The organism is Paenibacillus sp. PK1-4R, from assembly GCF_030369595.1.
GTDB lineage: Bacteria > Bacillota > Bacilli > Paenibacillales > Paenibacillaceae > Paenibacillus.
Genome location: NZ_CP126535.1, coordinates 3343966 through 3459308, shown reverse-complemented (window position 1 = coordinate 3459308; position 115343 = coordinate 3343966). Strand labels below are relative to the sequence as shown.

At 43.8% G+C, this 115343-nt stretch carries 96 protein-coding genes (2 of these 96 only partly in view); 20 read left to right on the top strand and 76 right to left on the bottom strand.

Annotated features, from left to right (window positions below; genetic code table 11):
• The 5 genes from QNO02_RS15075 to map all read right to left on the bottom strand — a co-directional run.
• Nucleotides 1-406, bottom strand: the beginning of a protein-coding gene (locus tag QNO02_RS15075; protein ID WP_133384831.1) for an aldo/keto reductase. 461 nt of this gene lie to the left of the window's left edge; only the first 406 of its 867 coding nucleotides appear in the window; it begins with the start codon at nt 404-406; its stop codon lies off the left edge, out of view.
• Complete coding sequence (locus QNO02_RS15070) at nt 403-786, bottom strand: ArsR/SmtB family transcription factor (RefSeq protein WP_240768013.1); 384 nt, start codon at nt 784-786, stop codon at nt 403-405. The genes QNO02_RS15075 and QNO02_RS15070 overlap by 4 nt, the downstream gene beginning before the upstream one ends.
• Nucleotides 787-1240: 454 nt before the next feature.
• The gene (locus QNO02_RS15065; RefSeq protein ID WP_289392631.1) at nt 1241-1612 is read right to left on the bottom strand and encodes a DUF7674 family protein; all 372 of its coding nucleotides are present in this window, start codon (nt 1610-1612) and stop codon (nt 1241-1243) included.
• Nucleotides 1613-2177: 565 nt separating this feature from the next.
• A complete protein-coding gene (locus QNO02_RS15060; protein WP_133384829.1) occupies nt 2178-3416 on the bottom strand; it encodes a DUF418 domain-containing protein in 1239 nt (412 codons plus the stop codon).
• A gap of 170 nt (nt 3417-3586) precedes the next feature.
• Complete coding sequence (map, locus tag QNO02_RS15055) at nt 3587-4327, bottom strand: type I methionyl aminopeptidase (protein ID WP_133384828.1); 741 nt, start codon at nt 4325-4327, stop codon at nt 3587-3589.
• Between the two features lie 137 nt (nt 4328-4464).
• On the opposite strand from map, the gene QNO02_RS15050 reads away from it, so the two are divergent.
• Nucleotides 4465-4650, top strand: coding sequence for a hypothetical protein (locus QNO02_RS15050; RefSeq protein ID WP_240768012.1), 186 nt, complete (start codon nt 4465-4467; stop codon nt 4648-4650).
• A 21-nt stretch (nt 4651-4671) separates the two neighbouring features.
• Here the strand turns inward: QNO02_RS15050 and QNO02_RS15045 are convergent, their stop codons facing one another.
• Nucleotides 4672-6612 (bottom strand): glycoside hydrolase family 127 protein, encoded by a 1941-nt coding sequence (locus QNO02_RS15045; protein ID WP_289392629.1) that lies wholly within the window; start codon nt 6610-6612, stop codon nt 4672-4674.
• Nucleotides 6613-6693: 81 nt separating this feature from the next.
• On the opposite strand from QNO02_RS15045, the gene QNO02_RS15040 reads away from it, so the two are divergent.
• Nucleotides 6694-7593: an AraC family transcriptional regulator gene (locus QNO02_RS15040; RefSeq protein ID WP_289392628.1), complete on the top strand. Its 900-nt coding sequence runs from the start codon at nt 6694-6696 to the stop codon at nt 7591-7593.
• Here the strand turns inward: QNO02_RS15040 and QNO02_RS15035 are convergent.
• Both QNO02_RS15035 and QNO02_RS15030 read right to left on the bottom strand, forming a co-directional pair.
• Nucleotides 7590-8117: a VOC family protein gene (locus tag QNO02_RS15035; RefSeq protein ID WP_133384825.1), complete on the bottom strand. Its 528-nt coding sequence runs from the start codon at nt 8115-8117 to the stop codon at nt 7590-7592. The genes QNO02_RS15040 and QNO02_RS15035 overlap by 4 nt on opposite strands.
• A gap of 85 nt (nt 8118-8202) precedes the next feature.
• The gene (locus tag QNO02_RS15030; protein WP_133384824.1) at nt 8203-9165 is read right to left on the bottom strand and encodes a helix-turn-helix transcriptional regulator; all 963 of its coding nucleotides are present in this window, start codon (nt 9163-9165) and stop codon (nt 8203-8205) included.
• Nucleotides 9166-9296: 131 nt separating this feature from the next.
• Between QNO02_RS15030 and QNO02_RS15025 the strand changes: the two genes are divergently transcribed.
• Nucleotides 9297-10421: a GerAB/ArcD/ProY family transporter gene (locus QNO02_RS15025; protein ID WP_133384823.1), complete on the top strand. Its 1125-nt coding sequence runs from the start codon at nt 9297-9299 to the stop codon at nt 10419-10421.
• Between the two features lie 87 nt (nt 10422-10508).
• Here the strand turns inward: QNO02_RS15025 and QNO02_RS15020 are convergent, their stop codons facing one another.
• Entirely contained in the window at nt 10509-11777 is a 1269-nt protein-coding gene (locus QNO02_RS15020; protein WP_133384822.1) for a cytosine deaminase, read from the bottom strand.
• Nucleotides 11746-13023 (bottom strand): cytosine permease, encoded by a 1278-nt coding sequence (codB, locus tag QNO02_RS15015; protein ID WP_289392625.1) that lies wholly within the window; start codon nt 13021-13023, stop codon nt 11746-11748. Before codB ends, QNO02_RS15020 begins: the two co-directional genes overlap by 32 nt.
• Nucleotides 13024-13754: 731 nt before the next feature.
• Here codB and QNO02_RS15010 point away from each other — a divergent pair.
• Together QNO02_RS15010 and QNO02_RS15005 are read left to right on the top strand one after the other, a co-directional pair.
• Entirely contained in the window at nt 13755-14477 is a 723-nt protein-coding gene (locus QNO02_RS15010) for an ABC transporter substrate-binding protein (RefSeq protein WP_353959112.1), read from the top strand.
• Nucleotides 14478-14650: 173 nt separating this feature from the next.
• Nucleotides 14651-16369, top strand: a complete 1719-nt coding sequence (locus QNO02_RS15005; RefSeq protein WP_289392624.1) for an AraC family transcriptional regulator — start codon at nt 14651-14653, stop codon at nt 16367-16369.
• Nucleotides 16370-16411: 42 nt separating this feature from the next.
• Here the strand turns inward: QNO02_RS15005 and QNO02_RS15000 are convergent, their stop codons facing one another.
• From QNO02_RS15000 to QNO02_RS14990, 3 genes are all read right to left on the bottom strand, one after another.
• Entirely contained in the window at nt 16412-17062 is a 651-nt protein-coding gene (locus tag QNO02_RS15000; protein ID WP_289392623.1) for a hypothetical protein, read from the bottom strand.
• Between the two features lie 192 nt (nt 17063-17254).
• Complete coding sequence (locus QNO02_RS14995; protein ID WP_133384817.1) at nt 17255-18289, bottom strand: ketopantoate reductase family protein; 1035 nt, start codon at nt 18287-18289, stop codon at nt 17255-17257.
• Between the two features lie 14 nt (nt 18290-18303).
• The gene (locus tag QNO02_RS14990; protein WP_289392786.1) at nt 18304-19050 is read right to left on the bottom strand and encodes an acetoacetate decarboxylase; all 747 of its coding nucleotides are present in this window, start codon (nt 19048-19050) and stop codon (nt 18304-18306) included.
• Nucleotides 19051-19202: 152 nt separating this feature from the next.
• On the opposite strand from QNO02_RS14990, the gene QNO02_RS14985 reads away from it, so the two are divergent.
• Nucleotides 19203-20090: a LysR family transcriptional regulator gene (locus tag QNO02_RS14985; protein WP_289392622.1), complete on the top strand. Its 888-nt coding sequence runs from the start codon at nt 19203-19205 to the stop codon at nt 20088-20090.
• 87 nt (nt 20091-20177) lie between these two features.
• Here QNO02_RS14985 and QNO02_RS14980 read toward each other — a convergent pair whose 3' ends face one another.
• A complete protein-coding gene (locus tag QNO02_RS14980) occupies nt 20178-21584 on the bottom strand; it encodes a family 4 glycosyl hydrolase (protein ID WP_289392621.1) in 1407 nt (468 codons plus the stop codon).
• 197 nt (nt 21585-21781) lie between these two features.
• On the opposite strand from QNO02_RS14980, the gene QNO02_RS14975 reads away from it, so the two are divergent.
• On the top strand, nt 21782-22612 hold the full coding sequence (locus QNO02_RS14975; RefSeq protein WP_289392620.1) for an AraC family transcriptional regulator: 831 nt from the start codon (nt 21782-21784) through the stop codon (nt 22610-22612).
• 98 nt (nt 22613-22710) lie between these two features.
• Here the strand turns inward: QNO02_RS14975 and QNO02_RS14970 are convergent, their stop codons facing one another.
• The 5 genes from QNO02_RS14970 to QNO02_RS14950 all read right to left on the bottom strand — a co-directional run bounded on the left by QNO02_RS14970 (nt 22711) and on the right by QNO02_RS14950 (nt 29623).
• Nucleotides 22711-23835: a phosphotransferase enzyme family protein gene (locus tag QNO02_RS14970; RefSeq protein WP_289392619.1), complete on the bottom strand. Its 1125-nt coding sequence runs from the start codon at nt 23833-23835 to the stop codon at nt 22711-22713.
• A 171-nt stretch (nt 23836-24006) separates the two neighbouring features.
• On the bottom strand, nt 24007-25473 hold the full coding sequence (locus QNO02_RS14965; RefSeq protein ID WP_289392618.1) for a glycoside hydrolase family 1 protein: 1467 nt from the start codon (nt 25471-25473) through the stop codon (nt 24007-24009).
• Nucleotides 25474-25515: 42 nt separating this feature from the next.
• Nucleotides 25516-27453: a beta-glucoside-specific PTS transporter subunit IIABC gene (locus QNO02_RS14960; protein ID WP_289392617.1), complete on the bottom strand. Its 1938-nt coding sequence runs from the start codon at nt 27451-27453 to the stop codon at nt 25516-25518.
• 158 nt (nt 27454-27611) lie between these two features.
• Nucleotides 27612-28460, bottom strand: a complete 849-nt coding sequence (licT, locus tag QNO02_RS14955) for a BglG family transcription antiterminator LicT (protein WP_036615740.1) — start codon at nt 28458-28460, stop codon at nt 27612-27614.
• 230 nt (nt 28461-28690) lie between these two features.
• Entirely contained in the window at nt 28691-29623 is a 933-nt protein-coding gene (locus tag QNO02_RS14950; protein WP_133384811.1) for an ArsR/SmtB family transcription factor, read from the bottom strand.
• A gap of 225 nt (nt 29624-29848) precedes the next feature.
• On the opposite strand from QNO02_RS14950, the gene arfA reads away from it, so the two are divergent.
• Nucleotides 29849-31342, top strand: coding sequence for an arabinosylfuranosidase ArfA (gene arfA, locus QNO02_RS14945; protein WP_165980277.1), 1494 nt, complete (start codon nt 29849-29851; stop codon nt 31340-31342).
• Nucleotides 31343-31885: 543 nt separating this feature from the next.
• Here arfA and QNO02_RS14940 read toward each other — a convergent pair.
• The 8 genes from QNO02_RS14940 to QNO02_RS14905 all read right to left on the bottom strand — a co-directional run bounded on the left by QNO02_RS14940 (nt 31886) and on the right by QNO02_RS14905 (nt 38604).
• Entirely contained in the window at nt 31886-32455 is a 570-nt protein-coding gene (locus QNO02_RS14940) for a hypothetical protein (protein ID WP_289392616.1), read from the bottom strand.
• 414 nt (nt 32456-32869) lie between these two features.
• On the bottom strand, nt 32870-33013 hold the full coding sequence (locus tag QNO02_RS14935) for a hypothetical protein (protein WP_176872642.1): 144 nt from the start codon (nt 33011-33013) through the stop codon (nt 32870-32872).
• A 61-nt stretch (nt 33014-33074) separates the two neighbouring features.
• Nucleotides 33075-33638, bottom strand: coding sequence for a GNAT family N-acetyltransferase (locus tag QNO02_RS14930; RefSeq protein WP_091030368.1), 564 nt, complete (start codon nt 33636-33638; stop codon nt 33075-33077).
• Between the two features lie 214 nt (nt 33639-33852).
• Nucleotides 33853-34872: an alpha/beta hydrolase family protein gene (locus QNO02_RS14925; protein ID WP_289392615.1), complete on the bottom strand. Its 1020-nt coding sequence runs from the start codon at nt 34870-34872 to the stop codon at nt 33853-33855.
• A complete protein-coding gene (locus QNO02_RS14920) occupies nt 34859-35506 on the bottom strand; it encodes a GNAT family N-acetyltransferase (protein ID WP_289392614.1) in 648 nt (215 codons plus the stop codon). Before QNO02_RS14920 ends, QNO02_RS14925 begins: the two co-directional genes overlap by 14 nt.
• Nucleotides 35503-36294 carry a helix-turn-helix domain-containing protein gene (locus QNO02_RS14915; protein WP_289392613.1) on the bottom strand — a complete coding sequence of 264 codons (792 nt, stop codon included), beginning with the start codon at nt 36292-36294 and terminating at the stop codon, nt 35503-35505. The genes QNO02_RS14920 and QNO02_RS14915 overlap by 4 nt, the downstream gene beginning before the upstream one ends.
• Nucleotides 36295-36471: 177 nt before the next feature.
• On the bottom strand, nt 36472-37314 hold the full coding sequence (locus QNO02_RS14910) for a CPBP family intramembrane glutamic endopeptidase (RefSeq protein ID WP_289392611.1): 843 nt from the start codon (nt 37312-37314) through the stop codon (nt 36472-36474).
• 375 nt (nt 37315-37689) lie between these two features.
• Nucleotides 37690-38604, bottom strand: a complete 915-nt coding sequence (locus QNO02_RS14905; RefSeq protein WP_289392609.1) for a DsbA family oxidoreductase — start codon at nt 38602-38604, stop codon at nt 37690-37692.
• A 134-nt stretch (nt 38605-38738) separates the two neighbouring features.
• On the opposite strand from QNO02_RS14905, the gene QNO02_RS14900 reads away from it, so the two are divergent.
• The gene (locus QNO02_RS14900) at nt 38739-39086 is read left to right on the top strand and encodes a winged helix-turn-helix transcriptional regulator (RefSeq protein ID WP_036615751.1); all 348 of its coding nucleotides are present in this window, start codon (nt 38739-38741) and stop codon (nt 39084-39086) included.
• A gap of 162 nt (nt 39087-39248) precedes the next feature.
• Here QNO02_RS14900 and QNO02_RS14895 read toward each other — a convergent pair whose 3' ends face one another.
• Nucleotides 39249-39713, bottom strand: coding sequence for an NUDIX domain-containing protein (locus QNO02_RS14895; protein ID WP_165980276.1), 465 nt, complete (start codon nt 39711-39713; stop codon nt 39249-39251).
• Between the two features lie 111 nt (nt 39714-39824).
• Nucleotides 39825-40709, bottom strand: coding sequence for a LysR family transcriptional regulator (locus QNO02_RS14890; RefSeq protein WP_289392607.1), 885 nt, complete (start codon nt 40707-40709; stop codon nt 39825-39827).
• A gap of 124 nt (nt 40710-40833) precedes the next feature.
• Here QNO02_RS14890 and QNO02_RS14885 point away from each other — a divergent pair, with 124 nt between their 5' ends.
• From QNO02_RS14885 to QNO02_RS14870, 4 genes are all read left to right on the top strand, one after another.
• Nucleotides 40834-41844: an alpha/beta fold hydrolase gene (locus QNO02_RS14885; protein WP_289392606.1), complete on the top strand. Its 1011-nt coding sequence runs from the start codon at nt 40834-40836 to the stop codon at nt 41842-41844.
• A 186-nt stretch (nt 41845-42030) separates the two neighbouring features.
• Nucleotides 42031-43635: a type 2 periplasmic-binding domain-containing protein gene (locus QNO02_RS14880; protein ID WP_289392605.1), complete on the top strand. Its 1605-nt coding sequence runs from the start codon at nt 42031-42033 to the stop codon at nt 43633-43635.
• Between the two features lie 89 nt (nt 43636-43724).
• Nucleotides 43725-44615: an ABC transporter permease gene (locus QNO02_RS14875; RefSeq protein WP_289392603.1), complete on the top strand. Its 891-nt coding sequence runs from the start codon at nt 43725-43727 to the stop codon at nt 44613-44615.
• Nucleotides 44616-44633: 18 nt separating this feature from the next.
• Nucleotides 44634-45524, top strand: coding sequence for a carbohydrate ABC transporter permease (locus QNO02_RS14870; protein WP_289392602.1), 891 nt, complete (start codon nt 44634-44636; stop codon nt 45522-45524).
• 105 nt (nt 45525-45629) lie between these two features.
• On the opposite strand, the gene QNO02_RS14865 is transcribed toward QNO02_RS14870, so the two are convergent.
• Nucleotides 45630-47375 carry a cache domain-containing sensor histidine kinase gene (locus QNO02_RS14865; protein WP_036615764.1) on the bottom strand — a complete coding sequence of 582 codons (1746 nt, stop codon included), beginning with the start codon at nt 47373-47375 and terminating at the stop codon, nt 45630-45632.
• 28 nt (nt 47376-47403) lie between these two features.
• The gene (locus tag QNO02_RS14860; RefSeq protein WP_289392601.1) at nt 47404-49020 is read right to left on the bottom strand and encodes a helix-turn-helix domain-containing protein; all 1617 of its coding nucleotides are present in this window, start codon (nt 49018-49020) and stop codon (nt 47404-47406) included.
• Nucleotides 49021-49206: 186 nt separating this feature from the next.
• Between QNO02_RS14860 and QNO02_RS14855 the strand changes: the two genes are divergently transcribed.
• The gene (locus tag QNO02_RS14855; RefSeq protein ID WP_091030401.1) at nt 49207-49482 is read left to right on the top strand and encodes a hypothetical protein; all 276 of its coding nucleotides are present in this window, start codon (nt 49207-49209) and stop codon (nt 49480-49482) included.
• Nucleotides 49483-49786: 304 nt separating this feature from the next.
• Here the strand turns inward: QNO02_RS14855 and QNO02_RS14850 are convergent, their stop codons facing one another.
• The 6 genes from QNO02_RS14850 to QNO02_RS14825 all read right to left on the bottom strand — a co-directional run bounded on the left by QNO02_RS14850 (nt 49787) and on the right by QNO02_RS14825 (nt 58303).
• Entirely contained in the window at nt 49787-50413 is a 627-nt protein-coding gene (locus QNO02_RS14850; RefSeq protein WP_143023566.1) for a hypothetical protein, read from the bottom strand.
• 167 nt (nt 50414-50580) lie between these two features.
• Nucleotides 50581-52308, bottom strand: coding sequence for a thiol reductant ABC exporter subunit CydC (gene cydC / locus QNO02_RS14845; RefSeq protein WP_289392600.1), 1728 nt, complete (start codon nt 52306-52308; stop codon nt 50581-50583).
• On the bottom strand, nt 52305-54128 hold the full coding sequence (cydD, locus tag QNO02_RS14840) for a thiol reductant ABC exporter subunit CydD (RefSeq protein ID WP_289392599.1): 1824 nt from the start codon (nt 54126-54128) through the stop codon (nt 52305-52307). Before cydD ends, cydC begins: the two co-directional genes overlap by 4 nt.
• A 14-nt stretch (nt 54129-54142) precedes the next feature.
• Nucleotides 54143-55156 (bottom strand): cytochrome d ubiquinol oxidase subunit II, encoded by a 1014-nt coding sequence (locus tag QNO02_RS14835; RefSeq protein WP_289392598.1) that lies wholly within the window; start codon nt 55154-55156, stop codon nt 54143-54145.
• A complete protein-coding gene (locus QNO02_RS14830) occupies nt 55156-56520 on the bottom strand; it encodes a cytochrome ubiquinol oxidase subunit I (protein WP_289392597.1) in 1365 nt (454 codons plus the stop codon). Before QNO02_RS14830 ends, QNO02_RS14835 begins: the two co-directional genes overlap by 1 nt.
• A 388-nt stretch (nt 56521-56908) precedes the next feature.
• Nucleotides 56909-58303, bottom strand: a complete 1395-nt coding sequence (locus tag QNO02_RS14825; protein ID WP_289392596.1) for an MFS transporter — start codon at nt 58301-58303, stop codon at nt 56909-56911.
• 113 nt (nt 58304-58416) lie between these two features.
• Between QNO02_RS14825 and QNO02_RS14820 the strand changes: the two genes are divergently transcribed.
• Together QNO02_RS14820 and QNO02_RS14815 are read left to right on the top strand one after the other, a co-directional pair.
• Complete coding sequence (locus QNO02_RS14820; RefSeq protein WP_289392784.1) at nt 58417-59292, top strand: LysR family transcriptional regulator; 876 nt, start codon at nt 58417-58419, stop codon at nt 59290-59292.
• Between the two features lie 30 nt (nt 59293-59322).
• Nucleotides 59323-59889 carry a GNAT family N-acetyltransferase gene (locus QNO02_RS14815; protein ID WP_289392595.1) on the top strand — a complete coding sequence of 189 codons (567 nt, stop codon included), beginning with the start codon at nt 59323-59325 and terminating at the stop codon, nt 59887-59889.
• Nucleotides 59890-59948: 59 nt separating this feature from the next.
• Here the strand turns inward: QNO02_RS14815 and QNO02_RS14810 are convergent, their stop codons facing one another.
• From QNO02_RS14810 to QNO02_RS14770, 9 genes are all read right to left on the bottom strand, one after another.
• Nucleotides 59949-61139 carry an MFS transporter gene (locus QNO02_RS14810; RefSeq protein ID WP_289392594.1) on the bottom strand — a complete coding sequence of 397 codons (1191 nt, stop codon included), beginning with the start codon at nt 61137-61139 and terminating at the stop codon, nt 59949-59951.
• Nucleotides 61140-61270: 131 nt separating this feature from the next.
• Nucleotides 61271-62695, bottom strand: coding sequence for a 6-phospho-beta-glucosidase (locus QNO02_RS14805; RefSeq protein ID WP_289392593.1), 1425 nt, complete (start codon nt 62693-62695; stop codon nt 61271-61273).
• Between the two features lie 28 nt (nt 62696-62723).
• Entirely contained in the window at nt 62724-64613 is a 1890-nt protein-coding gene (locus tag QNO02_RS14800) for a beta-glucoside-specific PTS transporter subunit IIABC (RefSeq protein WP_289392591.1), read from the bottom strand.
• A gap of 178 nt (nt 64614-64791) precedes the next feature.
• Nucleotides 64792-65673 (bottom strand): LysR family transcriptional regulator, encoded by an 882-nt coding sequence (locus QNO02_RS14795; RefSeq protein ID WP_289392590.1) that lies wholly within the window; start codon nt 65671-65673, stop codon nt 64792-64794.
• Between the two features lie 128 nt (nt 65674-65801).
• Nucleotides 65802-66557 carry a carboxymuconolactone decarboxylase family protein gene (locus tag QNO02_RS14790; protein ID WP_289392589.1) on the bottom strand — a complete coding sequence of 252 codons (756 nt, stop codon included), beginning with the start codon at nt 66555-66557 and terminating at the stop codon, nt 65802-65804.
• A gap of 197 nt (nt 66558-66754) precedes the next feature.
• On the bottom strand, nt 66755-67726 hold the full coding sequence (locus QNO02_RS14785; RefSeq protein ID WP_289392588.1) for a hypothetical protein: 972 nt from the start codon (nt 67724-67726) through the stop codon (nt 66755-66757).
• The gene (locus QNO02_RS14780) at nt 67726-68217 is read right to left on the bottom strand and encodes an RNA polymerase sigma factor (protein WP_036615805.1); all 492 of its coding nucleotides are present in this window, start codon (nt 68215-68217) and stop codon (nt 67726-67728) included. Before QNO02_RS14780 ends, QNO02_RS14785 begins: the two co-directional genes overlap by 1 nt.
• A 185-nt stretch (nt 68218-68402) precedes the next feature.
• Nucleotides 68403-69983 (bottom strand): histidine-type phosphatase, encoded by a 1581-nt coding sequence (locus tag QNO02_RS14775; RefSeq protein WP_289392586.1) that lies wholly within the window; start codon nt 69981-69983, stop codon nt 68403-68405.
• 242 nt (nt 69984-70225) lie between these two features.
• Nucleotides 70226-70645 (bottom strand): DUF3237 family protein, encoded by a 420-nt coding sequence (locus QNO02_RS14770; RefSeq protein WP_289392585.1) that lies wholly within the window; start codon nt 70643-70645, stop codon nt 70226-70228.
• Nucleotides 70646-70782: 137 nt separating this feature from the next.
• Between QNO02_RS14770 and QNO02_RS14765 the strand changes: the two genes are divergently transcribed.
• A complete protein-coding gene (locus QNO02_RS14765) occupies nt 70783-71985 on the top strand; it encodes an MFS transporter (protein WP_289392584.1) in 1203 nt (400 codons plus the stop codon).
• The gene (locus QNO02_RS14760) at nt 71978-72622 is read left to right on the top strand and encodes a TetR/AcrR family transcriptional regulator (protein WP_289392582.1); all 645 of its coding nucleotides are present in this window, start codon (nt 71978-71980) and stop codon (nt 72620-72622) included. The genes QNO02_RS14765 and QNO02_RS14760 overlap by 8 nt, the downstream gene beginning before the upstream one ends.
• Nucleotides 72623-72715: 93 nt before the next feature.
• On the opposite strand, the gene QNO02_RS14755 is transcribed toward QNO02_RS14760, so the two are convergent.
• The 12 genes from QNO02_RS14755 to QNO02_RS14700 all read right to left on the bottom strand — a co-directional run bounded on the left by QNO02_RS14755 (nt 72716) and on the right by QNO02_RS14700 (nt 91019).
• Nucleotides 72716-74977, bottom strand: coding sequence for a glycoside hydrolase family 3 N-terminal domain-containing protein (locus tag QNO02_RS14755; RefSeq protein ID WP_289392581.1), 2262 nt, complete (start codon nt 74975-74977; stop codon nt 72716-72718).
• Between the two features lie 98 nt (nt 74978-75075).
• Nucleotides 75076-75996 (bottom strand): carbohydrate ABC transporter permease, encoded by a 921-nt coding sequence (locus QNO02_RS14750; RefSeq protein ID WP_091030445.1) that lies wholly within the window; start codon nt 75994-75996, stop codon nt 75076-75078.
• 15 nt (nt 75997-76011) lie between these two features.
• Complete coding sequence (locus tag QNO02_RS14745; protein ID WP_289392783.1) at nt 76012-76953, bottom strand: ABC transporter permease; 942 nt, start codon at nt 76951-76953, stop codon at nt 76012-76014.
• A gap of 176 nt (nt 76954-77129) precedes the next feature.
• Nucleotides 77130-78806: an ABC transporter substrate-binding protein gene (locus QNO02_RS14740; protein ID WP_249910681.1), complete on the bottom strand. Its 1677-nt coding sequence runs from the start codon at nt 78804-78806 to the stop codon at nt 77130-77132.
• A gap of 42 nt (nt 78807-78848) precedes the next feature.
• Nucleotides 78849-80510 (bottom strand): ABC transporter substrate-binding protein, encoded by a 1662-nt coding sequence (locus QNO02_RS14735; protein ID WP_289392578.1) that lies wholly within the window; start codon nt 80508-80510, stop codon nt 78849-78851.
• A 121-nt stretch (nt 80511-80631) separates the two neighbouring features.
• A complete protein-coding gene (locus QNO02_RS14730; RefSeq protein WP_289392577.1) occupies nt 80632-82368 on the bottom strand; it encodes a sensor histidine kinase in 1737 nt (578 codons plus the stop codon).
• Nucleotides 82350-83936 (bottom strand): response regulator, encoded by a 1587-nt coding sequence (locus tag QNO02_RS14725; RefSeq protein WP_165980172.1) that lies wholly within the window; start codon nt 83934-83936, stop codon nt 82350-82352. Before QNO02_RS14725 ends, QNO02_RS14730 begins: the two co-directional genes overlap by 19 nt.
• A 592-nt stretch (nt 83937-84528) precedes the next feature.
• On the bottom strand, nt 84529-86844 hold the full coding sequence (locus QNO02_RS14720) for a glycoside hydrolase family 95 protein (RefSeq protein ID WP_289392576.1): 2316 nt from the start codon (nt 86842-86844) through the stop codon (nt 84529-84531).
• 288 nt (nt 86845-87132) lie between these two features.
• Nucleotides 87133-87558, bottom strand: a complete 426-nt coding sequence (locus tag QNO02_RS14715; RefSeq protein WP_289392575.1) for a MarR family winged helix-turn-helix transcriptional regulator — start codon at nt 87556-87558, stop codon at nt 87133-87135.
• A 140-nt stretch (nt 87559-87698) separates the two neighbouring features.
• A complete protein-coding gene (gene nfsA, locus QNO02_RS14710) occupies nt 87699-88439 on the bottom strand; it encodes an oxygen-insensitive NADPH nitroreductase (RefSeq protein ID WP_289392574.1) in 741 nt (246 codons plus the stop codon).
• 14 nt (nt 88440-88453) lie between these two features.
• A complete protein-coding gene (locus QNO02_RS14705; RefSeq protein WP_289392573.1) occupies nt 88454-89800 on the bottom strand; it encodes an NtaA/DmoA family FMN-dependent monooxygenase in 1347 nt (448 codons plus the stop codon).
• 115 nt (nt 89801-89915) lie between these two features.
• On the bottom strand, nt 89916-91019 hold the full coding sequence (locus QNO02_RS14700) for a Gfo/Idh/MocA family protein (RefSeq protein WP_289392572.1): 1104 nt from the start codon (nt 91017-91019) through the stop codon (nt 89916-89918).
• Between the two features lie 265 nt (nt 91020-91284).
• On the opposite strand from QNO02_RS14700, the gene QNO02_RS14695 reads away from it, so the two are divergent.
• Entirely contained in the window at nt 91285-91629 is a 345-nt protein-coding gene (locus QNO02_RS14695) for a winged helix-turn-helix transcriptional regulator (RefSeq protein WP_074095086.1), read from the top strand.
• A 445-nt stretch (nt 91630-92074) separates the two neighbouring features.
• Here QNO02_RS14695 and QNO02_RS14690 read toward each other — a convergent pair whose 3' ends face one another.
• The 13 genes from QNO02_RS14690 to QNO02_RS14630 all read right to left on the bottom strand — a co-directional run bounded on the left by QNO02_RS14690 (nt 92075) and on the right by QNO02_RS14630 (nt 106642).
• Nucleotides 92075-93037 carry a sensor domain-containing diguanylate cyclase gene (locus tag QNO02_RS14690; RefSeq protein WP_133384779.1) on the bottom strand — a complete coding sequence of 321 codons (963 nt, stop codon included), beginning with the start codon at nt 93035-93037 and terminating at the stop codon, nt 92075-92077.
• Nucleotides 93030-93665: a chemotaxis protein CheC gene (locus QNO02_RS14685; protein ID WP_074095083.1), complete on the bottom strand. Its 636-nt coding sequence runs from the start codon at nt 93663-93665 to the stop codon at nt 93030-93032. The genes QNO02_RS14690 and QNO02_RS14685 overlap by 8 nt, the downstream gene beginning before the upstream one ends.
• A complete protein-coding gene (locus QNO02_RS14680; RefSeq protein WP_036615858.1) occupies nt 93655-94029 on the bottom strand; it encodes a response regulator transcription factor in 375 nt (124 codons plus the stop codon). Before QNO02_RS14680 ends, QNO02_RS14685 begins: the two co-directional genes overlap by 11 nt.
• Before the next feature lie 282 nt (nt 94030-94311).
• The gene (locus QNO02_RS14675) at nt 94312-95214 is read right to left on the bottom strand and encodes a carbohydrate ABC transporter permease (RefSeq protein ID WP_017688457.1); all 903 of its coding nucleotides are present in this window, start codon (nt 95212-95214) and stop codon (nt 94312-94314) included.
• Nucleotides 95215-95226: 12 nt separating this feature from the next.
• On the bottom strand, nt 95227-96192 hold the full coding sequence (locus tag QNO02_RS14670; RefSeq protein WP_084174602.1) for an ABC transporter permease: 966 nt from the start codon (nt 96190-96192) through the stop codon (nt 95227-95229).
• A gap of 113 nt (nt 96193-96305) precedes the next feature.
• Nucleotides 96306-97961, bottom strand: a complete 1656-nt coding sequence (locus QNO02_RS14665; protein WP_091030480.1) for a type 2 periplasmic-binding domain-containing protein — start codon at nt 97959-97961, stop codon at nt 96306-96308.
• Nucleotides 97962-98100: 139 nt separating this feature from the next.
• On the bottom strand, nt 98101-99642 hold the full coding sequence (locus tag QNO02_RS14660; RefSeq protein ID WP_289392570.1) for a response regulator: 1542 nt from the start codon (nt 99640-99642) through the stop codon (nt 98101-98103).
• A 13-nt stretch (nt 99643-99655) separates the two neighbouring features.
• Complete coding sequence (locus tag QNO02_RS14655) at nt 99656-101437, bottom strand: sensor histidine kinase (protein ID WP_091030483.1); 1782 nt, start codon at nt 101435-101437, stop codon at nt 99656-99658.
• Between the two features lie 4 nt (nt 101438-101441).
• Nucleotides 101442-102557: a response regulator transcription factor gene (locus QNO02_RS14650; RefSeq protein WP_289392569.1), complete on the bottom strand. Its 1116-nt coding sequence runs from the start codon at nt 102555-102557 to the stop codon at nt 101442-101444.
• Between the two features lie 306 nt (nt 102558-102863).
• Nucleotides 102864-103703 (bottom strand): formylglycine-generating enzyme family protein, encoded by an 840-nt coding sequence (locus tag QNO02_RS14645; RefSeq protein WP_289392567.1) that lies wholly within the window; start codon nt 103701-103703, stop codon nt 102864-102866.
• A 133-nt stretch (nt 103704-103836) separates the two neighbouring features.
• Nucleotides 103837-104472 (bottom strand): endo-1,4-beta-xylanase XynA, encoded by a 636-nt coding sequence (xynA, locus tag QNO02_RS14640; protein WP_091030490.1) that lies wholly within the window; start codon nt 104470-104472, stop codon nt 103837-103839.
• 71 nt (nt 104473-104543) lie between these two features.
• Nucleotides 104544-105317, bottom strand: coding sequence for an alpha/beta hydrolase (locus QNO02_RS14635; protein ID WP_289392566.1), 774 nt, complete (start codon nt 105315-105317; stop codon nt 104544-104546).
• 41 nt (nt 105318-105358) lie between these two features.
• On the bottom strand, nt 105359-106642 hold the full coding sequence (locus QNO02_RS14630; protein WP_289392565.1) for an SGNH/GDSL hydrolase family protein: 1284 nt from the start codon (nt 106640-106642) through the stop codon (nt 105359-105361).
• Nucleotides 106643-106932: 290 nt separating this feature from the next.
• Between QNO02_RS14630 and QNO02_RS14625 the strand changes: the two genes are divergently transcribed.
• Nucleotides 106933-108075: a family 8 glycosyl hydrolase gene (locus QNO02_RS14625; protein ID WP_289392564.1), complete on the top strand. Its 1143-nt coding sequence runs from the start codon at nt 106933-106935 to the stop codon at nt 108073-108075.
• Between the two features lie 223 nt (nt 108076-108298).
• On the opposite strand, the gene QNO02_RS14620 is transcribed toward QNO02_RS14625, so the two are convergent.
• The 5 genes from QNO02_RS14620 to QNO02_RS14600 all read right to left on the bottom strand — a co-directional run.
• A complete protein-coding gene (locus QNO02_RS14620; protein WP_371129066.1) occupies nt 108299-109906 on the bottom strand; it encodes an ABC transporter substrate-binding protein in 1608 nt (535 codons plus the stop codon).
• A gap of 72 nt (nt 109907-109978) precedes the next feature.
• The gene (locus QNO02_RS14615) at nt 109979-110908 is read right to left on the bottom strand and encodes a carbohydrate ABC transporter permease (protein ID WP_133384775.1); all 930 of its coding nucleotides are present in this window, start codon (nt 110906-110908) and stop codon (nt 109979-109981) included.
• A 27-nt stretch (nt 110909-110935) separates the two neighbouring features.
• Nucleotides 110936-111790, bottom strand: coding sequence for an ABC transporter permease (locus QNO02_RS14610; RefSeq protein WP_036671100.1), 855 nt, complete (start codon nt 111788-111790; stop codon nt 110936-110938).
• A 275-nt stretch (nt 111791-112065) separates the two neighbouring features.
• Nucleotides 112066-114417, bottom strand: coding sequence for a helix-turn-helix domain-containing protein (locus QNO02_RS14605; protein WP_289392561.1), 2352 nt, complete (start codon nt 114415-114417; stop codon nt 112066-112068).
• Between the two features lie 291 nt (nt 114418-114708).
• Nucleotides 114709-115343 carry the 3' portion of an RICIN domain-containing protein gene (locus tag QNO02_RS14600; protein WP_249910694.1) on the bottom strand. The gene runs 1069 nt beyond the window's last position, so 635 of the gene's 1704 nt are visible here — the last part of the coding sequence; its start codon lies beyond the right edge, outside the window; its stop codon occupies nt 114709-114711.

Below are 115343 nucleotides of genomic sequence, written 5' to 3'. Positions count from 1 at the left end.
CTACACCTATAACTTTGATTTTACCTGCGTCGTATAACTCTTCCATCGCCTTCCAGGCGTTCACGTATTGAGGACCGGCAAAATGAATCAAATACATATCAAGATATGTTACGTTCAGCTTCTGGCAAGTCTGCTCGAACGCCTTTTTCGTCGCACGGTACTCCAGGTCTGTCGTCCATACCTTGGAGGTAATGAAGAACTCCTCCCTGGGAATGCCGCTGTTTTGGATGACCCGACCTAGCGCCGCTTCATTACCATAAATTTTGGCCGTATCGAAATGGCGATAACCCATTCGAATAGCCTCCTCGACAGTCCTCTCGAAGGTCCCCCCGTCTTTGATCTTATATAGGCCGAACCCGAGTTGAGGAATGCCCACTCCGTTTGCCGCTACGACTGTCTGATTCATTCGGAACTCCCCCTCCCCGTGTTTCCTATTTGTTGTTCCGATGCTTGTTCTTCGCATTGTGCTAGCAACTTTTCTATTTGGTTCACCAGGTTTTTCAACAATTTCAACTTGCTACCGGAGTCAAGGCTGTAATAGTTGAGAGTTCCTTCTTTACGAACACTTATTATCTGTGATTCTTTCAATATTTTCAGATGATGTGATACGGTCGGTCGGGAAAGGTGAGTCTTCATCCTGATCTCTCCTACGCGCATGCCGGGTTTTTGCGGCCCTTGAATCAAGGCTATGAGGATGGCTTGCCGAGTCTCGTCTCCGATCGCATTCAACACCTTCTGATTGTTCTTAAATTCGATAGCTATCGTGGTCGCAAGTTCCTGATCCAAGTAAAATATCCCCTTCCATTTAGAACGTGTAATACTTTTGTAGATACAGCCTATCACAATCTCGGATTCGGCTGTACATCGGGAAAGAAATTCAAGAACCTATTTTTCCCATGACTTAAGACAACGGAAATAAGTCCCGATGGATAAACTGTTCCAATCTAATGTGGTAGTTGCCTCTCGGTTCTCCGAAAAAATGTGCTCCTAGTTATGATGCTGTTTGAACATTAGCAAAAGAAGAAGCCCCCCAGACGAATGGAGTGGCTTCTATAAATTGAACTTATTTATTCTTCTGTGCAATGATGATATAGACAGGTTGGTTAGCAACTTGCGTCGGTGAGTGGATCGTATTAATAATTGAGAAACCTGCCTTAATGATTTCCTCTTTAGCGACTTTGAATGATATTATAAAACCAACGATCCAAACTCTTGAATACCTCATCTCCAGCAGAGTATCCTAAGCAAAATATTTCCCTGAGTGCAAATCTTCTATTTCTTGAGAAAGTCTTCTAGTATGTAACTTCATATAACATTGAGCTTTTTGCAAAATATCTGTATGCCCACCTAAATCATACAAAATTGTAGTAGATAACACTTGTACAATATAAAGGCTTGTTTGAGTTGCCATCCATTCGAAAAAATTGAAAAACTTCTCAATTTGTTCTGTATCATCATTTTCACGAAGCAATCCTTCAACATAAGTAGCCACTTCATCACCAAAAAACACATGTCCTAGAAACTCTTGATATAAATCCAAATGTTCTATATAACAATCGTGGAATTCAGGAAAAAGTTCTAAGAATTGATTGATTAAAATACCTTTGTCCATTTTCCAAGCTCCCTACCTTCCTACCTACACATACTTACTGCTCTTTTCGTTTAAAAAACATCTTGCCAACCATAAGTCCCATAGCAGTTGAACAGATCAGATATCCAAAGAACAAGAAAAGTAAATAAACACCATGAAGATCTGCGGGAATCTGTTTTAAACCTTCAAACCATGCAAAACGAAAAGGATAAAAAATGACTACCCAAATGATCAGCAAGAAAAGAAGAAAATTAATTATTTTTAGCACAATAATGATCCTTTCAAGCTTGAGTGGAAACAGTTGAATGTATATGCTTCATCTTTCATTTCGCATTACCTTACCACTGTCCGCACTATAATAGTTAGCTTATGTATTAGGGTTGATATGTTGGATCTATAAATAATTACTAATTATAACAGGAAACATTAGGGTGATAGCTTATTCTTCAGTCCAACGTTAAGTGTATAATTCCTGTCTTGATTTAATTTTAGGAAGATGATTAGGAAGATGATCGTTACGGCATAAAGAAGCCCTCTCTTTTGGTAGAACGAGCTTCTTTTTGCGTTTCACGATAACACTTTATGCTTACTGGACACCAGGCGCGTTTTCATGCGTAACTAAGTTCGATCTTTTCTTCTTTCTTGGCTGCCCTTTCCAGGACAGATAAGTCCAAATCCGTAGGATATACTCGACAGGACCATTGCTAAATTTCTTGAGATATAGCGGACTGAGCCACAATTGAATGCCGTAGACAGCAAGCGCAATAATTGCTCCGATAAACACACCAGCACGACCAAACAGTCCCAGGCCGTATCCATAGAAAATTGTCGTACAGATTACGCTCTGCATCAGGTAATTCGTCAACGAGAGACGGCCAACCGCCTCAAATCTGTACATCAGGCTGGAACGGCGACTTCCCGCATACAACAGTGCAAATGCATAAATGTATCCGAGTGCAAGCAACGTTCCTCCAAGCGTCCCCCCGATTCCGATACCGAGCCAACCTTCCGCACCCAATTGTGGCGCCAATACACCGTATGCTTTGAGTATCAAACCTACTGGAATTAATAACGAGGCACGGCGAAGATACATAGTCCGCTTCGTTTGGGGATCGCTAAACGTGCCGCTTCTGGCAGCGTGCATGCCGAGCAAGAACATCGGTACTGTCATGAGTGGGGCTAACAGCAGGATCAATAGGGCAAATGACACCTCCAAATCCCCGCCGAATGGATCGCCGTTATTACTGAAATTCCTGATTTCCGCGTATGTGCCGCTACCGTATACATCCTGACTTTGAATGATGTAGTTCTCCATATGAATGGACTCAATCGCCAGCGGGTTCATCGGATTAGATGCCGGGAGGCCAAGTATGCCCGCTCCCATGAGTAGCAGTACCGACCAAATGAGCAGCGTTTTGGGCTTCCGATTAAGGAACATGAGCAAGAAGAAACCGAGTACACCATAAAATGTCAGGATATCCCCTTCCCACAGATAGATGATGTGCAGTAAACCGATTCCAAACAGTAGTAGAAAACGGCGTGCCAGATGACACTTTGGTCGTAAATCTCGTGATTTTAGGCTTTCTGAGAGCTTAACCATTCCAAAGCCAAACATAAATGCAAAAATCGGCATAAAACTGCCCACTACAGTGATCAGCAGGAATGAGAGGAAAGCCTGATCTGCTCCGCCAATCCCGAACAGTTGGGGTTTACTTTGGCCATACATTCCATATTGGAAAGCCAGCATATTCGCCAGCACAATGCCGGCCAGACTGAATCCACGCAGTCCATCAATGACTTGAACGCGCTTTTTTGATGTGCTCAATCAATCACCTCTGTCTATAACATAAAGATCAGATCTAAATATACGTTAAATCCTTCCATAATTTCAACATAAATTAATAAGCGAACGTTTATATTTTGATTTACTTTGACGTACCAATAAAACAAAAACAAAAAAAGTCGCTAAATTTAGCGACTTTCAGTTTGAACACCTTAAAGAGTGACAATAATCGGACCATTTTTAGTAAGAATAATAGTATGTTCTATTTGAGCTACATAGCTGTTTTTAGTAACAAAGGTCCAGCCATCACCTGTTTGTTCTACTTCTTCTTCTGAAGTTGAGATAAACGGCTCGAATGCAATAACCATACCTTCTTTTAACAATTCATCATCCGATGGATCATTATAATTGTAGATGTGGTCAGGTGCTTCATGTATTCCACGTCCAACACCATGTCCTGTAAGGTTTTTAATAACCGTTAATTCATGCTGTCTGGCAGTTTGGAATACGGCTTTTCCGATTCCGCTTTTTTTGGAGCCTGGTTTTGCTTTTTTAAGACCTGCTTCAAATGCCAGTTTAACAACGTCGCATATTTTCGTTAATACTTCTTCACCTTCGCCTACGACAAACGAGAGTCCCGTATCTGCAAAATAACCGTTTTTGGAGCCAGACACATCAATATTGACGATGTCCCCTTCTTGAATAACCCGCTCTCCCGGAATACCATGTGCCACTTCTTCATTAACACTAATACAAGTAAATCCCGGGAAATTATATTCACTTTTTGGAGCAGAAACTGCGCCAGCTTTCTCAAAAAGCTCTCCTGCCAAATCATCAAGCTCTTTAGTGGTTATGCCTGGGATAGTTCTTTGAACCAATTCATCTCTAATAGAAGCAACAATTTTGCCAATTTCCTTCAAGCCATTAAAATCTTCTTCTGTTCTTGCGATCATTTTTTCTTACCTCACTATCTTTTATCATTAATTGATTACATAAGTATTTTTTTGATTGAACTTTAGATAATCATATCCAAAGCTGCAAAGCTTCGCAACTTTTTTATGCGGAGGTACCGGCCAGAGTCGAATACAGCTTGAGCGATTTAGGTAATACGCTGAGGCCCATCATTAGTGTGATGGAAACATGGGGAATGGATATAAGAAGCTCAATTAGGATACTTCGACCGTACAGACGTATAGGATTACGGACAGTAGAAAACGAGCGCATCCATGTTCAGGGTGCGCTCGTTTTCTTGGTGGTGCCTTTTGTGGAATTGTAAAAGTACATCCTTACTTCCTCTTTAATAGCGTAGCCACACGCTCATTTCACCAGCCAGCCGATTACCCCACAGATAATAGGGAATGGCCTTGAAACGTACTTCCTTTTTTTGATTAATATAAGAACGGTACGGCTTCTCATCTGACCATGAAGAGCTGTCGTCAGTCACGAAACCATCCCCTTCTACTACGATACAACCACCTAGCAAATCTGGATCAGCATACGCGGTTAATTGTGGCTCCGAAGCCAACGCGAGCGAAGTGAGCGGTGCCCCGTTGTCTGCTTCTTCTACGCAATAAACGAGCGGGCCGCGTTGAATCGCCACCTTGCCTGCATCTGCTCGAATTAAAGGGTGCGCAGCAACTAACTTCGGCTCGATCGGAAGCAGCCACTCCACTGTATTTCCATCTGACCAGCTGCGATTTATTTTCGCGTAACCATTCTCAACATGAATATCTTGCTTTTCACCATTCACTTTCAAGGTGGGCTGTCCGTTCTGGAACCAATCCGGTATACGCAGTGCAAGCTCGAACTCGGCACATTCGCTATCTTTGGGGAGCTGAACCGAGAATTCAACGTGGCCGTTCCAAGGCAGCTCGGAGCGTTGATGCAATGTTATTGTGGTGTCGGCAAGCTCGAACGAGGCTTTACTTCCAATATACAAATGGGTATAGATCGTTCTGCCATCCTCAGACACGTCGTAAATATAATCGTCTAACGAACCTAGCAACCGTGCAACATTTGGAGGACAACAGGAGCAACCAAACCATTTTTGTCGGACGGGCTTTACGTGATGTTTATCTGGATTTTTGAGACTTGCTTCTGGCCAAACTTCAAGTGGATTGACATAAAAGAAGTGTTTCCCATCCATAGACATGCTACCCAGCACATTGTTGTATAGCGCTCTCTCCAACACATCCGCATATTCACTTTTAACTTCCAATTGAAGCATGCGTCGTGCCCAGAAAATCAAACCAATTGAAGCACAGGTCTCCGCATAAACGGAATCATTCGGAAGATCGTAGTCAAACGTAAAGGCTTCCCCGAGGTGTGTAGAACCAATGCCTCCGGTAATATACATTTGTTTGCCTGTTGTGTTCGACCAAAGTCGTTCACACGCCGCCTTCAGTCCCTCGTCACCTGTTAGTCGCGCAAGATCAGCCATCGCCGTGTACATGTAAACTGCCCGAACGGAGTGTCCAACAGCTACCTTTTGCTCACGAACAGGAAGATGAGATTGATAGACCTCAAGATTAGGTGCTCCCTGGGACCAGATATTTGTTCGGCTTCCGCGTTCCCATTCCTCGATAAAATAGTTGGACTGCTTACCCCGTTCATCTATGAAGTATTGGCTTAGATTCAAATAACGTTCTTCTCCCGTAACACCGTATAGCTTAACCAGAGCCAATTCAATTTCCTGATGACCGCAGTAAGCCCTTATCTGTCCCGGCTTGGTTCCGAACATACGATCAATCAGATCAGCGAATCGGCATGAGATGTCTAGTAACTTACGCTTCCCCGTAGCCTGGTAATACGCAACTGCCGCTTCAATTAAATGACCCGCACAATACAGCTCATGAGCTTCATAAAGATTGGTCCATTGCTTCCCAGGTTCTTGGATCGTGAAGTAGGTATTCAGATAACCATCGTCATGTTGGGCTTGGCCAATCAATTCGATGGATTCATCAGCGATCTTCTCTAACCTCTGATCTGGATGATGACGGAGCGAATAAGCAACGGCCTCTAACCACTTGTAGAGATCACTGTCCTGAAATACCCATCCGCCAAACTCTCCTTGCTCCAAGCCAGCAGCAATACGGAAATTTCGAATAGCATGACTAGGCTCAGCGTCCTCTACCCTATCGTTCAGAGCTTCCCATTGATAGGGAATAACCGTTTCTCGTACAAGATAGGAATATGTATTCCAAAATTGGTCTTGAATTTGGATCTGGTTCTGTCCCATTATACACACCTCAAAAGTATAAAATTTGACTCTTTTCAAAGTCGAGTATATGCTTTTTCTTAAAGTGAGGATAGGAATGGAATGAGCATTTTTCTATACAAAATGACACTAAAAAATGAGGTTGATTCATTGAATGAAGAATTAATTGTTGCCTTACAAACCCCACCTCTTCCATATTACTGGGAATCTGGTCGTTCAACGTTCCGTGTAGGCGACCGTCATCCTAATCGAAGAAATTTCGGTCTGTTTGATGTATTGCTCGTGGTTGATGGGGAACTACATATCGGTGAGAATGGGACGGAATGGACACTTGGTACAGGTGATGCACTGGTATTACTACCTGAAGGTGAGCATTACTCGTTTAGGCCCTGCGAACAGGAAACAACATTTTACTGGGTTCATTTTGAGCATGGGAACTGGCATCAGATTCCCTTAATCGAAGAATGGGAAGCGGTAATTCCGTTATCGCCATTCGATAAGCCAAAATCAATACGGATTCCTAAGAAAACTACGGTGCTAAGTCCCCAACTCGCATTCGATCTAATGCAGAAGCTGTTGGAACTGCCGGTAGGTGATTCCTTCTGGGAGAAGCAGCAACTGTTATTCCGCTTTCTGGCTACACTTGAAAATGGCATCTCAGATATGGCCAAAACACCTGCTTCACGGCTTGCCGAGAACGTAGCTGTTTTCATCCAGCAACACTACCAAGAAGAGATCACCAATGAAACACTCTCATCAGCGCTACACTTCCACCCTAGCTACATCGTTCGCTGTATGAAAATGAAATACGGTGTCACACCGGTTCATTACTTATTACAATTTAGGATTGAGCGGGCCAAGCAGCTTATGGTTTCGACGGAATGGTCGATAGATCGTATAGCCGCTGAAGTGGGTTTTCAATATTCCCCTTACTTTTCTACCTGCTTCAAGCGAAGTGTTGGAATATCTCCCCTCCAGTTTCGCAAGAAATATCTGAACTAGCTGTTCATGGAGACGCTTTTGGCCCACTCAGCGACTCGCCGACTACTTTCTTCTTCCGATAAATCTTCAATCCGGGTCAGAATAGACCAGCGTACACCAAAAGGGTCTAGTATACTTCCGAATCGATCACCAGACGCAAAGTTAACAATCTCTTCTCTTACTTTCGCCCCTCTGGATACGGCGGTTGCAATGGTTTCATCCACATTAATGACATAAATCCCTAAAGAATAACATGCATGATCTTGATCTGGGGGCAAAGCCAATTGATATGCCGGGTTCGCTGCTCCCAGCTGTAAAAAACCATTTCCAAAATCTAATTCGGCATGAACAATAAACGTATCACCATTTCCATCTGGATGCTCAGTGATATCCTTCACCCTTGCATTGAAAACAATTTTATAGAAATGAATTGCTTCAGAAGGATCCTTCACTGTTATAAATGGGGTAATCGATGTAACTCCGTTAGGTGTACCCTTCTTTGTATATTTTCCTGAAACTGCCTTGTGTTTTGTCTGTTCACTCATATGTCTACTCCGCCTTCCTTCTCAGTAATCCGAGATTGTCATCATTATAAAACAACTTCACTGACATCTACTGTCAGTGAAGTTGTTAAAGTTGATAGTATTCCATTAACTCGGATACAACAGCAACAAGTCGGTCCTTCACACGCTGTGGTTCGATGACTTGAATGGATTTCCCATAGGATAGGAGAAAATAGGGGACGTATGTATCAATTGATTTTTCATCAAATAAAAAGATGGCTTGATTAGAAGTCCGCTCTTTCAGATAATGTCCCATAAACCAATGCAGCCCCAAGTCATCCAATGCCTCTGATCGGCCTTTGATAACCAAGGAAATTAACCCCTCTTTTCCCCCTACATCAGGTAACAAATTTTGCAGAAAAAATTCACGGGCTGAAAAAGCTTGCGAACGCTTAAAGCGAATCGGAGTAAGCTTGATTTGCAGAATACGATCTGCCCGAAAGCTGCGGAACTCATTTCTCAAGTGGCAAAACGCAATGGTATACCATTTATTATTCCAGTAAACCATTCCATACGGGTCTATTACTCTATTCTTGGGTTGTTCATCACGGCTTCTGAGATAATCAATTTCGACAGACCAATCATTAGCCACGGCTTGCTCCAATTCCGCCAAGATCGGCTGAATGGATGGGTCTCCCATACGATTGATAACGTTAAACCCGGCTAAATGACGACGAAGTGTTTTTTCCTGATCCTGATTTGAATACATTTTCAATTTGGATGTTGCATTGTCCAATGCCTCAGTCAAAGGGTATCCAGCTTCTTTTGCAAACACAGCAGCTTGGAGGAGTGCCTTTTTTTCTTCAATATCAAATAAAAGAGGTGCTTTGATATGCTGATTCAGCAAGCTATACCCGCCGTTGTGACCTGTATCGGAAATGATCGGTACTCCACTGGCACATAATGCATCAATATATCGATATACGGTTCTTATATTGATTTCTAACTTTTCGGACATTTGTTTTGCAGTTACTTTGGTGCCAGAATTCAGCATCCATAGAATGGCTAACATATTATCGTTCTTTGGCATAACCTACATCCTCATCTTCAAATCATTATTGGATATCTCTACATTATATCAGTACAGCATATTTTACATAAAACATCTGCGTTGGGCGATACTACCTAGAAATATATTCTCCGGTTTGGAGCGAAGGCCAAATGAAGCAAGCCACATCTAATATTAATACCTCCGAGGTAATTATTGTAGTTATCAATTCAATACTCGGAGCTGGAATTCTAACACTCCCTCGCACAATTAGTAAAGCAGTAGGAACACCAGATGTATGGATTTCTGTCATTTTATCAGGATTAATTGTAACCACAATCAGCATCCTCCTTGTAACCTTGTGTCGTAGATTCCCCGGTAAAACGGTATTCGAATTTATACCCGAAATCACAGGTCAGTGGATTGCTTATCTATTGGGACTTTTAATTATCGTATATTTTGTTGTTCTTTGTTCATTCGAAGTTAGAGTCATGGCCGAAATTACAAGTATGTACATCCTTGAGCGCACGCCTACTTGGGTCACTATTATGGTCAGTCTGTGGATTGGTATTTATATGTTAACGGGTGGTCTTAAGGTCATCATCCGGGTCTTTTCAATCGTGTTGCCCGTTACGCTTGTGTTGTTAGCGCTGGTTTTCCTTTTAAGCACCAAGATGTTTGAACTTAACAACCTAAGACCACTCCTGGGCGATGGATTCATGCCTGTGTTGAAGGGTCTTAAACCTTCGTGTCTGTCCTATTCTGGATATGAAGTTTTACTCATCATCACAGCTTACATGGTGGACGTGAAAGCGAGCAATAAAGCTGCTATATACAGCATACTTAGTTGTACGATCATATATTTGGTCACGATTGTCACCGTTGTAGGGAATTTATCTTTGCCAGGAATTCAAACACGAATGTGGCCAACGTTCGACATGGTTCGAAGTTTTGAAATCGAGGGGTTTCTTTTTGAGCGTTATGAATCGCTGTTCATTGTGTTTTGGCTGATGCAGATCTTTGCAACCTATGCTTTTAAACACTATTTTGCGGCAATCGGGATCCGAGATTTGTTTCGTCTCAAAAATATTACGAGCATACAATTCGCGATGTTGCCAGTCTTGTATGTAATTGCTTACTTGCCTAAAAACCTGGAGGAAACGTTAGCCTTGGGTGATTTTCTTGGCAATATGTCCATTTTTTTATTTGGCTTGTTACCACTGCTACTGCTGATCATTAGTTTTGTTCGTAAAAAAGGCGGGAAGCAGGCTTCTAGTGAAGCACTTAAGGCAAGCTGAATGTTTGGTTTTTATTGTATGTAGACAGTAAAAACAAGCAAAAAAGCCGCTAAAATAGCGACTTTTAATGGGAGTATATTTTCTACATTATTTATTAAAAGTAACCTTTTCTGTTCCGCCTTCAAAAATGATGGATGTGTCTCGCGGCTTCGATTCCGCAACTTTACGGCCGCCTCTGTAGGAATAAAGTACGCTGGCTTGTTTGCGAACAGCCTCATATTCGTTCTCTGCTTCAAGTACGATGAAGTTAGCAGGTTTACCTTCTTCAATACCGTATACATCCTCAATGTGTAACGTTCTTGCGCTGTTTTTCGTAATGAGGTCAATTGAATTCACGATCTGGTCGTAACCAAGCAACTGCGAAGCATGAATCCCCATGTGCAGTACTTGCAGCATGTTGCCTGTACCGAGCGGATACCATGGATCGAAGATGTCATCGTGACCAAAGCACACATTCAGACCTGCTTCCTGCAACTCTTTGACACGCGTCAGCCCTCTTCTTTTTGGATACGTGTCGAAGCGTCCTTGCAGGTGAATGTTAACCAGCGGATTGGAGACAAAGTTCAGATCTGCCATCTTCAGCAAACGGAACAACTTGTACGTATAAGCGTCATTATATGACCCCATCGCGGTTGTATGACTTGCCGTTGTGCGTGAACCCAGTCCACGTTCATAAGCTTCCTTGGCTACAACTTCAACGAAACGGGATTGCTCGTCATCAATTTCATCGCAATGGATATCGATAAGACGATCGTATTTTTCAGCCAGATCAAACGCAACTTTCATTGAATCAACGCCATATTCCCGTGTGAATTCGAAGTGTGGAATACCGCCGACCACGTCAACGCCCATTTTCAGTGACTCTTCCAGCAATTCTGCCCCGTTTGGATAAGAGTGAATGCCTTCCTGTGGAAAAGCAACAAGCTGGATGTCCATATATGGAGCCATTTCTTCTTTTACTTCAAGCATCGCTTTAACGGCGATCAAGCTTGGATCGGTAACGTCCACATGAGTCCGTACATGCTGGATACCTTGTGCCAACTGCCACTTGAGTGCTGTTTTGGAGCGTGTTTTGACATCTTCATGTGTCAAGAAAGCCTTGCGCTCTGACCAGCGTTGAATGCCTTCGAACAGCGTTCCGCTTAGATTCCATTCCGGCTCGCCTGCGGTGAGCGTTGTATCGAGATGAATATGCGGCTCAATGAACGGTGGCAGCACAAGCGATCCGTTGACATCCAGGACTTCCTCATTGTCGGTCACTTCAAGCGATTGTGTGATTCGCTCAAACTTCCCGTCTTTCACAACAATATTCCATAGTCCTTCTTTACCCCGCAATTTTGCGTTCTGTATAATCATTTATTTTCCCCATTTCTTTAGATTCTTTCGCAGGAACAATCAGCATCAAGACGATATAGGCTAATCCTGTACCAAGCAGTGCGTTCAATGGTGTTACGCCAGGAGCCAGTTGGGCGAATGCAACGCCGATGGCCCAAGCGACCATCGCTACCCAGTTTACATTTTTGAATGACATATCGGCAAATGGCTTATAGTTTCTACGTTTTACAATGAAGTAATCTGCGATAATAATAGCCCCGATGGATGGTACCGCCGCGCCCAGTACGTTCAGGAAACTGACGAAGTTGTTGTACATCCACATGGCGAATACGGTACCCACAATGCCGTTTACGATGACGAAAAATTTCTTTGAGATTTTGGTGATGTTCGCAAAACCAAGACCCGAAGCGTACAGTGCATTATCGTTGGTCGTCCAGATATTAAGCCCCAGAACGATGATTGCCGGGATGATCAATCCTTGCAGGAACATGACCTCCGAGATATCAGCCAGGTTATAGGCCATCGCACCAACTGCACCGAACAGAAACATGAGTGAGTTACCCAGGAAGAATGCAATCACTGTTGCGGTAACTGCCTGTTTCGATGTTCGGGAAAACCGGGCAAAATCGGGTGTCAGCGTTCCGCCGCTTATGAATGATCCAATACAGATCGTTAATGCCGCCGCCGCGGTAAGCGACTGAGTCGGCGTGTAATCAAGCAAGCCTTGCAGACCACCCAGCGAACCTGCACCTTCGAACATGGAGTAACCACCGAGAATGGCAATCGCAGGAACCGCGATATATCCGAGAATGACGAGTGACTTCATGCCGAAAATGGCTGATGCTGTCATGGCAAGTCCGAACACGATAATTAACAGGTACACGTTCCAGTCCATGGCTTTGGCGACCGGAATCGCGAACATGGCTACGCCTACTCCGAACCATCCGACCTGTGTGAAGCCTAGCAGGAACGAAGGTAGATACGACCCTTTTGCACCGAACGCATATTTAGCGAGCAAATGTGTGGACAGGCCCGTTTTGGCGGCGATATGTGCCAGTGCCCCTGTGTAGATACCGAGCACCAGATTACCTGCAAGTACGATGCCAATAAACTCCATGAACGTCAAGCTGACGCCCAACGTGCCTCCTGCCAGCATGCTTGCAGAGAAGAAAGTGAAACCGAGCATGACGGATAACGTCTTCCAAAAGTGGTTTCTTTGCGCTTTCGGCACAGCTTGCCATGAAAACTCTTGATCTTGTTTGCTCATCAGAATACCCCCAACATAAAGTGTATCTGATACCAAAAAAAGCAGAAAAAAGAGGCTACTCGTCAAGTTATATACACTGACAAGTAGCCTCTTTTTGCATCATAACCCGCGCGAAGACACAGAGCATCCCATGACGGAATAAGCCCTTGATTCTCGCGTGATTATGAAATCCGCTGCCCTTGCCAGCCTCTCTGGACTGAATTAAAGGTACCAGTATTCAATTACATACTATTATTTTGGAAAACTCTGCAGTTGTCAATGTCATTATTATCCAACGATTATTAATTCCTTATACAGCAAGCTGTTTTTGATCACGCATACTCCGATGACAGCACACCTGCGGATTGAAAATAATGCAACGAACAAATAGATGCACGCATTGACATTTGTACAAATAAATTCACTGCGTTTTTTTCATTGTAAGCCCCGGAAATGGCACCTATAATTACATGTAATTGATAATGGTTATCAATGAGAAAAAGAGAACTCAGGGGGAAACAATGATGAACAGTGCAATTAAGAAACACCTATTGATATGGGGAGCATGCTTTCTTCTTCTATTCGTCCTTGCAGCATGCAGCCGTTCGGAAAGCGCTCCTTCACAAGAACCTGTGAAGACCAACGAGCAAACGACAAAAAGTTATACAACCCAAACAGACGAAGTGATTGAAATACCCACTCAACCACAACGAGTTATCTATCTTGGTTCAACACTTGGAGATCTCCTTACAATGGACATCCCCATCGTTGGAGCCAATCTGATTCATGCTTCAAAAAGCTATATTGTAGACCGATTAGAAGGTATTGAGGATGTCGGGAACCCTGGTGATTTGGAGGCAATAACGGCTTTGCAGCCTGACTTGATTTTGAATGGTTATAACCAAGATGCTGACCGGAACGCCGCTTTTTCAAAGATTGCGCCTACGATTCCGTTCAACTCGGCGTTACCATTTACAGAACGCGTACGCGAGCTTGGCAACATTTTTGGCAAACAGGATGAGGCAGAGCAATGGATCAGCAGATTTGATACAAAAGCGGAAGCGATGTGGGAGAAGCTGAATGTGGCAGAGGGCGAGACAGCGACCATCTTCTTGCAGTTGGGTAAACAGCTTTATGTGATGGGGAATCGTTCCTTGGGTGTAGTCATGTATCGCGAGCACGGATTTGCAATTCCGCCAGCAATTCAGCAAAACATTATCGACAAGGACCTAACATTCGTCGAACTTTCGGAAGAACTAATGCCGGACTATGCAGGAGATCACCTCTTTGTCCTTACGCTGGATAATGACGAAAGCCGAGCTGAATCTGAGCGCTTGTTACAAAGCACTTTGTGGAAAACGTTGCCTGCCGTTCAGCAAGGACGTGTCTATACAGCATCTGCCGATTGGAATACCGACAACCTGCTGGCACTGGAGCAATTGCTTGATGAATTGCCAAAATGGATGAATCGATAATAACGCATTGATGATGGCGTCAAAATCCTCCAAACCCTTTGGGCTGTGGAGGATTTTTTGATTCTGTAAACTTATACTGCTTGCAATAAGGCTGCAACGGAACATTCTCAAACGTGTAAAATGTGGTAAACTAGTAATTGAGAATTATTATCACTAGATCGGAGTGCTCCAGAATGCAAATGGCTTCCCTATACATCCAACTGCAGCAGCATGATCTGCTTCAGCTCACACCACTGCAGGAAACCAATCATCATAATCCATCAACCAAGAGCAAGGCTGCCAATGAATATACATTGCTTATTGCTCTGGATCATGGAATTCGGCTGTTAACAAACAACATCTCCCAAGATCTGAGCCAAGGAAGTTGTATTCTGCTCCCTACTCAGCAATCCTACATTCTCAAAACGAAAAAAGAGCAAACGCATGTAGCCCGGTTTGTCTTTCTTGCTTTTCAAGTGGATCAATCGAATCTGCTTCCGGCTTGCCCCCCTCTTATTCTGGGCTTTCCTTACAGGCTATCTCTTTCTACTATAAAACTTGCGTTGGCAGGCGAGGACTGGATCTCTCCTTCTCCTTTGCAATCCAACAAGAAAAATCGGTTGCAGGAGAAGAAATATCCCCCTACGCATCGATCAAAATTAGCAGTTACTCAGGCACGGCTGCAACTGATACTTGGCCTGATGGCTCAGCTTGAAAACGTCCCTCCGCCAGTACAAAATGATCAAGCGGTACAGCTTACACTCAGCTATATGGAGCAGCACTACAACGAAGATCTAACCGTAGAGTTCTTGGCCGAAATGGCCGGCATGGTTCGATGGCAATATAGCAAATTGTTTAAGGTGATGACTGGTAAGAAACCAACGGATTACCTAGCAGAGCTTAGAGTCCAGCATGCCAAAAAGCTACTGTCCAGTTCTACCGATACCTTGCGTGAGATATCCAGACAAGTCGGTTTTAAGGATGAGTATTATTTCAGTCGGCGTTTTCATCAGCTCACAGGACACCCTCCACGGGAATACGCGAATATACTAAGACGGACCAGGCAAAGAACGATAACCGATTCCCTCGGCAGGCAGATTTCCCTCCCCAATGAGGCTATGCGTATCGTGGCCACAGGTACCAATACCCTTGGAGAGTTGCTTGCTATAGGTATCCGTCCAGTCGGTGCGGGTATAACTACAATGAAATCACAAGTCATATATCGGAACAAACTGCTTCAGATCCCTGACATTGGACTGCAAGCCGCACCGGAACAAGTCTCCCTGCTGAAGCCTGATCTTATACTGTTAGGCAACTATAGTGAGCAGCAGTTACCTCGACTGGATGCCATTGCACCTACCATCGTTTATCACGAATCAACCAGCACTTTTGAGCGTCTTCGTTATATTGCGGATCTTTTCGGTCGAAGCAGAACGGCTGAACAGTGGATCGACCGCTATGAGGAAAGTGTCAGGAGGATACGGCGACAATTGGCGGATGATTATATTGCAGGAGAACGAGCAACTGTCTATCTGGTGCTGGGTAAAAACATATATGTTATGGGACAGACGGGATTTGCCGCTACCGTGTATGAATCACTTGGCTTTCGACCCACTGAATCCGTAAATCAACTGATCATTAATGGCAGACCTTGGATACAAATTGATTACAATAAAATCACACAATACGGTGGAGACCGAAACTTCGTGATGGTACCTCAGGAGGAGATGAATGTAAATATACCTTCTCCGCTACAAAGTTTGGTTGGCATGTTGGCACCCAGTAAAGTACATATAGTAGAAGCTGGCTGGAACTACGATGATCCCCTTACCCGTGAGAGGTTATTGACGATTCTACCCTCTATTTTTGCTAAGGATGGACTCACACCTCTGCTAGTAAATGAAAAAAAATAAACCGTGAAGCACGGTTTATTTTTTCAAAACATTTTCTCCATCTTACGATATGTGTCCAACAACCTCTGGTGATACTCTTTCGTATTCCTTATATAAAACATAACGATTAACACCTCTGGAAGAGTTAAGTGCTTCATGCGCGTGCTGAATAGCGGTATCACGGTTTTCTGCTTTGAGTTCAATACCCGCGAGCAATGTTGATCGCATCCACTGTTTTTTAATGGATTGAAGTCTTTCACGCGCATCTTCACTTTTCCCGTCTTCCAAGAGTAGAATGGTTTCGTAATATGTACGGTAGTCCGATAAGCCGATATGAGGTACAGCTTGCCGAATGGCAAACATATCCTTGCGATATAATCCGTAAGCTGCCTTGAACTGTGCTTGTGTTGTTCTTCGCTTATATTTCTGCATAATTTGCTCCATAACTAGTTCTACCTCATCATCAAGTCTGTTTGCAAGAACATAAATAATGTATGTCCCAGGTGTATTTTGCTGCTTGGATAAAAAGGACTCTAAACGATCTATACGCTTATCAAATACTAAAGGATAAAAAACATGCTTAATAAACGCGATAAGAATGGTAACGACTACACCCCCCACAATCAGAAATAGAGGATATTCGTTTATTTGCATAAACAAGACAAGCATCAATACAACCAAATAAAACCCGAATTCCCACCAAGAGTACCTCATAATGAATCTCCTTCTAATAGAAAAATAACCAGCAAGTCTATATTATATCAAATTTAATTCCCCTTTTTGTATAATCTTAGGAAACAAAAATCACGAAGAATATTCTATCTGTCGCAAAATCAAGCCTGACTAGATTTACTGATACAACAAAAAAGCCGCTGTATTATCGACTTTCAGTTGAAATAATTGAATTTATTTTTGTGCACGTAATAGTTCTTCAAAAGCTTTTATATTCGTGTCAAAATCAGGAACGGTTTGAGTTTCTTCAGCAGATTTGACCAGTTTTACAACCAAATCATTATAAGGCGTCGCAATTCCGGTGCCTTCTGCTCTGCTTGAAACAACCCCGTTAATATAATCAATTTCCGTTTTGCGGTTCTTCTCCAGATCTTGAAGCATACTTGCTTTGAGCAATCTGGAGGGCTCCATCCCGTAACGTAATGTTTTCACCCGTTCAGGGATATCTTCTTCGCTGTTCAGTTCGAGTGAACTGATGTCGAATCCATTCATTTTAACCAATGTGACCCCATTGGCACGAGCAACTTTAATCGTCTCGTCCGCAATGTGAGCTGCACTTACAATGCCGGCTTCATGATCGATGATCTCCCCATATTCACCATTTAATGCAGCAGACAAACCACTGAATGCATTGTTGATCAGCAATTTGGACCATTTGGTTCCAACCAGGTTATCGGAAATATGTGTTCCACCCACAAGATCCAACACCGATTTCACGCGTTGAATTCGTTCGGTGATTTCACCATTTAATTCGCCAATCTGAAAAGCATACTGTTTAAATTGAGTGTACTCGATTGTAAGACTTGATACACCTGGTCTAATAAACGTAGCGCCAAATTCAACGGAGCCTGCAATGACGCGTTTTTCACCAACAATAGACGCGACTTTTTCTTCCGGAATCCCGTTCTGCAAAGAACACACCATACTGTCTTCTTTCAAGAATGGAAGTAATTCCTGAAGAATGGAATCGTTGTAGAGTTGTTTGGTTAAAAGTAAAACGAGGTCATATTGTCCTGATTTTTGATCAGGAGTAATTGCTTTTACTTTGGCCTGAAACTCTGTGGTACCCGTCACTTTAGCACCCGCTTGATTCAAAGCATCTACATGTTCCTGATATGCATCAATTAACTCAACGTCCATTCCGCCATCCGCAAGGTATGCGCCTACGATGGTTCCCAAAGATCCTGCTCCTACAATTGCAATTCTCATTATATTTTTCCTCCTTATTTCTCTTCCAGGTAGTTGTATACAGGTTGTGCAGCGTTTAAGGTTAAGTTGGTAAGAATATGAGAAGCGGACACAACTTCCAACACAGGCAGATCTGCAAGAGGTGCCAATGCATGTTCGAACAATTGAAGCCGGGCAGGTCCTGTCCAAGCTTCTTTCACTTCGATGTCCGTAATTTGAGTACGGATCAGATCACATATTCTTAAATTCCCGGTATAGTCCGTAGCAATCTTAATCATAAAATTAGGTCGGCATATTTCACGTTTGGCGATATCCTTATCCATCTCCACGTGTTTATAGCCCATCGTAGCCGTGGCTACACGCAGTGTTCCATAATCAAGTGTGCCAACAAGTGTATCTGAATCGGTATACAACTTGGGTGCGCCCAGCTTTTTCGGATAGGCGGTGAGCTCTCGACCACTGGCTATCGCGGGGAAATTGTCTACGTACATCGAATGCACATAATCGCCTTCCTCCCCATTGAATTGCACAGGGATAACTTGTCCAGCTTCGGTATAGGCACCCAATCCAGAAACATCCGGCATCCACATCACTTCGAATTTAACCAAAGGTTTTGTAATTTCCAGTGGTTCTGGTACGGCTGCCCGCAACGCTTTTTCATCGGTTCGGTAAATAATATTCAAGTATTCACGATTCACAAATTTGTATGGTGGCATCGGGTATGCCGGTGCCGTTAGTGGTGTATTCAGATTTTTAGTTATGTTATTCACATCGATTTTCATCAAAGACACCTACCTCATAAATTTAGTTAAGTTTTGTTATATAAAAATTTGAACTGTATCTCATAAAAAAATTCTACATCAATATTTAAATTTAATATAATACATAATAAGTACTATATATATTTATCAGAATAAATAAGGAGTGCGCTTGAATGGAATTGCTTCAACTCAAATACTTTCAGACCGTTGCCTATACTGAACATATCTCCAAGGCAGCTGCACAATTGAATATCGCTCAACCTTCCCTAAGCTTGACGATTAAAAGACTTGAGGATGAACTGGGTACCCCCCTATTTCATAGGAGAGGACGAAACATTCAATTGAATTCCTCAGGTGAGATTTTATTGAAACATGTGAACCGGATTTTTATTGAAATTGAAAATGCAGAGATGGAGATTAAAGCGGAGGAACAGCAAATATCCAATACAATCAAGATCTCAATTACGAATACCCGATTTCTCACAGGTCTCATTAGTGACTATATTAACGCTTCCCCCGAAACCAAGCTTCATCAGGGTATTGGAACCCGCAGTGAAATTATTACAGGTTTGAAGAAAGGGGACATGCATCTGGGGATTACGGGGCATCCGATTCAGGATGAGGAGATTGAGAGTGTTGTCCTGGTTGAGGAGGATATTGTTTTGGTTGTGCCCACGGACCATGCATACGGTGGAGAGACAAGCATTTCATTAAGTGTTGTTGCAAATGAGCCCTTTATTTCCCTTGCCGATAATAAGGAGTACAGCCGATTTACCACCATGCTCTGTGAAAAAGCAGGCTTCCTCCCCAATCATGCATTTGAGGTCGATTCTCATACGCTGCTTGAAATTATCAGCCTTAATCAGGGTGTTGCATTAATTCCGATCTCCGTATGTAGAACACTAGGGTTACGTTATGTAAAAATTGCAGATGATTCAGCTATATATCCCATTAGCCTATCCTGGGTCAAACAAAAATGGTTATCTCCTGCTGTAAGAGAATTTCGTAATTTTATTACTTCGTATTATGAAGACCATGCTGGCTTGTTTAAAGTGGAATAGGATTTCTTTATACATGACAAACGATAAAAACAAAGACCAGGTTAGTTCCTTGGAAGGAACCGACATGGTCTTTTGTCGTTATCGTTCTTAGCTATACTGCAGTCTGTCCTTATACCAAACGTCCGGAATCATCTTACGCTCCAGCTCCAACAATTCATGAATGATCTTGTCCGCGTCGCTGATGGAACTCACGAGCGGGTCGGTGATCATCGCCCTTCTCAGCTTCTCGTAGCTCTGTTCCAGAACAGCTTCAACCGTAAGCTCATGCGTATCCAGTACAAGTTCTTGCATACCTCTAATTCCGCGTGGCATCTCGCCTACATGGAGTGGCTTCACTCCATCCATATCTACATCGCATAGTAGTTCCAGGAACGAATCGTTATTCATATTGGTTACCGCGCCTTGATTGAGCGTATTGATGAAGAACTTTTTGCCCAAGTTCCCCACCATATTCTCAATGATGTCAGTCGCATGATCTGGTCCGAAGGTGCTCATGTAATCGGCAATCGGGATGTTCCCTGCAAGAAAGTCATCCACCTGACGCCACATTTCGTCGTGACGCTCATATCTGTCCTCTGTCTCCCAGATCGATAATGGAGGAATGGTGTCCGCAGTTTTGCCAAGACCCTGCCAAAACCGAACGTATTCCTTCGTATGCGCCGTACAAGTGGGAATGATTCCAAAAATATCATACAGTTCATAGGTGATCGCATCGTTAAAAAGAGCTTTTGCGCCGCGATCACCGCCGTTATTCTCGTCACCTGCCATCTTGCGCATGGCTTCTGCGATCGTGGGCATCACATTTTTCCCTTCATACTCGGCTTTGAGCAGCCAAGTGAAATGATTGACACCCGCGATTCGAAAATCGAATTTCTGGTTGATCTCCTCAGTGAACTGCCTATTGTCTCCAATGATACCCGCTCTTACGGCGTAATAGGCTTTCTTATGCGGCATATGATGACTATCGCACAGCGCAAACGATTTAAGCTTCGGAGCATATCGATGTAATGCGATGCCATGAACGGTAGACGGGTTAATATAATTGATCACCCAAGCATCCGGACACAACTCCTCAATGTCTGTGGCGCATTCCATAATAACCGGCAGTTCCCGCATCGCACGAAAGATTCCGCCCGGGCCAATCGTATCGCCAGAACACATGCGAATCCCATACTTTAGAGAAACCTGGCAGTCGATGCCCCGATATTTCACCGATTCTTCCGCAAAGCTGAGCACAACGAAGTCGGCTCCCGGAAGCACCTGTCTTCGGTCCACTGAACCCTCAATCTTTAGGGAGACGTTGTTCTCCTTGGCGACCATTTCCGCTAGTTTTACCATTTTCGAGAGCCGTTCCTCGTCCGTATCCACCAAAGCCAACGTTCCCTGATTCAAATATGGGGAGTGTACCATCTGCCAGATGGACTGCCGACCAAAAAACAGGCTGCCCGCCCCAATAACAACTACCTTTGGATGCTGTGTACTTGTAGCATTCATCAATAACCCCTCCTCGTAACGATATAAATTCATTATAGGTGAGTGGGCTGGAATCGAAATGTGTGATAGTTTTCAATACATGTCATATCGTACGGTAGTTAACAAGAGATAATTCCTTTGATATGATAGTGAAAAATAAAGGATGTCATAAAGTAGAGAGGAATGAGTTGGGTTAGATGCATGCCGGAACTGTAAATATGAGTGTAATCGACGAACTTTCAGAGTATATCACACTTCGCATGAGCTCTTATTTGGAACAAACGCACGACAGTAATTGGACAGAGCACAAGTCTCATTCCGATTATGATCTGTGGTTCATTACAGCAGGCTCCGTCCAGATTACCATCGATGGAATCGAGCATATGGCAGAACCGGGTGACGTGGTGTTTTTTTATCCGGATATGCCCTATATGGCTTCCACGACCGGAGAGTTTTGCCGATTCGTTTACATGCACTTTGATTTCAGCATCGCTGAGCAAAAAAGAATTCTCGGCGAGTTTCAGCTCCCGGGCATTGTACCTGGTAATCTGATTCGAGAGGAATCAACGCTTTTCACCTCGTCCTATCGAAGATTCAAGCAGAGCAGCGACGCTTCCGCCAGTCCACTTTACTTGAAAGCCTCTCTGCTTCTCGTCATCGCCAAAATTTTGGAATTACACGGGCAAGGCTTATATCACGGTGAGTTTCTGAAAGACCGGAAACTGAGGAAAATCGAAGGAAGTCTGGAGGTTCTACAGAATGTGTTCTCATACGTGGATGAGAATCTTCATCGTGCCATCCGAGTTAACGAACTTGCAGATATTGCCGGCGTCTCTGAGAAATATTTTATTTCTTTGTTCAAAAAAATTCTCGGTATAACACCTGGGCAGTATATCAATCAGATCAAAATGAACCGGGCCAGAGACTATCTGTACGAGAAAAAATATACGATCCAGCAAATTGCCGGATTTCTGGGTTATCCCGATCCCTTTACGTTCTCCAAAGCATTCAAAAAATTCTACAACGTGCCTCCTTCCAAATTTGAATAACATGCCGCAGACAAACAAAGAGGCAACCGGTCGATCCGGCTGCCTCCATACTTGATGAATCATTGGTTATTCAGGGTTTAGTTTACGTACAGGTCCCTTCAGCGTCCCTCATACTCAAAAGGAGCTTCAGTGGAATACATCTCATGGAAAAATCCTTTATACGGTATATCCTCTTCCAGACATTTAATGAGATACAACAGTGCTTCGTCAGCTTCCGGTTCTTCGCCAGCACGCTGCATTTCCTCAAATTGACCTAGAATATTCTCCAAGAGAGTAACTTGAATAAATAAAGGCAGCTTCTCCAACATCGAATCTTCGATCTTGGTCTCGGAAGTATATCCAGCGAGGGCATTTTGAAAATAGTCATCCATGAACTGTCTGCGTTTATCCGCATCCGGCTCAAATTGAACCCAGCCGACTCCGTGTGTCCATAGATCGGCCAGATCATACATATACCAACCAAAGCATGAATTATCAAAATCATACACGGTGATCTGTCCGGTATCAAAATCGATCGAGTAATTCCCATCGTTATAATCAAAATGGATCATGCCAAATGTCTCTTGGTTTGTATCCAAACCTTGTAAGGTATTCAGGAGCTCAACCATCTTCTCCTTAAGCAGAGGGAATGATTCAGGTACCAGGTTATCGATATATTCACCGCTGTAATTGTCAATCAAATGATGCCGGCGATGAACGGGAGTGTACCCTTTCGATAGCTGATGCATTTTCCCCAGAACTTTACCGCTATTATAATAGTATTCGGTAAGTGGGACCCCTTCACGATACTGATAATGGTTCTCTATCAGCAACTTTCCCTTGGCCTTCACAAACATACATACAAAGAATGTATGCTCATCATAAGTGATCTCTTCTAACAAAAAGCCCTTTTTCGAGCTAACTACATTCGAGACACTTGCACCGTGCTCAAACAGATACCGGACATACTCCAGTTCGGCAATGTAATCTTCCCGCTTTCTTTCAGGCAAAAAAGACACCCGTAGAATTAGCGATTCACGCCCCTCTTGCTCGCATGTGTAAACGACATTCCGTCCACCCTCATGAGGTGGAATAAGCTGAATATTGTAACACTCCAGATGAAACAGCTCGGATACCAGCGACAGTAAATGTGTATTGCTAATGTTAACAGCCTCGTTAAAGTTAATCTTGATCTCCTCCAGTAAACATTGTTTGGACGGTTTCCCGCACTGCAATGTCCACAAAAGGAATCTCTGTAACGCAAATATCCTTTTGTGAACCTAAAGCATAATCACCTTGTTAGACATTGAATTCACTCCTCTTGTTTGAATAAAACAATTTTACATAATTATCCCTTATTTGACTAGTACAAAATAAAGACCGCCCATATGGGCGGCGTGTAAAATTTTATATAATTACAGCGTTTCTCCGTTTGTTTCAATAACTTGTTTGTACCAGTGGAAGGAGTCTTTGCGAGTTCTTTCAAGCGAACCTTTGCCAGCATTGTCTTGATCTACATATATGAAACCATAACGTTTGCCCATTTCAGAAGTCGAGCAGCTAATGATATCGATAGGCCCCCAGCTAGTGAAACCCATCAATTCAACGCCGTCAGCGACAGCTTCTTTCATCTGCTCAATGTGGCTGCGCAAGTAATTGATGCGATAAGGGTCATGGACTGCCCCGTCCTCTTCCGGTGTGTCGATAGCACCCAGCCCGTTCTCAACGATGAAGAGCGGCATCCGGTAACGGTCATACAATCGGTTCAGCGCGACGCGAAGACCAATCGGATCGATAGGCCATCCCCATTCGGTAGCTTTCAGATGAGGGTTTTTAATCTGACTTACCAGCATACCAGAGTTGCTGTTGTCATTCGGGTCATATTTTCCGATATACGTCATGTAATAACTGAAAGCAATAAAGTCCACGGTATTATCCCGGATAATGGCATCGTCGTCAGGAGCTTTAACCAGTTCAATGCCGTTTTCCTCAAAATATCTTTGCATATAGGATGGGTATTCGCCTCGTGCCTGCACCTCTGGGTAGAACAGGTTCATCTGATCTTCCTTCATTGTCTGCAACACATCTTCAGGTTTACTAGAAGCAGCATACGTTTCCAGACGGCAGATCATGCAACCAATCTGAGCATTTGGCATCTTCTCTTTACCACTTTTGACAGCCAGTGAGCTTGCTACAAATTGATGATGAGTTGCCTGATAGGCTACTTGCTCTGGTGTACCCTTAATTTTATCTTCCAGAATGCCGCCGCCAGTATACAGACTTGTCAGCATCATATTCATTTCATTGAAGGTAATCCAGTATTTCACTTTGTCTTTGTAACGGTCAAACAGCGTATTGGCAAATTTCAGATACAGATCGATCATCTCGCGGCTTTCCCAGCCGTTGTACTTGCGGGTTAACTCTACGGGCATCTCGTAGTGAGAGATCGTTACAAGCGGCTCAATGCCGTATTTCAAGAGTTCGTCAAGCACGTTATCATAGAAGGCAAGACCAGCTTCATTGGGAACGGCTTCTTCTCCTGTAGGGAAGATCCGTGTCCAGGCGATCGAAAGACGAAACACTTTGAAGCCCATCTCCGCAAACAAGGCAATGTCTTCTTTGTAGCGGTGGTAGAAATCCACGCCGTTCCGTTTCGGGAAATATACGTCTGTGTTACCGCTCAGGTATTCTTCCAATTGAACAGAATCGACGTCGAAGGTGAAATCCTTGCCATTGCGCTCCTCATGAGGAACGAATGGAGCCATGTCTGAGGTAGAGAGTCCTTTGCCGTCTGCGTCATATGCACCTTCCAGCTGATTGGCAGCGGTAGCTCCGCCCCATAAAAATCCTTCAGGAAATGAGTGTTTAATTGTTTTTGTCATGTTGTTTCTCTCCTTTTTTTGTGTATGGTATTCATGAAGCTGTTAACTAACGGTGAGGAGAAGCAATTCATTCATTGGAATCACCCCCTTCACCTGAACAGGTACTACATCGAGGTAATCCGGCGTATTGGTTACGATGACTGGTGTCACAAGGTCAATACCCGCACCCTGAATGCCATCCATATCAAATTCCAGAAGTAAAGCACCCTTCTTCACTTCTTGTCCAGCAACAACCTTCACGTCAAAAAATTTCCCTTTGAGCGATACGCTGTTTAGTCCAACATGAATGAGAATGTCAATTCCACTGGATGAGGTCAGCATAATCGCATGTTTACTTTTGGCGACCAACGTGACGGTTCCGTCAAAAGGAGCTGTAACACGTCCATCCTGCGGACGAATTGCAATACCTTTCCCGGTCATTTCCTCAGCAAACGTTTGATCTGGAAGCTCTGCGAGCGGCACCAATTCACCAGTGAGCGGGCTGAACACCTCCCCCTTCTTTTCCTCGATGGAATGTACTGTGACAGGTGTCACCGTTTCTTGAGAAAAGGCAGTAGTTGTATTCAGTTCCTGTTCGGTTAATGTTTGTGCTGAGTCGGACATGGCGGAATTGCGTGTATTTGGCTCTTCCCACTTGAGCAGCAAAGTCACTACGAAAGAAACGCTAAAGCTGATGCCAATTCCGATTAATGCATACCAGAAATTAGACATGCCACCATTCGGGCCAATATATAACGGAAGTGAAAGCAATCCTGGTACAGCAAAACCGAAGCATTTCAGACCCACTGCGGTAATAAAGCCACCTCCTGCTGCCCCACCAATGAGTGAAGCGTAAAACGGTTTTTTCAGCTTCAAGGTGACACCATACAGTGCGGGTTCAGTAATACCAAGCAAGGCTGATATGCCACTGGATAAAGCAATGGATTTCATTTTTTTATCTTTGGTCTTGAGGAAAACAGCCGTGACTGCACCAGCCTGACTCATATTGGTTATCAGGTTGATCGGTAGCAAAAGCACGTCATATCCAAGTTTGCTCAGATTCTGCAATGTGCCTGGGAAGAACGCATAATGCATACCCGTCATAACAATCAGAGGCATGAGGCCGCCGAGAATAATGCCGGTTAACGGACCTGAATGGGCAAAGAGCCAGGAAGTACCCATTTCCAGATAGATGCCCATGTAATTCCCTAGGGGGCCAATCGCAATTAATAGAATTGGCACCGTGATGACTAGCACAATCATCGAGGTAAAGATGACTTTGACAGGACCGGGAATAAAACGATCGACCCAGCGATGTACATAACTCAGAAGCCACACACCCAGAATAATGGGAATAACGGACTGGGTATAATTCACAATGGACACGGGCAGCGAGAGAAAACGAATTGGTTCAAGCTGGTTTGCCAGATACGCATTCAAAATCGTTGGATACAATAAAGTACCTGCAAGCGTCAGGGCGATATATTCATTCACTTTGAACTTGCGGGCAGATGATAGAGCCAGAAGGAAAGGCAAGAAATAAAAGGCCGCATTAGCGATTGAGGACAGAACTTGATACTCACCGCTTTTCTCCTGTATCGCGCCAAGTGTAACGAGCAGTGCCAGAATCCCCTTTAACATCCCGGTACCTACGATGGCAGGCAGAATCGGAGTAAAAATGCCGGAGATTGTATCCAAAACAGCATTAATCCCTTTAGAGCGCGGCGCGTCTGTTTCAGGCTTTGATATGCCACTATGCTTCATCTGATCCTCGATCTGCTCATATACGGCTGCAACCTGGTTACCAATTACCACTTGAAACTGATCGTTCTGAAACTGTGCACCGAGCACGCCATCGAGTGCTTTGATCTGTTCCAATTGAACTTTGTTTTGCTCTCGAACATTGAAGCGAAGTCGTGTGATACAATGCCAAGCTTGCGTAATATTTTCCTGTCCGCCCGTTAATCGAATAATTTCTTTGGACAACTCCCGGTGATTCATGATGCTTCCTCCTTTTTTGGCGAAAAAAAAACCAAATGTATTACCGGCCCGCCGCAGATGCGGAGTCGGAAACATTTGGTGGTGCCTGATCGAATCAGTAACACTCCATATTCAATTCATATTGATGATGGTATAACTTCAAACAGGTTGTATTGAGATTAATCCATATCGGTACGGGATGTCACTCTCTCGATGTGTATCATGAGATATACCATCTCATCGGGAGTAATCACGAATCCGCGTTGCCTCTCCATCGCCTCCTTTATTTTGAGTGCGCATTGGAAGCTGATAGGATATCGCTCCGACAATACATCATATAGAAATTGCTGATCTTTAAAAGAGAGCACTTCCCGGTTCAACTGACGTACAATGAAGTATCTCAGATGGGTGATGAACCTGGAAAAATCAGCAGATTCCTGATTCAGTACCATTCCGAAATGTTCCGTCATGATCCCTATAATGTCGTTAATCATCTGTGTAATTTTAATTGTTTGGTTCATGCTGCCCGAGTCGAATTGAGAGTTCACGAAATGAAGGGCAATAGAGCTTGATTCACCAGATGGCAGTGAGACCAGAAAAGCTTCATTGATTTTTTGAACTGCCCATTCTCCGGCACGGTATTCGGCAGGATATAGATGGCGAATGTCCCAGTGAAGCGGATTTTGCACATCCACGCCTTTTTTGAAACGATCCAGCGCAAAATGAATATGGTCCGCCAGTGTTAACAGGATCGAGTCATTCAGCTTTTTTCCAATCAGCGTCTTGCCTTCTTCAATAATCTGATCCGTAATGTCGATGACTTGCAGAGGGATATCACTGAGAAATTGCTCGACTCGCTGATATTTGTCATTCGAGCCGATTCTGAACATTTTCTGGATCTGGCTCTGCTCAATCGGCTGTCCTTTCACTTTTTTGAAGCCAACACCCGTTCCGATGACAATGACTTCGCAACCTTCCGTGTCTTCCGCCAGGGCGATGTTATTGTTTAACGATTTTTTGAACCTCATGATGTTCTCACCCCCAATATACAAAAAGCACCACCATGATCCAGAACACAAGTCAAACAAACTTGTGAAATCCAGATTGTGGTGGTGCCTGATCGAATCAGTGACACTCCTTATTTAGCTGTATTCTATACCAGCCATGTAATCGTTGTCAATACCATTACTCTGGAATTGTTATGCACTTCGTTCATATGGAGATTACCTCTATATAAACTAACATGAAATCGCATATCCTATTCATCCGAAGTTTGGTTTTCCTGAGCATTATAATAGTACCGAATCAGGATATCCTGATCATAGTTGCCAAAACCTTTGCCAAACAGGGTAAGCCCACCTCGGCCAGCTACTCCCTCTTCCGGCTTCAATCCAAACGTCCAGTAGGTGGAAGAATCCAGTTGCAGATCATGGATACGCACATCCGAGATGCGCTGGCCATCCATAAACGTCCCTTCTCCGTTAATGCGCAGTACTTTCAGTACACCATACTGGTTGACGTCCAATTTCCACCATAGCGGTGTATGCTTGCCTTTCCGATCCCCAAAGTCCCCTGGGCTTGTCCATGTTCCCAAGTGATTGCCATTAAGTGAAAAGCGAATGTCGGAAGGCCAGTTTTCATTGACTTGGGGTGCTTCCGAACTGAGTTCGAGTGAAATTTCAATTTCCTGGAGATGCTGTTCTGTATTGAGATAGTTGGGAATCTTATATTCCAGAAAACCTCGTGCCATCCAAAGGATTCCCGCGTTCACCCGATCCGGATCCATGAAGCAGGCTGGTGTGTCATATTGTCCAATCATTTGCGTTGTTGTTGCAATGCCACAGGTGGGCCAAGCTTCGTAATCCGTATACTGACCAACCGGAATAGAGACTTCATGGTAAGGAGCATCTACTGGGTCAGGAGAAAGATTGATAGTCATAAATTCTTGCAGAATAAAGCAGTATTTATACGTTCCACCGTTCTCGCGCTTCATGCGGCTGCCTACGATGCCCGCTTTCTGCAATTTGCTTACATGTGTACTAACGATGGCTTTGCTCAGGTACAGCTCTTTGGCAAGCGCATTAATATGCATCTCCCTGTTTTGCAATAATAAACGAACGATATTTAAACGGGCCTCACTGGCGAGCGCCTCATATATGATCAAGGACGGGGCATCCGTGCCAAGCATCATGACCTTCACTTCCTTATCTCTATAGAATTCAATATATTATTGATTTAGGATTCGTTTTTTAGCGAACCCTGCGAAATGAACTTGCTCAATATAATAGCATTATGATACACATTAGATAACAAATCAATCCGTTGATTTTGCTTTTATGCGAACTCATCTCGAAATAAAGTTTATTACACACCTAAAATTAATTCTATGGAGGTTTTCCCATTGCTTACATCCAAAATGCTTATTGATAAAGACTTTCAGATTGCTGAAGTAGATCCACGTGTCTATGGTTCATTTATAGAACATCTGGGACGGGCCGTATACGGCGGTATTTATGATCCAGGTCATCCCACGGCAGATGCTCAAGGTTTCCGTCAGGACGCCATTGAAGCGATCAAGGCTCTGAACGTACCCATCGTTCGGTATCCGGGCGGCAATTTCGTATCCGGTTACAATTGGGAGGACGGCGTCGGTCCGGTAGCGGAGCGTAAACGCAGACTTGAACTGGCATGGTGGACGATTGAAACAAATGCGGTAGGAACAAACGAATTTGCAGATTGGGCCAAACTGGTTGGAACCGAAGTCATGATGGCTGTAAATCTGGGTACTCGCGGCATTGATGCGGCCAGAAACCTGGTCGAATACACCAACCACCCATCTGGCACATACTGGAGTGATCTGCGTATTTCTCATGGTTACAAGGAGCCGCATAAATTCAAAACGTGGTGTCTAGGCAACGAAATGGATGGCCCTTGGCAGATTGGTGCGATGACCGCACATGAATATGGCCGTATTGCCAATGAGACCGCTAAAGCGATGAAATGGGTAGACCCGGATATCGAGCTTGTGGCCTGCGGCAGTTCCAGCCGTGACATGAGTACATTTGCAGATTGGGAAGCAACCGTGCTGGATCTCACCTATGAAAATGTGGACTACTTGTCCCTGCATCAGTATTACAACAACAACAAAGACAACACGTATGACTTCCTGGCGACATCGCTGGATTTGGATCAATTTATTGATAGTGTTGCTTCGATCTGTGATTTTGTACAAGCCAAAAAACGCAGTAAGAAAAAATTGATGCTGTCCCTGGATGAATGGAATGTCTGGAAATCCATTGGCACAAGCCGTATGGAAGAACGCTGGCAGATTGCTCCTCCTGAATTTGAAGATGTATACACGCATGAAGATGCACTAGCCGTGGGCTGTTATCTGATTACCATACTCAAGCACGCCGACCGTGTAAAAATGGCTTGCCTTGCTCAGTTGATTAACACCATTGCACCAATCATGACCGAGAACAACGGAGCGATCTGGTTCCAGACGACCTATTTCCCGTTCATGCATGCATCCAACTTCGGACGTGGTACGGTGTTGCGATCCATCACAACTTCACCTAAATATGATTCCAAAGACTTTACAGATGTGCCTTATCTCGAAGCAATCAGTGTGCATGATGAAGAGAACGGCACAATCACAATCTTTGCGGTGAATAGACATCTGGATGAGCAAATGGAACTGAATGTGGACCTGCGTTCCTTCGGAGAAACGACATTCGTGGAGCATATCGTACTGGAGAACAACGACTTGAAAGCCACTAATACCAAAGAAAACCCACGTAACGTTGTTCCTCACAACGGCGGATATACAACGGTTGACCAGGGTAAAGTGCAAGCAGTCTTGAACAAAGCATCATGGAACGTGATTCGCCTCAAAACCAAACAGGCATAAAGGCTTAATAACAGCGGAATAGAATCGGTTTCCACTCTGCAATACAGCAAAAAGCACCGCGTGCAGCTCCCAGCGCGCGGTGCTTTTTGCTGTATGACAGTGGTCGGCCGAACTACATGGTTGCAAAGTTAGACGTTTGGCGCGGATTTTAATTCTAACGAACACAGGAGTAGCTATGCTGCAGAACCAGCCCCTTTTTCACACTATATCTTACATTTTGCAGCGAATAGGGTTTGTCATGTTCGTTAGAATTTTAATGGCTTGATATTGACCCGAATAAGGTTTCTGAGGTTCGTTAGCACTGAGCAATCATGCGAAATCGAGCTGGTTCGAACCTCATATACAACATAAGCAAATAAGCCACCCTCCGTTTGCCGTACGGAGAGCAGCTTGCAGTTAAGCATCTAGCGAAGAAGCTGAAACAGAACAGCGAAGAAGATAAGGAACAGAACAGAAAGAGATCAGATCACCCATTACACTAGCAATCCTTCCTTCCCAAATGCAACGAAGGTTGTTTTCTATTTCACGAATTCATTTCAAGTATTAACCTTGTTGTGCTTCCTCTTCACCTTCGGCTTCTGCCGCAGCTTGGCTTGCTGGAGTCATCAACCCTTGAACTGCCCCCATAAATGGCTGAATCTGCTTAATCATGCCATACCCCATTTTGACCACAGGTGTAAATTTCTGGATCATGCCAAACAACCGCATACCACCGCCTAACATACCTCCAATCGAGCCTGCACCGCCAAAGCCACCTAACAATGAACCTAGCATAGGCATGAAAGATGATACCTGGGCTTGCCTAGACGTTGAACGAGACATCGACCGGGATCGCACCTGCGACTTACGAGTGCTGTTCCCCCGTTTACGGTTCCGAGAGGATGCTGTTTTTCTCGTAGCCCCTGCTTTAGGTTTGGTTTTGCGAGCACTGCCTTCAGATGAGGGTGCTGTGATTGCGGCCTGAGTAAGTTTTCCGCCCCCGGTAATCACTAAGCCTGTGGGGTTGACACCAGAGATGTAGCCAACGTACGTTTCCCCATTATGAAGAGTCACGCAGACTGGACGATCTTTGAACCGTTTTGCCTTGACGTGTATTTCATTGGTCTTAGCCATGGAATTCACCTCACTTGACTTGATCTACTTCAGTCTACGCAATGGGTGGACGACTTGCCTGTGCGAATAGTACATCCGTGTGCCGAAATTGAAAAATGACCAGCGCTTCATTGGATAGAAATACACAGCAACGAGATAATGCTGGAAATTTTTAGATTGGAGTAATTATTGATGGAAAGATTGCTTTGTGGAACCTTTGCCATCTCCTACCTCAACCTCCGTATATGCTCCGTTCTCTCATTATTTCATTTAATTCAGTCGCACGTAATTTAGCCGGTGCGGACTTCGCTTTGTTTTTTGAGTCCAAATCGTTTCTCCACAAGCCACAATGTGTGATTCAAATGTATTCTATCTTCATTCATCGTGATCCGGTGACGTATGTATGATAAGTTCAGGTGCGGCGTTATATCTTTCCTACTCTTTAACCAGCATATTACGCTCGACGTCGTTCGAGGCATTCACAGCTTCCTGAGCATACTGAATTGCTCGCTCGCGATGACCCAATCTGCGTTCAATTTCTGCAAGCAGCGCATATCGCATCCATTGCTTTTTAATCAAAAGCAGTTGTTCCCTGGCCTGTTCACTCTGCCCGTCTTCATTGTGAAATAATTTGAGCGGCCTAACTCTTTCGGTAAGCAACCTTGTGAAAAGCATTGATATAACGAAACAGTGCCTCACCATCATCAGGCACATGCGTGCTTCTGTCCAGTGGCAGCATCATTGCCTGATATGGTTCTGGCACCATTCTATATTGATGGACATAGGAGGTCAGGATGAATCCGTTGCGTTGCCAGAACTGAATGCGTTCCTGATGAGCCCCCGTTGTCCCGGACTCCGCCTCGATAATTATCCCTTTGATCTCATGTTCCCTTAATGCCCAGGCTCTGAGCTGCTCCAGCATCCAGGTTCCTATGCCCAACCCGCGCAGCTTCTGATCAACTGCGAGGTAGTCAATGATCAGAATGCGGTCCACAGCCTTCCCCTCCAGTCCAGTAACAGCCATCGCAACCACTTTTCCCTGATGCACGCCCGTGTGTAAATAACCAACCCCTCGGTCCAGCATACTGCGCAGAATCACTTTTGTCTTCGCACCGCTTTGAAAGGCCTCATGATAGATCCGCTCCATCCGTGCCCACATTGCTTCATCCCACTCCTCTATAGTAGTAAACTCTAATTCCAGCATCTCGTTCGCCTCCAGAATTTTATTATACTGACTTCAAGACATGTAAGAGATATTCCTTCCGATTGAATCGGATGCGGCGAGAACAGAATTTCAGTCGTTCCATTGGAAGGAATACCGATATCATCGCCAACCAAACCTTTAACATCGAATGAAATGAATAAAAGAACGCGATAATAGCGACTTGAATATAAAATCGGTGCTCAACCTGTTCTCTTTATAACGCCAATTTGGTCAGGAATTGTTCAATCTCGTCCATATACCCAGCGGTGGTAATACTTCTTGGAGCAAACAGGAATCTCAGCCATATTCTCCATTCCGAGCCTGCAATGGATGTAGGAAGCATCGAATGCTCCGTATTTTGAAAAATCTTCTTGTGAAGCAAGTACGACGGCTTGACTTCCTGACGATATGCACGCTCGGTATCCTTGATATCGACATTGACGTCATCTTCTCCAAGCAATAGCAGGACTGGTGTTTTGAAATTGTGCAAATCCTCCGTTGCATCCACTGTGAAGTTTTTACTCACAAAGTTCCAACGATCCTTGATCATCTGCTCCTCACCTTGACGTGCAAGCCTAATGTATTCCTCATAAGAACCATGACGTTTCAACACATCATTGATCTTGTTATCGTAATCCACCTGTGCTTGTATCTCAGTGGCCGAAAATCCATCCTGGGCCATTTGACTCCGTGTGTTGTATTCTCCCTGTCTCAGCCAATTGATCGCTGGAGAAACAAGAATACTAAATGCGAGATTTTCCTTGCCTGCAAGCTTGGGAATGACCCACCCCGCCTGACTCGCTCCCCATACACCAATTTTGGAAGCATCAATCATCGGTTGCTCTTTCGCCCAAGCGATAGCCTGCTCGGCTTCAACTACGCGATCATCGATGCTTTGATTCAGCCAGTTGCCTTCGGAACCACCTATGCCGCGTTTGTCCAGCGACAACGAAGCGTATCCTATGGAAGCAAGACGCTCCCACAATGGCTTATATCCATCACTATGTGTCGAATCAATTGGACCATCACCATGGATGAAAAGCACGAGTCCCAGCTTGCCTGATTCGTTCTCAGGCAGAGACAGTGTACCTGTCAGTTTGCCTTGTGGGGTTTGAATTTCGATGTGTTGTTCGACCATACTATAGTCCTGTTGCACAATAATGTACGTTCCTGTACCAACAATTAATAAAATGAAGACGAGTAGTGAAATCCAGATTCTTTTACGTTGAAGCATGATATTCTCCTTTGCGGGTCATATATTTCCACTGTTGTTCACCGAGAAGCATGCCGGTCATCCAGCTTTTTGTACTGTTTTGTGTGTGAAACTGCAGACGTTCGTACATCTGAATGGCTTTCAGGTTGTGACTTGCCACATGCAGACTGAGATACGACATCTGCGGGGATTGCAGCATGTATTGCTGCGCCCATGCGAGTAATTGTCTGCCGATTCCCTTGCTCTGATGTTGTGGATGCACAACGATATCCTCGATGTAACATTCCTGCGTCACAGGTTCGTGTTTCAGCAAATGAATTCCCGTTAACATCAGAAGGCGTCTCCAAGCGCCGATGTGATTGCAAGCGTACCACACCTGGGAACCTCTCACCTTTCCAGCGATCTGTTCATGAGAGTCTGACTTCCACTTCAACGACATCGTGCCCACAATAACATCGTCTTCTCGTGCGACCACGCGCAGATTTCCAGTATCTTGGGGAACATGATGCAGCATCTGCTCAAAGGCTGTGGCCAGATCTGACAAAGACATTGAAGTGGACCTCTGGAATTTATGTCCAAATCCATAAGCCATTAGTTCGCTGGCTATTTTGTAACGATCAGGCTGGATGCGTTCAATCTGAACGAGATGTGTCATAAGGCAACCTCCTGTTCTGTTGTGATCTGTGACAGTAATTCATAATGAAGCTTGTCGGGTGTGAACAACGATAAATACGATTTTTCCACCATGAGTAGTGGCCCCTGACAGACATATCCCACCTCTTCGGCGTTAGCATAAAAATGCTGAATGTGAGCAACCAGTTGTTCTTCATTTTCCACAAAAAGATGACAGGAGAGATACGTACCCGCTGGCAGCATCAGATGATGCATTCCTTCCTGAGTGGGAGTGTACATGCCTACGAGGCCGGACGAATCGTAGACATAATGGAGATCTGCTTCAAACAGATTGGTGATCTTGCCTTTGTGCTGTACAAGTGTCTGCGCATTCAGCGTGGCAGTAGCCTCCATCTCAAACCATAGCGATAGCGGCGTGGCTTCGCGCTGAATGATGTTATATGCTGTCTCCACCGGATCTGCAAGATATGCTTTTTCCTCCAATAACTTCTCCATAAAATGCTTGGTCTCCTGAAGTTTCTTAATCTCGGCTTTGGTATCGGTCAATGCCTGATGAAAGAGCAGTGTGATCTCTTCGGGAGTCAGACGTGTAAGACATTCTTTGATCACTTGAACGGACAGCCCCATCTTACGCAGCAATAAAATATGGGCAAGCCTGTACACTTCATCCATGCCATACATTCGGTACTGATTATCAGCTGTGTAAGCTGGATGCAACACTCCCTTTTCCTCAAAATAACGAATTTGATGTACCGATACGTGCATCAGCTTGGCCAATTCGCTAATTGTAATTTCAGCATTCACTGTCATCCCTACCTTCGCTTCTTCCTGCACATAGCATAAACCTTAGGTCCGACCCAAGGTCAAGCCTCGTTTTCAATTCAAATCAGTTTTTTCACAGATGTACAAAAAAAGCAAGTCATATCGCTGACCTGCTTTGGATTTGATTTCTATTTTCGAGGCGGTATTACAATGAATGTAATCATATTATTGGGGGGGATGAAGTGAATTAGAGGATTTTCTCTTCTTACTTATAATATTGCCGTTCCTGTAAGCGTTAATCAGCATAGGGATTGCAATCAGTAAACTGACGATCATCGGTACGATGGAGGCTTCAAGCCCGAAGCTTCCTCCAGTCAGAAGTGTTGAACCTGTCATTTGAACTTCAAATAAACCGTCCAATGCCATGCCCGAAACTGGAATACCTAACATGCCCTCAAACGCATTCCAGGCAAAATGGAGTCCCATGACAAACCACAGGTTTCGCCGCCACAGAAATCCTGCCCCCAGTAACACACCTGCCTCTATGAATATCGCAATAGAGCTCCAGATAGTGGCTCCAGGGTTAGCGAGATGGGCTAAACCAAAAAAGAGCGAAGTTACGGCCAACGCGATCCAGCTTCCGATCAGTTTTTCCATCGCTTGCAGGAACAAACCACGGAACACCAACTCTTCTACAATAGCCGCACTAATCGCCAAAGCGAATATGGGCGTGATGGAATGTTCGGTAGACCATGTGAACGTATATCCCCCAAGCAAAACAATGACACCGACAGAAACCCCAATAAAAATCAGTCCAACAAACGCACCAAAAATGGTCTCGGTTCCTGCCCTTTTTCTATGTATCTCTTCAACATTGCGCTGACCTGCTAGAAATCTCATGATAAGCCAGTATATAGCGATGGAAAGAACACCTCCAGCCAGGGCCAGCACAATAGATATGAAGCCATCCGAACCAATAAATATCCTGCTAAATATTGAGCCAAACACTACCAAAATAAATGCTCCTGCAAACATCCATACCAACGGAAACTGAATAATTTTCCTCATCTGAGGTCCAACACTCCTTACTTGAATGGTTTGAAGTCTCGTGATCAAGTCTCCCTATAGCTTATGATGTGCTTATTAGTATCAGCTCTGGTCTAGGTCAAAAGTAAGTTTGGTTTAAACTTATTTATTACTCAATGATACACAAAACGGGCAAGCCACATATGTGACCTGCCCGTTGGATTAATGAGTGCGTGTACTCAAACATATTCTGTCCATTACGAGTACTTAATGATTGGATTGTCCGTTTGCCCGGCATCTATAGCTGGTCACGCCATATAGCCTGCGAATATTTAAAATCACACCGGATCGAGGCTCATCTCAATATTGATAATAATCCTTCGGTAAAAGTGTGCTAATTCAATTTCTTGTTTTCCCTCAGATATGCTCAATATACATCTCATTCAAAATATGACCTATACGATATGTGTGCTCTGCCAATTCAGATTTCACATATGATTCAACATCAGTCTTTTCGATATTGTACATGACCTCCATTTCTCTAGAAAAAAGAAGGTGTCCCTCATTGATTTTCTGCTCCAACGAGGTTATCTGTTTTGGTTTCAGATCAACATCCAGCACCTGCTGAAGTGCTTGCACATATGTTTCAAGAGAACGCGCTCCGACAATTTTCAACCCTTGGTTCTCTTCATTCACAATGATAATTGATGGGAAACCTCTAACTCCCAAACTAGCGACACTCTCAAAGTCTTCCTCTAATAACTCTTGTGCAGATTGCTGTGCAGCCGCCTCAACCACTTCTTTACCATTCAAACCCAGTTGATTGACGATATCCGTCAGCACATCATCTTCTCCAATATTTCGATTAAATGCAAACACGGCTTCACGCGCACGTCTTAAAAAGTCCTGCTCTTTACCAGGGTGTGTACTCTGAATCACCTTAAATACGCGAGATGGCGGATAGGAAGAAAGTATTGGATTATCGTGCCATAAGGAACCGTCGATGGGCATGCGTGAATGCTCACCCACTTCCTTCCAATGCTCTGCAACGTCCGAAGGTTTCTGAATCCCGTTAGCGCCATCCGAGAAACCATTCCAGTTAGCCAGTAGCCCACCCATTTTGATTTGCAGCGTAAAATAATGGCCGTATTCCTCAATAAACCGATGAAGCACAGGCTCAAGCGCCCAGCAGTGAGAGCAAATCGGATCTGTTGCGTAATAAAGAGTTATCTTTTTCTCAACGTGATTCAGATTGATTTCTTGCATAGCCTCTTCCTCGCTCACACCACATACGCCTGTTTCCAGATCACACATCATAGATTCGTTACTCACGTGTATCCCGCCTTTATCTTGTCTTATGAATTGATTTTCTTGTGTTAGTTTGATTATAATGTCTACAATCTTCTGAACAAGTACGATTCTTTTTCTGACTTAGTATCAAAAAGTATACTATTGGAGGGTATCAAGTGAAATACGAGTTTAATTTCGATCAGTTATGTCCAGCGACTTATGCATTTCAGGTCATTGGAGGCAAGTGGAATCTTCCGATCCTGGCAATCCTCAGTGAAAATGACTGTATACGTTACAATGAATTAAAAAGAAGACTGCCTGGCATTACCGGAACGATGTTAACGAACTGTTTGAAGGATTTGATTCATTACGGCATCGTGCATCGGGAGCAATATAACGAGGTGCCACCGAGAGTGGAGTATTCGCTCACAGAATCAGGCAAGGAATTGGTTCCTTTAATTGAATCCATGGTAATATGGGGTCAGAAAAATATGACAGCAGGCGTGAAGCAACAAGATATATAACTCCTGGCCTAATTTAACCCCTTACCATAGATGTTCATTTTTGAATCGCTCTGTACACTTTGTTCAACGGTAAAAAGGCTATTTCACTGGACTATCATGTCCTTTGAAATAGCCTTTCCTTTATAAATACAAGACGGCCGCTTGTTTACGACGTGTACACATCTAACTATTCAGGTCGTCATCTTCCTCATTTCCTAAATACATAACCGTTTTTTCTCCCTCAACCAATCTAATGATCTGCTTTCGTAATTTTGAAGGAAATAAAGGTAGTTCGTTTATATTTTTAATTTCGAGCCATTCATATTCCACTTGATTTTCGTCACTTGGCAGAATAGAACTATCTTGGTCCATCAAACCTATGTACTCGCATAAAAAAACAAAATCTACACGATGAAGAGCTTCACCGTATACCCCTTCAATGACAAATTCCAGTGATAACGGTTCTACATCTATTCCGATTTCTTCCGCAACTTCACGCTTCACAGCATCCGTCAGCGTTTCACCTGCATTCTGGCTCCCACCAGGCAGGATGTAGATGACTTCATCATTATCATCCTGCTTCATTGCAAGCATTCTCCCGTCTTTAATGATCAATGCTTTTGCAGAATTTCTAATCTTTCTTTCCATTGCTAATCCCCCATATATATCTGTATCATGTTGTTGAAGGTTGATTCCATTTAACTCCTCGATCTCCATGAAGAATATTTTAACACATACATCTAAACAAATTCTGAACAATCAAATCAACTCACTCTTGGCGACCTCCATGAAAGCAGCCATAGACGGAGAGATCCATTTTTCCCGATGCCAGAGCATTTGCGCTGAAAAGGACACATCTGATAAATCCCACGGCAGAGCAACCACTTCCCCATCGCTCAACTCTTTCTTCAAAGCCATTTCAGGTAATAAAGCGATCCCTAGACCAGCCACAACACATTGTTTAATGGCTTCTACACTATGAAACTCCAGCTCTGTCAGAGCATCTGCACCTTTCTTCGTTATGGATTGGTCAAAATAAGTGCGATACGAACAGTTCTTTTCGGTCAGCAAAAAATGCTGTTTGTGGAAGTCATCAATGACCAACGCGGAACGCGATGCTAACATATGATCGGGAGAAACGACCATTTGAAAGGTCTCATCCTTTAAAAACTCTGAATGAAGGTCTTTGTAATTCATAGGCTCATCCAATACAAAAACGACATCGGCATGCCCTTCTCTCAGACTCGATTTAAGCTCTTGCCCAGACAGGGGGCGGAACAATAACCGCACTCTAGGATAGTCCGCTCGGAAGCGTTTGAACAAGGCTGGAAGAAGATATGCACACAGCACTTCATCTGCTCCGATCACAACCGTTCCCGCCAATTCTCCGTGCTGACTGGATATGCACTTTGCTTCCTCTACATCGTTTAATATCTTAGTGGCGTAAGGCAGAAACTGTTGGCCAGCATCCGTTAACACGACCTTTTTGCCTAATCGATCCAGCAATTTCACCCCAAGCTCTTCTTCCAGCGATTTGATTTGCATGGTTATGGTAGATGGTACATAGCTCAATAATTCAGCAGTTTGACTAAAGCTGCAGGTCGATGCAAGTGTCCAAAAGGTTTTTAGCTGGCGTATTTCCATGAATCAGGCACCTCCTAAGTTCAAAATAAATGAATGATATGTTCGATAACGTTTCGTTGAATTGATAATAGACGTATTGTAGAGTGAAATCAAGTTATTACTATTTTATAAGGAGAATCAATCTATGAACAATTATGAAACATATAACCTTGGAGATACATTACTTCTATCGGGACAACAGCTCCCTCAAGCCTTTATCGCTTACAAGACCTATGGAAACTTAAATGCGGCAAAGGACAATGTTATTGTTGTCCCAACATGGTTTGCTGGAATTCACACAGATAATGAATGGTTAATTGGAACAGACAAGGCACTGGACCCCAGTCGTCATTTTATCGTTGTGCCCAATATGTTGGGTAACGGATTATCGTCCTCTCCAAGTAATACCTCTGCCCCATACGATAAGGACAACTTTCCCCTCATCTCCATGTATGACAATGTGCGCGCCCAACATCAACTCATCACTCAAAAATTTGGTATCTCCAAAATTAAACTTGTTGTGGGCTGGTCTCTGGGAGCCATGCAGGTTTATCAATGGGGTACCAGTTATCCTGAGATGGTCGAACGTATTGCCCCCTTCGGCGGAACGGCAAAGAGCAGACCGCATACACAGTTGGTATTCGAAGCAATGATCGCGGCGTTACAGGCAGATTCAAATTATGAAAATGGTAGATATGAGCGCCCTCCGGTTGCCGGTCTCGCAGCGATGGGAAGAGCTTATGCTCCATGGGGGTTCTCGCAGGCGTACTATTTGGAGAAATTGTACCAATCTGAGGGTTACGACACCTTGAAATCTTATGTAGAAGATTACTGGGATCAGGTATTTCTTCCCTTCGATGCTAACGACTTGATTACCATGTTGCGTACAGGAATATATGGAGACATTAGCGATAATCCCGTAGATGACGGCAACTTCGAACAGGCATTAAGCAAGATCACTTCTCCTGCACTCGTTATGCCAGGATCAAGTGACTTGTTCTTCACACCAGAAGATAGTGCGTATGATGCTCAGCATATGCCAAACGCTGTGTATCAACCTATAGAGTCCAAGTGGGGACACTGCTTTGGAATCGGAGCAAACGAAGAGGATTCAATCGTTATCGATCGTCATCTAAAGCATTTTTTGGAGACATGAGTAAAAAAAGAAGGAGTACAAAGTAAAAAAAGTGCACAAAGCTCATTTATCTTTTCTCCGCTACGACTCAAAAGTAAAAAAAGATACCGCTTCTCGTCAATAACCTTTATATCCCGTTCCCCCTTTCTCGTTTAGAATATTTTCAAGAAAGCGTTATTGAAATATGACTGATAAGGGGGAAAAGAAATGAACAAGAAAACGAAAGCCTTAGTCTTGTCTGTGTGCATGTCAACCTTATTACTCGCAGCCTGTAGCAATGGAAGCGGTGCTGATAAAGGTTCAACGACGGACACGGATTCCAACGAGGCTGGAACGACCACCATTCATACCGTAACATCAGAATACACTTCTGCAAAATATCCAAAGGGCGACGATATCACCAACAATGTATGGATTAAGCGATACAAAGAGAAGTTTAATATCGATGTCAAAACAGACTGGGTTAGCGATGAGTACGATACAAAACTCAATTTGGCTATCGCATCGAACGATCTTCCTGACGTATTCAGAGTTAATCCATCACAACTGAGACAGTTAGTCGAGGCAGATATGGTCATGGACCTTTCCGAGGTCTTTGATCAACACGCTTCAGATCGTCTCAAAGGTTATATGGAAGCAGATGCAGACAGTTACGAATCTGGAAAGAAGGACGGTAAGCTGTACGGGATACCACAGATGCACTGGGGATTAATTGAACAACCAGACTTCATCTGGATTCGGAACGACTGGAAAGAAGAATTGGGAGTCCAAGATCCGAAATCTGTGGAAGACATCAAAAATATCGCACTAAAATTCATGGAAAAGCATGGCGGTTATGGTATAGCGGTAGACCAATCGTTGGATTACCTCAACCTGCTGGCCATTGCATGGAATGCGCATCCGGATATGTGGATGGAGGATAGCACTGGAAAACTCGTGTACGGCTCCGTGCAGCCTGAGATGAAAAATGCGCTGGCGGAGTGGTCAGAATGGTACAAGCGAGGCATTATTGATCCGGAATTTGCAATCAAAGACTTTAATGCGATGAACGCGGACATTGTAGCCGGTAAAGTGGGAATGCAGCCTTATTACCAATGGTGGGGTTATAATCCGGGTGTCGATACGGTATCCAATCTGGGTAAGGACGCCATCTTCTACCCTTATATCATCCCTACCGTTGATGGGAAGGAAGCCAAACAATCCATCTTTTTCGCCAACAACAATTATATCGTCATGAAAAAGGGATTTAAGAGCCCTGAAGAAGTGATCAAAATTTTGAACGACTACGCTTATATTGTGGATGAAGGCAATGGCAAGGAATCGACAGAAACGTTATCCGCCTTGCTGGACAACGATATTGCCCATGTTGTTGGAGCGTTCCGTGTACTTAATCCGAATTCAGATTACGAGCAATTTGAGGCGGTGTCCGCTGCCCTTCAATCCAAGGATACCAGTGGACTCACAACTTCGGGAATGTGGCAAAAATATAACAACAGTGTGGAATTCATGGAGAATGCAACCCCAGGAGCAGTTGGTGATTATTTGCAACAAGGGGCTCCAAAGAATGCGTATGGTCTTGCCAAGAAAGTACTGGACAGCGAGAACTATACAAAGACGGCCTTATGGGGTGTTACGCCAGAAATACTTTCAAGCTACGGCACAACCTTGGATGATATCCTGACCGAAGGTTTCACCAAGATCATTATGGGTAGCGAAAGTATCGATTATTTCGATGTTATTGTCCAGAATTGGCGCGCAGCCGGGGGCGATAATGCAACCCAGGCAGTTAATGAAGCCTACGGGAAGAAATAATCTCGTTTGTCACAAAGAGGGGATGAGGGGATCTCTCCCCTTTATTTGATAGCGATTACATTTGGCGTACGATGAACGGAGGAATATGAATGTTGAGAAAATGGAAGCAGCAGAGTCCTTACCATCTCATGTTGATTCCAAGCCTGGTCTTGGTCTTCATCTTTTGTTACATCCCTTTCTACGGACTTATTATTGCATTTCAGAAGTACAATCCGGGCCTCGGCTTTAACTCGCCATGGGTAGGATGGGATAATTTCACCCACATATTTAATCAGCCGAACTTCGTAAGAACGATCTGGAATACATTGTACATGTCTGTCTTTAAGATTATCGGTGGTATAATCGTGCCCGTAATTTTCGCGTTACTGCTTAACGAGGTACTGCACAGTGGAATCAAACGTACATTTCAAACACTTGTCTACATTCCGAACTTCCTCTCTTGGGTCATTATGGCTGGTATCATGCTGGATATCCTTAGCTCCGACGGCATTATCAATACATTTCTAAGTGTATTTGATATTGCACCGATCTCCTTTCTTGGCACACCTTCTATTTTTCCTTGGACGATGATTGTGAGTGACATATGGAAAGGTTTCGGGTTTGGCACGGTTGTTTATTTGGCAGCCCTGACCAGTATTGATCCGGGACTTTACGAAGCCGCGGTGATCGACGGAGCGAAACGGTGGAAGCAGACCATCTATATTACTTTGCCTCTTCTCATGCCAACCATTGTTTTAATGACTGTATTATCGCTTGGTAACGTACTCAATGCTGGCTTTGACCAGATCTATAATCTCTACTCCCCTGTTGTCTATCAGACCGGTGATATTATTGATACCTATGTCTACCGTCTGGGAATTCAGCAGGCACAGTATTCAATTGGTACCGCTGTCGGGTTATTCAAATCGATCATTTCCAGTGTTCTGGTTGCCGTATCGTATATCTTGGCTTACAGAGTGGCTGGTTATCGTATCTTCTAAGAAGGAGGAACTCACATTATGATCTATGATAAAAGTATGAGCAGGCGTGTATTTCTTATCATAAACTACACCATATTGCTTCTAATCTCTCTCCTATGTATCCTGCCGTTTATCAACCTGCTGGCTGTTTCATTCAGCAGCAGCGCGGCTGTATCTGCGGGGAGTGTTACGTTCTGGCCTGTGGAATTTACGACAAAAGCCTATGAATTTGCATTAATTGGAGGATCATTTTTCTCCTCTCTCTGGGTAGCCATTCAACGAACCGTTATAGGAACGTTGGTGAATCTGGTTCTGATCGTACTCACAGCTTATCCCCTCTCCAAATCCAAACAAAAATTGATGGGGCGTAATATCTATATGGGATTTTTCATAATAACCATGTTATTCAGTGGAGGACTAATTCCAACCTATCTCGTGGTTGTCAAAATGGGACTAATCGATTCCATCTGGTCTCTGATCCTGCCTGGGGCCCTCCCCGTATTCAGTATGATTATCCTCATGAATTTCATTCGGGGGCTGCCCGAGGAAATTGAAGAATCAGCAATTATCGATGGTGCTGGGCCTGTACAGGTATTGCTTCGTATTCTACTACCACTTCTCAAGCCCGCTCTCGCTACGGTTGGTTTGTTCAGTATCGTTGCCCACTGGAATTCGTGGTTCGATGGCATTATCTATATGAACAATCCAGACAATTATCCATTGCAAAGCTACCTCCAGACCCTCCTGCAAAGTTTTGAGCAAATCATGCTGAAATCTGGGTCAGATTATACGCAGCTGTTGTCCATGATGAACGCCAGAACGGGGCGCGCCGCTCAGATGTTCTTGGGTGCCATTCCGATTTTACTCGTGTATCCGTTTTTACAAAAATATTTTACCAAAGGTTTGGTGCTAGGTAGCGTCAAAGGGTGAACAAAAGGGCTTGCAGTTCATACTGCGAGCCCTTTGTTTATATCTAAACTTATTTTTATGATCGTTGTACCGCATTATGAGATGCTTAAATGAAAGCATGAATGACTATTTGGCTTCTATGATGGCAGGCAGCAGAATGGAGAAAATGGTACCTTCACCCATTTTACTCTCCACCTGTATTCCATAGGGTTTCCCAAAATGGAGTTGAATCCGCCGCTGTACATTATGCAATCCAATCCCATTCGTTCCCGTACTTGCACCGGGCTTCTCTTCCAATAGATTCTGCATCGTATGATGATCCATACCAACGCCATTATCGCAGATTTCGATTACAACTGTATCCACCCGCAGTTGAATCCGAATGGTAATGATTCCGTCTTCCTCAAGCTCAGCCAGACCATGAAAAATCGCGTTCTCCACAATGGGCTGCAGGATCATTTTGGGCATGTGATAATCCAACACTTTATCCTCAATCTCATACCTCATCTGAATACAATCATAGTACCTGACATTCTGGATCGTTACGTAATTCGTTATATTATCGAGTTCCTCACGAATGGTTACGAGGGTTCCATCGGATTTTGTTGCATAGCGGAGCATCGAGATTAGTGCATCGGTCATTTCCACGATTTTATCAGCCTGCTGCATCGAGGCAATCCATTTCACCGACCCAAGGGTGTTATACAGAAAATGAGGCTTGATCTGGTCATGGAGCGCACGCATCTCGGCCTTGGCTTTTTCTATTTCTTCCTGCTGCATCCGCTCGACCATTCGCTTCAATTCGTGTGACATTCTGTTGAATCGAATGGATAAATGTCCAATCTCATCTCTGGAGCCAATAGGTTCAACTTGTTCAAACTGCCCTTTCTCGACTAGAGCGATATTCCGTAGCAGTTTTTTAATGGGAGTTGTGATCACGTGAGATAAAAAGATGGATATGACGGCAGCAAAAAGAACAATGACGATGGCAAGCGTCACCAGATTACGGCCTAATATTTTGCCATCAGCAGTCAGCTCATCCAAAGGCATATATAAGTAAGTTGTCCATTTTTGCTGACTAAGGGGACTGGTCACCACGACATTTACTGATTCAGGCGGACGAACGTTGTCCCGGAACAGTGTCCCGATTAATCGTTCGTTCACGTTATATACGATTTTGTCATCCTCATCAACGATCATGAATCTGGAGCGTAGTCCTTCCTGCAAGTTTCGGTTGACGATTTCAATGAATTTGATATCAATGCTGACAACGATAACGCCAAGCAGTTTTCCACTAGTCACATCATGAATTTTACGAGCGTGTGAAACTGCCAGTATTTTATTCTCCAATTGCTCATCGATTCGTGTTGTGAGGGTAATGGTTCTATCACTATCATGCATAAACTTTTTAAACCACAATTCGTTTGCTACTTTGAAGTTTGGATCAATGGGTTGATGTGGACTTACAAAAAGGTCTTGACCCCCGTTCATATTGTAGAGGTAGATGGAGAATACGCGATCTTTCATCATGATGTAATTCATCAGAATATTGTATGCGGCAATCTCATGTTGTTCATCACCCTCTCGCAGGAAATCCTGGATCGGAAAACTCCCTTCATGAGTCGCAGACAGATTGTCACTAAGGCCATTGCTGGCTAGCAGCGAAATTTTCTCAATCTCCTTGAGGAACTCGTCAATGCGAATATTCGTTTGTTTGGCCAGATCGTTTAGTAACGTTGTATAGTTCTGTGCCAATAAACGCTCTGAGGAGTAATACGAGTTGATTGTCATCACCAATACGGGAAGGATAATTACCGTCATACAGATCACCATAATTTTGTACTTGATTCGGAAGGGACGAACATGCTTCATATGCTGCACCTCTATTCACCGATTACTTTCATCCCTGCTGTAATTCTCGATATTCCTCAGGAGTGACACCTACCGATTTTTTGAAAATCTTACTGAAGTACGTGTAATTATGGTAGCCCACCTTTTCTGCGATTTCATACACTCTCATTCCTCTGCTCAACAGATACGCCTTCGCATGTTCAATTCGAACTCGGGTCAAGTACGTAATAAAGTTCTCTCCTCGTTCCTGTTTGAACACACGGCTGAGATAAGACGGATTCACACTGATTTGGCTAGCGATACTTTGCAGTGAGATATCTTCCGCATAATACTTGTCGATCAATTCAGTGGCGAGATCGGTGTAAGTGCTTTCCTGTTTGATTTGGGAATCGGTTTGGAAATAATACGCAATATGAGCAAGCATATCTCGGTGGATATCCTCCCAATACTCCCCCTTTAGAACAATTTCATAGGGTGATTTCTCTGTTAAAGAAGGTGCACCTCTTTCCGTAGCTCGGGATAGATGGGAATGTATCGTTTCCATTACCATGATATATTGCTTGCGAATGCTATTCTCATCTGCTCGTAGCTGTTCCAGATTGGATCGGATTCCTTCAAGGAACTCTTCCGCCTTTTGGTTGTCTTTGCTTACCCACAATTTCAACAAATCTCGTTCTTGTTGCGGGCTCAAAGCCCCCTTAACTTCATGTCGATCTGGGGATTGAACCATATGCTCGTAATACAATACCTGGTTGCTACCTGTGAAGAAACCTTGTTGTAGAGCCATTTCCGCCTCTTGGCAGGCCTTCCTGATGTGAGGGAAACCGGAAGTCATTCTACTTACCCCAGCCGTGAGCGACAGATTCATAAAATCCTTGATCGAAGACAGTAATTTATTACATAGTTTATTCAAGTCGGCGTGTACAGATTGGCTCTCAGGAAGTACATTGACGATCACCCAATATTCAGAGGAACTTTCAACAAAAATTTCTTTCTCCCATTTCGAAGGAATGATCTCTTCCATAATATTAAGAATTGAAAATCGGAGCAGCTTTTCCCCCTTCTCTACATATTTCCGCTTTGCATCCTCGTAATAATTCACGATGAACTTCATGACAACCAACTGGTCCGAACGTATACGAAAATGCAATTCTTCCGCTTTGGTGACGATATCTTCCTCACTGATGAATCCGCTTACAATATCTTGGAAGAAACTATCCTTTAGATATCTTAGGCTCTTGGAATAGTCCTGTGTTATAGAGGGTGTGTTGGTTGGGTGAACATGTTCACTTTGCAGTTTCTGTCCAACAGTGCTCAGGAGGTCAATAAGGGAGGATTCGGTGATCTCGCTTTTAATCAAATAATCTGAAGCACCAAGTTTTAGTGCCTCTTTCACATAATGAAATTCGTCAAAATTACTCAGGATGACATACTTACAGGTTTTCAGTACGCAGGAGGCCTCTTGTATAAGCTGCAGCCCATCCATAATCGGCATCTTGATATCAGTAATAATTAGATCAGGCATCACTTCAAGCGCAAGGCTTAATGCCTCTTTCCCATTTCCCGCTTCACCAACAACATAGAAATTGTACTCTTCCCAATTCAGCATGGAACGAATTCCAACCCGCATGAGCAATTCATCATCTACGATCATCAGTTTATACATGATATCCCCCAACATGAACCATTTTTAGATATTTTACCATTAAACGAACTCTTGCAAAGATGTCTAGCGAACCTTATTACATTGCGGGTATCATAAATATCACTTTTACAGAACGTATGTTCCTGTTATAATCAGATTATCGTATTTGATGTAGCATAAAATGACCGTATGGAAAGGATACATATCATGAATTTATACAAGTTTGAATTAACAGTGAACGGATATCTATTACGCGTTCATTTCAGCGCATCTGAAGAAAGTGGATTAAAATGGTGCAAACGAGTTGCTTCTGAATTCCAGAATAACGTTGCCAATCTGGAGATCAAGGTTGATATACATAAAAAGCAGAAACAAAAGCATGCACGGGATTATCATGGAAAGCCATATCTGTATGATAGGACACTAAGGAAAAAGCCGCTTGCGAAGAAAAATAAAACGGCTGAATCATCTGTTGTTATGTAAAGGGGACTAAAAGACTTTAAGATTCTCATACTCTTGTCCTTCCTATCCTTCAAGACTAAAGATAAAAGCCTGCTCCTATGTGGAACAAGCTTTTATCCGTGTCAGTTGTACTATAATGCCAAGAAAGATTTTTGTTCAACGTTTAGGGCGTGTCTGAAAACTCCGAAGGAAGCAGATTTTGCCGAATTTTCGTTCCAAGCCAGAAAGTTTTCCGCAGGCGTGCCGGGGCACGTCAAGGGAAAGTGACGCAGCAGGGGGCGAAAAGGCGATAAAAGATGCACTTCAGCGAGTTTTGAGACACGCCCTAGTATCTCTCTAATTCCTTAAATATCATATAACGATGGACACCTCTGACAGCATGCATTGCTTCGTGTAATTGCTGAATCGCAGTCTCGCGTTGTCCCGCTTTTAGTTCGATCGCTGCAAGAAGCGAAGATCTCATCCAGACCTTGTTAATGGATTTCAAGTGTTCCCTCGCCTGCTCGCTTCTTCCTTCTTCCATAAGCAAATACGTTTCATAATATGTACGATAATCCGATCTACGCATATTCTGCACCGCAGTACGAACAGCTACCAAGTCGTTGTGATAGGAGCCGTAAGCTGCATTATATACTGCTTGTGTCCTTTTATTCGTGTCCTCATTTCTGATGCGCTCTATTGTGTGTTCCAATTCATCATCAAGTCTGTTTGCAAGAGCGTAATAGATATAAAGCTTTGGGGTATTCTCCTGTCTGCGTAGAAAAGCCTCCACGCGCTCCATGCGTGTTTCCCAACCAAGAGGATAAAAAATACGAATGGTAAACATGATCAGAGTAGCGGTGAGAACGACCCCAAGTATCCAAAACAGAGATTGGTCATTCATCTTCATGTACACAACAATTAAAAATACGGCCAAATAAAAAACAATATCCCACTTATATTTCCCCATCATCCATCTCCTTCATAGACATAAAAAAACTATTATATCAAAACAAACCCCAAGGAGTATATGTACTGCATCCTTTGGGGTTTAGTTAAATTTATAAAAATTGATTTATTGAAATTTTCTTCATTAACGACAACCGACAGCATTGTCTACTCAATAGACTGAAATTCCTTTCACGCCCCGGCGTCTCCAATCATTTGTCTTTCAATTTGTTTCATTTCATAAAAATAGCCTTTTTGCTCCATCAGCTCGGAGAAGGAACCCGATTCCACAATCATGCCTTGGTCCATGACCACAATCCGATCCATCTCTTCCAATCCCGTAAGCCGATGGCAGATCAGGAGAAGTGTATCTTCGGAGGCCTGTGCAAAAAGATGCTGGAGCACACGTTGTTCTGTGACGTAATCCAGTGAGGACGTCGGTTCGTCCAGAAGCCATAACCGTCCTTTGCGTAGCATCGCCCGTGCCAGAGCCAGCCGCTGCTTCTCGCCATCTGACAGGTTCTCCCCTTTTTCATACACCATATCGGTCAACAACTTATTCGGCAGTTGCACTTTCTCCAGCACAGCCGATATTTGTTCATCCGAATGTTCTTCTCCATTCAGCAGCAGATTATCCCGGATGGTTCCCCGGAAGAAATGACTTTGCTGCAACACTACATTCGCTCTTTGCCAAATGCTCTCTTCATTCAGTTCCTTCACCGGAACATCGTTTAACCGTATATCGCCAGACGTTGGTATACGCAGCTTGAGTAACAAATCGATAATTGTTGACTTACCTGACCCGCTCGGCCCGACAATCGCTGTTTTGGAGCCTGCTGCAAGTTGCAGAGATAGCTCCCTCAGCGCCGGTCTCCATTCCCCTTCATATTGGAAGTTAACACCGGATAGTTCAATCGAAACCGCCTGATCGGCTGACACTTCACCGCTTGGCTGTACAGGTTGCACATCGGAGTTTGGCACCGTTTCCGCCAGTCGCTGAGCGGCGTGTTCACTGTCCTGCTTATATAGAGGTAATATAGCCATTGCCGCAGCTTCTTCGAACACGGTCTGCGTGGCCAGGATCAGCATGGCGAGGAATACAGCGGCAAACGCTCCATTCACAATTAAGAAGGCGCTGAGTGCTAGCACACCCCATGTAACAAGATACGTCACAAAAAGGTGCATAGATTGCCCTCGCAGCAGGTGCGAAGCGGCTTGTTTCTGTTCGGTTGCCAATGCAGCGGAAGCCCGCTGAAGCTGTTGCTCACGCTGTTCCAATTGGCCGTATACTTTCAAATCCCTGAAACCATACAATACTTCGGTTACTTCCGTGGACAGCAAGGCACGTTGCTGGCGGACACGTCCGTGTATTTTTCGCTGACCTAACAAGACAATACCTGGTACAACAAATGCCGTAATCAGCATACCTAGTACTAACAAACACGCAATCCAGAGCGAAAAGGCCGAAGTGAACAGCATGGTAGCCAAAAACACCATAACGACCATGATGGGTGGATACGCGACCCGCAAAAAGTAATTTTGCAAGCTTTCCACATCACCCACGATCCGCGCAAGCAGATCCCCGCTTCGGTTTTTGTTCAATATACCTGGCGTTACCGGGATCAGTTTGGCAAAAAAGGACGTCCGCAAGCGGCTCAGCATGGAGAATGTTGCCCTGTGGGAATACAAGCGTTCTCCGTAGCGGCTCGCCGCTCGAAGGAAACCAAGCAGTTTGACCATGGAGGTGAGTACAATTAAGGTGTACAACGGTGGCGCAAATACCGTTTGCGATATCATGTAACCACTCGCGGAAAAGAGAGCTACACCTGCTATGCCGGCGATAAATCCGCCCAATATCGAAAGCAGAATATCCTTGCGCTCCTGAATCATCGCTTTTGACAGAATCGTCAGCTCATTCATGCCAACCCTCCTTTCCGTTGTACATCCACCATCTCCGCATATTGAGGCAGGCGCGCCAGAAGCGCTTCATGATGTCCTGAATCCACCAAGACCCCATTGTCCATAAACAAAATGTTGTCTGCATGTTGAATTGTATATAAACGGTGCGCCACCGTAATCATCGTTGCCGTTTTGGCTAATGCCGCAATGGATTGTTGCAGTACCCGCTCGGTGTGCAGATCCAGTCCTACGGTGGGTTCATCGAACAAAATGACAGCTGGTCGCTTCAGAAAAGCACGTGCTAAGGCAAGTCGCTGCTTTTCCCCACCAGATAATCCCCGGCCACCTTCACCAACAAACGTATCCAACCCCTGCTCCAATTGTGCAACAACGCCAGCAAGTCCTGCTTCCTCTGCTGCCTGCTCAATTTCAACTCTGGAGACGTTCCGACCCGCGCCAATCGCGATATTTTCGGCAAAAGTACCTGTAAAAATATACGGATGCTGTGTAATGTAGCTAACACGTTCAAACCATGCAGCCTCATCATGTTGCAAAAGCTGGCTTCCGTTAACCAGAACTGCTCCCGAATCTGGTTTCAGCAAACCAGCAATGAGATGGAGCAGCGTGGTTTTACCTGATCCACTTTTGCCTACAATAGCGATCTGTTCTCCCGGTCCAATCGAGATCTGTCCTGTCTCAAGTCCAAAAGAATCAGGTGTGTACTGGAATCGAACATCGTTCAGTTCAATGGTTGGTGGCATAGTGATCAACTTGGCACGAGCTGTACGAAGCTCTTCCGTCTTTGCAATTGCATCGACATCGGTTAATTCGCTTTGATCCGATCCATCTTCAGGCTCCGTTTGTGTGCTCTTGATACTTGTTTCATCAAGCATTTGTTCCACCTTACGAATGGCCCCCATACTGGTTCGCCCGCTGTGAAAAGCCGTTCCTGTATTCTTCAACAGACTGTAAAACTCAGGGACGAGTAACAACACAAGAAAGGCCGTATGAAAGGTCATCGATTTGAACACGAGTAATTGGATAGCCAGTTCAAGCGCAACAATACCAATGCTTAACATCACAATCGATTCCAGCATAAACGTATTTGTAAATGCAATTTTCAAAATGCCCATGGTGGCATCACGATATCCCAGACTGCTGCGTTCAATCTCCTGTTGCTGACGTTTAGCCCGTCCGAATATTTTCAACGTAACCAGTCCTTGAAGCGAATCCAGAAATGTACCGGAAAACTCAGCCAGTTGCGCGTATTTTTCTTCTGATTTGTTTTTCGTTTGGAGCCCAACCAAGATCATGAACAGCGGGATAAACGGTGCCGTAAATAGCATAATCCAGCCTGTGTTGGCGTGCTGCGTAAATGTAACAACCAGAATCAGAATCGGGATCATCGCGGCTTCCATCATACGCGGCATGTACTGACTGAAATAACTGTCGGCTTCATCCACAGCATCCAAAGCAACACTGACCTTTCCTCCCGTCTGTCCACTCAGGGTTGAAGGCATGGAAGCGCGGGTCAGCTTCTGCAATACAGATGCTCGCATATTCGTCTTGGCGCGTGCTGCCATATGCAAGCCCACTTTCCCGTTTCCATACGACAATAGTGCACGTACAGCCATGACAGCCAGCAATAGGCCCAGTAACAGAACCACGGATGAAAAGGAAGCTTTCTCTACAAAGATTCGCTGGACTGCTTCAGCCACCAAGGTGGCCTGACTTATTATAGCTACACCAAGCGCCAGCGATATGATCGCAAGGAGAAGCCTGTTTTTTCGTTGTAAAGACATTTGCTGCGAGATCAGATTGGATTTGGCTCTCCTCTTCATTGAACGCTCCTCCTTTATTTTTTCCCTTTCACATAATCCGCATCAAACAGGAACAGTTTGAAGACCAGAATCAGAGAAGGAATTAACAGGCACAGCCCCCCGATAAACACAACGACTAGTGCAAAACCCATCGCTGGCGGTGTGGCGCTGCTCTGAATGGTGATGTGTGGATCAAGAATGTAAGGATATTGCCCAATCCCGTAAGCAAAAAAGGCTGTGAAAAATTGCAGCATGATGCATATAAAAGCTAAACCGTAACGCCGTCCGTTATATAACAGCCACATGGCAATCATGAAAAATGCAACGGAAAGCGCCAGCAGCCACCATAAATCCATCATATTTTGAAAATGACGCTCATTGTGTTGACCTAAATATATAAATGCAGTCAGCGCGAGAATAATGGTCGGTGTGCTCCAGAACAAAGCATAGTTCCGCATCAGCTTCAATGCCGAATGGTCCTCTGCGCGAGAAGCGTAAAATGTGAGAAATGATCCGCTAATGAACAATACGGACACGATGGCTAGACCAACGATGCTCCACGATAATGGATTCGTAAACAGCGCCCAGTAATCCAGGGAAACGGTATCCCCTTGCTTCAAAATAAAGCCACCTTCTGAGAGGGTCAGTGCCACTGACAATGACGCTGGAATAAGCAACCCGGTAGCCCCGTATAAAAACAGATATACGACGTTATTTTTGGAACCATAATTCTCGAAAGCATAGAACGACCCACGAATAGCAAGTAAAATGACGGCAATACTTCCCGGAACAAGCAGCGCGGAGCCATAATAGTAAGCAGTATCCGGAAAGAATCCAACGATGCCAATATAGAAAAAGACAAAAAATACATTGGTGATCTCCCAGACAGGTGATAGATAACGGGAGATCAGACGATTAATCAGGTGATCCTGCTTTGTCAGGCGTGCATAAAAGGCGAAGAAACCTGCTCCAAAATCAATAGAAGCTACAATAAGATAGCCGTACAAGAACAGCCAGAGTACGGATATACCAATCAATTCATAACTCATCAGGCCTGATCCCCTTTCTTGGCTGATTGATCATGCTTCTGTTCCAACCATTTCTCCATCTCAAGCTCCGCAGGATTATTATTGAACAGACGTCTCAATACGAGAACACAGATGACGCCGAGCACGATGTATAGAAGCAAGAAGACGAAAAATAAAATTCTTACACTCGGTGAAGAAGTAGCAGCCTCTTCCACTCGCATATAACCTCGGATGATCCATGGCTGCCGCCCGATCTCTGCATAGAACCAGCCCATTTCAACAGCCAGAAAAGCAAGCGGTGCACTAAGTGCAACCATACGAAGCATCCACTTGTTAAACTGATTACGTTTCTTCCAAAACACAAACAGGAAGTACAGACTTGATATAGCAAGTAGAGCAAATCCAATTCCAGCCATTAGATCAAACAAATAATGCACAAGTAAGGGCGGGTGTTCATCTGGTGGAAATTCGTTTAGCCCGGTAACCTCGGCGTTAAAGTCTCCAAAGGCAAGGAAACTCAGCAGTTTCGGCAAATGAAGAGCGCCTATAATTTCATGTTCTGCATTCAGCCATCCCAAAAAAATCAAATCCGCGCCGCTTTCCGTCTCGAAATGCCACTCGGCAGCTGCGAGCTTCTCCGGCTGATGCTCAGCCAAAAACTTGGCAGATACATCTCCTGCTAAGGAATTTAATAAACTGAATACCAGCACAACGGCCATCATGAGATTCAAGCCTTTTTTGTGGTAGGCCGACACTCCTTTTCTCAGCATCGCAAAGGCTGCTATTCCGGCTAACAGAGCAGCTCCTGTCAGATAAGCCGAGCTTAATACATGGAATACTTTGGAGAACGTCGCCTTATTCAACATCGCTTGCACGGGGTTCACTGCCATGAATTGACCTGCTTCCATGACAAAACCTTCAGGCTGGTTCATGAATCCGTTCACTGTTGTAATAAAAACAGCAGACATGCCTGCCCCGGCGACAATCGGAATAGTCAGCAACCAGTGGATATACGGATTTTTGAACCGATCCCACGTATACAAGTAAATTCCCAGGAAGATGGCTTCAAAAAAGAATGCGAACACTTCCATAAATAGTGGCAGTGCAATGACATTCCCGGCCAGCTTCATAAAATTCGGCCATACCAAGGCCAACTGCAGTGATATCGCTGTGCCTGTCACGACGCCAACCGCTACAGATATGACAAACCCTCTGGACCACCTCTTTGCCATAAGTATGTAATGGTGATCCTTCTTCCGAATGCCGATGAACTCTGCAATAGCAATCATCAAAGGTACACCGACACCCAGCGTTGCAAAAATCACGTGGAATCCCAGCGTCAAACCAGTCACTAGCCTGCTCCATAACACCGTATCAATAGCCATTCTTTGTGTTGCCTCCTTTCAAACTCTGTTCATTTTTGTAACATTCAATATCAGCTTCGGCCAAGCTCAATGCAGAGTTGCGAAAAATTTCACAAAGTTAGGTATGACGATATCTTGCCACACCTTTATTGCGTTTACTCCTGTTGGCTCCAGCATTGGATGCCTATTAAAATCTGATATTGATGCACTTAAAGTACTAACCAAGCCTATTAATCAAAATTATTATATCTTTATTTTTACCTAATTCAATCAAAGACACGTCTTCTACCCTAAACGTTCAAGAAAGGATCAACTCTTTCTGACAACTTGGTGAAAAACAAAAAATACACCCAATGGAGCTATTGATTCATTGGGTGTAAACGTGCTATCGCACGGCAGATTCGCTATTTTACTTGCTTACTTGCTCCGGACTCACCGCACCTGCCTCACGACGTACGCTCATGATGATCAGTGATGCAGCTAATATCGTAAGGATTATTCCAAGCATCTGAAATCCTGTCACATTAAATGTATCTCCCATGACAATCCCAATTAATAACGACGATAAGATGGTTCCCAGGTAGCGTGATGTATTAAAAATACCCGATGCGACTCCAATCATTTCTTTGGGTGTGCTTTTGAACAGAGCAGCTTGCATGCCGACCGCGTTTAGGCCGTTACTTATGCCAAATAAAGCTAAGGCAACAATGACAATGAAGATTGGAGAAGTTTCATTCATAATAACGATTAATATAGAGCCAAATGTCATTAAAGAAGCGGATACAATCAGAGTTGGCCGTGATCCTGATCTGTCAATCCAGCGTCCTGCGATCGGTGCAATAATGACTGAACATAACCCCAAAGCTAGCATGCTCATTCCTGTATGAACTTCGTTGAGATGACGTACCTGCTTCAAAAACGTAGGAACTCCAAAAAAAAGTGCGTAAAACAGGATGTTCACCAGCATGTATTGCACATTCACCCAAGTCATCTCGGGATATGTGGCAAACGTGCGCAGAGGGATAAAAGGCGTGCCTGCTTTTAATTCATGTCGGATGAACATGACGAGTGCGATTAACCCGATCCCCCCTGTCAGCAGATGCCATGTTGAAATATTTCCTGTGGATTTTACTGAAAGTAAACCGATGAGCAGAGTCACCAAAGCTACCGTAAACATCAGGATACCTGGTGCGTCAATTAACGCAAGCCATTGCCGAATGGACATGTGACCAGAGATAGACGGAGATTGCTCGTCCTTCGGGATTGTTTTCCAGGCGAACCAAAAGCTTGCCATGACAAACGGAATATTAACGAAGAATATGCTCTGCCAGTCCCACCAATGAATCAATACTCCACCAACAAAAGGTCCAACTGCAGCCGCTCCTGAAAGGAATATAGCCAAGGTGGACAAGGCGGAGGCTTGTTTTTCAGTCACGTTCATTCTGACAATCGCCATTCCAACGGCCACCATCATGCTTGTGCCAATCGATTGAACGATCCGGAATACGATGAGCCACGAAAAACTGGGAGACCACGGAGCTAGCATGGACGATACAAAAACAATAACAAGACCCATGAGGAAGATCTTCCTGCGGCCAAACAAATCACTACACTTGCCCATAACGGGTTGAGCGACAGCACTGGCAATGTAAAATGATAAAATAATCCACGAAACGGCTGTAAAATTAAGTTGATACACTTGTTGTAGCCTGGAGATTGCCACCGAAATCATGGAGGAATTCAACGGATTCAACATAATTCCAAGTCCAACAGCTAACATCAATCCTTTATTTCGAACGTTCATTGGTGCACCTCTCTCTCTCTCTTCTGCTGTTATCTTACTTGAACGTATTCATTTATTCCAACGCATTATATGTTATGATTTGATGAACTAGAAGGAATGAAGGAATGGTGCAAATGGAACTTCTTCAACTAAAATATTTCCTGACGGTGGCCCGATGCGAACATGTTACGGAAGCTGCGGGAAAGCTTCATGTCACGCAATCCTCCCTGAGCAAAACGATACAACGATTAGAGGACGACCTTGGAGTCCCTTTATTTGATCGAATCGGGAGAAAGCTGCGACTAAACGACTTTGGAAGAACATTTCTTCAACGAACTGAAAAAGCCTTATTTGAATTGGAACAAGGAAAGCGGGAAATCGCTGACCTCTCCAACCCGGATCAGGGTACACTGCAATTGGCGGTGACTACGGCAAGCACATTGCCAGGCATACTGCGGGAATTCCGAAAAAACAAGCCGGATATTCAGTTCCATGTGCAAATGGTTTCGTTAGAAAACATGTCCAGACTTCTACATCGAGGCGAGGTGGACTTTTGTCTCTCCTCCCCTCCGATTCAAGGTGACGATATCGAATGTCAGTTATTATATGACGATCCGATTGTAGTCGCTGTTCCTATGGGTCATCGATATGCAGACCGAACCAGCATTCAATTAACCGAGCTTAGGGACGAGTGGTTTGTTGGGGTGAAGCAAGGGTATGGGGTTCGTGATATGGTAGATTCCGTATGTCAATCCGTTGGTTTTGTACCGAAGTATGTGTATGAAGGTGATGAGCCTGCAAGATTAACAGCCCTTGTTGAAGCGGAGATCGGTCTCGCGTTTATACCTAGCACAGCCAGAAACCCGCATGAGCGCATTAGATATCTTCAGGTAGAGGAACACCAACTCGTTCGTGAGATCGCTCTACTTTCGCACAAAAACAGGTATATTTCCAAAGCCGCTTTAGAGTTTCGCAGAGTGGTTATGGACTATTTCAGTGCTATGCCATGAGCATAAATTCAATCCAAAGGAGTTGTCATTTTGATATTAAAAGCAGAAAAATTTGATCATATTTCAGAGACAGAACGGCTAGTCATCCGACCATTACAGAAAGACGACTATGAAAATTGGTTATATGAGTTTGTAAACCGCTTGCCCTCCCAACACCGCCATGATAAAGGGAAAATGGATATGAGTGAATGTACACTGGATTGGTTTCATGATCTCGTAGATCGACACCAGGAGTTAGCGCGTACAGATGCCGTTTATGTATTTGGTGTGTTTAGAAAGCATGATGGTACACATCTGGGTATGATTGATATTGCTACCTTGGCAAGAGATGATTTTCAATGGGGAAGTTTCGGATACACGATCCATAATCAGTTTTGGCGAAAAGGTTATGGGAAAGAAGCAGTGAATGAAGCACTTCATATTGCATTCGAACATCTGAAATTCCACCGCATAGAAGCTCATATTAATGTGGATAACACCCCTTCCATGAAACTAGCAGAGAGTGTTGGTATGGAATTTGAATGTCTACGTAAAGGGTTCATACACGAAAATAATGAATGGACCGATCACTTGGTGTATTACAAAAATTCTATTTAAAAAGTTCATACAACTCAATCTAAAACAAGGGAACTCCATATCAAGAAGTTCCCTGTTTTTTATGTTTGTTGAATATTCTTCTTTTTGCGATGAAGGGTTGCTACTCCCAAACTTACTGCTGAAATCCATAATAGGATTATTGCATTACTCGAGACTAATGATTGCACTGTATCTAGTTGTAATAATTGCGTAATTAACCTTCCTTCATACGGTGAAAGTGTGGCTCCCAAGTTATACGCGACCAGAACAATGGTGGTACCCAACTTAGCCATTTTGGCGATTTGTTGAGCAAAAGTATGCAATAAATAGGGCATTATACAGCGGAATGAAAAACCGATGATCATTGAGCAAGCGGTAGTAAGCATGATACTTTGCGAGATCGTCGTAACGAACATCGAGCTTCCAAGTAACAGAATTGATAATGGAACGATATAGTTACCGAGTGTTTTGTATACTTTCCCAAAAGAAAAGCCGGCAACAAAAGCTCCTAAACCTATAAATGCAATCATGTTGCTTCCGTTTGTCGCAGTTCCGATATTTTTTTCCAAAATCAAAGGAGTAATCTGTAAATTATAATTGATGAAGATAGCTACAATCACAAATAATAAGAGACCGTAGCCGATCATAACTTGAAGGGCCTTTTTATTATTTGTGTGGCTTGATTTCGTTGTGATCTGTTCTCTTCTATTAAGCTCTTTTTTATCAGAAGGAACGAAAATCAGAAACGCGATGAAAATAGGAAGTGCCAGGGCGTAGACATAAAATGATGTGTGCCAGCCCATTTTCAATAGTTGACCAACGAGTAGTGTCAGACAAATGCCGCCTAATCCCTCAAAGGCACTTTCTAAGCCAATTACGGTTGCTTGTTTACCTGGATTGTTATGATACATGTCACTGATCATCTGAATGATGAGCCGGTTAAACAATCCTACACCTAACCCAAACAAACAGCGAGAAATGAACAGCAACGAAAAAAGGTCATGATACAATGCAGGGAATACTCCCGCAATGAGAACAAGCCCTAATCCAATTAGTATAGTTGCTTTCTTGCCAATATGAAGTTCAAGTCGATTAGCAATTAACACACCAAGAGTGACAAATAATGAAGGTATGGTCGTTAATAATCCTATGTGTGTTGCTGATATCTCTGGAAAATCATTGGCTATCGCAGGAATGTTAGCGGCAATCACTGGACCTGAAGAAATTAATAACGCAACGGACAATAACGAATATGTTCTAAGCTTCTCCATGGATATTATAAAAAACCAACTCCTAATGTTTGTTTTTGCTCCATATGGCCGGTAGTTAGCCTTGATGCTGCGATAAATGGATAAAGCAGTAACGCATAAGTCGATGACTTCATACGTTACTGCTCAGTCGATTAGAGTTCTTTGCCGTTACTTTGAATAACTTTTTTGAACCATTCAAAGGATTTTTTCTTGCTGCGTTTCAACGTACCATTTCCAGCGTCATCTTTGTCGACATGTATGAAACCGTATCGTTTACTCATCTCTCCAGAACTTGAGCTTACTAAATCAATGCAACCCCAGGACGTGTACCCCAACAACTCTACGCCATCTTCCTCCACTCCTTTTATGAAGGCTTGGATGTGTTGACGCAAATACTCGATTCTATAGTCATCCGCAATATATCCCGTCTCATCAGGAGTATCTATCGCTCCTAATCCATTCTCAACGATGAATAGTGGCTTTTGATATCGGTCATACAAGGAGTTCATTGTAATTCTTAGTCCTTCAGGATCGATTTGCCATCCCCATTCACTCGTTTTCAGATGTGGATTGCGCAGTGTCGGAAACAGGTTAGCTGCCGTTTGTGTGTTTACTTCCGGGTCTGCACTGGTCAATCGTGAACCATAATAACTGAACGAAACGAAATCAACCGTATTATTTTTCAAGCATTCCTCGTCCTCGTCTTCCATGGCTATGTTAATATTCATTCGTTCTAACATTTTCTTGGCATAGTTTGGGTATTCTCCTCGGGATTGTACATCGACGAAAAAGTAATGCTCACGATCCCTTGTCATGGCTTTCCAGACATCATCTGGTGCACATGTATACGGGTAAGTGTTGGCACCTGCTAACATACAGCCAATCTTAATTTCCGGGTTAATTCTACGTGCAATTTCAGTTGCTTTTGCACTTGCGATCAATTGATGATGAGCCGCCTGATATTTCACAGCATCCTCATTCTCACCTTCTTCAAACACTAGACCTGAGCTTCCAAAAGGTAAATGCAACAGCATGTTGATTTCATTAAAGGTAAGCCAATACTTCACTTTATCTTTATAACGGGTGAAGATCGTTTCACACAGTCTCTCATAATAATCCACCATTTTTCGGCTTCTCCACGATCCAATTGTTTTCACCAAATGAATAGGGACATCAAAATGGGTAATGGTGACTAACGGCTCAATGCCATACTTCAAACATTCATCAAATACATTTTCATAGAATTTCAAACCCTCTTCGTTGGGTAACTCGTCATCTCCATTAGGGTAGATCCGAGTCCATGCCAAAGATAACCGGAAACACGTAAAGCCCATTTCTGCAAATAAAGCAATGTCTTCTTTATACCGATGATAAAAATCAATAGCTTCATGACTCGGATAAAAATGCTCTTGATCACACTCCAACATTTTTAACTGTCCTCGCATGACAGAAACACGATCTTTCCCTGCCGGGATTACATCAACTGTGGATAGTCCCTTGTTGCCTTCTGCATATCCACCTTCACATTGGTTAGCAGCAACTGCCCCACCCCACAAAAAGTCTTTTCTTAAAGTCATTAAAACACACTCCTAACCTGTAGTTTTGTTAAGCTTTGACAACCAGTAATGTATTGTTAAAATCAATATTTTGGGGACTAGTCTCTGCGATCACATCCGAGTAACTATACGAATTGGTTACAATAACGGGCGTTTGAGTGACATATCCTTCTTGTCTGATTTTGTCCAGATCAAATGTCAGCAAGGTCTGTCCTTTTGTGATTCTCTGACCTTCTTCAACAAAAGCCTCAAAATATTTTCCGTTCAGCTTAACCGTATTTAAGCCGACATGAATAAGAATTTCGACTCCTTCATCGGATAATAGTCCAATAGCATGTTTCTTAGGAAATAGGGATACAATCATGCCATCAAATGGAGCAATGACTTTCCCCTCGCTGGGTTCAATAGCAATTCCTTTACCCATTGCCTCTGAGGCAAACGCTACATCTTGTACATCCTGAAGTTGAATAAGCTGACCTTTAAGTGGAGTTGCAATAACGGAATCTTTAATTGTAATGACTTCATCCGCAACCCCACTCACTTCGTTCGCATTTGAAATAGTGTTCTGTGAAGGTGCGTCTTTTTCATATTTCAAACTGAGCAAATAGGTAAGCACAGCAGTTACGACAGTTGTTATAACAAGTGCGATCAAAATGTTATATAGATTCCAGATATTTTCACCAATGTACAGCGGAATCGCCGGGATTCCTGAAGCGCCTGTTGCATAACGAGAAACATCCATTAGCCCTGCAAAGAGTCCCCCACTGGCAGCTCCAATCATACCCGCGACAAGTGGGTATCTCTTCGGTAAGTTTACGCCGTAAAGAGCTGGTTCCGTGATGCCCATCAACGCTGTAATCCCACTGGAAGCTGAAATTTGTTTTAATGCTTTATCCTTGGTTCTCATCCCTACAACTAATGCCGCAACACCTTGACCTATACAATTGATCATCGCTCCAGGACCGAGGATATTCTCATAACCTGATGTGGTGATTTGAGCAATGGATAGAGGAACAATATTATGGTGTAGTCCAAACATAAACAGTATTGGCCAGAAGGTTGCAACCAGAAAAATAACCAGCCAGCTACCATGTGCGGCCAAGAAGTCAAAGCCCATCGCTAAATACGTTCCGAAAAATGACCCCAGTGGTCCCAATACGGTTAAGGCCAGAATTCCCGTTACTAAAATAGTGCACATGGGAACAAAAATAACTTTCACTGCATTCGGAATGATCCTTTTAAACAACGATTCAATATATGATTGTGACCAAACTATTAAGAGAATTGGAACTACAGATGAACTATAAGATACAAGAGTTAGCGGGATTCCAAAAACATTTACGTCAGTCCCATCCAAACGCAATTGCGTCAAGTTGGGGTGAAGTAAAATACCGGCTAAAACGAGTGCTAAGACTGGACTACATTTCAGTTTGTTTGCAGCTGAAAACGCCAACAAGAATGGTAAAAAGTAGAAAATAGCATCTGACATAAGACTTACAACATAGTAGGTTTGGGAATCTTTTGAAATCCAGTTGAATAAAATAAGTAGAGCGAGTAATGCCTTGATCATACCAGCCCCAGCTATAGCAGGAACAATCGGACTAAATGTCCCCGAGACGAAATCGATTAATTTCCCCAAAATACTAACTTTCTTAACATCAGTTGGTTCACCAGATGAACTCGCGTTAGGTTGAAGATGCTTGATCACTTCTTTGTAAACGTCTTCAACATGTGTGCCGATGACAACTTGAAATTGTCCGCCGCTCTCAACCGCATCAATAACACCGTCAAACGACTTAAGCGCTTTTTGATCTGCTTTACTAGTATCATTCAGTGCAAATCTAAGCCTAGTCATACAGTGAGTCAGAGTGGATACATTCTCACTACCGCCCACTTTCTCTACAATATCTTGAGCCAACTTCTCGTATTTATTGCTCATCCAATAATGCCCCCTCTTGTTGTTGCCACCTAAATGAATGAAACCGAAAGCGCTCTAAATAACTTCTCTTTGCAATAAAAAAAGCTATTTATCTGAAGTACATAAAGGCTGCATTCATTACACCTTTAAAATATCATCTGATAAACAGCTATAGCCAATACCTATAATTTATACTTTATTATGCCTGAAAGGCATGCCTGATATGTCCCAAAAAACGTACCTCCGTTTGACTGAATACCTTGTGTTTTTTCCAGACAATCACCGTTGGAAACTGAAGTTCCGGTTGAAAAGGTCTAAAGCATAACGTGTCAGACTGCTTCATTGCAAGCGCACCCTCAATACAAATTGCCGTCCCTAAACCCTCCTCTACAAGGTTTAGTACATTAGATATTAAATTATAGGTCGCAACGAAGTTTAAATGTGCATACTCATCGGCAAACCAGCTTGCAATCTCATTCTGTACGACAGATCGGCTGGATATGAGCAGAGGTACTCCGGCTAAATCGGTTGAAGTTACATATTCTTTCTGTGCAAGAGGTGATGAGGTCTTCATAAGGACTCCCCAGCGTTCCTTCTGGGGCAGTCTGATAAAATCGTATTTCTCAATGTGAATGGGCTCTAACAAAATGCCCACATCGAGCAGTCCTTTATCGATTCGCTCCTTTATGTCATCCCCCGTTCCACTATAGATGTGATATTTAACCTGCGGATACTCCATATTGAAGTCTTTTAATAATTGTAAAATAACATTGGATGTTAATGATTCAACACTCCCGATCGATATGGTTCCTCCAACCAAGTTGTTCTGATCTTTAAACTCTTTCTCTGTTTTATCCGCAAGTGTGAGAATTTCTTCTGCTCTTTGACGTAGAAGCATGCCTGCATCTGTCAGTGTTATTTTACTTTTCCCGCGTATAAACAATTGAGTTTCTAAATTTTTTTCCAGATCAGCCAACTGCCTGCTTAACGTTGGCTGTGTAACATGTAAGATCGTTGCAGCATGTGTGATATTTTCTACTCGAGCTACTGTCAAAAAATATCGAAGTACTCTTAACTCCATAATTCCTCCTGATTTACATTCATTTAAGTGTCTCCTGAATCGTTCATTTCTTTACTATACCTTCCTGTTAACCAGAAGAAGACAGTTGATTGGGATAATCAACTGTCTGTTGCTTCAAATAAAGAAGATTATTTCTCTGGAATGATTTCATTAACGCAGGCTAAAGCATTTAGTGTTCGAGGAAATCCCATGTAGGGAAGGCAGTGAGTTAGAGCGGTGATCATGGTTTCTTTATTATTGCCAACATTGATGTTACCCTGAACGTGTGCTTTGACTTGACTATCAGCACCTCCGAGTGCACTTAGTATACAAAGAGTAAGCAGCTCTCGTGTTTTCAGATCCAGACCACCACGGGTATAGAAGTCACCAAAGCAAAATGCTGAAAGATAGTCCTGGATATGCTTCTGATTTGACGAGGCATTTTCCCGGTTTTTCTCAATAATATCGCCAAAAATCTCTTTCTGAATACCAAGTCCTTTGTCCAAGCGATTATCTTCTTCAACCCGTTTCTGACTTTCAAGAGGCAGTGCAACATTTCGCTCTTTGAACACTTCATTCATTTCCGATATGGCATTTAAGGTTTTGGGGAATCCCAAATAAGGTGCGCATTGATAGATTGCTTCTTGGATCTCCGTTGGTGTCAACCCAACATTTAGCGCTGCACGAGTATGTGCTTTGAATTGTGGCAACGTTTGATTAGTAGCCAGTACGACCAGAGTAATAAGCTCACGTTGCTTATCGTCAAGAGTACCTTGATCGAAAATTTCACCAAAAATGAAGCGACTTAATATGTCCTGTAACTCAGGATCAGTAGCATATGCCGCTGGAACTCCATCGCCGAATAGTCTTTTATATGTTTCCTGGCTCTTTTCGATTCGATTCATATTCATCAAACCTCCTGTTTCTTTTTAGTTAAAGCTAGGTGTACCCATTTTACATTGAAAGAGAAAAGAATCTATATCCTATTCATATCATTTTATTGCCTAATCCTATCAAGTGTTTCTTTGTTGATGAAAAAAGCGAACAAAGCACTTGCGTGCCCTGTTCGCTCTTTTGGTGCAGCCAGATTGCTGTCTTCGCCTTACTCGCCCAAGCTGTTCCAGAATGATTGAAACGCGCCTTTCTCCACTTCCAGGAATGCCGGAACATTACCGTAACGAACCAGACCTTCACCAAACAGAACCAGTGGGACCTGCGTTTTGTCTTCCAGCGTGAGATAGATGATCTTGCGATCTTCCTTGCCGTAGAGGTTCTCTTCCAGTTCCGGGCTCGTTGCGATTGGTTTGGCAGCATTTAGCGATGAGATGAAGCTTTCCAACGATTCGTCCGCTGCTAACGGCTGAAGCTGCTGTAATCCATTATTCCAGCTATTAAACGTCTCCCATTGCGCCGAGGCGATGTTGCCTTCGAGATGAAGCTTGCCGATCAGGTCGGCACCAGTACCAATGGTGATCCCGTTGTTCTTGTCAAATAGTTGAGCATACACCTGACCATCGATCTCGGTGTAGGACATGATGCGGAAGTCCTTGTCGTAGCCATTGACCGCATAGATGTCTGCTTCGCCAATGTTGGAAGCAAGTTCCGTATATTTTTCCTGGCCGCTCAGTTCATTGATGCCACCTGTTGTAGTGCCAAGCTTCTCACCACGCAGGTTGAGTGCATTTACGCCTTCAAGCAATGTTGGGGACTGTGTATATACGTTTCCTCCATACACAACCAGTTGCATCATATCAGCCATCGCGCCTTTGCCCTGTGAATTCGGCAACTCCATCTTCGGAATCACGACCGGGTCAAACGACGCGCCTGGAGTCACCGCTGCCACCTGTGGTGTTGGTGCGGCTGGTCCATTGAATTGTTGCCATACACTTGGCGCAGCCAATCCAATGCTGGCAGCGATAACAACACTTGCTGCAATGTATAGTGGTTTACGTTGACGTCTTGGTCCCTGATGTTGCGTGTTTAAGGATTGCTCTACCCGTTTTTTCATTTGCTCGTTTGTTTTCATATGATCCACCGCTTTCTTATAGTTTTGTTTGAATTGTTCTTCGTTCATTACAGTTCCTCTCCTTCCAGCTCCAGTTTTAACAGCTGTCTTCCTCGCTTTAATCTCATTTTTACTGCTGACTCGCTAATCTCCAGGATCTCGCTGATTTCTCGGATTGGATAATCTTCGTAATAATACAGATGAACCACCGATCTATACTTGACGGGCAGTGACAGCACAAGTTCGATCAGCGCGTGATCTTCCGGGTTGTCCGTTGTCAGAGGATCTACTCCCTCCAGCTTGACCTCCCGTTTGCGCCAGCCTCTGCCTAATAAGGATTTGCAATGATTGGTGATGACCCGAATCAACCATGCTTTTTGATGCTCCGCATCGTTGAACGTAGGGGCTTTTTCTATTAGTTTGATGAAGGTATCCTGAGTGGCTTCCTCCGCGTCTTCCCGTCTGCCGAGGTGCACCATGGCAATCCGGAACAGCGTATCTGCGTATGTCTCATAAACTTTCATCACATGATCGCCCAGCTGGGGCACTGATCGCTGCATGGTTGTTATGCCCTCCTTTATACCTCTAACACTCTTACGGACGGCATTTGGTCACATTTTGTTTTAGGATTTTTTTATTGATCCATTTCATTCAAAATGCAAAAAAAGAAAGCAACTCCATGGAGAGGAGTTGCTTTCTTCATCTTCGTCTTTATTTTCATATAAAATGCATATCGTATCCCCAACTAGAATTTCTTCTGTAAAAGCTCGATATTATCTTCCAAGCTGCTATCTAGCTCTACGCCTACCTTCTGCAGTTTGTTTTGGTAATATGTCTTCACATCATCCCATTTATAGTACGGATAGGTCTTTGTTTCAATCGGGAACGCAATTTCTTCTTCATTTCTAAGCATCTTTACAAGAACATCCTTACCATTGGAATACAGAATCCATTGGATGTTTGCTCCCATCGGTGAGATGACCGAGCCGTTCCAGTTTTTGGTTACATCCTGCGGTTTGTCGATACTAACATTAGCTCCGGCGATATCCAGAAATGAAGATAGTGGAATAATGGTTTCTGCATGAGCAAAACGAAATACACCAGCCGTGTCTTTCTGCTGAATGGACTGGTCGGTAGACACGATCAACTCTTTGACCAGAGGTGCAATGATATTTTGCGGCAGATCCGTTGACGTTAAAGATGGACCTTTTTCATAAAAGTCATTGATATTATCAACGCTCTCGTACCATTTCAACTGATTAGCCGTGAAATACCGCCCGAATTCGAAGTCACCTTCTCCTTTTATATTCGAAGAAATGATGTAGAGTTCATATAGATTAGAAGCAGCCTCGGTTGGGTTGCTGAGCTTCACTTTTCCTTTCTCATCCTTCAATTCAAACTCTCCAGAATTCAATCTCTGATAAAAGTCTTCAGAGAAAAATTGCAGAAGGACCTCTTTTGCATAACGCGTTCCAGTGTTCTGTGTGACATAATCTTCGTATAACTTAACCCAGTCTCCATCTTCTACATACTCGTTATACTTCGTAGCCAAGTCGTAGGGCCGTAGATAGGGGTCTTTCCCTTCTTCAAAGGCTGAAGCCAGAATGTCTACCTTGTTATCTCCCAAGCTTTCCTTTAACCCGTCAATAAACTGATCTCTGCTCTGCGGCGTTCGATCTTTGAAGGTTGCCTGAGCAATCACTTTTTTATCCGATGTAAATAGTTCTTTGAAATTCTGCCCAACTCTGGCCCCTATTCCTTTCAGTTCTTCTCCACCCGTAGTGGATAACAATCCATAATGATCTTTTTCAACCTTCATCAGATTGCCAATTTCCTTCTTCAGCTCTTTGCCCAGATTAGTGATCTGCCCGTCCTTTTCAGCGATGTCGAGCAGTTCAAATAACGTCTTGTCGTACTTGGAACTGGATAGATGTCTGGAACCATGTCTCCCTATGTAGTTAATAAATATGGGTTCATATCCACTAGGAGCTTTTGTATAACTTGTTTCCTTAAAAGGATATGGCGTTTTGGTACCGCGGTATCCCTGCTGATCGTTCATTTTTTGTCCAACAAACACCGATTGGGTGTTGTTATCCCAGTCTACCTCTTGCCCCAAGGCTTCCCCAATCGCTCTTGCAGGTACATAAGTGACTCCATTGTAGAGAAACGATTCGCCTTCCACCCTTTGACCGTTCACAACCACGTTAGCCGATTGTTCGGACACTTCGATCATGCGTTTGGAGCCTGCGCCATATACGTCAAACACACTTACAGACGTTAAAATGGCGACTGATGCTACTGAAATCCCGATTTTTTTGATCATCATAATGAATAGTCTTCTCCTTATTTCGCCTGATATTGGTTTATTTTCGCTCATCATACTATAGGTGAGAAGTGTCTGCGCAGTATCCATCCTATGTTAATTGATTGTAAAAGAATACATATAAATATTGACGCAAAGTCTCATACGACAAAAAAGAGCCGCTTATTTAGCGACTCTGAATCAACATCACAGGCTATCTTGCTCCGAGACACATGAACAAAATAGTCATCACATGTCTCGCATTATCATAGCGCCCTGTATATTTTTATATCTATCCCTGACTCCGTTGGATGACCTTCTCCAACAAGTGTCTCACGCTTCAAGAAGTATAGTGCCTTGCTATCCGTAATCATTTTGGGAGAAGTGCGAAATAAAGCAGTTTTCAGCGTTTTATCGATGTTTCCGTTGTTTTCGATATAAATTTTGCAGGTATGCCCTGTGTAGTCCTTGCCTTGGAGCATATATCTTGCCGATAGGGTATGCGGGTCACCATTCTTTCCGATAATCTGCGTATCCACTCCTCCACCGAGCACAATTCCCTCAAAGTACTTTCCGGTTACACTGCCTGTAAAAGTAATCATAACAACCGAATCCCCTTCACTATTCTGTAAATCAAATGATTTCTCAATGTTCACATGTACCGTAAACAATTCCTCTAATTTCACGTGTTCCCACCTCCATATGAATCCAATTATAACTCTACTCACTAAAAAAAAGATTTACATATTTCCTTCAAATCATTTAAAATGATTTACACAATGTAAAGGTTAACAAGATGTAAATGAAGGGGTTAATGACGTACATGAGTACATTACCAAAATCAGTTCGCTTTCCACTGTTCATTCTGATGTTAAATCTGTTTATCGCTTTATTGGGGCAAGGGATGCTCATCCCCATATTGCCGGAGTATTTGAAGCTTTTTCATGCGGGAGGCACAGTAGCAGGATTTTTAGTTGCAGCCTTTGGTGCCGCTCAATTCTTCTTTTCACCTCTCGGAGGACAACTGTCTGATCGATTTGGACGCAAAAAGTTGATCATCGCCGGTATGTTTCTGTCTGTCATTTCAGATATCATATTTGCGCTGTCGACGTCATTACCGTTCCTCTATGTCGCACGGTTTATCGGTGGAATCAGTCTCGGTTTAATGGTTCCTGCCAACCTCGCATATGTCGCCGATATTACAACGCCAGAGACACGTGCGAAAGGCATGGGCTATTTCGGCGCAGCTATGAACTTGGGGATGGTGCTGGGACCTGGTCTGGGCGGTCTCATCGCCGAGATGGGTATTCGCATGCCCTATTTCTTCGCAGCGGGTCTGGGACTGATTGCGGCACTGATGACGCTGCTATTGCCTGAGACACTTCCACCGGACAAACGAACGGTCTCCATCCGTCTTCAAAAAGGAGATCACTTAGGCAAGAAAATCTGGAGTTCATTTAAAGTCCCCTATTTCAAATACTTGATTGTGCTGCTCGTTATGACCTTTGGCCTTATGAGTTATGAGACGGTATTCGCTCTTTTTGCAGAGCAAAAATACGGATTCGACGCAGCTACGATCTCCATCATTATTACCTTGGGTGCGATTATCGGTATCATTGTGCAGATCTGGCTTTTGGATTGGTTCGTACAGAGAATCGGTGAAGTTAAGTTGATCCGTCTCTCCTTAATAGTCACACCCATAGCTTTATTGTTAATGTTAATTAAGGTCAACCTAGTTTTTCTGCTGTTCGCTTCTGCCTTATTCTTTGCCTTTAATTCGTTTTTGCGGCCTTCGGTCAGCACGTTAATATCCAAAAATGCAGGAGATCGGCAAGGTTATGCATCGGGTCTGAATACTACATTTTCCAGTCTCGGAACGGTGATTGGCCCGCTGATCGCAGGGCTATTGTTTGACAAAAGCATAAACTTCCCGTATATTTTTGGTGCAATTATGCTACTCGCTTCTCTCGGACTGACCTTGAACGCATTTCGTTCGAAGAAAGGACAATTGTATACAAGTGAATGAAAACTGGCATCAACAATTGGGAAACAAACATCGTGATGATTTGATTGCAGCAGGTAAGGAGCTTTTTTTGAAATATGGATTGCTCCAGGTGAAGATTAAGGATGTATGTACGAGAGCTGAACTTAGTAGAGTGACCTTTTATAAACATTTTCAGTCTATGGATGAGCTCCTTCTAGCCATTCAGATGCAACTGATCGAACATTTAACGGATGAGGTTAGCCGTGCTTCAACGAAGGACTTGAACGGGCGGGAACAACTCACGGTAATGTTGAATGCATGGGTTGTTTATGCCGAGAATCATCCAGACTACATCCGGTTTATTCAATTATTTGATATCAACTATGAGATGTATGATTTTAGTCCTGAATTAAGAGAAGAGTATGATAAGTTCAACCAGAACGGGAAAGAAAAACATTTCCTGATGGGCGCTTTATCCCAAGGTGTTGTTGACGGTAGTATTAAGAATCCGTCCCCTCCGTTGGATCTGGCTCAGTTTATCTTCACAACGATGATGGGCATGCTCCAGCGCATGGTAACTATTCGTGCTGCTCATGATAATTCATTGGATATGCGAATGACGGAGCAATTTGTGAAGATGCTGCTCCATTTTGTTTGTAGTGAAGAAATACCCGAGTGATGGCATGGTAGATGGATCGATAAAACAAAAGTTTGAAATAAAAAACGGATTCCGTATAATGGAATCCGTTTTTTTTATTTCATTAATTAAGCGTTAATCCGTTAGCACGGGCAACTGTCCTCCAGCTTTTAGTTGACCAAGCAATACTTTGATCCCGGCAGACGTATTTGGCTCCTGCTTTCCATACACAGCAATTCCTGAGCGCACGTTTTGCAAATAGATCGTTTCGTAAGGGTTACCGAGTGAGAACAGCGTGTATCGCTGATTACTCTTGTTCATCGCATTAATCAAGGTTTGATACTCACTCCAACCGAACTGGCTGGCCACGTTACGGAATTGGTAAGAAGCAAGAATGACATAATTCGCCTTGCCAATTGCCTGGAGCGTTTCATTCATTTTGCCTTGACCAACAAGTGATATTTCAGTTTTTAACGACAGATTATTAGCGGCTTGCAACAGTTGCTTCTCAAGCTGTTTCGCCTGTTCCTGCTCGGCTGCAACAATAACAACCCGGTCGCCTTGTTTAATTGGATCAGGAAGCACACCTTCGCGACTGCTGAGTACAGTGACCGCCCGCTCTGCGATTGTCTGCTCCACTGCTCGGTGCGCCTTCGATCCGATGATACCGTTAAGCTGAGTTAGCTTTTGCGCAAGAGTTTGACTGCGTTCAAACAAACCATATTTCGCTTTCATCTTCAAGATTCGTTTCACAGATGCATGTATGGTTTCATCCTTGATCGTTCCATTGTTCACCGCGTTCACCAGCGTTTGATGGGCCGTTACTGAATCTTTTGGCATAAGGATGATATCAACACCTGCGGAAACGGCGCGTTCCACCGATTGACTCTCACCAAAATGCTCCGCAATTGCATTCATGGTAAAGGCATCCGACACGATGAGACCTTCGTATCCCAGCTCCCCTCGCAGCAGTCCGGTCAGTACCTTTTTTGATAAGGTAGCAGGAATCGGCACACGTTCACCGTCTTTGAGCGAAGTGACATGTTCGTTGTCTATGGCAGGGAAAGCAATATGCGCGGTCATAATCATCTCTACACCATTTTTGATTGCAGCCCGAAACGGTTTTAATTCTACCGCATCAAGCCTTTCTCGGTTATGGGCAAGAACAGGCATACCAAGATGGGAATCTACCGTTGTATCTCCATGTCCCGGAAAATGCTTCACTGCCGCCATCACCCCTAATTGCTGTAGCCCTTTTATCGTTGCCAGACCAAGCCGTGTCACCAAATCCGCATCCGAGCCAAACGACCGTATACCAATGATGGGGTTATCTGGATTGCTGTTGATGTCCAGCACTGGCGCAAAATTGATCTGCAATCCCAGTGCCTTCAGCTCCTCCCCAGTCAGCTGACCGGCTGCTTCGGCTAGTGTTGCATCTCCAGTTGCGCCAAGCGCCATTTGACCTGGCAGGTTCGTACCGCCTGGTATTCGCTTAATAACGCCTCCTTCTTGGTCGATGCTAAGAAATAGAGGAATGTCACCTGCTTCTCTTTGCATATCATGTGTGAACGTTGTAAGCTGCGTCACGTCTACAATATTTTTGTCAAAAAGAATAAGTCCGCCCAAGTCCTGATCATGGATAGTGCGTTTCAGCCCCTCATTAACGGTCGTTGTCGCTTTACCATTCCATTGCCTAATGTCAGGCATAAGCATCTGACCAACTTGCTCACTTACCGTCATATAGGATATCAGTTTGTCCCAATCTTGCGACCGAATGGCCGCTTCACGTTCGAAGCGAATTACTCTCGCCATAAATACGGCATATTCAGCGCGCGTTACAGCTTGATTCGGACGGAAGGTGGCATCTGAATAACCGCCGACCAAGCCGTTTGAACTCATAATAAGAATCGGTGCTGCTGCCCAATGCCTGTCCGTATCTGTCCATTCTGCGGAGTTCTTACCTTCCGCTAGTGAATAGGCCCGTGTAAGGAAGGCCGCAGTCTCTGCGCGGCTAATCGGTGCGTCCGGACGGAAGGTTCCGTTAGGAAAACCACTCGCAAGTCCATTTTTAGCAGCTATCATGATTTCTCGATGGAAAGGGTGTGTAGTTGGAACATCCGAATAGGTTGTGCCTTCCACTGCTCTTTGAAGCTGATCTGGATAAAGCTCCCGGACCATAAAAGTGACGGCTTGTGCCCTTGTCACAAGTGCCTCTGGCTTGAAGATCCCATTGCCATACCCGGCTACTGTTCCCCGTTTCGCCATATACGTGATGCCATCCTCTGCCCACTTTGAATACTTTAGATCAACAAACGTTTCTTCCGCAGCTGCCGTTCCCAGCCCTATAAGCATAGAGCCAACAACGGCACCAATAATCGTCATCCATTTTACATGCATTTGTTTCACTCCTGTTGTGTTCTATGGATGAATAGACGCTGATACGGTACAGTTTGTTGCGTTTTCACAAATTCAATGAAGTTATATGCAGTTCATGACTATCCCTTCACGCCGCCAATCGTCATGCCCTGTACAAAGTATTTCTGTAAGAACGGATACACCATCAGAATAGGAACACTTGCAATAATGGTCATGGTCGCTCGAATTGAGGTTGGTGTGACCGCCGTTGCATTGCTCTCGGCAGATTGATAAGCATCACTTGCTGATGAAGTCGCTGAAGTCGTTGAAGTTTGCAGAATCTTCATCAATTCGTATTGCAATGTGCTTAATTCTTTATTGGAAGAGTTGTACAGGAATACATCGAACCAGGAATTCCATTGTCCCACAGCTACAAAGAGTGATACGGTTGCCATTGCGGGAATCGTTAGCGGCAAGACAACGCGGATGAATGTCGTGAACTCCCCTGCCCCGTCAATACGGGCTGACTCCAGAATGCCTTCAGGAAGACCTTCAATAAATGAACGGATGACAATCATATTGAAGACACCGATTACACCCGGAATGATATATACCCAGAAGGAACCGATCAATCCAAGGTCTCGAATCAACAGATAACCGGGGATCAACCCCCCGCTGAAATACATGGTGAATACAAAAAACATCGTAACAAACTTGCGAAGCACAAATTCCTGACGACTAACCGTATACGCGAGCATGGCTGTGCAGAAGACGGACACCACGGTTCCAATGACCGTTCGCAGGGCCGAGATCAAAGTTGCGTGATAAATATCGGATTCGCCAAAAATGTATTTGTAATTGTCCAGTGTCCATACACGAGGCCATAGATATATTCCACCACGAATGGCATCATTTGCATTATTGAAGGATACGGCAATCATATTAACAAAGGGATAGATCGTCACAATCATCAGACATACCATGAAGATAATGTTAATGGTGTCAAACGCTCGATCCCCGGTGCTGCTATTTCGCAAGCGGGATGTCTTTCCTTTTTGCATGGCATAGGCCTCCTTTTAGAATAGTCTGCTCTCTCCCATTTTTTTCGCTATATAGTTCGCGGAGAAAAGGAAGATGAAGCTGACCACAGTTTTGAATATGCCGGCTGCTGTACCTAAGGAAAAGTTCCCCATCCCTAATCCATATTTCAGTACAAAGATGTCCAGATTCTCCGAATAGTCCATATTCATCCCGTTACCCAGCAGATATTGTGGTTCGAATCCGGATTCAAGAATACTTCCCATGTTCATGATCAACAAGATCACAATAACCGGTTTCAAGCCAGGCAGGGTGATATATAACATCCGTTTGAAGCGACTGGCTCCATCAATCTCGGCAGCCTCATATTGCGCAGGATCAATCGCCGTAATTGCCGCCAGATAGATAATGGTGTTCCAACCGACATCTTTCCAGACCTCAGTTGCCCCCAGAATCCCCCAGAAGTATTCTCCTTTCCCCATCCATAGTACCGGACTGTCAATCAGGTGAAGCTTCATCAGCAGCAGATTGACAATTCCGTCTGGTGACAGGACTGTTAATACAATACTGGAAGCAACAACCCACGAGATAAAGTGAGGCAGATAACTGACGGTTTGCACAAAACGTTTAAATATGACATTTTTCAGCTCATTCAACAAGAGGGCCAGTGTAATTGCTGTAACAAATCCCAACACAAGTTTAATGGAACTCATGACAAGTGTATTTCGCAGCACCCGGTAGAAGGTATTGTCCTCAAACAAGATACGAAAATGGTGCCAGCCTAACCACTGCTGATCGGAGAAGGACCTCGCCGGTTTGAAATTCTGAAAAGCCATGGTCCATCCCCATAACGGCAGGTACTTGAAGATAAAAGCCCAGATGACAAAAGGAATACACATCCAGGCAAGTGTTCGTTGCTGCACAAGTCGCTTAAAGAACGAGTGTGCTCTGGTTCCCTTCGGACTCGAGGCTGGAGGCATCGAGTTAAGGGAGACATTTGGTTTCTCCACGGTGAACCTGCTCCTTTCCTATGCTGTTAATCATGCGAGGAGAAATCGGAGTTTATTCTCTTTCGTCTCTCCTGCGCAAGTAACAGTTTGTTTTAAAGAGATTGTTCAAAAAGTCCGCTTTTGAACACGCATTTAAAGTGTTCGTATTACCATTTTCCTGCTACACGATCCTTCACAACTTTGGTAATAGTCGCTTCATAACCAGCTTTGTCCAATTTGTTCAATTCAGCCATGTAGGCATCCCACAGCTTATCAAAATTCGATGGTGCTCCCAAGATCATTTCCGGTAAGTATTTACGTTGCAGATCATCCGATTTGGTGGTGAAGATCTGTTCAGGTGATCCTTGTTCAAGGGCGATGGACCATGCGGGGAACCATGGCCGCTCTTCCGGTTTGTTAAATAATTCACTAAAGGTTTGGATACCGTAGGCTTCAAGGAACTTCTTGTCTCCCTCGGTGTAAGATGCAGCGGCTACTTCTGGCTGGTTGCCAGGGCTATAAGCGTTACCATCGGTAAGTGTAGATTCACCGCCATATCGAGGCCAGTCTGATCCGAAGTAAGTGAACCCGAATTTACGGCTCAGCTCCAGATCATCATGGGCTTTGCGTTGATCCTCATTTGCAAAATAAAATCTGCCCTTATCATCCACACTGTACGTCTCGTCCTTGATCCCCCATTGCACCAGCACCTGATTCTCTTCCTTCAGCAAATTATCGAAATATTTAATGATACGAACAGGGTCTTTGGCATTCACCGAGATGCCTGTTGCATAGTTGTTGACAAAGCCCGGAGGATCAACATACTGATCCTTAATTCCTTCATCAAACACAATCGGAAGTGGTGCATAACGTTTCTCATCAATGCCTGCCGAGAGCAGGTTTTTCGACGCGTCTCCAACCTGCCAGCCATAATTGAAGTATCCTAACACACGACCCGAAGTCAGTTTGGCCAAATACTGGTCTTTATTCATCGTAAAGGATTCCGGATCAAGCATGCCTTGAGCATTGATTTCATTCAACTTCTGAATCCATTTTTTCTGGGCATCTGTTCCGGCGACAACTTTTGCCTCATGGTTAGTCATGTCCACCATGACACTGCCATCGTTCGGATAACCGGCAAGATGCATCGCTGGATTTTGCAGCGTGAAGAAGTTATTAGCCACACCCGCAAGTGACACAAATCCGATTGTCTCTGCACCGTCGACAGTTGGATGTTTTTCCTTATAATCCTGAATTAGATCAAAATATTCATCCAGTGTAGTGATCTTGGGATAATCAAACTCTTTGAGCACAGATCGCTGAATCCAGAAAGCTCCTCCGCCAACATTTGGACTACCTGAATACTCACCCTGATTAGCCGTATAAGGCAGCGCATAGATTTTTCCGTCTTCGGCATTTTTCATTTTATCGAAATATGGTCCATACACCCTTTTGATATTAGGGCCGTATTCCTCAATCAGATCATCCAGCGGAATATAGGCACCGGCATCCAGTAACTTGGACATCTCCCCACTGGAGCTAATGACATCAGGATAGTCTCCACTGGCAATCATGACACCGGCTTTTGTAGCACTATCACCTACCAGATATTCCAGCTTCCAGTCCACACCCGTTTGCTCTTGCAACACTTTACCGATGGTTGTTTCGCTTGCAAGAACATCCTTCTTGCCTGGAGAGAACATGTAATACGAAAACGTGACTGGACTGTTCTCATCATCACCTGTGGTTGAAGGCGCTGATGACGAACTGTTCTGACTGCACCCAGCCAGCAAAGCTGTTAGTAATACAGCTAAACCCGCTGTTCTAAATTTTGGTTTTAACATGTGAATATTCCCCCGTTCCGTGTTTTCTCTAATGGACTACACTCACCATTTGCCAGCTACACGATCCTTAACTGCCTGTGTTATCGTAGCTTCGTATGTTTTCTTGTCGAGTTGATTCAATTGACTCATATATTCATTCCATGTGTTCTCGAAAGTGGAAGGTGAATCCATAATCATTTTGGGTAAATATTTCTTCTGGAGGTCTTCTGCCTTGGTGATGAAAATCTGTTCTGGAGAGCCCTGCTCCAATGCAATGGACCAAGCAGGAGACCAAGGACGCTCATCCGGTGTGCTGAATAGTTGTGTAAATGTCTCCACACCATATTTCTCTAACAACAGCTTGTCACCATCCGTATAGCTAAAGGTAGCCACCTCTGGTTGATTGCCTGGTCCATAGGCGTTGCCATCCTCCAGTACGGAGTTATTCCCGTAACGCGGCCAGCTGTAATTAAAATAGTCAAAGCCGAACTTACGACTTAATTCCGGATCTTCATGTGCCTTGCGTTGGTCATCATTTTTAAAGTAAAAGCGGCCCTCATCATTCACACTATACGTCTCGTCCTCAACACCCCATTGAACCAGAATCTGGTTTTCTTCCTTGAGCAAATTATCAAAATATTTAATAATTCGCACGGGATCTTTGGCATTTACGGTAATTCCCACACCGTAGTTATTCACAAAACCTGGCGGGTCCACATACTGGTCTTTGATGTTGTCATCAAATACGATCGGTAGAGATACGTATCGTTTATCGTCAATACCAGCCTTCTTGAGATTGTTCGTTGCGTCTCCAACCTGCCAGGAGTAACTGAAATATCCCAGCACCCGACCGGACGTCAACTTGGCGAGATACTGATCCTGATTCATTGTGAAGGATTCGGGATCAAACATCCCCTGTGCGTTAATCTCGCTCAGCTTCTGAATCCATTGTTTCTGATAATCAGATCCGGCTACCAGTTTGGCTTCATGGCTCTGCATATCCACCATCACACTGCCATCGTTTGGATAACCTGCCAGATGCATGGCCGGATTTAGCAGGGTGAAGAAGCTGCCCGATTCACCTGCAAGTGTGGCGAAGCCGATGGTTTCTTTTCCATCGATCTGCGGATGTTTTTGCTTGTATTGCTCAATCAAGTCAAAATATTCGTCCAGCGTTTTGATCTTGGGATAGTTGAACTCTTTTAACACAGCACGCTGAATATAAAAGCCGGTCTGGAAGTTAGGCTCTGACACATAACCGATGTTGGCAGTGTATGGCAAGAAATATATCTTTCCATCCTCCTGTCTGAATTTGTCCATATAAGGCCCGTATACCCGCTTGATGTTAGGCCCGTATTGATCGATCAGTTCATCCAGCGGGATAAAAGAGCCTGCATCCATCAATTTGGCCATTTCACCACTGGAGTCGATGATGTCGGGGTAATCCCCACTCGCAATCATTACACCTGCCTTGGTTGCACCGTCGCCGACCAGATATTCCATCTTCCAGTCAACGCCCGTTTGTTCCTGTAGCTTCTTGCCAATGGTCGTGCTGCTTGCCAGAATGTCCTTCTTGCCACCGCCAAACGTGAAATATTTAAAGGTGACCGGGGTGTTGTCATTACTGTCAGGATAAGAGGCTTCCGGGCTGGCTTTATTACAACCTGCCAGGGTTACAGCCAGTAAAATGGCCAGACCTGTTATAATGTTTCTTTTTCTAAACATGTAGCAAATTCTCCCTTAAAGTAATGTTTTTGTCTTTAAGCCTTCTCAATATATCAAGATAGCGCTTTCAAAGTTACCCATGAAAGTGTACCTCCTACTTTGAAAAGTATATCCTTCATATTTAGTCGCCTGGCATGGCTGATGGATCAAGTGGAAGCTTAATTTGGATACGCGTACCTTCTCCTTCCCATGTCTGGATGTCGAATGTAAAGTGATTTTTATAACAAAGTTTTAAGCGACTATACGCATTTTTCATGCCAACATGCTCTCCCATATCGGTGTTTTGATCCAGGTAACTTAGCAACTCTTCCAATTTTGCTTGTGACATCCCTATACCGTTATCCGTTAGTCTGATATGGAGCTGGTCATTTTCCATTGAAACAAAGAGTTGAATGATACCTACACCCGGAGATGACTCAATTCCATGAATACTTGCATTCTCAACAAAGGGAAGGATAACCATCTTGGGGATTCGGTACATCAGTACCGCAGGATCTGCCTCAATGGTATATTGGAGTTTTTCTCCAAAGCGGTATTTTTGAATTTGTAAAAAACTCTCAATGAGTTCCAATTCTTCTTGTACTGTCACATCATTCTGATTCCAACTAATCGACTTGCGAAACATCTTGGCCATGTTATGCACGATTTTGGCAGTCTCTTTCTCGCCTTTGATGAGGCTCCGCATACGTACCGACTCCAGGGTATTAAACAAAAAATGTGGGTTGATCTGACTATGGAGCGCATGAAGTTGTGCTTGCTGCTGCTTTAACTCCAGGTCTTTCTTTTGGATGTCGGCGAGATATACTTCATGAATCAGGTTACGGATCGTCTCGGTCATTCGATTAAATTCCATCGTAAGTTGACCTATTTCATCTCTTGCATCTTCAGGCGGAATCGTCTGGAAATTCTGTGTTTTTACTTTTTTCATATGTTTCAGAATGCGCACCAGTCTGACATGGATGGTTCTGGACATCGCCGCGATGATAATAGAAGGCAGGACAAAATTAATGCAAGCCAGCCAAACGACGAAGGAACGCGATTTCCGCACCTCCTTCAACACAATTTCTTCATCCATCACTCCCTGCAGGGACCACCCTTCCAGATAGTTAATGCCTGTATACGTAAGTTCAAAGGGAATCATTTTGTTCGGAAACTGGATCTCGCTGTAACGTTTCCCTATCTGAGCTTCTGCTGTAGGATCATTTGAAAATTGGATGTGTCCCCCCGGATCAAGAAGATACACTTTTCCATCAAATCCGCTGTTGTGAAAATACTGCTTGATCATATCCATATTCAGGTCAATTTTAAGTAACTGCTCTCTCCCCCCTGTGTCCAGATTGTCCAGCCTTTGAACCAGACTTAACATTTGATCCGATGAGATCAGTGCCGGATAAGGGGCGGAGTATGCCTGAAATTGAACGTACCAGTTAGAGCTTCGGACCACGTCAGTTAAACGATCAATATAACCGGAAGATAGAATGGTAGAATTATCTGTATACACTTGATACCAGCGAATTCCCTGATTCAATTGACCGGAGAATTGCCCTTTTAGATAGGAATTATAAGCGTCAATGTACTCAAAATGACTTTGAAATGAACGGGAGATGGTGTCATTGAATACAGGGTCAGTATATAACGAATAAGAGAGGCCGACACCCTGATCAATGGTTACCCGCAGGTCGTTCTTCAGATTGTTCAAGGCCATGCCGGCATCACGAGTTTTCTGACTACGGATATTGGCGGATGTGACATTATAGGACACCACATTGGTGACAACGATGGGAATAAACACAGATAAGACATACATCAGCAGTAGCTTATCTCGAAGCTTCATGTAGTTCAGGTTCCATCTTGGCATTGTGCACCTCGCTGATCATTTCCCATAAGGAGATTGCGATACTCTGTAGGCGATAACTTAACAAGTTTCTCAAACTGGGTTACAAAATAATCCGCATTCTGAAATCCTACACGTGCAGCGACCTCGTACATTCTCAGATCCGTCTGGCGTAATAACTTCTTCGCCTCATGTATCCGCAGGTTCAGCAGATAGTCATTGAAATATTGATTGTAGCTTTTGCGGAATAACCGCCCAAGATAAACGGGATTCATATAGAAGAGTGCAGCGATGCTTTTGAGATTGATGTTCTCGGTATAATTTGCATCAATATATCGTTTGATCTTGCTGATATCCCCTTTGGATCGCTCCATCCGCAGTTGAGAGATATAATCCTCGGCTTCCTCCAGCGCAGTGAGAAAAGCATTGTTCAATAGTCGTAAATTCCAACCTTCATGACTTTGTTGTGCCAGCTCCTTCAGCTGCTGCAACCCTTCATCATTACCACCCATTTCGTTGACTACAGCGAGAATACCCGTTATATAACGCAAAAGAGAACCCGATACAGCTTGAGGAGAAAATCGATTCATATGAAACAATTTGAATTTCTCTTCTACGACCTTGTGATAAGCTGACCTATTCCCTTCTTCCAGGCTCAAAATTAAGTGATCCACCTCGTCCTGGTACACATTGAAAACAAACAGCGGTTTGTCCTTGATCTCCGTATACCGCACGACACCACCAGTTTCAGCATATTTATGCTTGGCTGCTTCTTCAGCCGCCATAAGGGATTGTGGGACATCACCAATTTCTTTGACGAGTGTTCCTGCGTAAAGGCCGATGTCCAGATTAAGCCTTTTGCTCAGTGTTATATGAATACTATGCAGTTTATCCTGTAACGCCGAACCCCCTTGATCGTGTTTAGGCCACAACAGTAATAATGCAAACATGCCGCGTTGTTGCTCACTGATGAACATTTTGCATAAATTACTTTCCAGAGAATGTACTGCTTCACGTAGCTGTTCAATGGTGATTTTAATTTCATCTAATCCGGTCTGAAGTTCAATCAAAGTCATGAGCAGACTGGAGCTAGGATTCATCCCGAGCATCTCGGCATATCGATGTTCATCCTCCTTCTGTACATGGCCTTTGATCATATCCTCCAGCATGATGTTACTGGCTTGTCCCTCATCCAAGAGGATATGTTTTCTTTTATTGCAAATGAGTTTAGCTGACTTCTGCAACGTCGCCGTCAGTTCTTCATCATCAATAGGCTTCAGGATATAGTCATGAACACCGTACCGGATTGCCTGCTGTGCATATTTGAAGTCATGATAACCACTGATGATAATGAACACAGGTTCCAGATGTGGCATTTTCTCTACGGCACGTATAAGTTCCAGTCCATCCAGGATCGGCATGCGGATATCTGTTATAATCACGTCTGGTTGCAAGCGTTCAATCAGATTTAATGCTTCTACACCGTTCTCTGCCTCTCCGATAATCTCCATATTAAGATCCATCCAATTTATGAGTTCATACAGCCCCTTTCGTACATACATCTCGTCATCTACCAGTAATACTTTTAACATCCGTGTGTCCCCTTTCCTCCAACGAAAATAAACCGTCGCTAGCATGTCTCCCTATCGGCGGCATCTAATATGGTGACTGTTGTAGTTATTGCATAATAAATTCATTCATTGCGCGCATAATCCCAATAGTCGCCAACGAGGCCTTCAATGATCGATCCACTGGCCCATGGCATCAGGCAAAACCAGGTGCTGGCTGGCGTACCATCCGCATATTTTTCAGTGACCGGTCCTTCCGAATGACAGAAGCGTTCTACTTGGCGCCGTGAAAATCAGATCCATCTTTTCCTCCAATCGCGTTGCACACACCCGATTGTAAACGCTTGCAATTATGTATCCATCATGCTAGGATGGTTACATTTTATAGGTTCACGTCTGCAATTTCATTGCATAAACAGCTATATTTATTGCGCGAAACGACAAGGAGGTCATATATCTGATATGAATGAGACTTCAGAATACCTGTTTGATAAATTTTATTTGCATTGAGCAAAAACACGCCAACTCTTGCCTATATCTTATCTCAGCCAAGAAAAAGAGCGAAGACCGGCAATTTTGTCAGCCGGTCTTCGCTCAGGTAAACGTTAACGCCCTATTAATTATTCCAGTTATTTCCTTTTAATTCAATCAAAGTATTCGGGCCTGGAAAGGTTAATTCTATCTTTTGGTCCAGATAGGATACGGTTACTCTTGATTCTGCAATAGAGCGAATTCTGGTATTGAATAGACGACCATTTTCCCATTCCAGATCTATTTCAAATCCGCCACGAGCCCGAATACCACGAATATATCCTTTTGGCCACGCTGCCGGCAAAGCAGGTAACAATCTGATTACTTCGTTATGACTCTGGAGAAGCATCTCTGCTATACCTGCAGTACCTCCAAAGTTCCCATCAATTTGAAATGGAGGATGGTCACAAAACAGATTGGGTAATGTGGAGGAACGTAGAAGTTCCACGATGTTATCGTGTGCAAGTTCCGACTCCTCTAATCGTGCCCACATGTTGAGAATCCACGCCCTGCTCCATCCTGTGTGTCCACCACCGTGTTCCAGTCTTCTGTCGAGTGTTACACGAGCTGCCTTGGCCAGATCAGGCGTTGATTGCAACGTAATTTGCGTGCCAGGATGCAAAGCGAATAAATGGGAAATATGTCTGTGTCCAGGTTCCATTTCATCATAATCGTTACTCCACTCTTGGATCTGGCCATGTTTGCCAATGGAGGTCTCCGGTATTTTGGTTAAAGCACTACGGAGCACATCTCCAAATTCCTGATCTTCTTGCAAGATCCGGTTACTTTCAATGCAACGCGTGAAGAGTTCTCTAATAATCTGATTGTCCATTGAAGCACCAAAACATAAAGCTCCCGACTCTCCATTATCTAATATATAGCGATTTTCCGGTGAGGATGAAGGACATATCACCCAATTACCGGAAGGATCCTCTATTAGATAATCCAGAATAAACATAGCCGCATCTTTCATCGTGGAGTAGACTTTTTTGAGAAACTGAACATCCTTATTGTATTCGTAGTGGTCCCATAGATGTAATGAAAGCCATGCTCCTCCCATGGTCCAAAACGTCGATGTCATGCATACATCCTGCGGTGCAGCGTCTGCCCAGATATCCGAATTGTGATGAGCAACGAACCCCTTGCATCCATACATGGTTCTAGCGGTTTCCTTTCCCCGGACTTGCAGTCGATCTATAAAATCAAACAATGGAATGTGACATTCAGACAGATTGCAGCTTTCTGCAGGCCAGTAGTTCATCTGTGTATTAATATTAATCGTATATTTGCTATCCCATACAGGAAGCATGTCTTTATTCCAGATCCCTTGAAGGTTTGCCGGTAAAGAACCTGGACGGCTGCTTGAGATAAGCAGATAGCGACCAAATTGAAAGTATAGACCCATCAGTTCCGGATCATGCTTACCAGCTCTAAGCCGCTCAAGGCGCTGATCGATTGGAAGTTCGGAACATATCACATCTTTATTTTCATCTTCGAGATGTATATCCATCTTTTCGAATAAGGATTGATAGTCCAAGACATGATCAGCGAGCAGTTCGCTATATGGTTTTGCGGAAGCAGCATCAATTCTGCGGAGGCACTCCACTTCGAGTTGTTTCTTGGGTACTCGGAAATCCGTGCAAGCCGTGATTAGAATAGTCGCTGAATTACCATCCTTCAGAGAAAGCTGACCGCTTGAATAATGAACCTGCCCCCCTTCAGATATAAGGCGAATCCCGCAACAAAATCGAATTCCTTCTTCTCCCCCACTTCTTCCCCGGATGATCAAGTCATTCGTTCCACGCTTCTCGATCCGGTCCAGATAGGATTGGAAACCAACAGGATGCTTAAGAATATCGGAATAGGGTGTTGATTCCAGAACGGTTCCCCTGCCAAAAATAGTGGAGAAAGATAACTTTCCAGGCACGCTAGATTTGAGATGAACAACGAGCACTTGATCCGGGTAGCTAGAAAAATAATCACGGCTGTACATGGATTGATCTGCGGTATAATTCACGTTTACCTTGCCTTGTTCCAGATCGAGATGTCTTTGATATCCATTCGGTTCATGTTCACTGTGATCCATAGCGATATAGAAGTCCCCTAATGGCTCATAATGCCTTTGCCCGTCAGGAACACCTACCAGAGTATCTGCTGCGAGTTCTTCTGCTTCCCTAATCTTACCGTCAAAAATCAGGCTTCTGATCTGAGATAAAGATTCAAGTGCTTGAGGATTATTCCGCTGCATCGGACCACCATACCACAGACTATCTTCATTAAGCTGAATTCTCTCGATCTGTGTTTTCCCAAAAATCATGCCTCCAAGAGTTCCATTTCCGATAGGCAATGCCTCTTCCCATGTTCCAGCAGGTTGATTAAACCAGATATTTTTGGTCTTCACGTTAAAACCTCCAACGAATTATAATTCCTCACATTTTTCATGTTTAGTGTGTTCCGTTTGTATGTTCTTTCAGTGTACTGTAATCTCTTAAGCATCTAAATGAACAAAATTAACTTGAATTATCACAATCTTATCCCAGCATTAGAGGTGTAATCGTAAATTCCGAAACTGACAGTACAAATTCTTTGTTCTGGACAAGGATATATAGCTATTGGCAATAAAAAAAGCCGCTATAATAGCGGCTCTGTTTCGTTCATTTCAGCTAGTTTACATGAAGCTTGGCGTAATTTATAAGATATTTCGCTCCATTTGTTGCATGAATTGCCTCAATATCAGCCGATCTTCCGAAGAAATGGATTGAAGGAGTTTCTCTTGCTGCTCTCTCCATTTATACTCAACCGGTTTTTCTAATTCTTTGCCCTTATCGGTTAGAAAAATACGCATGATCCTTGCATCCTGTACATCACGTTTGCGATATATAAATCCGTTCTGTTCCAGTGATTTGACCATGTTTGTAACCGTTGGTGGTTCGCATTTCATATGTTCACTTAGTTGCATCTGTGTTACCCCATCACCCAACCACAGCCGATACAACAAATTATCTTGTCCTACATAGAGATTAAGTTCCCGAAGAGATTCACTATAATTTCGTCGCATTTGGGAGGAAATTCGATCTAAAGACTGTCGAATTTCACAATCTACTATATCTGTCATGAACGATCCCTCCCTAACATCCGAATTATATTTAGCAGACTAAATGTATCATGTGGATATATAGGTGTCAATTCACCTTAGTTTCGTCTTTAAAAGGGGCTTTTCCTATCCAAGTTTCGCCAGAAAAATTGGTTTAGTCCTTATTTTTTGGCAAAACCTTGCTTGTTCAAATAGGCCATCATTTGTGGTTGAATACTTCTCTCGAGGTGATCCTGGATATGGTCACTCCATCCTTTTACTTTTTTTACGGTGAAAGGAGCTCTCGTCGGACGATTCTCATAATACTTCAGCATGGTCTCATCATAGATTGCTAATTTCTCTTGATCCATTGGTTGGTATTGATTATCAAGCAATACCATGGATTGAGGGAGCCGAGGTTTCAGTTCCGGCTTATCTCCAGCTGGATTCCCGATACATAATCCCACCAGAGGGATAACATATTTAGGTAAATTCAATACGTCAGATAGTTCGCTTATATTGGCTCTGACCCCACCAATGAACACTCCGCCAAGTCCCATCGATTCAGCCGCAGTTAACGCATTTTGTGCCATCAGGCCGGCATCGAATGAACCAATCAACAGAAATTCAATATATTCAATATCCACATCCGGAGCGATTTCATGATTTCGGTTGAAATCAGCACAGAAGACCCAGAATTCTGCCGCTTCTTCAATATAGGGTTGATCGACACAGAGATGTCTGAGTTTTTTTCGAAGTACTGGATCTGTGATGCGAATAATAGATACCGCCTGAAGAAGACTGAACGATGAAGTTTGATTCGCTGCCTGAAATATTGCATCTATTTGTTCCTCAGTTAGAGGTTGAGATGTGTAAGAACGAAACGATGTATGGTTATGAAGCAATTCGATTGTGTTATTCATTAAAAACCTCTCCTTTATTCGTTGATTCCATTTCCCTGCAATCCGTATTCGTAAGGAACGCCCATATTCTCGCGTAGTGTTTTTCCTTCATATTCCTTATGGAACAAACCGCGTTCCTGCAAGATAGGTACTACCTGATTCACAAAATCTGCAACGCCATCAAAAGATACATCGGGCACGACTGAGAATCCGTCACATGCTTCAGCCAAAAACCATTCTTCCAAGAAGTCAGCAACCTGTGTCGGGGTGCCCGCAACGACCGGATGATAATTGATGACCCCGTGAGCGAGAACATCCCTTACAGAGAGTCCTTCTTTTAATAACTTTAAGGCTCTCGGAGAACGTGGGTCCATGGGATTGGCATATGCATTTTTCAACAAATCTCCCGCTAAAGGTTGATCTATATCTACGGAGTTTACCGATAAGGGTAAACCAACCATGGATCCGAGGTAACTTACCCTGCTGGGGATTTCCTGAGGATTGAAGCTCATAAGCTGTTTCCGACGATCCAGAGCTTCTTCCTCCGTTGAAGCCAGAGAAAACATAAAACCTGCAAACATTTTGATATCATCGGGGTTTCGACCGAAACGTGCAGCACTTTGCCTTATGGCTTGTCTGTGTTCACGGGCAGACGTAATATCATAAGGATTAGCGTACACTCCCGAAGCATATTTCCCAGCTAATTCTAATCCTTCACCTCCTCCCCCTGCCTGGAAAATCACTGGCTGTCCTTGCTCAGAGGGCGGAATGGGCAAAGGACCACGAGATGCATAATAATGACCCTGAAGGTTTATAGGCTGGATTTTGTCCATATCCGCAAATTCCCCTCCTTCTACATTTAACGTCCAAGCGTCTTGTTCCCAACTACCCCACAAGGCCTGAACAATTTGTATGCTTTCATGTGCCTTGTCATAGCGTTCTTGGCGATTTTCAACCCGGGCACCGAAATTAGCCGCCGCTAGGGGGTCGGATGTGGTAACTGCATTCCATCCCACACGTCCATGACTGATAACATCCAGTGCTTTGAACTGACGTGCAATGTTGTAGGGATAATTAAATGTTGTAGAGAGGGTAGCAACAAGCCCGATGTGTTGTGTCTCTCTTGCTACTGCCATCAGTGCCAACATGGGGTCCATAGGGGACATAGGCGTCTGGGGGCCTAAATTGTTGGATAATCCTGGAGTGTCAGCGATGAAAATCATTTGAAATTTTCCTTGTTCAGCTAATTTAGCCCGTTCTACATAACTATCCATATTGGTGTAAGCTGCAGGATCCGTGCCAGGCATTCTCCATGCGCTAAATTCGGCTCCATAACCCGAAACCATCTGTAAAGCCAGTTGCATTTCACTTCTTTTTTTCATAACGATTTTCTCCTTCGTTCTGGACAGGCACAGATATGTGTGACCTTTCTATAGTGTGAAAAAAAATTAGCTTGCTAAATATATTTATGGATCAATTTGTTCCGTTTAGTGAGGGTTATAGATATTGACGTTCACCTGTCTGAGCTGATTTCTCGACGGCATCCAGTAACTGATGAAGTTTCACCGCATCCGCGAAAGTAGGTGCTAAGGTAGTGCCTTCTTGAATATCTTTGGCAAACTTACGATAAGCCTGCGCCATGTTCAGAACAAATCCGGAGTCGTTATATAGAGAATGTGGAGCCGAGTAATAGGCATCGGGAATGGTTAGTTCACGAAGCTCGTTGTCCGTATATCCTGCACCGCGTAATTGATGTGATCCGAATTGAATGGATGCAGGGGCGCTCAGCACAATCGTACCGTTGTCTCCGAAAATTTCAAGTGTGAGTCCTGTCTGATGTTTGATTCCACCTTGAATATGAACACTGGCTGCTGCCCCATTAGTCAATTTTCCTGTAATCATGATCTGATCATCCGTTGTTTTCTTGATAACTTTCTGAATATCTACCAATTCAACTTCTGGAAACTGTTGAGCTGTGGTGGCAGACAATTCTGTAAAGTCCCCAAGCATGTAGGTAAATGCATCCAGATTATGGCCCCCTACAATGGTCAGCAAGTTCCCTCCAACTTTCCGGTCATACAAGTACGCACTCGACTTGTCACCAACGCCACCCATGCCATCAATGGAGATCTTCAGGTTGGCAGATAACACTTTACCCACATAACCTTCTGCCAATAAATCTTTTACATATTGAACGGCCGGGGCTTGTCTAGCCTGTAATCCAATCGCATTTGGCAGTTGTGCGGACGCTATCCATTCCTGCATTTCCAAGGCTTCATCTGTATTCGACCCCAGTGGCCATTCACAATAGATTGGTTTGCCAGCAGGCACGATGATTTTAAGGGCATTATAATGTTCCTTGACGTTAATACTGACAACGACCATATCCACATCAGGATGCTGAGCCAACTCCTCCATATTATCAAAGCCGTGATCTGCATAGAAAGCTTCTGCGCTTTTCTTTGCACTCACCATATTACTTGTCCCAACCGCTGTAAGCTCGAACTCATCCAGGTGCTCAATAGCTGGAATATGTGTGCCACTCGCCCATCCGTTATTAATTGAAGCACCTATGATACCTGTACGAATTTTTTTATTCATTGTTAAACATCTCCCTTATTAAAATTTACAGTATGATCGAATATCGGTTTGTCTCCAACCCTTATCAGTCACTCATTTCTATGATATATTTATTTAGCTTGCTAACTATTTAATCGAGATAACATTCTTATTCTTTCACATTTTAGGTAAACTAAAATTGTTTTGGTGTTGACACCATCATAGGTGTATTTGTTTTGTTAGCAAAGAGGGCAATTTAAATGAACATAGTACATCTTTTTGTACCTTTGGATCAGGAGTGATATGAATGAGAGTTTGCAATGAAGGATTTGAACAAGAGTTTATAGATGGGAAAAGTGACATGTACGCCATAGCTTTTACTCAGAATGTCCTTTCTGGGCGTTGGAAATATTTTATCTTATGGTACCTAAAAGACGAAACACGGCGATATACGGATATCAAAAAATTTCTTGGAGATCTGTCTCAAGGCTCCCTCACAAAGCAGCTTAAAGAGTTAGAGAATGATGGTGTTATCCAACGCGATGTATATCCGGAAGTTCCTCCGCGAGTTGAGTATTCGTTAACAGACAAGGGAATGAAGTTACTACCGATCCTTGAAAAGATGGAGGACTTTGGCAAAGAATACGGCTAAGCAACTTAAACTAGGCTTCCATATTACTTATCTTTGTTAAAGGGGGGATGATATGTTTTTCTTCTTTTTCTTTCTGTTGCTTGGAATGATTGGTTTATTCTTTGGCGTTCGAGCACTGAGACGACCTAACTCGTGGCCTTTTAATCGTACGAAGGATGAACTTCATGAATACGATATGATGGGTATCAAGTTTAGAGGTATTTTTCTCCTTGCTTTTGGCACTGTTCTGACTATCGCCTCTTTCAGACTTCTACTTATTTAATAAAATCCAAAAAAAGCCGCTAATATAGCGGCTCTCAATCGAATATAAAATACCCCACTATGATTAAGATTATCGACATCCCGTACAGTAATAGAGGAAAAAACGTATTTTTTCTTATGTTAATCGTATAGACAAATAAAGTTGCTATTGTAGCAACTTTATTAAAAGGCATTTTTAGATTTCTTAAACATTTTCAGGTTCATAAATTCCGTAACCATTCTTGCCATTCTTTTTAATCTTGTACATGGCTCCATCCGCATGTCTCAGAAGTTCGGAAGGCTCCTGTCCATGTTTGGGAAATAGGCTGATACCAATACTCATCGAAAGGTTGATATAGTTTCCAGCAATTTTGAAATGGGTACTGAATGCAGCTTCCAATCTTTTAGCGATAATTTCAGCATCGTGATCATCTTTCAGGTGGCTTAAAATGATGAATTCGTCCCCGCCAAGCCGTGCTACTGTGTCCGTACTTGGAATCGTTTCGCTTAATCGCTTTGCCATCTCCAGCAACACTTGATCGCCAACATGGTGTCCATATGTATCATTCACTTGTTTAAACCCATCAGCATCCACAAACATAATGGCAAGTTTATTATGGTTTCTTTGAGCATGACTGATAGCCCAGGCAAGACGGTCATTATAAGCAAGACGATTAGGCAGACCTGTAAGTGGATCATGCAAAGACAAATGTTTGCTGATTTTCTCGGAGATTTTGATTTTGGCGTACTCCGTCTCCAGTTCTTTGATCAGATTTTTAAGTTTATATACCCTGGTATTGGTGTTTGTCATGTCAGTAATCTGAATAAGGGCATAACTCCGATCCTCATGATAGAGTGGTTCAACATGCATATTTTGTCTGAATAATTGTTCATCCTCTCCTTCATTAGGAAGAATGAAGGCCTTATGTAACGCGCTTGAGCAAAATCTGCTCTGTCCATGATACAGCGCATTTTGCAAAATATTTAAATACATGTTCGACTTAAACCGTGGGCAGACCTCAAGTAGATTCAAGCCTATTACCTCTTCTGCATTTTTGCCAGTAAAGCGCTCCAACCAGGCATTCCACACAACAACTTTCAAATGCCTGTCCACGATCATTATTCCCATATGGGCTTTGTTCAAAGCTTGTGAAATAAGATTATCCATTGTCCGCCTCCAACAAAGCGTCCATTTTGGCCAGCAGGCTCGATATGGAGTTCATACTTAATGCTATGACAATGATACCTGTCACATCCGTATCGGCAAGTAAAAACGAGGTATGTAAAACCAGGACATAGACTTCATTTTGAAGCAATATTTGTTGATCGGAATTGGTGACATAGATCAGTTCAATATCAGGCAGGACGTATTCCAGTTTCATCTCCAGGAAATTACCGAATTCTCCAATAATGGCGTTAAGCAGGACATTGCTAACTTCCTTCAAAACGTCCAAATCCGTGTCCATCAGGTTCGGATCGTTCGGTATAACGCTCTCACCCAGTTCTCCAAGACAGATGTTTGCCAATACTTTAGCCTGCTCAACAGGAAACATCAGAAATGCTTTTCCCTGAAATTCATATCCAAACTGTAAGGATGACCTAAACAGGTGACCTTCACTAAAGAAAATGTTGTATCTTCGATCTCCAGGATCAACATCGGATATAGAGATTAGTTCCACTTCTGGAATATTCAAAACGATACGCTTGTCTACAATCTCTGACAACATGTTAGCCGCTTGTCCCACGTAAACGTTCACTAGTTCAGTTAGCAAATCCTTCTGTAAATCATTCAGCATGATAGGCCGCCTGAATCAGTTGAATCATGGTAGTTGCCTTCTCGGCGGTTAAAGGTTTATTCAAAAAACCAGAAATGCCTAACATTTCAACTTCATCCCTAGTTGTCTTCTGAATATCTGCAGATAAGATAATAATTTTGACATTGCTATCCGTTTCTCGAATCATTCGCAGCATTTCTTGTCCGTTCAAACCAGGCATTAGCAGGTCGGTGGTTATAAAATCAGGTTGAAATTCCTTGAATAGGTTGTATCCTTGCTCTCCATTGTTAGCAATCTGAATCTCGCATTCTGGAATATGATCAACAATCAGCTTTGTAAGTAATTTCTGTACGAAAATGGAGTCTTCCACAATTAATACTTTCATTTTCTCTTCAGTCTCCTTGATAAAATGGTAAGAGCTCGGGATGGTCAGGCGCTGTGGACAGTTCTTGATATAGGGCTTTCGCGCGCAGTGGCACCCTGAAAAGAGACTGACTGGTGAATCAAGTAAATATAAATTATAGTAACTTTAATTTAATTGTCAACAACATTATTGAATAAGTTAGATTCGTGTACAATTGACATACTACGGTCCGCCGTTTAAAAAACATGAAAAAACGGTCACCTAGTGACCGTTTTTGATCGGTTATCTGGAACTGCATTAAGTTTACTCTTTTACCCCTCCAAGCTGCAAGCCATGAACGAAATACTTCTGCAAAAATGGATATACGACTAAGATGGGTAATGCGGCAACAATCGTAATCGCTGCCCGAATAGATACAGGTGTGACCATGTTGCGCGCAGCGCCAAGATCTGCACCATTGGCGACGGCTGCACTGCTGTTGGAATTCATAGAAGATGATAATAGTTTCATCAACTCATATTGCAGCGTGCTCAGGTTTTGTTTGGAAGATGCATACAGAAACGTATCAAACCAAGAATTCCATTGACCCACTGCAATGAACAGTGCAACAGTAGCCAGAACCGGTTGGCACAGCGGTAGAATAATGGAAATGAATGTTCTGAAATCTCCAGCACCATCAATTTTGGCGGATTCGATCAATCCCTCGGGTAGTGTCTGGATATAGGTTCGAATAACAATCATATTAAAGGCACTGATCAGCCCAGGAATAATGTACACCAGGAAGTTGTTTAACAAATGCAAATCTTTCATTAGGAAGTAAGTTGGAATAAGACCTGCACTAAAATACATCGTAAGAACAACTGTAATGGTAATGGGCTTTCGTAATATATAATCTTTTCGGCTTAGTGTGTAAGCCAGCATGGAGGTTAAGAATAGACTTAACACTGTCCCCAAAACCGTTCTCGCCACAGATATACCAAAGGCGCTGAAGATGGTCCCTCCTGCAAATACTGCTCTGTAGTTCTGATCTGTCCATACCCGAGGCCACAGATAAATCCCACCCCGGATGGTGTCATTACCGGCATTGAAAGATACGGCGAGTGTATTCACAAACGGATACAGGGTAACAATCGCGATTGCGATCATCAGTATACCATTTAACGTATGGAAGACAATCGGTTCAAGCCGAGATTTATTGATTCCCATCTCTAGTCCCCCTTATATTAATCGGTCTTCCCCGAGCCGTTTGGAAATTGAATTCGCCGCAAAGATCAGCGTGATACTAACTACTGTTTTGAAGATACCTGCCGCAGTAGCCAAAGAATAATTCCCGATCTGTAGTCCATATTTCAGGACAAATATATCTATCGTCTGTGACCAGTCGACAACCACACCATTACCTAACAGATACTGAACCTCGAATCCAGCTTCCAAAATCCAGCCCATATTCATGATCAGCAAAATGATAACAATGGATTTGATTCCGGGTAAGGTCACATACAGCATTTTCTTATATCGGTTCGCACCATCAATCTCTGCCGCTTCATAGAGGGAAGGATCGATAGACGTGATGGCCGCCAAATAAATAATGGCATTCCAGCCAACTTCTTTCCATACATGGGATGCGCCTACAATGCCCCAGAAGTATTCCGGAACGCTAAGCCACATGATAGGTTCTTGAATGATATTCAGCTTCATGAGTACCACATTCACAATCCCACCATCTACAGATAGTGAACTTGCTACGATACCTGTCACAATAATCCATGAGAGAAAGTGAGGTAAATACGATATTGTTTGAATGGTTCGTTTATATAACTTATGTTTGATCTCATTAAGTAAAATGGCAAATATAATTGCTGTCGCAAATCCGAGTACCATATTGATTACGCTCATCGCAATGGTATTACGAAGCACGTTAAGAAATGCATCGTCTGTTAGCAAAAACTTAAAGTGTTTGAGCCCGACCCATTCCTGCTGGGTGAAACTCTTCGCAGGACTGTAATTCTGAAAGGCCATAACCCAGCCCCAAATGGGATAATACGAGAATACGAGAATGTACGCAACGATGGGCAATGACATGAACATGAGTTGTCTTTGTCCGCGCAATCGTTTTAACAGTGGTGCTTTGGTAACGACTGTACGGGTAGTTTGCTCTGGTATGGCTCCAGGCGTGTTCGCCATCTTTCACTCCTCCTATTGGCTTGCAGCGACTTTATGCATGATATCCTCGGAAGGCACTCACCTGAGTAATCCTTTGGTTGATACCTTCCGAGAGAATCATTGCCGCATTTTTTTTATTTAACAGACCAGTTCTCGATTCTCCATTTCAGTTGTTCATTAATCCGGTCTTCATAGGATTTGACATCGATTTTCTTGTAAGCGTCTACATATTCAGTCCAAATGTTATCGAACTCATCCGGTTTTGACATGATCGCCTTAGGCAAGAATTTCAACGAAGTGTCTGTCATTTGTTTGTTCGCTACCGCAGCATCAGAGCCTTCTTTCAGATCGACCTGCCATGCTGGATAGTACACTGGATTTTCTGGTGCAGGAGAGAAGAAGTCGCTCCACGTTTTGAAGCCATATGCATCCAGAAGTTCTTTATCTTCCGGTTTGAGGTTGTCATAGAATTCCTCAGGTTGGTTGATCGCTCCAATTGCATTGCCATCTTCAAATGTTCCTTCGAGCTTTGGTGCAGCAGCGTAGAAACCTTCAGCTTTGTTAACCAATCTCCATGCCGGATCATCCTGCTCTGTCCGTTGCTCTGGTGTACGATAGAATCTTCCCTCTTCATTCACTTGATAGTCTACACCCTCTTCACCCCATGACAAGAGCTTCTGGTACTTCTCGTCCATAAGCTTATCGAGGAATTTGATGAGTGCGACTGGGTCTTCGGCATCTTTACTGATACCAAAACCATTGTTCAAGTTAATGACCGGACGATCCAGATAATGATCTGTGATACTTGTATCATAGACAAGCGGGAAGCCTACGTATGTCTGGCCAATTTTCCCCTGTGCTACGAGTGGGTCTTCGCCGGCTTGGAAATTCCAGTGCTGGTCGAACATACTAAGCACACGTCCCGAAGAAATTTTAGCCAAATATTGATCATAGTTCTGAACAAAGGCTTCTTTATCCAGCAATCCCTCGTTATACAGATTGTTTAGTTCTTTATAATACCGTTTGGAGATATCTTTGTCGGCAAAAACGGTTGCGACTCCACTATCATCTACGACTACGCCCCCGTCATTGGGGTGACCCGTAAGATGTTCAGGTGGGTTAAGCAAAGGGAACGTCCGCCAGTCTGAAGCCAATGTAGTGAAACCAATCGTCGGTTGACCATCAATAGTTGGATTCTTGGCTGCATAATCACGGATCAACTTTGTGAAATCATCCAACGTTTTAGGAGTCGGGTACCCGGCATCCTTCAGTATGGACTTTTGAATCCAGAATGCAGGACCAGAATAATAGTTACTAATGAACTCCCCTGTATACACACCATAGTTAGGCAACCAGTAAATATGTCCATCACTGGAGTCTTTCATCCGGTTCCAGTCTTTACCGAAATGTTTCTTCAGATTAGGTGCATGCTCTTCAATGAGATCTTCGAGCGGAATAACCGCACCGGCTGATACCAATTTGGTATCTGCTGTGATCAAGTCAGGGAAATCGCCACCGGCAATCATAACGCCGAGCTTCTGTTGAAGATCACCCACAAGAAACTCCATCTCAAGATTGACGCCGAGTTCATCCTGGATCTTCTTGTAGATTCGGTTATCTTTAGCAGGCGCCTGATTTGGCGTTCCGATAAAGGCCGTGATATTCAGTACCTCTTTCCCATCCTTTGTAGTCGTTTTCTCATTGTCACCGCTGCATCCTGCAAGTGCCAAACTCAAAGCCAGAACGAGTGATACGGAACCCCAAAGCTTCTTTTTCTTAAGTCCCCCCATGTACTTGCCCTCCTTGGAAGTGGTATGTCTTACTGTTTTTAGTATGAAGAAATGTATGCGGTTACAAAATATATACATTTAAGGTCTACCCCCCTGTAATTGTAGGTCTTATTCAGGAGGGGTTCTTCTTTTTCATGGATCAATTCGCATACTTTTGCCTGTATTCTACAGGTTTCATGGCTGTTCGTCTTTCGAAGTGTCTAAGAAAATGCTGGTAACTGCGGTACCCTACCTGCTCTGCAATCGCACTGGATGTTTGATTCGTCTGCTGGAGCAGACGCTTCGCTTCTTCCATTCTTAGATCATGTACTACCTCGATTACACCCTTACCATACTTTCGCAAAAAGGATTGCCCTAAATGGACAGGGTTCACGTAGAATCGTTCTGCGAGCTCCTGGATCGTAAATGTCTCCCTGTAATGCATCTGCACATATTCAGCAACCGTTGCCTGGATGCCACCCATTTGCCTTTCCCGGAAAATAGCCAGTTCTGACTTGCATTGCAAACAGAAATGTTCCAGATTGTTAGCAACCTCTTCTATATTTCGATGGCCCTTCTCCAGAATTCCACTCGCCAATTCATTCATTAGAGAATTAGGTTCTCCTCCTAATTCTCTGCACAGGGACAGTCCGCGGAATATAATATGGGTAGAGAAAATATGTACAATCTCTGGCGCAGCCTTCATCTGTACAAACAGTTCAAAAGCACTCCGAATCGCAGACGAGAGTTCCTCTACAGAACCGTTTTCAAGCAAATCGCAAATATGGTCCACCTCTGACAGCGTTTCCGGATCAAACTGCCAATTCTCCAGCTGAATATCTTCGGCAAACAAAAGACGCTCTTGGTTAAAAAATAAATAACGCCCAACTTCCTGAGCGGAGCGGAAGGATTCAGATAAATGCTCCAGTTTGTTGACCGTTAATCCAACCGCGATATGAATTTCTTCGCAGCCGTTATGTTGCATATTGTTCATCAAACGCTGGGTAAAAGCTTTAATTGCCTCAAATGTCTCATTCCTATCATTCGTTTCCTCCCCCCATACAAGTCCCAATGAGTCTCTTGTTCTGTCTATCACATAACAGCAAGTTGTTTCTTCAGCCGTTTGTTCGACTACTGAACAGACTTCTTGAATATCTCCCTGAAAGGCTATCCGCAGGTATGCCCAATGGGACTTGTTTAAACGAGGAAGGATCTCTGACATCTCCTCCTCCGATACATTTTGCTTATCCTTAATCAGTGCAGACAAAAACGCTTTGATCTTTTGCTCGTTTGCATGTTCCCTTATACGTTCCTGGGTTTCACGCTCCTGTAATTGCATACGGAGACGGACCAACATATCCTCTGCTTCTGTACTGTCAACCGGTTTGGTTAAATAGTTGGAGACACCTAATCGAATAGCTTGTCTGGCATAATTAAAGTCACTGTATCCACTCGTGATGACAAACAGCACAGACTCATGTTCCAATCGCCTTGCTTCTTCGACAAGTTCCAGCCCATTCATCACAGGCATACGAATGTCTGTCACCACGAGATCAGGTTGATCTTGTTCCATCATACGAATGGCTTCCTCACCGTTGGCGCACACACCTCTGATTTCAAAACCATACTTTTCCCAATTGATCAGAAGCTGTAACCCTTCAATGGCATACGGTTCATCATCGACTAACAGTACTTTGTACATGAGAGTTTACCTCCTATTTCCTCTGTTCCAGCTTGGAGATCGGTATACGGTACCCTGCAATAGTTTCCTTTCCAGGTACACTGCTTAGATCAAATATCGCATTTCCTTCATAAAAGAGTTCCAACCTGCGGTAGACATTGCGGAGTCCTACATGCTCGCCGTTCCTGGGTCTTTCAGAACGGATATCTCGCAGGAGCTCGGTTAGTCTCCCTGCATCCATACCGATTCCATTATCGATCACTTGAATAACCAGTTCAGACGTGTTTCGTCTCGCCGTTATCTTGATCTCCCTTCCATTTTTCCGCGCCTGCAAGCCGTGTTTGCAGGCATTTTCGACGAGCGGTTGAATACTCATTCGTGGAATAAGCAACGAAGCTGCATCAGGATCAACCTCGAAGGTGTAATCAAACAGCTCTCCAAAGCGAAACTTCTCAATCTGGAGATAAAGATTCGTAAATTGCAGCTCTTCTTGCAAAGGAATCAGATTGTCAGAATGACTGAGCAACTGTCTCATCAGTTTGGACAGACTTTTAATAATCTCAATTACTTCTGTATATCCATTCTTCGTACTAACGACCAGCAAGGCATTTAATGTGTTAAATAAAAAATGGGGATTCATCTGACTCTGGAGCATGGACAATTCAGTCCTCACTTGATCCAGCTCCAGATCTTTTTGACGGATTTCCAGTTTATATACGTCATTAATCAGCGTATGAATTTTACCAATCATGATGTTAAATGTACGAATAAGCCCGCCAATTTCGTCGCGGCCTTCGTGAATTTCAATCAGATCGAATCGTTCGTTACGAACCTTCTCCATATGTCTGGATAGCTTGCGAATCCGATAGTGGTAGGAACGCAAAATAATATAGATCAATACAGAGGGGACCACGATACTTAATGCGAGTAACCCCAAAATTGATTTAAAGGCTTCTTGCAGCAGGTGGTCAAGGTGACGCGTATCAGCAACTCCAATCAATTTCCAACCCTTTAGGTAGGCTAGATTCCCCAACGATTTTTCGAGCGTGTAAGCAGAATCCCCAGATTCCTTGAGCATTGATTCATTATCAGGGGGGGATAAGTCGGTTTCGCTGAACTCTCCACTTGAAACGACAGTTCGATTGTTGCTGTCCACCAGACGCAGCTGAAGACTGTCTGATTCACGATTTAAAATGCTATACACCCGGCTAAGTTCCAGATCAATCTTGGAATACTTGTTGTAATTTGCATAGGAAGTATAGGTGTCCATTTTGCCAATCACACTGATTCTTCTTCCCGCGTTAAATCCGGATGGCTCAATATAATCAACGACAAGAATGCCTCCACTGGTGGATTTCAGCTGTTTCAATCCAGGGAGTACATTCTTGTCTTTCATTACAATATAATGACTGCCCGTCTGAATGGTATCGTTGTCCGTATAAATACGCACCTCCAGAATATTCGCTGACATATACCGTGTTAATTTGTCACGCAGGAATGCATGGTAGACGTTGTAATAATCAACGGGGGAGTGATAGGTCCGATCCAGTGCCTCATAGAGCGAATCGTCTGCTGCAATAATTCGACTCAGGGCAACGCTCTCATCAATCATGCCAAGCAGTTCCCCCGCAGCCCTGTCGATGGATTTACGCAGATTTTCCTGTTCTCTAATCTTGATATCCGCAGAGGTGCGTTGATAAAAGAAGATATTAATCGTTATTACAGGAAGGAGAATACTAAGTACATAAATAAGCAGAAATTTGGATCGGAGAGGAATATCATTAACCTTACTGAACATCCAGAATTTATGACGCATATGATCACCCTTGGTTTTTGTTTTTATAGACTGACGGAAGCTCCCCTGTATGCGCTCTGAACTTTTGGGTGAAATATTCAGCATCATGATATCCTAGCCTGAATGCAATGTCAGTGATCTTCATATTGGTACGTCGCAGGAGTTTACGGGCCTCCTCAACACGAAGCTGGTGTACATAGTCACTGAAACTGACCCCCATCTCCCGCTTGAACTGTTGACCCAGATAGGCAGAATTCACGTGAATTCGATTAGCTACATCTTGTAATTTAATTTTACTTCGATAGTGTTGCTTCAATTCATTCACTGCTTCTGCAACCAGCCCTCCCGTACCCGTCTTTTGCTTCAATTCAGACTGGGAAAGTTGCTTGGACAGTCGAACACACAGGTCTTGCAATGTGCCGGAAGACCAACTCGCAGCCTCATGCCATTCTTTTTCACAGAGTATTTCTCTGCAACCCTCTCTTTTTCCATATTTACGTAGCAACTCCCCATGGATATATCGAATGACATGATGTATCCATTCCAACGAAACCTCTGCTTTTTTACTTTTCTCTAACAGTGCACTCACTGCAATATCGATAGAATACGTATTTTCTGATTCAATCAACGCCAAGATCTCTTTGGAGATGTTCATCATTTGCTCTAAATCATATTCTTCGCTTATCCGATATTCATTAAGATGATTCTCATCGGTTTCATCTGTAACCATGACTCCATTTTGCTGTTTTTGCTCATTTCTGCGTTTGTCCAGAGGTTCAATCATTTCCATAAGGATTTGGTGAATTTCCTCGGGAACAAGAGGTTTAAGCACATACTGATCGACCTGATACCGTATGGCTTGCTTCGCGTAATTAAAATCCGAGTATCCTGTAACGATAACAATTTTAGAGGTATAGGCGAGATCTTCTCGCAAGGTGTGAATCAAACCAAGACCATCCATAACAGGCATTTGAATATCAGTGACGACAAGATCCGGTTCAACCGAGTTGAATAAAGCAAGTGCTTCCTCCCCATCCGTTGCCGTTCCGCATAGTTCATATCCGCAAGCTCGCCAGTCAATCATCGTTCTCCATCCTTCTAGCATAAACGGTTCATCATCCGCGACAATGACCTTGTACATTAGCTCACCTCTCTTTTATCCTTGATCAGCTGCATGTATTTTATCTATATCTATAGGTAGATTCCAGTTGTTCTAGAAACGCTAAACAGCAGAACAACAGCAGGATTGTTGTCTGCTCGCACAACTTGGAGTACAAAATTTCCACCAGACCGTACTATAAGAACGCTCCGATTGTAGCGAAGCGTCGGGATAACAATTCAAGTGTAACGCTTACATTTTGGCACAACAACCTGTTAAACTATAGGTTTTCACCCGACAAAGTATAGGTTTAGCTCAGAAGTAATCTATTGTCAGGAAAAAGATTTTTCATTCTCCACGTACAATACGGAATCCTTGATCGGGACCAAAACCATTTGCATCAAATTTGCCTCGAAATGATATTTCATTGTTATTGACACCGCCAATCCAGCCTCCGCCTTTTACAACTCGCCAGGATGGATTGGGACTTTCCGAATCACTGTACCAGTCCCAGCACCATTCTCTCACATTCCCAGACATATCATAGATTCCTAACTCATTTGCCTTCTGAGTTCCGACTTTTTTGGTTTGATTACGGTTGCTCTCAATAGCGGGCCAGCTCCAGTCACCCGTCAGAATCTTCTCGCCGGCATTTACCCAGTACCAAGCAACTTCATCAGGATTATTACTTCCGCTGTATGTGTAATTTAAGCTCTTTTGACCCCCGCTTGCAGCGTATTCCCATTCCGCCTCTGTGGGTAAACGGTAACCGTTGGCGTCCTCGTTGATCGTTACAGTCCATTTTATATTGTCGTTTTCGTTGTGGTTATTCGTGTCCTGATTGTCTTTGTCTATATTGTAATAAGGTTTCAGGTTTTCTTTTATACTTTTTTGATTACAGTATTCCACTGCGTCATACCAGCTGACCATTTCAACAGGCAGGTCATCTCCCTTGAAGCCAGAAGGGTTTTCCCCCATAACCTCCATCCATTCTTTTTGAGTTACTTCGTATTTGCCAATATAGAAGGAATCCAGCGTTTCATTTTTATCAATCTGACTCGGCTTACTACTCTTGAAGGCTCCCCCTTCGACAAATACCAAGTCATCGTTTAATTTGGTATTACTTGCTGAACAAGCACTTAGACTAACAACTATAGCGATTAAAATTAACCATACCAGCTTCCTCATTCAATTATTCTCCTTTACTAAGCTTAAATCCGGCAACGTCGAGGTCGGTTAGTCTAGAGAATAACGTTACTCAACGCTACCGGAAAATTGAATTCAAATGCAGGTGCAGACGTTGAACTGCATCACAACATTTTTACCAAACCGTCACGTTTGCGCTTCCGCTGCTTTGATAACCTTCCGTTGCCATCACCTGATAGGACCAGCTGTTGCCTAAGTACATCCCTTTGCTCGCCCATGCATTCACATGATTACTGAACGTGATGGTAGAATTGACTCCGATCGGTCTCTTGGACTGTCTTACACTCCAATATTGAGGGAAAGTCTGCGTACCATCAATGGAAGGTGCATTATATCTCATCGTTGTATAAATGTCGTATGTGCCACCATCACTAGTCATTGAGCCCTTGTACGTGCCAGTCGGACGATATGTTCCCCAGCTATCCACCACGTAGTATTCAATGAGTGCGCCTCTTGTCCAACCATAGAAGGTCAGATATCCGTTACCTGATGGAGAAAATACACCAGCATTGTAATTGACTACTCGATTAGGTGTACCGTATGTCCACCCTTTCCCGACAACAAAGTTCCCGGTATTTTGCCAATTCACGCTGTAATTCCCGCCCGATCCATTCACGGCGTTGACCGTTCCTCCGCCATCTGTCCAATTTTGCCAATAATCTGTTGCTGCGCTCGATGTTGCTGCGAAGACACCAAAACTCATGGAAGCTGCAAGAACAACGGTTAACAATTTTTTGCTAAATTTGAACATAGATAATACCTCCTGATATTTTAATAGATTAGGTTGATGCTACAATCCGATATGAATGTTCTTCAGCAAATTCACTTGAAAAGACGTTGCGAAAACAGATACAGATCGTTCTTCCATACGAGCCAATCATGTCCTCCACTTTCCTCATGCCAAATGTGAGGGACTCCGTGTTGCGCCAAATATTGGTGAACCCCAAGACTAATCTCTATAAGATTGTCCTGTTCACCGCAAGAGATCCATAACAGCGAGAGTAATGAAGGCGCTTTCGAAAGATCAGGGACAAGTAGCTCCGGACTTCTGGTGTTTGGGGCTGCGGAGAAAGCACCGATCCATGCAAAATGGTCTAGATTACTTAATCCGATATTTAAGGATTGACCTCCACCCATGGATAAACCAGCAATCGCCCTTTTATCCCGGCTTTTATGCAAAGGGTAGTTCGACTCCATGTAAGGTATCAAATCGTTGAGCAAATCGGATTCAAACCGTTTAAATGCTTTGATTTTCTCAGGTTCAAACAGGTCTCCTTCAGCTCGGTCATTCGACATTGCACGACCGTTGGGGAAAACAATAACCATTGGCTCAAGCAAGTTATCGTTGTACAGATTATCGAGAATAATTTGGGGAGAACCATGAGTATGCCATTCGGTTTCGTCTCCACCAATACCATGCAAAAGAAAAAGTACAGGATACATCGTTGTCGAAGAAAATTCTGGTGGGGTGTACACCATCGCTTTACGGGAAGTGTCAACCGTGGTGGAAGGATACTCTACCGTCTCCATGACTCCACGTGGTATATTCTCCCGATACTGGTCATATCCCGTTACTGCTGGTGAGATCAATTCCATTCTCTTTTCCTCCGAACATATGAGTGACTATCAGTCTTCAGTTAATCCACATAGCCAAAACCCAGAATGGTGAAGCATTTATGTTCATGACCTTCCGCCATTTCGATCTCGATGGAGTGCTCCCCCACATGCTCTTCGTTAAGCAGAAGTATGGCATGGCAATGGGTCCAGTTCACTTGACGCGGATCGACTTTTTGGACGAATACCCCATCTACCTTGATATGTGCAGTTCCGAATTCGTCGTTACCAGAATCCTTGAAGATCAGAATGAGGCTTTTGCACTGCAAACTTATCCGAAAGCTGCTCTGATCCTCTTTTCCCTCTCCTGTACGCATCCAGTTATTGGGGAACTGAGGTGTACCATAGTCATGAGCATCCATCTCAGCCATCTGCAAATCCGTGTCTGTTTTACAAAAAGAGCCTGCATCGATTCGGGCAATGTGATTGCCGTTTTTCCGATCCAACAGCTTCACATTAACAAATTCATTTCCAATTAGCGGAGCTTTTTCAATATCATGATCTTTCTCATCCCACTCAGAACGATTCGTCACGTCGAACAAATATTCCAAACAATCGGCCATAATTCGATGCCCTATGTTAGTTGGATGATATATATCATGGAAAAATTGGTTTTTGGAAATAACGTTGCCTTCACCTTTTGTCTTGTTGAACTGATCTACGACAGCATCTTTCACACTTACCATTGGCAGATCATAATGCCAGCCTACCGGAGCGAGACGATCCTGTAGATTCCAGTCATTTTCGAATACACTGAATAACAAGATAACCGCTGGCTTGTTATCGGCAGTAAGTGCTTTGAGTACCAGACTCTCGTAACATTTACCTTGGGTTTCATCATCTGCGTCATTGACTGCGAATTCGATTATGACAATATCCGGCTGAACGGCACCTCCTCTCAGCACATCACGATCATAACGTACAATCCCCAGTTCTGAAGGAGTTCCACCCACACCTGCTTTAATCAGGTGAATCGGACTATCTTTTGAAAGCGCAAACATAAATTTGAACGACTCATACGACCGATAAGCGTAACTTTGGAGATGAATAGGTACTGCACCAGCACCATGGGTAATGGAGCCTCCAATATAAGCGATAACGACAGGTTCGCCGTTTTTTGCCTTCTCAATGGCTCGTTTTAATCTGACATTATTTCCTTTGTTCAGAAGAGATCGGCCAATCATGTCGCGATATCTATGTGACTCAAAATCAATTGCGGGCTTGACTGCCGACGCTTTCACTCCAACTGGATCGCGCGGTGCAGTGAATTCCTTGTTTTCACCTGCATCTCCTGAATCCGGGAGCATAAATCACCATCACATCCTTCCGGTTAGATTCTGACCATCCTCAAACAACATTTAAAGGATCACAGCTTGTATTATTATTAGATCAGATGTGATCCTTCTCCCAAAGTCTATCCCTTACATAATTTTACAACAACCTGACAAAGTATAGGATTTTAACCAATATATCATTTTAAGTTGAGTACAATGACATGCAGATCAGAACACCTATAATCTTTCATGTAAACGCTTTAATTTGTATACTATTTCCATGTTATAATTTTGAAAAACCGCATTGATGAAGGAGGATACTCATGAATATCACGGGTCAAGGCGCGTGGGATACGGGTACATATACAAATCTGTTTTTGAAGCTAGGTTACGATGAGAATGAGATCACGAACAGATTGGAAGAAACATGGAACGAGCTGTTTTATGGCGATGAAAATACTCGAATATATTACCCCATGGGTGAGGACAAAGGATATTTGCTGGATACCGGTAATCTCGATGTTCGCTCCGAAGGCATGTCCTATGGCATGATGATGGCTGTTCAGATGGACAAAAAGGAAGAATTTGATCGACTCTGGAATTTCTCACACACGTTTATGCAACATAAAGCGGGACGTTATAAAGATTATTTTGCCTGGCATTGCAAGCCTGACGGAACCCGACTCTCGCAAGGTCCTGCTCCTGATGGTGAGGAGTTTTTTGCCATGGCGCTTTTTTTTGCCTCCAACCGCTGGGGCGATGGCGCTGAACCTTATGATTACAAGGCACAAGCCCGCAAGATCCTTCGTGCATGTATACATCAGGGCGAAGACGGCGAAGGCGATCCCATGTGGGACCCGGAAACAAAACTGATCAAATTCATACCAGAAACACCGTTTAGCGACCCCTCCTACCATTTGCCTCATTTTTATGAACTATTCGCGAAATATGCGGATGAAGAAGATCAGAGCTTCTGGAAAGAAGCGGCGGCCGCTAGTCGTGCTTACCTTCATACAGCCTGCCATCCCGTAACCGGACTATCACCTGAATATGCGAACTATGACGGCTCTCCGGCTCCTATACAGCCGCATGGTGATTTCAGACATTTTTACAGTGATGCCTACCGTGTTGCTGCAAATGTAGCGCTGGACTGGGAATGGTTCCGCAAGGATCACTGGCAGATCGAACAATCCAATCGGATTCAGTCCTTCTTCAGTGATATTGAAATGTCCGATTATCGTCGTTATACAATAGAAGGTGAACCTTTCGACGAACCTTCACTGCATCCTGTAGGTTTGCTGGCTACCAATGCCATGGCTTCACTGGCTGCGGACGGTCCACATGCTGACACATTCGTTCGCAAGTTCTGGAACACCCCTCTGCGTCAGGGAGAGCGACGTTATTACGACAATTGCTTGTATTTTTTCAGCATGCTGGCTCTAAGCGGAAGATATCGCATGTACTAAACCAAGGGAATGTGCGCGAACCGTTGAATCTGTCCTGTGAATATTTGGCTTGCAGGACAGGTTCAATCATAGAATTTTAAGAAGGATGCATTGAAATTTACGATTTAATCTATATCAATAAAAAACGTTCCCGGCTCGCATATATTGATTGCGAACCGGGAACGTTTGGGTGTGCAAATACAGACATTAACTTTTCCCGCTCTGTATGATTCAGATACTTTAATTATTTGGAAACAGAAGAAGTATCATAGGAAGACTGCATAATCTCCAGATATCGATTAATGTTCAGTCCCTCCAGGCCTTTCACATATTCATCCCAATCCTTATCCAGATTTTTGGCGCCTGTAATAAATTGCAGGGCGTTCTGATCGATGTAATCCTTGAGATTGGTCTGCATCATGCTGGCTTCATCAGCAAGGGACGGATCTACCCACAATGCCCAATGAGGGAAAACCTCTTTCGGTTCCTTGCCCTCCATTAACAATGTCGCCTCATAGAGCCGTCGCTCATAACCATCATTGGCATAGATGTCTGTCCCCTGTACTTCGGCGTCCCGATATGCACGGTGATGATTGTACTGACTTAATGCAGCCCAACTGTCATTACGAGGTTCTTCTCCAGAAGGAAGCGGAATGGCTTTATATAACGGCTCAATCTGATCATTGAGCGCCACTTCTCCTTCTTGTGGTTTGCGCCAGCTTACGCCCTCTTCTCCCAGATATGATGCCATGGTCCCTTCTTGGGTATAGAAATAATCCAGCAGCTTTATGGCCGCGATCTGCGTTTCCTCACTGGCTTTGTTTGTCAGTACAAAGGACGCTCCGGGATCAATCGGATAGTTGTACGTAGCATAAGCAGCATTGGGTCCCTTCAATGGAGGGATGGGATTGTAATCATTCCCGTAAGGTGAACCTTCGGCAGTCGTTACGAATAACGATGGATGCATGGCTGCCCCGGCACCCAGAAGCTGTGCGTCGGCGTTATCGCCAATTTTTTTGAAGGCCCCGACATTTTGGGTAAAAGCCCCTGGATCAATCAACCCTTCATCGTACAGGGATTTAATATAGGCAAGTCCTTCTTTCCACTCCGGTTTGTTCACTACCGTCTCCACTTTCCCCTGATTGACAATCAGATAATTCCGATCGTCGTCATAGATAAAACCGTTCATCAAGTACGGAATAATGTGCACACCGAAATTTTCAGTCGAACCGCTTAGCGGTACTTCGTCGGCTTTGCCGTTCCCGTTCGGGTCTTTCGTTTTAAATGCCCGAAGCATTTCCTTAAATTCTTCTGTCGTCGTGGGTTCGGTCAGGCCCAGTTGTTCCATCCATTTGGTGTTGACCCACATCTTGTTCGGGTATGAACAGTGAAAACATTCATTTAGACCCGTCAAACCATAGATATTTCCGTCGGGAGCAGTGTTCATGGCCCGATAATAGTCATTGCTTTCAAGCACTTTTTTAATATTAGGAGCATGCTCCTCAATCAGATCATTCAGCGGCAAAATAACCCCCTGCTGACCAAACTTCAACAAGTCTGTCTGGGAGAATCGATCTACCCAAGGGATGAGCAGATACAAGTCCGGATAATCACCGGAAGCCAGTGAAATCTGTCTTTTCTCCGCTGCACCGTCGAATGGAACAGTAGTCCAGTTGAACTGAATATCAAACTTCTCTTCCATTTTCTTCGTGAATTTGTTAGTGGACAGGTTGGTATCCGAACCCTGGTGAGCAAACACATTAATGGCTGTCTTGCCTGACGGGTCGCTGCCTTCCCCGTTCCCCTTATCAGAACTTGAACATCCGGCAAGTACCAACGAGGTAAACAGCATAAAGGTAAGAATGATGAATCCCGCTTTTTTCAATACAATCCTCTCCCTCATGAATAGATAGAAAAAATGAACTTATCCTTTAACTGAGCCAATCAACATGCCTTGCACGAAATACCGTTGAACAAAAGGATAGATGATTAGCACCGGCAAGCTGGCCATCACAATTAACGAATACTTCATGAGTTCAGCCATCTGCTGCTGTTTGATCATTTCCGATGCATCCATGTTCCCCGTACTGCTGTTCAGAATAAGAATACTGCGCAATATCAGCTGTAGCGGATAGAGCGACTGTGATTTCAGGTAGATGAGGGCGTCAAAGTATGCATTCCACTGACCGACAGCGTACATAAGTGACAACACGGCAATAATCGGTTTGGCGAGTGGCAGGATAATACTGAAGATAAACCGGATGTCACTGCAGCCATCGATATCTGCTGCTTCGGACAATTCTTCCGGTATCGAGTTCTGAAAAAAGGTACGGGCAATGATGACTTGCCATACCCAGACGGCATTGGGAATCAGCAACGCCCAGCGGGTATCAATCAGTCCCATGGTTTTCACCACTAGATAGGTAGGGATCAAACCTCCCGAGAACAACATGGTGAAGGTAATAAACATCATTAACGAGCTGCGACCAACAAACGTTTTTTTGGATAATGGATAAGCAATCATAATGGTCAGTGCCACGCTGATGAAGGTGCCGCAGGCTGTATAGAAAAGGGAATTGGCATAACCGGTAAGGACTTGATCATTCCGCAATACAGACTTGTAACCGTCGAACGTCAGGTCAATGGGCCACAACCAGACTTTTCCCGAGGAGACGGCAGCAGGGCTGCTAAGCGAAGAACTCACAATATAGATCAAGGGATACAGCACGGCAATGAGCACGACTGTCAACATGAAATAAACAACTGTTATAAATACGCGGTCTCCCCAGGATTCACGAATTGTACTGCTGCTCTTGATCCGCGAACGACCTGCATTTGTCTGTGTGTTAGACATGGGTTGGTTCTCCTCCTTTCGCTCCCGTTACCATAAGCTTGTATTGGACAGTCGCTTGGCGACCGCGTTTACGATTAATAGAAGAATCAGGTTAATCACCGAGTTGAACAGGCCAACCGCAGTAGCGAAGCTGTAATTGGCATTCAGCAATCCTATTTTATAGACATACGTGGAGATGATCTCCGAAGCAGACAGGTTGAGCGGATTTTGCAGCAAATATATTTTTTCGAACCCAACAGCCATGATATTCCCTACACTCAAGATCAGAATGATGACGGCTGCCGGAAGTAGTCCAGGCAGATCAACATTAATGATTTTCTGTATACGGTTGGCTCCGTCCACTTTGGCCGCTTCATATAGGGATGGATCAACACCTGCCAGAGCAGCCAGATATATCACAGCGGAGTACCCCATCCCCTGCCACACATCGGAGAATACGTAGATGGATCTAAACAGTCCGGGCTCACCCAGAAAATTCACCGCTTCGAACCCAAGGGCACCGGCAATCGTGTTGACAATACCCAGCCTAGGAGACAGAAAGAGCATAATGATGGAGACCATAACAACCGTAGAGATGAAATATGGAGCATACGTCACCATTTGTACTGTTTTTTTGAATCGTATGTTTTTGATTTCGTTCAGCGCCAGCGCCAGTAATATAGGAATTGGGAAACCAACGATCAGGCTGTAAAACGAAATGTAGAGCGTGTTCTTGATCAGCATGACAAACGCCGGATTTTTGAAAAGTAATTCGAAATACTTGGTTCCGGCCCACGGACTGCCCCAGATCCCCTTGATGACGTTGTAATCTTTAAATGCCAGGACCGCATTCACCATGGGTACATACTTGAAAATAATAAAGTAAGCAATCGGTGGCAGGATCAGCAGATACAGCTGCCAATGTCGCCTCCAGCTTCTGGATAATGCTTGCTTCAAGGCAAACGTTTTACTTGGTTTCTCTACGGACTTTGATTCACTGGTCATTGTGGTTCTCAGAATCATCCCCCCATTCTTGGCTCCAAATCGTGCTGAACTGCAACTCGTCTTGGTAGCGCTTACTTTTTGAGTAATCATAAGATTTCGCTGGGGATGCGTAAAGGTACAGTTACGCTGAGAAAGTACAAAAGGCGAATATAGTTCTCGAGAAACAACCTACATTAACGGCTATGAACGTCCATTTTCCGAAACACACTCGGAGAAATGCCGCGTACCCGCTTGAAAGCTCGGCGGAATGAATGTGCACTATTATACCCGGTGGCCTCCGCGATCTCGTCAATGGTCTGACAGGTGGAGTGCAACAAGTTCGAGGCAGCATCAATGCGTACCCGTTCTACATAATCTGAAAGATTCTCTCCCGTATGTTCTTTGAACAGTTGGGATATAAACTTCTCGGACTTGCTCATGTGCTCGGCAATCCGGTAGATCGTCAAGTTTGCATCCCCATAATTATGTTGGATAAAACAAATCATTTCGCTTACAGTATCCGCATGTGCTCCTGCTCTTCTTCTCTGGAAATCACCGCAGATGTCTTCCGTTAACTGTTTGAATTTTGCACGCAGCGAAGTAATCGTTTCTGTCATCTGAATGGATGTCACACGAGATTTATATTCCTCCAGCAGGGAGGCATCCAGCTTGAATTTTGGTTCGTCCAACTTCAGAAAAGTCCCCTTCAGCTCCATGATGAACTGCTGTGTCATCTCGTAGGACAGTTCCCGCTCCTCTAAATTACGAAGAAACAATTGCTCCAGAATGCGTATCGCCTCTTCAGGCTCCCCGACTTTGATTGTGTTCAGCAGTCGCTGTTCAGACTCAATCGGATAATAGAACATTTCATTTTCCTTCATCGTATCTTCAAATCTCACCAGATGATCTGTTCCCATATGAATGGCATAATCCAGAGCTTGTTTGGCTTCGTCAAAGGAGCGCCCTGCATCATTCCAGACCTCGTAAGCTGCACCTGTGCCAATTGTTGTGGATATCCGATGCTCCCGGTAGATCACTTCCATCAACGTGTTCAGCTCTTTTTCACATCTCCCAACAGCTTCATTCAATGGGTTCTCATCCAATGGACAGGCAAAAGCGATCTGGTCAGTTCCCCAATCCGTGATCAGTAGTTGCCCATTCCACTCTGTAAGTACTTGTTTGACGAGCAGCCTTGCAACACCCAGTTCATGAATAATTTCTTCACTGTCTGGATTGGCATATCCGTTTACCTTCACTAAGCCTGCCAAGCCCTGGCTGCTATGAAGAGAAATGTGCGCCTGAGATGAGATAACCTCCAGCTCAAGTGAGGTATAAACTTCTCCGGTTAACAAACGTTTGATAAAACCGTCTCTCAATAACGGAATCTGCTCATTCATGGCGTTTTTAAGTGAGTCATTATTTGCAATCAGATTGTTAATATGGCTTGCCAAAAAATCATATTCATTGCCCCGTCTGCCTGGCGAATCGGTGATTTGTTCCCGAAAAGAGGCCAACAATCTGTAAACGGGTGCACTATTTCGATAGGCCAGAACCAGCCCAATTAACAGACCCAAGGCAATGGTTGCCAAAGTAAACGCCAGCGTGACTTGTTTGATTTGGTCCGCTTTTGTCATGAGTGCTTTCTCCGGAATCCCTGCCATGTAATTCCATCCATTTTGACTGGACTGTATCGATATCAGCAGCCGACCATCACTTCCAGGCTGTACATTCTGCACGTTCAGCTCCGTTTCCGCAGCGTTAGCTTCTCTCTGGCGACTCTGTGCCATTTGCTCGGCTTCGGCTTGTTCAATGCCAAGGGAGAAAATGATCCGCCCTTCCGCATCGGTGACGAGAGTCCAGCCGCCATATTGATCCACAATATTTTGAGTAAGACTGGCCATCTGATTCTGATCAATCATGACACCAATCGTCGCTTGCGGTTTGTTAAAGCTGTTCAAAGGCAGAGATTGCAGAAACGTAATGGCGGGAACGTCTGCAAGCACTGTGCCGAGTATTTCACGTTTATAGTTTCGAAGCGGTATGATTTCATTAAAGTGTGGTTGTTTGAGAATTTGGTCATACCATTGTTCAAACGACATACCATCCAACTGATTAGCAGCATAATAATGCTCTGGACGATAATACACAGTTCTTGGTGTGATGATGGCATTGTAGTTGGGAATGTGAATGAAGAAATGGGACAAGTAATCATTGGTACTGCTGTACATGGAGAGGCTCCGCTGCATACGGTTCATACCGTAGACATTGTAGAGATCATGCGGCTTTGGGCCAGCAATTAAATTTTGCAAATCGGGATTGGCGGCAAGCTGTCTGGTAAAAGCTTCGACTTGAAGAAGATTTCGCTCAATGATCTCTTTGCCAAGACTCAGTGACTTCAAGCTGTTCTCAATGGAGCTGGAACGGGCTGCTTCAATGGAAGCTTGGTAAGAGGCATATCCCGCGATTTGAGGAATCATCAGGATGATGAGATACGAAATAAGGAATCGGCGGAACACGGGTGAAAATTTGGACCATAGGAGCTGCATATGTACCCTCCCTTTTTTATCAAGCGCTTACATTTCTCTGTGATAAGGTAGCTGTTCAATGATACACCGGGCATTTCTTCCTGGTGAAGGTACAACTTCTTCCTTATGGTACATTTACATACTGCAGCGTACAATGCTTGCATGAAAATAATTGTCACTCTGCGGGTTAGCGTACAAATATAGTTGTATTTTACCTTCGCATGGCATCATCCCAAAGTATCAAAAATAAACGCAAAAAACCTCCCCAAGACATGAAATGACTTGGGGAGGTTTTGTTTAACGTTGTGCTTATTAATTGCTAACGGCAACAAATTTCCATTGTTGGTTTGTAGCACCTGTGTAGGTGTTCTGCTGCAACTTGGCACCATCCGAAGTAGAAGCGTTTGCCACTTCAATCGCTTTGTTGCTGTTCACGTTGATGATACTCCAGTATCCGTTTCCAAGGTCATTCACTTTGAAATGCTGAGCGGTTGTGTTCAGATTGCTCATGAGCTGGACCACTTCCCCATTGGTGTTGGTACCGTTGCGAATGTCGATGACTTTGTCGGGTGAGTTCACACTTGTCAGTGTATAGTTGCCGTTACCGATCGAAGTCAGAACCCACTTCTGGGGGTTACCGCCCAGATCGCTCCATTGCTGGAGCTGAAGATTGTTTTCGTTTAGACCACCTGGGACATCAATAACCTTGTTGGAATGCCGGGCTACAATTTTATAGGTTGCACCGGATACAAGACCTGTTGTTGGTCCACCTGTTCCACTGCCAGGGTAAGTCTGAGCACGTTCATGGTACCAGTTAAACAGGAATCGTCCCATGGCACTCCGTGAAGCATCTCCATCCCACTTCAGTCCAGCCGTTGGGTCGGCAAAGGAGCTTCGTGGTCCTTCACTTAGAATGAATCCGTTCATATGAGCTGCAATGCTGACAT

Coding starts and splice junctions, on each gene's coding strand:
- QNO02_RS15065 (WP_289392631.1), bottom strand. CDS start 1,612: ATGGACAAAGGTATTTTAATCAATCAATTCTTAGAACTTTTTCCTGAA.
- map (WP_133384828.1), bottom strand. CDS start 4,327: ATGATCGCAAGAACAGAAGAAGATTTTAATGGCTTGAAGGAAATTGGC.
- QNO02_RS15045 (WP_289392629.1), bottom strand. CDS start 6,612: ATGGGACAGAACCAGATCCAAATTCAAGACCAATTTTGGAATACATAT.
- QNO02_RS15040 (WP_289392628.1), top strand. CDS start 6,694: ATGAGCATTTTTCTATACAAAATGACACTAAAAAATGAGGTTGATTCA.
- QNO02_RS15035 (WP_133384825.1), bottom strand. CDS start 8,117: ATGAGTGAACAGACAAAACACAAGGCAGTTTCAGGAAAATATACAAAG.
- QNO02_RS15030 (WP_133384824.1), bottom strand. CDS start 9,165: ATGCCAAAGAACGATAATATGTTAGCCATTCTATGGATGCTGAATTCT.
- QNO02_RS15025 (WP_133384823.1), top strand. CDS start 9,297: ATGAAGCAAGCCACATCTAATATTAATACCTCCGAGGTAATTATTGTA.
- QNO02_RS15020 (WP_133384822.1), bottom strand. CDS start 11,777: ATGATTATACAGAACGCAAAATTGCGGGGTAAAGAAGGACTATGGAAT.
- codB (WP_289392625.1), bottom strand. CDS start 13,023: ATGAGCAAACAAGATCAAGAGTTTTCATGGCAAGCTGTGCCGAAAGCG.
- QNO02_RS15010 (WP_353959112.1), top strand. CDS start 13,755: ATGGACATCCCCATCGTTGGAGCCAATCTGATTCATGCTTCAAAAAGC.
- QNO02_RS15005 (WP_289392624.1), top strand. CDS start 14,651: ATGCAAATGGCTTCCCTATACATCCAACTGCAGCAGCATGATCTGCTT.
- QNO02_RS15000 (WP_289392623.1), bottom strand. CDS start 17,062: ATGAGGTACTCTTGGTGGGAATTCGGGTTTTATTTGGTTGTATTGATG.
- QNO02_RS14995 (WP_133384817.1), bottom strand. CDS start 18,289: ATGAGAATTGCAATTGTAGGAGCAGGATCTTTGGGAACCATCGTAGGC.
- QNO02_RS14990 (WP_289392786.1), bottom strand. CDS start 19,050: ATGAAAATCGATGTGAATAACATAACTAAAAATCTGAATACACCACTA.
- QNO02_RS14985 (WP_289392622.1), top strand. CDS start 19,203: ATGGAATTGCTTCAACTCAAATACTTTCAGACCGTTGCCTATACTGAA.
- QNO02_RS14980 (WP_289392621.1), bottom strand. CDS start 21,584: ATGAATGCTACAAGTACACAGCATCCAAAGGTAGTTGTTATTGGGGCG.
- QNO02_RS14975 (WP_289392620.1), top strand. CDS start 21,782: ATGAGTGTAATCGACGAACTTTCAGAGTATATCACACTTCGCATGAGC.
- QNO02_RS14965 (WP_289392618.1), bottom strand. CDS start 25,473: ATGACAAAAACAATTAAACACTCATTTCCTGAAGGATTTTTATGGGGC.
- QNO02_RS14960 (WP_289392617.1), bottom strand. CDS start 27,453: ATGAATCACCGGGAGTTGTCCAAAGAAATTATTCGATTAACGGGCGGA.
- licT (WP_036615740.1), bottom strand. CDS start 28,460: ATGAGGTTCAAAAAATCGTTAAACAATAACATCGCCCTGGCGGAAGAC.
- QNO02_RS14950 (WP_133384811.1), bottom strand. CDS start 29,623: ATGATGCTTGGCACGGATGCCCCGTCCTTGATCATATATGAGGCGCTC.
- arfA (WP_165980277.1), top strand. CDS start 29,849: ATGCTTATTGATAAAGACTTTCAGATTGCTGAAGTAGATCCACGTGTC.
- QNO02_RS14940 (WP_289392616.1), bottom strand. CDS start 32,455: ATGGCTAAGACCAATGAAATACACGTCAAGGCAAAACGGTTCAAAGAT.
- QNO02_RS14930 (WP_091030368.1), bottom strand. CDS start 33,638: ATGCTGGAATTAGAGTTTACTACTATAGAGGAGTGGGATGAAGCAATG.
- QNO02_RS14925 (WP_289392615.1), bottom strand. CDS start 34,872: ATGCTTCAACGTAAAAGAATCTGGATTTCACTACTCGTCTTCATTTTA.
- QNO02_RS14920 (WP_289392614.1), bottom strand. CDS start 35,506: ATGACACATCTCGTTCAGATTGAACGCATCCAGCCTGATCGTTACAAA.
- QNO02_RS14915 (WP_289392613.1), bottom strand. CDS start 36,294: ATGACAGTGAATGCTGAAATTACAATTAGCGAATTGGCCAAGCTGATG.
- QNO02_RS14910 (WP_289392611.1), bottom strand. CDS start 37,314: ATGAGGAAAATTATTCAGTTTCCGTTGGTATGGATGTTTGCAGGAGCA.
- QNO02_RS14895 (WP_165980276.1), bottom strand. CDS start 39,713: ATGGAAAGAAAGATTAGAAATTCTGCAAAAGCATTGATCATTAAAGAC.
- QNO02_RS14890 (WP_289392607.1), bottom strand. CDS start 40,709: ATGGAAATACGCCAGCTAAAAACCTTTTGGACACTTGCATCGACCTGC.
- QNO02_RS14885 (WP_289392606.1), top strand. CDS start 40,834: ATGAACAATTATGAAACATATAACCTTGGAGATACATTACTTCTATCG.
- QNO02_RS14880 (WP_289392605.1), top strand. CDS start 42,031: ATGAACAAGAAAACGAAAGCCTTAGTCTTGTCTGTGTGCATGTCAACC.
- QNO02_RS14875 (WP_289392603.1), top strand. CDS start 43,725: ATGTTGAGAAAATGGAAGCAGCAGAGTCCTTACCATCTCATGTTGATT.
- QNO02_RS14870 (WP_289392602.1), top strand. CDS start 44,634: ATGATCTATGATAAAAGTATGAGCAGGCGTGTATTTCTTATCATAAAC.
- QNO02_RS14865 (WP_036615764.1), bottom strand. CDS start 47,375: ATGAAGCATGTTCGTCCCTTCCGAATCAAGTACAAAATTATGGTGATC.
- QNO02_RS14860 (WP_289392601.1), bottom strand. CDS start 49,020: ATGTATAAACTGATGATCGTAGATGATGAATTGCTCATGCGGGTTGGA.
- QNO02_RS14855 (WP_091030401.1), top strand. CDS start 49,207: ATGAATTTATACAAGTTTGAATTAACAGTGAACGGATATCTATTACGC.
- QNO02_RS14850 (WP_143023566.1), bottom strand. CDS start 50,413: ATGATGGGGAAATATAAGTGGGATATTGTTTTTTATTTGGCCGTATTT.
- cydC (WP_289392600.1), bottom strand. CDS start 52,308: ATGAATGAGCTGACGATTCTGTCAAAAGCGATGATTCAGGAGCGCAAG.
- cydD (WP_289392599.1), bottom strand. CDS start 54,128: ATGAAGAGGAGAGCCAAATCCAATCTGATCTCGCAGCAAATGTCTTTA.
- QNO02_RS14835 (WP_289392598.1), bottom strand. CDS start 55,156: ATGAGTTATGAATTGATTGGTATATCCGTACTCTGGCTGTTCTTGTAC.
- QNO02_RS14830 (WP_289392597.1), bottom strand. CDS start 56,520: ATGGCTATTGATACGGTGTTATGGAGCAGGCTAGTGACTGGTTTGACG.
- QNO02_RS14825 (WP_289392596.1), bottom strand. CDS start 58,303: ATGAACGTTCGAAATAAAGGATTGATGTTAGCTGTTGGACTTGGAATT.
- QNO02_RS14820 (WP_289392784.1), top strand. CDS start 58,417: ATGGAACTTCTTCAACTAAAATATTTCCTGACGGTGGCCCGATGCGAA.
- QNO02_RS14810 (WP_289392594.1), bottom strand. CDS start 61,139: ATGGAGAAGCTTAGAACATATTCGTTATTGTCCGTTGCGTTATTAATT.
- QNO02_RS14805 (WP_289392593.1), bottom strand. CDS start 62,695: ATGACTTTAAGAAAAGACTTTTTGTGGGGTGGGGCAGTTGCTGCTAAC.
- QNO02_RS14800 (WP_289392591.1), bottom strand. CDS start 64,613: ATGAGCAATAAATACGAGAAGTTGGCTCAAGATATTGTAGAGAAAGTG.
- QNO02_RS14795 (WP_289392590.1), bottom strand. CDS start 65,673: ATGGAGTTAAGAGTACTTCGATATTTTTTGACAGTAGCTCGAGTAGAA.
- QNO02_RS14790 (WP_289392589.1), bottom strand. CDS start 66,557: ATGAATCGAATCGAAAAGAGCCAGGAAACATATAAAAGACTATTCGGC.
- QNO02_RS14785 (WP_289392588.1), bottom strand. CDS start 67,726: ATGAACGAAGAACAATTCAAACAAAACTATAAGAAAGCGGTGGATCAT.
- QNO02_RS14780 (WP_036615805.1), bottom strand. CDS start 68,217: ATGCAGCGATCAGTGCCCCAGCTGGGCGATCATGTGATGAAAGTTTAT.
- QNO02_RS14775 (WP_289392586.1), bottom strand. CDS start 69,983: ATGATGATCAAAAAAATCGGGATTTCAGTAGCATCAGTCGCCATTTTA.
- QNO02_RS14765 (WP_289392584.1), top strand. CDS start 70,783: ATGAGTACATTACCAAAATCAGTTCGCTTTCCACTGTTCATTCTGATG.
- QNO02_RS14755 (WP_289392581.1), bottom strand. CDS start 74,977: ATGCATGTAAAATGGATGACGATTATTGGTGCCGTTGTTGGCTCTATG.
- QNO02_RS14750 (WP_091030445.1), bottom strand. CDS start 75,996: ATGCAAAAAGGAAAGACATCCCGCTTGCGAAATAGCAGCACCGGGGAT.
- QNO02_RS14745 (WP_289392783.1), bottom strand. CDS start 76,953: ATGCCTCCAGCCTCGAGTCCGAAGGGAACCAGAGCACACTCGTTCTTT.
- QNO02_RS14740 (WP_249910681.1), bottom strand. CDS start 78,806: ATGTTAAAACCAAAATTTAGAACAGCGGGTTTAGCTGTATTACTAACA.
- QNO02_RS14735 (WP_289392578.1), bottom strand. CDS start 80,510: ATGTTTAGAAAAAGAAACATTATAACAGGTCTGGCCATTTTACTGGCT.
- QNO02_RS14730 (WP_289392577.1), bottom strand. CDS start 82,368: ATGCCAAGATGGAACCTGAACTACATGAAGCTTCGAGATAAGCTACTG.
- QNO02_RS14725 (WP_165980172.1), bottom strand. CDS start 83,936: ATGTTAAAAGTATTACTGGTAGATGACGAGATGTATGTACGAAAGGGG.
- QNO02_RS14715 (WP_289392575.1), bottom strand. CDS start 87,558: ATGACAGATATAGTAGATTGTGAAATTCGACAGTCTTTAGATCGAATT.
- nfsA (WP_289392574.1), bottom strand. CDS start 88,439: ATGAATAACACAATCGAATTGCTTCATAACCATACATCGTTTCGTTCT.
- QNO02_RS14705 (WP_289392573.1), bottom strand. CDS start 89,800: ATGAAAAAAAGAAGTGAAATGCAACTGGCTTTACAGATGGTTTCGGGT.
- QNO02_RS14700 (WP_289392572.1), bottom strand. CDS start 91,019: ATGAATAAAAAAATTCGTACAGGTATCATAGGTGCTTCAATTAATAAC.
- QNO02_RS14695 (WP_074095086.1), top strand. CDS start 91,285: ATGAGAGTTTGCAATGAAGGATTTGAACAAGAGTTTATAGATGGGAAA.
- QNO02_RS14690 (WP_133384779.1), bottom strand. CDS start 93,037: ATGGATAATCTTATTTCACAAGCTTTGAACAAAGCCCATATGGGAATA.
- QNO02_RS14685 (WP_074095083.1), bottom strand. CDS start 93,665: ATGCTGAATGATTTACAGAAGGATTTGCTAACTGAACTAGTGAACGTT.
- QNO02_RS14680 (WP_036615858.1), bottom strand. CDS start 94,029: ATGAAAGTATTAATTGTGGAAGACTCCATTTTCGTACAGAAATTACTT.
- QNO02_RS14675 (WP_017688457.1), bottom strand. CDS start 95,214: ATGGGAATCAATAAATCTCGGCTTGAACCGATTGTCTTCCATACGTTA.
- QNO02_RS14670 (WP_084174602.1), bottom strand. CDS start 96,192: ATGGCGAACACGCCTGGAGCCATACCAGAGCAAACTACCCGTACAGTC.
- QNO02_RS14665 (WP_091030480.1), bottom strand. CDS start 97,961: ATGGGGGGACTTAAGAAAAAGAAGCTTTGGGGTTCCGTATCACTCGTT.
- QNO02_RS14660 (WP_289392570.1), bottom strand. CDS start 99,642: ATGTACAAAGTACTGTTAGTCGATGATGAACCGTATGCCATTGAAGGG.
- QNO02_RS14655 (WP_091030483.1), bottom strand. CDS start 101,437: ATGCGTCATAAATTCTGGATGTTCAGTAAGGTTAATGATATTCCTCTC.
- QNO02_RS14650 (WP_289392569.1), bottom strand. CDS start 102,557: ATGTACAAGGTCATTGTCGCGGATGATGAACCGTTTATGCTAGAAGGA.
- QNO02_RS14645 (WP_289392567.1), bottom strand. CDS start 103,703: ATGAGGAAGCTGGTATGGTTAATTTTAATCGCTATAGTTGTTAGTCTA.
- xynA (WP_091030490.1), bottom strand. CDS start 104,472: ATGTTCAAATTTAGCAAAAAATTGTTAACCGTTGTTCTTGCAGCTTCC.
- QNO02_RS14635 (WP_289392566.1), bottom strand. CDS start 105,317: ATGGAATTGATCTCACCAGCAGTAACGGGATATGACCAGTATCGGGAG.
- QNO02_RS14630 (WP_289392565.1), bottom strand. CDS start 106,642: ATGCTCCCGGATTCAGGAGATGCAGGTGAAAACAAGGAATTCACTGCA.
- QNO02_RS14625 (WP_289392564.1), top strand. CDS start 106,933: ATGAATATCACGGGTCAAGGCGCGTGGGATACGGGTACATATACAAAT.
- QNO02_RS14620 (WP_371129066.1), bottom strand. CDS start 109,906: ATGCTGTTTACCTCGTTGGTACTTGCCGGATGTTCAAGTTCTGATAAG.
- QNO02_RS14615 (WP_133384775.1), bottom strand. CDS start 110,908: ATGTCTAACACACAGACAAATGCAGGTCGTTCGCGGATCAAGAGCAGC.
- QNO02_RS14605 (WP_289392561.1), bottom strand. CDS start 114,417: ATGCAGCTCCTATGGTCCAAATTTTCACCCGTGTTCCGCCGATTCCTT.